This window comes from Roseivivax sp. GX 12232 (genome assembly GCF_021272185.1).
In the GTDB taxonomy this organism is placed as follows: Bacteria; Pseudomonadota; Alphaproteobacteria; order Rhodobacterales; family Rhodobacteraceae; genus Roseivivax.
Window position 1 is genome coordinate 224,270 of sequence record NZ_JAJSEC010000003.1, and the last position, 109,793, is coordinate 334,062.

The 109,793-nt window shown below is 69.5% G+C and carries 104 protein-coding genes and 2 tRNA genes (2 of these 106 running past the window's edge); 50 read left to right on the forward strand and 56 right to left on the reverse strand.

What is annotated here, in order from left to right; genetic code table 11:
* Positions 1-943, forward strand: the 3' portion of a protein-coding gene (locus tag LR948_RS07505) for a M20 aminoacylase family protein (RefSeq protein WP_232753376.1). It extends 221 nt beyond the left edge of the window; the window shows 943 of its 1,164 coding nt (coding positions 222-1,164); its start codon lies beyond the left edge, outside the window; it ends in the stop codon at positions 941-943.
* A gap of 114 nt (positions 944-1,057) precedes the next feature.
* Here the strand turns inward: LR948_RS07505 and LR948_RS07510 are convergent, their stop codons facing one another.
* The 4 genes from LR948_RS07510 to LR948_RS07525 all read right to left on the reverse strand — a co-directional run bounded on the left by LR948_RS07510 (position 1,058) and on the right by LR948_RS07525 (position 9,276).
* Positions 1,058-2,326, reverse strand: a complete 1,269-nt coding sequence (locus tag LR948_RS07510; RefSeq protein ID WP_232753377.1) for a DEAD/DEAH box helicase — start codon at positions 2,324-2,326, stop codon at positions 1,058-1,060.
* Positions 2,327-2,682: 356 nt separating this feature from the next.
* Positions 2,683-4,377, reverse strand: a complete 1,695-nt coding sequence (gene ade / locus LR948_RS07515; RefSeq protein WP_232753378.1) for an adenine deaminase — start codon at positions 4,375-4,377, stop codon at positions 2,683-2,685.
* Positions 4,378-5,315: 938 nt separating this feature from the next.
* A complete protein-coding gene (locus LR948_RS07520; RefSeq protein WP_232753379.1) occupies positions 5,316-8,138 on the reverse strand; it encodes a [protein-PII] uridylyltransferase in 2,823 nt (940 codons plus the stop codon).
* Complete coding sequence (locus LR948_RS07525; protein WP_232753380.1) at positions 8,098-9,276, reverse strand: penicillin-binding protein activator; 1,179 nt, start codon at positions 9,274-9,276, stop codon at positions 8,098-8,100. Before LR948_RS07525 ends, LR948_RS07520 begins: the two co-directional genes overlap by 41 nt.
* A 113-nt stretch (positions 9,277-9,389) precedes the next feature.
* On the opposite strand from LR948_RS07525, the gene rsmI reads away from it, so the two are divergent.
* From rsmI to LR948_RS07545, 4 genes are all read left to right on the forward strand, one after another.
* Entirely contained in the window at positions 9,390-10,256 is an 867-nt protein-coding gene (gene rsmI, locus LR948_RS07530; protein ID WP_232753381.1) for a 16S rRNA (cytidine(1402)-2'-O)-methyltransferase, read from the forward strand.
* Between the two features lie 152 nt (positions 10,257-10,408).
* Positions 10,409-10,750 (forward strand): YraN family protein, encoded by a 342-nt coding sequence (locus LR948_RS07535; RefSeq protein ID WP_370634908.1) that lies wholly within the window; start codon positions 10,409-10,411, stop codon positions 10,748-10,750.
* 90 nt (positions 10,751-10,840) lie between these two features.
* On the forward strand, positions 10,841-11,776 hold the full coding sequence (gene gshB / locus LR948_RS07540) for a glutathione synthase (RefSeq protein ID WP_232753383.1): 936 nt from the start codon (positions 10,841-10,843) through the stop codon (positions 11,774-11,776).
* Complete coding sequence (locus LR948_RS07545) at positions 11,773-12,669, forward strand: alpha/beta hydrolase fold domain-containing protein (RefSeq protein ID WP_232753384.1); 897 nt, start codon at positions 11,773-11,775, stop codon at positions 12,667-12,669. The genes gshB and LR948_RS07545 overlap by 4 nt, the downstream gene beginning before the upstream one ends.
* A 224-nt stretch (positions 12,670-12,893) precedes the next feature.
* Here LR948_RS07545 and LR948_RS07550 read toward each other — a convergent pair whose 3' ends face one another.
* Positions 12,894-14,408 carry a YifB family Mg chelatase-like AAA ATPase gene (locus LR948_RS07550; protein WP_232753385.1) on the reverse strand — a complete coding sequence of 505 codons (1,515 nt, stop codon included), beginning with the start codon at positions 14,406-14,408 and terminating at the stop codon, positions 12,894-12,896.
* 269 nt (positions 14,409-14,677) lie between these two features.
* On the opposite strand from LR948_RS07550, the gene LR948_RS07555 reads away from it, so the two are divergent.
* From LR948_RS07555 to LR948_RS07580, 6 genes are all read left to right on the forward strand, one after another.
* The gene (locus LR948_RS07555) at positions 14,678-15,556 is read left to right on the forward strand and encodes an RNA polymerase factor sigma-32 (RefSeq protein ID WP_232753386.1); all 879 of its coding nucleotides are present in this window, start codon (positions 14,678-14,680) and stop codon (positions 15,554-15,556) included.
* 26 nt (positions 15,557-15,582) lie between these two features.
* Positions 15,583-16,338, forward strand: a complete 756-nt coding sequence (locus LR948_RS07560; protein ID WP_370634921.1) for a ChaN family lipoprotein — start codon at positions 15,583-15,585, stop codon at positions 16,336-16,338.
* A 63-nt stretch (positions 16,339-16,401) separates the two neighbouring features.
* Positions 16,402-17,760, forward strand: a complete 1,359-nt coding sequence (gene coaBC / locus LR948_RS07565) for a bifunctional phosphopantothenoylcysteine decarboxylase/phosphopantothenate--cysteine ligase CoaBC (RefSeq protein ID WP_232753387.1) — start codon at positions 16,402-16,404, stop codon at positions 17,758-17,760.
* Entirely contained in the window at positions 17,757-18,218 is a 462-nt protein-coding gene (gene dut / locus LR948_RS07570) for a dUTP diphosphatase (protein ID WP_232753388.1), read from the forward strand. The genes coaBC and dut overlap by 4 nt, the downstream gene beginning before the upstream one ends.
* Positions 18,218-19,261: a HesA/MoeB/ThiF family protein gene (locus LR948_RS07575; protein ID WP_232753389.1), complete on the forward strand. Its 1,044-nt coding sequence runs from the start codon at positions 18,218-18,220 to the stop codon at positions 19,259-19,261. Before dut ends, LR948_RS07575 begins: the two co-directional genes overlap by 1 nt.
* 314 nt (positions 19,262-19,575) lie before the next feature.
* A complete protein-coding gene (locus LR948_RS07580; RefSeq protein ID WP_232753390.1) occupies positions 19,576-21,597 on the forward strand; it encodes a M3 family metallopeptidase in 2,022 nt (673 codons plus the stop codon).
* Positions 21,598-21,627: 30 nt separating this feature from the next.
* Here LR948_RS07580 and LR948_RS07585 read toward each other — a convergent pair whose 3' ends face one another.
* On the reverse strand, positions 21,628-22,623 hold the full coding sequence (locus tag LR948_RS07585; protein ID WP_232753391.1) for a TraB/GumN family protein: 996 nt from the start codon (positions 22,621-22,623) through the stop codon (positions 21,628-21,630).
* Between the two features lie 80 nt (positions 22,624-22,703).
* Here LR948_RS07585 and LR948_RS07590 point away from each other — a divergent pair, with 80 nt between their 5' ends.
* The 7 genes from LR948_RS07590 to LR948_RS07620 all read left to right on the forward strand — a co-directional run bounded on the left by LR948_RS07590 (position 22,704) and on the right by LR948_RS07620 (position 29,610).
* Positions 22,704-23,381 (forward strand): DUF2161 domain-containing phosphodiesterase, encoded by a 678-nt coding sequence (locus LR948_RS07590; protein WP_232753392.1) that lies wholly within the window; start codon positions 22,704-22,706, stop codon positions 23,379-23,381.
* A gap of 808 nt (positions 23,382-24,189) precedes the next feature.
* Positions 24,190-24,501, forward strand: a complete 312-nt coding sequence (gene groES / locus LR948_RS07595; protein ID WP_232753393.1) for a co-chaperone GroES — start codon at positions 24,190-24,192, stop codon at positions 24,499-24,501.
* A gap of 55 nt (positions 24,502-24,556) precedes the next feature.
* The gene (groL, locus tag LR948_RS07600) at positions 24,557-26,206 is read left to right on the forward strand and encodes a chaperonin GroEL (protein ID WP_232753394.1); all 1,650 of its coding nucleotides are present in this window, start codon (positions 24,557-24,559) and stop codon (positions 26,204-26,206) included.
* A gap of 169 nt (positions 26,207-26,375) precedes the next feature.
* Positions 26,376-26,852, forward strand: a complete 477-nt coding sequence (locus tag LR948_RS07605; protein ID WP_232753395.1) for a GNAT family N-acetyltransferase — start codon at positions 26,376-26,378, stop codon at positions 26,850-26,852.
* A gap of 3 nt (positions 26,853-26,855) precedes the next feature.
* The gene (locus LR948_RS07610) at positions 26,856-27,713 is read left to right on the forward strand and encodes a DMT family transporter (RefSeq protein WP_232753396.1); all 858 of its coding nucleotides are present in this window, start codon (positions 26,856-26,858) and stop codon (positions 27,711-27,713) included.
* 5 nt (positions 27,714-27,718) lie between these two features.
* Positions 27,719-28,471, forward strand: a complete 753-nt coding sequence (locus LR948_RS07615) for an alpha/beta fold hydrolase (RefSeq protein WP_232753397.1) — start codon at positions 27,719-27,721, stop codon at positions 28,469-28,471.
* Complete coding sequence (locus LR948_RS07620; protein WP_232753398.1) at positions 28,468-29,610, forward strand: alpha-D-ribose 1-methylphosphonate 5-triphosphate diphosphatase; 1,143 nt, start codon at positions 28,468-28,470, stop codon at positions 29,608-29,610. Before LR948_RS07615 ends, LR948_RS07620 begins: the two co-directional genes overlap by 4 nt.
* Here LR948_RS07620 and LR948_RS07625 read toward each other — a convergent pair.
* The 3 genes from LR948_RS07625 to LR948_RS07635 form a co-directional block, all read right to left on the reverse strand.
* On the reverse strand, positions 29,600-30,673 hold the full coding sequence (locus LR948_RS07625; protein WP_232753399.1) for a 5-(carboxyamino)imidazole ribonucleotide synthase: 1,074 nt from the start codon (positions 30,671-30,673) through the stop codon (positions 29,600-29,602). The two genes, LR948_RS07620 and LR948_RS07625, sit on opposite strands and share 11 nt — an antisense overlap.
* A gap of 37 nt (positions 30,674-30,710) precedes the next feature.
* On the reverse strand, positions 30,711-31,205 hold the full coding sequence (gene purE / locus LR948_RS07630) for a 5-(carboxyamino)imidazole ribonucleotide mutase (RefSeq protein WP_232753400.1): 495 nt from the start codon (positions 31,203-31,205) through the stop codon (positions 30,711-30,713).
* Between the two features lie 67 nt (positions 31,206-31,272).
* Positions 31,273-31,497, reverse strand: coding sequence for a YdcH family protein (locus tag LR948_RS07635; protein WP_232753568.1), 225 nt, complete (start codon positions 31,495-31,497; stop codon positions 31,273-31,275).
* Positions 31,498-31,671: 174 nt separating this feature from the next.
* On the opposite strand from LR948_RS07635, the gene LR948_RS07640 reads away from it, so the two are divergent.
* Complete coding sequence (locus LR948_RS07640) at positions 31,672-32,082, forward strand: Hsp20 family protein (protein ID WP_232753401.1); 411 nt, start codon at positions 31,672-31,674, stop codon at positions 32,080-32,082.
* A 4-nt stretch (positions 32,083-32,086) separates the two neighbouring features.
* A complete protein-coding gene (locus tag LR948_RS07645) occupies positions 32,087-32,314 on the forward strand; it encodes a DUF1150 family protein (RefSeq protein ID WP_232753402.1) in 228 nt (75 codons plus the stop codon).
* 182 nt (positions 32,315-32,496) lie between these two features.
* Here the strand turns inward: LR948_RS07645 and LR948_RS07650 are convergent, their stop codons facing one another.
* The 4 genes from LR948_RS07650 to trxB all read right to left on the reverse strand — a co-directional run bounded on the left by LR948_RS07650 (position 32,497) and on the right by trxB (position 36,816).
* Complete coding sequence (locus tag LR948_RS07650; RefSeq protein WP_232753403.1) at positions 32,497-32,787, reverse strand: helix-turn-helix transcriptional regulator; 291 nt, start codon at positions 32,785-32,787, stop codon at positions 32,497-32,499.
* Complete coding sequence (locus LR948_RS07655) at positions 32,784-33,134, reverse strand: type II toxin-antitoxin system RelE/ParE family toxin (protein WP_232753404.1); 351 nt, start codon at positions 33,132-33,134, stop codon at positions 32,784-32,786. The genes LR948_RS07650 and LR948_RS07655 overlap by 4 nt, the downstream gene beginning before the upstream one ends.
* A gap of 238 nt (positions 33,135-33,372) precedes the next feature.
* Complete coding sequence (locus LR948_RS07660; RefSeq protein ID WP_232753405.1) at positions 33,373-35,091, reverse strand: bifunctional sulfate adenylyltransferase/adenylylsulfate kinase; 1,719 nt, start codon at positions 35,089-35,091, stop codon at positions 33,373-33,375.
* A gap of 717 nt (positions 35,092-35,808) precedes the next feature.
* Complete coding sequence (gene trxB / locus LR948_RS07665; protein ID WP_232753406.1) at positions 35,809-36,816, reverse strand: thioredoxin-disulfide reductase; 1,008 nt, start codon at positions 36,814-36,816, stop codon at positions 35,809-35,811.
* Between the two features lie 991 nt (positions 36,817-37,807).
* On the opposite strand from trxB, the gene LR948_RS07670 reads away from it, so the two are divergent.
* Complete coding sequence (locus LR948_RS07670) at positions 37,808-38,308, forward strand: Lrp/AsnC family transcriptional regulator (protein WP_232753407.1); 501 nt, start codon at positions 37,808-37,810, stop codon at positions 38,306-38,308.
* 97 nt (positions 38,309-38,405) lie between these two features.
* Here the strand turns inward: LR948_RS07670 and LR948_RS07675 are convergent, their stop codons facing one another.
* The 5 genes from LR948_RS07675 to lgt form a co-directional block, all read right to left on the reverse strand.
* On the reverse strand, positions 38,406-39,083 hold the full coding sequence (locus LR948_RS07675; protein ID WP_232753408.1) for a Hint domain-containing protein: 678 nt from the start codon (positions 39,081-39,083) through the stop codon (positions 38,406-38,408).
* A gap of 336 nt (positions 39,084-39,419) precedes the next feature.
* Positions 39,420-39,575 (reverse strand): hypothetical protein, encoded by a 156-nt coding sequence (locus LR948_RS07680; RefSeq protein ID WP_232753409.1) that lies wholly within the window; start codon positions 39,573-39,575, stop codon positions 39,420-39,422.
* A 261-nt stretch (positions 39,576-39,836) separates the two neighbouring features.
* Positions 39,837-40,595, reverse strand: coding sequence for a peptidoglycan editing factor PgeF (pgeF, locus tag LR948_RS07685; protein ID WP_232753410.1), 759 nt, complete (start codon positions 40,593-40,595; stop codon positions 39,837-39,839).
* Positions 40,592-41,656 (reverse strand): class I SAM-dependent methyltransferase, encoded by a 1,065-nt coding sequence (locus tag LR948_RS07690; RefSeq protein ID WP_232753411.1) that lies wholly within the window; start codon positions 41,654-41,656, stop codon positions 40,592-40,594. The genes pgeF and LR948_RS07690 overlap by 4 nt, the downstream gene beginning before the upstream one ends.
* Complete coding sequence (gene lgt, locus LR948_RS07695) at positions 41,653-42,537, reverse strand: prolipoprotein diacylglyceryl transferase (protein ID WP_232753412.1); 885 nt, start codon at positions 42,535-42,537, stop codon at positions 41,653-41,655. Before lgt ends, LR948_RS07690 begins: the two co-directional genes overlap by 4 nt.
* A gap of 91 nt (positions 42,538-42,628) precedes the next feature.
* Here lgt and LR948_RS07700 point away from each other — a divergent pair, with 91 nt between their 5' ends.
* A complete protein-coding gene (locus LR948_RS07700) occupies positions 42,629-42,868 on the forward strand; it encodes an accessory factor UbiK family protein (RefSeq protein ID WP_232753413.1) in 240 nt (79 codons plus the stop codon).
* 86 nt (positions 42,869-42,954) lie between these two features.
* Here LR948_RS07700 and LR948_RS07705 read toward each other — a convergent pair whose 3' ends face one another.
* The 4 genes from LR948_RS07705 to LR948_RS07720 all read right to left on the reverse strand — a co-directional run bounded on the left by LR948_RS07705 (position 42,955) and on the right by LR948_RS07720 (position 48,398).
* Positions 42,955-43,935 carry an oligopeptide/dipeptide ABC transporter ATP-binding protein gene (locus LR948_RS07705; RefSeq protein WP_232753414.1) on the reverse strand — a complete coding sequence of 327 codons (981 nt, stop codon included), beginning with the start codon at positions 43,933-43,935 and terminating at the stop codon, positions 42,955-42,957.
* Positions 43,932-45,818, reverse strand: coding sequence for a dipeptide/oligopeptide/nickel ABC transporter permease/ATP-binding protein (locus LR948_RS07710; protein WP_232753415.1), 1,887 nt, complete (start codon positions 45,816-45,818; stop codon positions 43,932-43,934). The genes LR948_RS07705 and LR948_RS07710 overlap by 4 nt, the downstream gene beginning before the upstream one ends.
* Positions 45,815-46,762, reverse strand: a complete 948-nt coding sequence (locus LR948_RS07715) for an ABC transporter permease (RefSeq protein WP_232753416.1) — start codon at positions 46,760-46,762, stop codon at positions 45,815-45,817. The genes LR948_RS07710 and LR948_RS07715 overlap by 4 nt, the downstream gene beginning before the upstream one ends.
* A 64-nt stretch (positions 46,763-46,826) precedes the next feature.
* Complete coding sequence (locus LR948_RS07720) at positions 46,827-48,398, reverse strand: ABC transporter substrate-binding protein (RefSeq protein WP_232753417.1); 1,572 nt, start codon at positions 48,396-48,398, stop codon at positions 46,827-46,829.
* 101 nt (positions 48,399-48,499) lie between these two features.
* On the opposite strand from LR948_RS07720, the gene LR948_RS07725 reads away from it, so the two are divergent.
* Positions 48,500-49,189, forward strand: coding sequence for a DUF1028 domain-containing protein (locus tag LR948_RS07725; protein ID WP_232753418.1), 690 nt, complete (start codon positions 48,500-48,502; stop codon positions 49,187-49,189).
* Here LR948_RS07725 and LR948_RS07730 read toward each other — a convergent pair whose 3' ends face one another.
* Positions 49,190-49,957: a FadR/GntR family transcriptional regulator gene (locus tag LR948_RS07730; protein WP_232753419.1), complete on the reverse strand. Its 768-nt coding sequence runs from the start codon at positions 49,955-49,957 to the stop codon at positions 49,190-49,192.
* Between the two features lie 68 nt (positions 49,958-50,025).
* On the opposite strand from LR948_RS07730, the gene LR948_RS07735 reads away from it, so the two are divergent.
* Positions 50,026-51,249 carry a M20 family metallo-hydrolase gene (locus tag LR948_RS07735; RefSeq protein ID WP_232753420.1) on the forward strand — a complete coding sequence of 408 codons (1,224 nt, stop codon included), beginning with the start codon at positions 50,026-50,028 and terminating at the stop codon, positions 51,247-51,249.
* A 973-nt stretch (positions 51,250-52,222) separates the two neighbouring features.
* Here the strand turns inward: LR948_RS07735 and LR948_RS07740 are convergent.
* Positions 52,223-52,298: transfer RNA gene (locus LR948_RS07740), tRNA-Lys, on the reverse strand.
* Positions 52,299-52,414: 116 nt separating this feature from the next.
* Between LR948_RS07740 and dapF the strand changes: the two genes are divergently transcribed.
* From dapF to LR948_RS07755, 3 genes are all read left to right on the forward strand, one after another.
* Positions 52,415-53,251 (forward strand): diaminopimelate epimerase, encoded by an 837-nt coding sequence (gene dapF, locus LR948_RS07745; RefSeq protein WP_232753421.1) that lies wholly within the window; start codon positions 52,415-52,417, stop codon positions 53,249-53,251.
* Positions 53,248-54,504 (forward strand): tRNA (N(6)-L-threonylcarbamoyladenosine(37)-C(2))-methylthiotransferase MtaB, encoded by a 1,257-nt coding sequence (gene mtaB, locus LR948_RS07750; RefSeq protein ID WP_232753422.1) that lies wholly within the window; start codon positions 53,248-53,250, stop codon positions 54,502-54,504. Before dapF ends, mtaB begins: the two co-directional genes overlap by 4 nt.
* Positions 54,505-54,574: 70 nt before the next feature.
* Positions 54,575-55,270 carry a phosphatidylcholine/phosphatidylserine synthase gene (locus LR948_RS07755; RefSeq protein ID WP_232753423.1) on the forward strand — a complete coding sequence of 232 codons (696 nt, stop codon included), beginning with the start codon at positions 54,575-54,577 and terminating at the stop codon, positions 55,268-55,270.
* 154 nt (positions 55,271-55,424) lie between these two features.
* On the opposite strand, the gene LR948_RS07760 is transcribed toward LR948_RS07755, so the two are convergent.
* The gene (locus LR948_RS07760) at positions 55,425-56,123 is read right to left on the reverse strand and encodes an SDR family NAD(P)-dependent oxidoreductase (RefSeq protein WP_232753424.1); all 699 of its coding nucleotides are present in this window, start codon (positions 56,121-56,123) and stop codon (positions 55,425-55,427) included.
* A 10-nt stretch (positions 56,124-56,133) separates the two neighbouring features.
* The gene (locus LR948_RS07765; RefSeq protein WP_232753425.1) at positions 56,134-56,943 is read right to left on the reverse strand and encodes an ABC transporter permease; all 810 of its coding nucleotides are present in this window, start codon (positions 56,941-56,943) and stop codon (positions 56,134-56,136) included.
* A 111-nt stretch (positions 56,944-57,054) separates the two neighbouring features.
* Between LR948_RS07765 and LR948_RS07770 the strand changes: the two genes are divergently transcribed.
* The 3 genes from LR948_RS07770 to LR948_RS07780 all read left to right on the forward strand — a co-directional run bounded on the left by LR948_RS07770 (position 57,055) and on the right by LR948_RS07780 (position 59,901).
* Complete coding sequence (locus LR948_RS07770; protein ID WP_232753426.1) at positions 57,055-57,636, forward strand: GcrA family cell cycle regulator; 582 nt, start codon at positions 57,055-57,057, stop codon at positions 57,634-57,636.
* A 323-nt stretch (positions 57,637-57,959) separates the two neighbouring features.
* The gene (gene rimO, locus LR948_RS07775) at positions 57,960-59,318 is read left to right on the forward strand and encodes a 30S ribosomal protein S12 methylthiotransferase RimO (protein WP_232753427.1); all 1,359 of its coding nucleotides are present in this window, start codon (positions 57,960-57,962) and stop codon (positions 59,316-59,318) included.
* Between the two features lie 4 nt (positions 59,319-59,322).
* On the forward strand, positions 59,323-59,901 hold the full coding sequence (locus tag LR948_RS07780) for a thymidine kinase (RefSeq protein WP_232753428.1): 579 nt from the start codon (positions 59,323-59,325) through the stop codon (positions 59,899-59,901).
* A 253-nt stretch (positions 59,902-60,154) separates the two neighbouring features.
* Here LR948_RS07780 and LR948_RS07785 read toward each other — a convergent pair whose 3' ends face one another.
* The 4 genes from LR948_RS07785 to LR948_RS07800 form a co-directional block, all read right to left on the reverse strand.
* Positions 60,155-61,273: a beta-ketoacyl-ACP synthase III gene (locus LR948_RS07785; protein ID WP_232753429.1), complete on the reverse strand. Its 1,119-nt coding sequence runs from the start codon at positions 61,271-61,273 to the stop codon at positions 60,155-60,157.
* A gap of 66 nt (positions 61,274-61,339) precedes the next feature.
* Entirely contained in the window at positions 61,340-61,681 is a 342-nt protein-coding gene (locus LR948_RS07790; RefSeq protein ID WP_232753430.1) for a tRNA-binding protein, read from the reverse strand.
* Positions 61,678-62,490, reverse strand: a complete 813-nt coding sequence (proC, locus tag LR948_RS07795) for a pyrroline-5-carboxylate reductase (protein WP_232753431.1) — start codon at positions 62,488-62,490, stop codon at positions 61,678-61,680. The genes LR948_RS07790 and proC overlap by 4 nt, the downstream gene beginning before the upstream one ends.
* Before the next feature lie 389 nt (positions 62,491-62,879).
* Positions 62,880-63,380 carry a YbjN domain-containing protein gene (locus LR948_RS07800; RefSeq protein WP_232753432.1) on the reverse strand — a complete coding sequence of 167 codons (501 nt, stop codon included), beginning with the start codon at positions 63,378-63,380 and terminating at the stop codon, positions 62,880-62,882.
* 1,213 nt (positions 63,381-64,593) lie between these two features.
* On the opposite strand from LR948_RS07800, the gene ribB reads away from it, so the two are divergent.
* From ribB to nusB, 3 genes are read left to right on the forward strand one after another with little or no spacing between them, the layout of a single operon-like run.
* Positions 64,594-65,721 carry a 3,4-dihydroxy-2-butanone-4-phosphate synthase gene (gene ribB, locus LR948_RS07805; protein WP_232753433.1) on the forward strand — a complete coding sequence of 376 codons (1,128 nt, stop codon included), beginning with the start codon at positions 64,594-64,596 and terminating at the stop codon, positions 65,719-65,721.
* Positions 65,721-66,266 carry a 6,7-dimethyl-8-ribityllumazine synthase gene (locus LR948_RS07810; RefSeq protein ID WP_232753434.1) on the forward strand — a complete coding sequence of 182 codons (546 nt, stop codon included), beginning with the start codon at positions 65,721-65,723 and terminating at the stop codon, positions 66,264-66,266. The genes ribB and LR948_RS07810 overlap by 1 nt, the downstream gene beginning before the upstream one ends.
* A gap of 1 nt (position 66,267) precedes the next feature.
* Positions 66,268-66,762, forward strand: coding sequence for a transcription antitermination factor NusB (nusB, locus tag LR948_RS07815; RefSeq protein ID WP_232753435.1), 495 nt, complete (start codon positions 66,268-66,270; stop codon positions 66,760-66,762).
* Between the two features lie 550 nt (positions 66,763-67,312).
* Here nusB and LR948_RS07820 read toward each other — a convergent pair.
* Together LR948_RS07820 and LR948_RS07825 are read right to left on the reverse strand one after the other, a co-directional pair.
* Positions 67,313-68,056: a hypothetical protein gene (locus LR948_RS07820; protein ID WP_232753436.1), complete on the reverse strand. Its 744-nt coding sequence runs from the start codon at positions 68,054-68,056 to the stop codon at positions 67,313-67,315.
* Positions 68,056-69,525 carry a hypothetical protein gene (locus LR948_RS07825; RefSeq protein WP_232753437.1) on the reverse strand — a complete coding sequence of 490 codons (1,470 nt, stop codon included), beginning with the start codon at positions 69,523-69,525 and terminating at the stop codon, positions 68,056-68,058. Before LR948_RS07825 ends, LR948_RS07820 begins: the two co-directional genes overlap by 1 nt.
* A 113-nt stretch (positions 69,526-69,638) precedes the next feature.
* On the opposite strand from LR948_RS07825, the gene LR948_RS07830 reads away from it, so the two are divergent.
* Positions 69,639-70,100 carry an MmcB family DNA repair protein gene (locus LR948_RS07830; protein WP_232753438.1) on the forward strand — a complete coding sequence of 154 codons (462 nt, stop codon included), beginning with the start codon at positions 69,639-69,641 and terminating at the stop codon, positions 70,098-70,100.
* A 234-nt stretch (positions 70,101-70,334) separates the two neighbouring features.
* Here LR948_RS07830 and LR948_RS07835 read toward each other — a convergent pair whose 3' ends face one another.
* Positions 70,335-70,529: a DUF6324 family protein gene (locus tag LR948_RS07835; protein WP_232753439.1), complete on the reverse strand. Its 195-nt coding sequence runs from the start codon at positions 70,527-70,529 to the stop codon at positions 70,335-70,337.
* Positions 70,530-70,644: 115 nt separating this feature from the next.
* Here LR948_RS07835 and LR948_RS19000 point away from each other — a divergent pair, with 115 nt between their 5' ends.
* From LR948_RS19000 to LR948_RS07850, 3 genes are all read left to right on the forward strand, one after another.
* Positions 70,645-71,349 (forward strand): GNAT family N-acetyltransferase, encoded by a 705-nt coding sequence (locus LR948_RS19000; RefSeq protein ID WP_370634910.1) that lies wholly within the window; start codon positions 70,645-70,647, stop codon positions 71,347-71,349.
* A gap of 53 nt (positions 71,350-71,402) precedes the next feature.
* Positions 71,403-71,479: transfer RNA gene (locus LR948_RS07845), tRNA-His, on the forward strand.
* A gap of 259 nt (positions 71,480-71,738) precedes the next feature.
* The gene (locus LR948_RS07850) at positions 71,739-72,578 is read left to right on the forward strand and encodes a fumarylacetoacetate hydrolase family protein (protein WP_232753440.1); all 840 of its coding nucleotides are present in this window, start codon (positions 71,739-71,741) and stop codon (positions 72,576-72,578) included.
* Positions 72,579-72,767: 189 nt separating this feature from the next.
* On the opposite strand, the gene LR948_RS07855 is transcribed toward LR948_RS07850, so the two are convergent.
* Positions 72,768-73,085: a DUF6476 family protein gene (locus tag LR948_RS07855; RefSeq protein ID WP_232753441.1), complete on the reverse strand. Its 318-nt coding sequence runs from the start codon at positions 73,083-73,085 to the stop codon at positions 72,768-72,770.
* Between LR948_RS07855 and LR948_RS07860 the strand changes: the two genes are divergently transcribed.
* Positions 73,084-74,118 (forward strand): RluA family pseudouridine synthase, encoded by a 1,035-nt coding sequence (locus LR948_RS07860; protein WP_232753442.1) that lies wholly within the window; start codon positions 73,084-73,086, stop codon positions 74,116-74,118. The two genes, LR948_RS07855 and LR948_RS07860, sit on opposite strands and share 2 nt — an antisense overlap.
* A 248-nt stretch (positions 74,119-74,366) precedes the next feature.
* Positions 74,367-75,263 carry an RNA polymerase sigma factor RpoH gene (rpoH, locus tag LR948_RS07865; protein ID WP_232753443.1) on the forward strand — a complete coding sequence of 299 codons (897 nt, stop codon included), beginning with the start codon at positions 74,367-74,369 and terminating at the stop codon, positions 75,261-75,263.
* Positions 75,264-75,384: 121 nt separating this feature from the next.
* Here rpoH and LR948_RS07870 read toward each other — a convergent pair whose 3' ends face one another.
* Together LR948_RS07870 and phhA are read right to left on the reverse strand one after the other, a co-directional pair.
* Positions 75,385-75,720: a 4a-hydroxytetrahydrobiopterin dehydratase gene (locus tag LR948_RS07870; RefSeq protein ID WP_232753444.1), complete on the reverse strand. Its 336-nt coding sequence runs from the start codon at positions 75,718-75,720 to the stop codon at positions 75,385-75,387.
* 1 nt (position 75,721) lies between these two features.
* Positions 75,722-76,510 carry a phenylalanine 4-monooxygenase gene (phhA, locus tag LR948_RS07875; RefSeq protein ID WP_232753445.1) on the reverse strand — a complete coding sequence of 263 codons (789 nt, stop codon included), beginning with the start codon at positions 76,508-76,510 and terminating at the stop codon, positions 75,722-75,724.
* A 126-nt stretch (positions 76,511-76,636) separates the two neighbouring features.
* On the opposite strand from phhA, the gene LR948_RS07880 reads away from it, so the two are divergent.
* Together LR948_RS07880 and LR948_RS07885 are read left to right on the forward strand one after the other, a co-directional pair.
* Positions 76,637-77,107, forward strand: a complete 471-nt coding sequence (locus tag LR948_RS07880; protein WP_232753446.1) for an Lrp/AsnC family transcriptional regulator — start codon at positions 76,637-76,639, stop codon at positions 77,105-77,107.
* 56 nt (positions 77,108-77,163) lie between these two features.
* Positions 77,164-78,132, forward strand: a complete 969-nt coding sequence (locus LR948_RS07885) for a Gfo/Idh/MocA family protein (protein WP_232753447.1) — start codon at positions 77,164-77,166, stop codon at positions 78,130-78,132.
* Positions 78,133-78,348: 216 nt separating this feature from the next.
* Here the strand turns inward: LR948_RS07885 and phaZ are convergent, their stop codons facing one another.
* Positions 78,349-79,659: a polyhydroxyalkanoate depolymerase gene (phaZ, locus tag LR948_RS07890; RefSeq protein ID WP_232753448.1), complete on the reverse strand. Its 1,311-nt coding sequence runs from the start codon at positions 79,657-79,659 to the stop codon at positions 78,349-78,351.
* A gap of 98 nt (positions 79,660-79,757) precedes the next feature.
* Between phaZ and LR948_RS07895 the strand changes: the two genes are divergently transcribed.
* From LR948_RS07895 to phaR, 3 genes are all read left to right on the forward strand, one after another.
* A complete protein-coding gene (locus tag LR948_RS07895) occupies positions 79,758-81,563 on the forward strand; it encodes an alpha/beta hydrolase (protein ID WP_232753449.1) in 1,806 nt (601 codons plus the stop codon).
* Positions 81,564-81,722: 159 nt separating this feature from the next.
* Positions 81,723-82,184 carry a phasin family protein gene (locus LR948_RS07900; RefSeq protein WP_232753450.1) on the forward strand — a complete coding sequence of 154 codons (462 nt, stop codon included), beginning with the start codon at positions 81,723-81,725 and terminating at the stop codon, positions 82,182-82,184.
* A gap of 169 nt (positions 82,185-82,353) precedes the next feature.
* Positions 82,354-82,974 carry a polyhydroxyalkanoate synthesis repressor PhaR gene (gene phaR, locus LR948_RS07905; protein WP_232753451.1) on the forward strand — a complete coding sequence of 207 codons (621 nt, stop codon included), beginning with the start codon at positions 82,354-82,356 and terminating at the stop codon, positions 82,972-82,974.
* A 10-nt stretch (positions 82,975-82,984) separates the two neighbouring features.
* Here phaR and LR948_RS07910 read toward each other — a convergent pair whose 3' ends face one another.
* The 13 genes from LR948_RS07910 to cutA all read right to left on the reverse strand — a co-directional run bounded on the left by LR948_RS07910 (position 82,985) and on the right by cutA (position 95,832).
* Entirely contained in the window at positions 82,985-84,175 is a 1,191-nt protein-coding gene (locus tag LR948_RS07910) for a DegT/DnrJ/EryC1/StrS aminotransferase family protein (protein ID WP_232753452.1), read from the reverse strand.
* A gap of 98 nt (positions 84,176-84,273) precedes the next feature.
* Positions 84,274-85,578 carry an FAD-binding oxidoreductase gene (locus tag LR948_RS07915; RefSeq protein ID WP_232753453.1) on the reverse strand — a complete coding sequence of 435 codons (1,305 nt, stop codon included), beginning with the start codon at positions 85,576-85,578 and terminating at the stop codon, positions 84,274-84,276.
* A gap of 96 nt (positions 85,579-85,674) precedes the next feature.
* Positions 85,675-87,036 (reverse strand): glutamine synthetase family protein, encoded by a 1,362-nt coding sequence (locus LR948_RS07920; protein WP_232753454.1) that lies wholly within the window; start codon positions 87,034-87,036, stop codon positions 85,675-85,677.
* Positions 87,033-87,719: a type 1 glutamine amidotransferase gene (locus tag LR948_RS07925; RefSeq protein WP_232753455.1), complete on the reverse strand. Its 687-nt coding sequence runs from the start codon at positions 87,717-87,719 to the stop codon at positions 87,033-87,035. The genes LR948_RS07920 and LR948_RS07925 overlap by 4 nt, the downstream gene beginning before the upstream one ends.
* Before the next feature lie 60 nt (positions 87,720-87,779).
* Entirely contained in the window at positions 87,780-89,114 is a 1,335-nt protein-coding gene (locus tag LR948_RS07930) for a glutamine synthetase family protein (RefSeq protein WP_232753569.1), read from the reverse strand.
* Positions 89,115-89,808: 694 nt separating this feature from the next.
* On the reverse strand, positions 89,809-90,615 hold the full coding sequence (locus LR948_RS07935) for an ABC transporter permease (RefSeq protein WP_232753456.1): 807 nt from the start codon (positions 90,613-90,615) through the stop codon (positions 89,809-89,811).
* A gap of 184 nt (positions 90,616-90,799) precedes the next feature.
* Positions 90,800-91,681 carry an ABC transporter permease gene (locus LR948_RS07940; protein WP_232753457.1) on the reverse strand — a complete coding sequence of 294 codons (882 nt, stop codon included), beginning with the start codon at positions 91,679-91,681 and terminating at the stop codon, positions 90,800-90,802.
* Between the two features lie 92 nt (positions 91,682-91,773).
* Positions 91,774-92,502 carry a transporter substrate-binding domain-containing protein gene (locus LR948_RS07945; RefSeq protein WP_232753458.1) on the reverse strand — a complete coding sequence of 243 codons (729 nt, stop codon included), beginning with the start codon at positions 92,500-92,502 and terminating at the stop codon, positions 91,774-91,776.
* Between the two features lie 30 nt (positions 92,503-92,532).
* Positions 92,533-93,309, reverse strand: coding sequence for an ATP-binding cassette domain-containing protein (locus tag LR948_RS07950; protein ID WP_232753459.1), 777 nt, complete (start codon positions 93,307-93,309; stop codon positions 92,533-92,535).
* Positions 93,310-93,444: 135 nt separating this feature from the next.
* Positions 93,445-93,891: a TerB family tellurite resistance protein gene (locus tag LR948_RS07955; protein WP_232753460.1), complete on the reverse strand. Its 447-nt coding sequence runs from the start codon at positions 93,889-93,891 to the stop codon at positions 93,445-93,447.
* 60 nt (positions 93,892-93,951) lie between these two features.
* On the reverse strand, positions 93,952-94,359 hold the full coding sequence (locus LR948_RS07960) for a hypothetical protein (protein WP_232753461.1): 408 nt from the start codon (positions 94,357-94,359) through the stop codon (positions 93,952-93,954).
* Between the two features lie 346 nt (positions 94,360-94,705).
* The gene (gene rlmJ, locus LR948_RS07965; RefSeq protein WP_232753462.1) at positions 94,706-95,476 is read right to left on the reverse strand and encodes a 23S rRNA (adenine(2030)-N(6))-methyltransferase RlmJ; all 771 of its coding nucleotides are present in this window, start codon (positions 95,474-95,476) and stop codon (positions 94,706-94,708) included.
* 44 nt (positions 95,477-95,520) lie between these two features.
* On the reverse strand, positions 95,521-95,832 hold the full coding sequence (cutA, locus tag LR948_RS07970) for a divalent-cation tolerance protein CutA (protein ID WP_232753463.1): 312 nt from the start codon (positions 95,830-95,832) through the stop codon (positions 95,521-95,523).
* Between the two features lie 405 nt (positions 95,833-96,237).
* On the opposite strand from cutA, the gene LR948_RS07975 reads away from it, so the two are divergent.
* Complete coding sequence (locus LR948_RS07975; RefSeq protein ID WP_232753464.1) at positions 96,238-97,281, forward strand: type I restriction endonuclease; 1,044 nt, start codon at positions 96,238-96,240, stop codon at positions 97,279-97,281.
* A gap of 6 nt (positions 97,282-97,287) precedes the next feature.
* Here LR948_RS07975 and LR948_RS07980 read toward each other — a convergent pair whose 3' ends face one another.
* The 3 genes from LR948_RS07980 to LR948_RS07990 all read right to left on the reverse strand — a co-directional run bounded on the left by LR948_RS07980 (position 97,288) and on the right by LR948_RS07990 (position 99,818).
* The gene (locus LR948_RS07980; protein ID WP_232753465.1) at positions 97,288-98,931 is read right to left on the reverse strand and encodes a CTP synthase; all 1,644 of its coding nucleotides are present in this window, start codon (positions 98,929-98,931) and stop codon (positions 97,288-97,290) included.
* 193 nt (positions 98,932-99,124) lie between these two features.
* Positions 99,125-99,514 carry a preprotein translocase subunit SecG gene (gene secG, locus LR948_RS07985; protein WP_232753466.1) on the reverse strand — a complete coding sequence of 130 codons (390 nt, stop codon included), beginning with the start codon at positions 99,512-99,514 and terminating at the stop codon, positions 99,125-99,127.
* 49 nt (positions 99,515-99,563) lie between these two features.
* On the reverse strand, positions 99,564-99,818 hold the full coding sequence (locus LR948_RS07990) for a DUF2061 domain-containing protein (protein WP_232753467.1): 255 nt from the start codon (positions 99,816-99,818) through the stop codon (positions 99,564-99,566).
* Positions 99,819-99,934: 116 nt separating this feature from the next.
* Here LR948_RS07990 and LR948_RS07995 point away from each other — a divergent pair, with 116 nt between their 5' ends.
* From LR948_RS07995 to LR948_RS08005, 3 genes are all read left to right on the forward strand, one after another.
* Complete coding sequence (locus LR948_RS07995) at positions 99,935-100,801, forward strand: helix-turn-helix domain-containing protein (RefSeq protein ID WP_232753468.1); 867 nt, start codon at positions 99,935-99,937, stop codon at positions 100,799-100,801.
* A gap of 249 nt (positions 100,802-101,050) precedes the next feature.
* Positions 101,051-102,346 carry an adenylosuccinate synthase gene (locus tag LR948_RS08000; RefSeq protein WP_232753469.1) on the forward strand — a complete coding sequence of 432 codons (1,296 nt, stop codon included), beginning with the start codon at positions 101,051-101,053 and terminating at the stop codon, positions 102,344-102,346.
* A 14-nt stretch (positions 102,347-102,360) separates the two neighbouring features.
* The gene (locus LR948_RS08005; protein ID WP_232753470.1) at positions 102,361-102,591 is read left to right on the forward strand and encodes a DUF2842 domain-containing protein; all 231 of its coding nucleotides are present in this window, start codon (positions 102,361-102,363) and stop codon (positions 102,589-102,591) included.
* A gap of 248 nt (positions 102,592-102,839) precedes the next feature.
* Here LR948_RS08005 and LR948_RS08010 read toward each other — a convergent pair whose 3' ends face one another.
* Entirely contained in the window at positions 102,840-105,038 is a 2,199-nt protein-coding gene (locus LR948_RS08010) for a primosomal protein N' (protein WP_232753471.1), read from the reverse strand.
* 77 nt (positions 105,039-105,115) lie between these two features.
* Here LR948_RS08010 and fsa point away from each other — a divergent pair, with 77 nt between their 5' ends.
* Complete coding sequence (gene fsa, locus LR948_RS08015; RefSeq protein WP_232753472.1) at positions 105,116-105,769, forward strand: fructose-6-phosphate aldolase; 654 nt, start codon at positions 105,116-105,118, stop codon at positions 105,767-105,769.
* Between the two features lie 295 nt (positions 105,770-106,064).
* Here fsa and LR948_RS08020 read toward each other — a convergent pair whose 3' ends face one another.
* Positions 106,065-108,647, reverse strand: a complete 2,583-nt coding sequence (locus LR948_RS08020) for a hypothetical protein (protein WP_232753473.1) — start codon at positions 108,645-108,647, stop codon at positions 106,065-106,067.
* Positions 108,648-108,784: 137 nt separating this feature from the next.
* On the opposite strand from LR948_RS08020, the gene LR948_RS08025 reads away from it, so the two are divergent.
* Entirely contained in the window at positions 108,785-109,462 is a 678-nt protein-coding gene (locus LR948_RS08025; RefSeq protein WP_232753474.1) for a thiamine diphosphokinase, read from the forward strand.
* Here LR948_RS08025 and LR948_RS08030 read toward each other — a convergent pair.
* Positions 109,434-109,793: the 3' end of a DMT family transporter gene (locus LR948_RS08030; protein ID WP_232753475.1), read on the reverse strand. 546 nt of this gene lie beyond the right edge of the window; only the last 360 of its 906 coding nucleotides appear in the window; the start codon falls outside the window, past its right edge; it ends in the stop codon at positions 109,434-109,436. The genes LR948_RS08025 and LR948_RS08030 overlap by 29 nt on opposite strands.

Below are 109,793 nucleotides of genomic sequence, written 5' to 3' on the forward strand. Positions count from 1 at the left end.
CGGGCTGCGCGCCGACATGGACGCCCTGCCGATCCAGGAGGCGACCGGGCTCGACTATGCCTCCAAGACCGAGGGCGCCATGCATGCCTGCGGCCACGACGGCCATACCGCCATGCTGCTGGGCGCGGCCAAGTATCTCTGCGAGACCCGCAACTTCGACGGCACCTGCGTGGTGATCTTCCAGCCCGCCGAAGAGGGCGGAGGCGGCGGTCGCGAGATGTGCGACGACGGGCTGATGGAGCGCTGGGCCATCGAAGAGGTCTACGGCATGCACAACTGGCCCGGCGTGCCGGTCGGCGCCTTCCAGATCCGCCCCGGGCCGTTCTTCGCCGCGACCGATGTCTTCGACATCGTGATCGAAGGGCGGGGCGGCCATGCCGCGAAGCCGCACGAGACCGTGGACCCCACGGTGACCGCCGCCCAGGTGGTGACCGCGCTCCAGTCGATCGCCGCGCGCAACGCCGATCCGACCGGGCAGATCGTGGTCTCGGTGACCTCTTTCCAGACCTCCTCGACGGCCTTCAACGTGATCCCGCAGCGGGTCACCCTGCGCGGCACGGTGCGCACGCTCGCGCCCGAGATGCGCGATCTTGCCGAGACCCGGCTGACCGAGATCGCCACCCATACCGCCCGCGCCTTCGGGGCCGAGGCCCGGGTCGACTACCAGCGCAACTACCCGGTCATGGTCAACGCCGAGACCGAGACCGACCACGCCGCCGCTGCCGGGCGCGCCGTGGCGGGCGACTGCGCCGAGGCGCCGCTGATCATGGGCGGCGAGGATTTCGCCTTCATGCTCGAAGAGCGCCCGGGGGCCTATATCCTCGTCGGCAACGGCGAGACCGCGGCGGTGCATCACCCCGAGTATGACTTCAACGACGCGGCGATCCCGGCGGGCTGTTCCTTCTGGGCCGAGATCGTGGAGCAGCGCCTGCCCGCGGGCTGAACCCGGGGCCATCCGCGCACGAAAAAGCCGCGCCGGGGGCGACCCGGCGCGGCTTTTTTTCCGTCTCGCTGTCAGGGCGGCGCCGTCGCGCGGCGCGCCCTGCTGCGCCTCTCCTCAGGCCGCGCGGCGGCGGCGCGAGCGGCGGGGCCGCGTCTTCCCGGCGGGGGAGGCCCCCTGCGGCTTGCCGCGTCCGCGGCCGCCTCCGCCACCACCGCCGCGACGGCGGCCGCCCGGGGCCGGACCGTTGCCGCCGGCGGGGCGTTCGCCGCTCGCCACCGGCACCGAGACCTTCATGGTCTTCTCGATCGCCGAGAGCAGATCGACCTCCTCGGGCGTGCAGAAGGCGATGGCGGTGCCGTCCCGGCCCGCGCGCGCCGTCCGGCCGATCCGGTGCACGTAGTTCTCGGGCACGTTCGGCAGGTCGTAGTTCACCACGTAAGCCACGCCCGGGATGTCGATGCCGCGGGCGGCCACATCGGTGGCCACCAGCACGGTGATCTCACCCTTGCGGAAGGCGGCGATGGCGCGGTCGCGCTGCCCCTGGCTCTTGTTGCCATGCACCGAGGCGGCCTCGATCCCATGCGCCACGAGCCCTTTCTTGAGCTTCTCCGCGCCGTGCTTGGTGCGGGCGAAGACCAGCGTCAGGGCGCCCTGGTCCTCGGTCAGGATCTCGCGCAGGCGGGCGGGCTTGTCGCCCTTTTCGAGGAAATGCACCTTCTGGTCGACCTTGTCGGCGGCCTTGCCCGGAGGCGCGACCTCGACCCGGCGCGGGTTGTGCAGATAGGCGCGCGACAGCTCCTCCATCTGCTTCGGCATGGTGGCCGAGAACAGCATGGTCTGGCGCGGCGTGCCGAGATGCGGCGCGATCTGGCGCAGGGCATGGATGAAGCCCATGTCGAGCATCTGGTCGGCCTCGTCGAGGACCAGGTGATGCACCTGGCCGAGGTCCACCGCGCCGCGCTCCATCAGGTCGATGAGCCGGCCCGGGGTGGCGACCAGGATGTCGGTCCCGCGCGAGAGCGCCTTGATCTGGCGGCCGATCGACTGGCCGCCGACCACGGTGACGACCCGCAGGCGGGTCTCGGAGGTCAGCTTGCCGAGGCCGTCGGCGATCTGGTTCACCAGCTCGCGGGTGGGCGCCAGGATCAGCGCCTTGGCGGTCTTCGGCGCGGGCTTGCCCGGCGCGGCGAGCAGATGCTCCACGAGCGGCAGGCCGAAGGCGAGCGTCTTGCCGGTGCCGGTCTGGGCGAGGCCCAGGACGTCATGGCCCTCGAGCGCCAGCGGGATGGCCTTGTTCTGGATCGGGGTGGGTTGGGTGAGCCCGGCACGGGCCAGGGCGTCGTTGAGGATCGGCGAGAGGCCGAGCATGTCGAAATCGTACAATATCTGTCCTTCAGGGGCGCCGGCCCTCTGGCCGCGCCCGGATCTGGGCCGCGTCAGGCGGCCGCGCTGCGGGTCCGCGAGACCTATGCGCGCGGGATGTCCCGCGCTCTCCGGCGTCGCGTCAGGAACCCTGCGTGATGGGGAACTGAATGGCGGTGCACTGGGGCCAGAAGGGCCACGGCAAGCTCACGCGGCTGCGCAGTGCTTTGGGGCAGATGCGCCTTTTTGCCTGCCGCGTCAAGGGGCGGCAGGTGAGAGGCCGGGTTGGGCGTGGCGCATGGCGGGTGGTTTGGGGCGGTTTAGGGCCGGGTGCGAGGGCCACGCGAGAGGGGCGAAGACCCCGCCCCTCGCCCCCGTCAGACCATCAACTCGAACCGGTCCACGTCGACCATCCCGCGATCGGTGATCTTCAAGGACGGGATCACCGGCAGGGCGAGGAAGGCCAACTGCAGGAAGGGCTCGCCCAGCGTCACGCCGAGGCCCTTGGCGGCGGCGCGCAGCTCCTCGAGCCGGGCGCGCACTTCCTCGAAGGGCTCGAGCGACATGAGCCCCGCCACGGGCAGGGCGAGCTCGGCCAGGATCTCGCCGTCGCGGGCGACCGCGAAGCCGCCCTCGATCTCGGAGAGCCGCGCGGCGGCCAGCGCCATGTCGGCGTACTCCACCCCGACGCAGGCGATGTTGTGGTGGTCGTGGCAGACGGTCGAGGCGATGGCCCCGGCCTTGAGCCCGAAGCCGCGCGTGAAGCCGGTGGCGATATTGCCGTTCCGCCCGTGCCGCTCGACGACCGCGATGCGGGCGAGGTCACGCTCCGGGTCGGGGCGCTTGTCGCCGTCCTCGGGGGTGATCTCCTCGGTCAGGTGGTCGGTCAGGATCTGGCCCTCGCGGATACCGATCACCGGGGTCTCGGCGCGGTTGCCGGGGGCGCGGAAGGAGGCGGCGCTCAAAGCCGGCGCCTTGACCGAGCCGCGGCCCACCGGCGCGATCTCGCCCCGCGCGGCAAAGGCGGCCTCGGTCACCCGCCGGCCCCCGGCGAAGACCATCCGCGCGCGGCAGTCGGCCAGGTCGGGCAGCGCCACGATGTCGGCGCGGTAGCCCGGCGCGATGAGGCCGCGGTCCTTCAGCCCGAAGGCCTCGGCGGCCGAGAGCGAGGCCGCGCGATAGGCCGCGAGCACCGGCGTGCCGAGCGCGATCAGCCGCCGGATCATGTGGTCGAGGTGCCCCTCCTCGCCGATGTCGAGCGGGTTCCGGTCGTCGGTGCAGAGGCACATGTAGGGCGCCGTCCGCTCGGTCAGGAGCGGCTGCAGCGCCTCGAGATCCTTGGAGACCGAGCCTTCGCGGATCAGGACGCGCATGCCCTTTTGCAGTTTCTCGCGCGCCTCGCCGGCACTGGTGGCCTCGTGTTCGGTGCGGATGCCGGCGGTGACATAGGCGTTGAGGTCGCGCTCGGAGAGCAGCGGGCAGTGGCCGTCCATGTGGCCGCCCTCGAAGAGCGCGAGCTTCTCCATCATGCCCGGGTCGCGGTGGATCACCCCGGGGTAGTTCATCACCTCGGCGAGCCCGATGCCCGAGGCATGGCCACGCAGCGGCGCGAGGTCTGCGGCGGAGAGCTCCGCCCCGGCGGTCTCCATATGGGTCGAGGGCACGCAGGACGACAGCTGCACCCGCAGGTCCATGAGCAGATGCTCCGAGGCGGCCTGGAAGTAGCGGATGCCCTGGGCGCCGATGACATTGGCGATCTCATGCGGGTCGCAGATCGCGGTGGTGACGCCCAAGGGCGTGACGCAGCGGTCGAATTCGAAAGGCGTGACCAGCGAGGATTCGACGTGCAGGTGGGTGTCGATGAAGCCCGGCACGAGCGTGAGGCCCGAGACGTCGATGACCTCGCGGCCCTCGTAGGCGGCGCAGGTGCCGACGATGCGGTCGCCCTGGATGGCGACATCGCCTTCGAGCAGCTCTCCGGTGACCAGGTCGAGGACCCGCCCGCCGCGCAGGACGAGGTCGGCGGGGGTCTCCCCGCGGGCGGCGGCGATCCGGTCGGAGAGGTCGGGCATGGGCGGGGTCCTTCGGGCTTGTGCTTGGGGCGGGCGGTTGGTGCCCGGAGTGTGCCGGGAAACGCGGGCGGGCGCGAGGGGGGAGGTTTGGGGTGGTGAGGGTCGGGGTGGTTTGGTTGATGTGTCGGCGTTGTGGTGTCGGTGTCGGTGTCGGTATTGCTGTCGCTGTCGCTGTCGCTGTCGCTGTTGGTGTTGGTGTTGGTGTTGGTGTTGGTGTTGGTGCTGGTGCTGGTGTCGGTCGTGGTGTCGTGGTGCGCTCCCCGACAACTCATTTGCCATGCCACTGTTGGCCTCCCGCACCCCCTTGCGCCCGAATAGCATCGAAGATGCCGGGCGCGCGCCGGACCGGCCCCTTGGGCCGGCGCTCCTTGGAGTGGCGTGCTCAGCTCGCCGTTAGTCCTGACCTTGTTGCCATAAAGTGCCTCGCTCAGAGGGCAGCAGCGCCGGCCCCCGGTCCGGCGCGCGCCCTCTGTTGTGCGGGGTGAGGGGGGGCGCGGATTGGAGACGTCAGACAATCGGGGGGCGATGTGGCACAGGCGGCAACGGGATGTGCGGAGCAAGCGGGCCCTGGCCACAGTCTGTAGCCGCGAGAGGGTGTATTGGGACAGTGGCCTTGGCTTCGGTCACAGACGCAAGGGGCTGCCCTGGCACGGCAAGCCCCGAAAGCAGCCGACAGCCTGCACGGATTGCCCCAAGTTGGCGGAGGCCGGGATTGGCCCGAGTCGGATAGGGACGCTCTTTGGCAGTAGCCCGCCGTTTCAGCACATGGCCTGCCACAGCGCTGCGGGTGCCCCGGAAAACCCTCAGGCACCAGCCCCTATACCTCCCAGAACTTCAATTCCGCGCTTGGCCGCTTCCTCAATCCCGCGCGCCCTTGGACCCGTCCTCAATCGCGCGCGCTTGGCCCCTTCTTCACTCCCGCGCCCTTGGCCCCGTCCTCAATCCCGCGCGCGCTTCGCCCCTTCCTCGATCGCCGCGCGCAGGCGGCGCTCGATCACCCGCTGCTTCGAGGGCGTGTAGAACTTCAGCCCGAACATGTCCTTCACGTAGAAGCTGTCGACCACCTGCTCGCCGTAGGTCGCGATCACCGCGCTGGCGATGTAGATGTTGGCCTCGGCCAGCGTCCGGGCGAGATCATAAAGAAGCCCCGGACGGTCCCGCGTGTCGACCTCGATGATCGTGTAGATCTCCGAGCCGTCGTTGTCGAAGGCCACCGAGGTCGGCACCCGGAAGGCGCGCTCGCGCTTCTTGATCTTGTCGCGGGTCTTGATCGCCTCGCGGGCCACCACCTCGCCTTTCAGCGTCTTGTCGATCATCGCGCGCAGGCGGGGCAGACGGCTGGCCTCGTAGGGATGGCCCTCGGCGTCCTGCACCCAGAAGACCGCCGTGGCGAAACCGTCCTTCGAGGTATAGGTCCGCGCGTCCACCACATTGGCGCCGACCAGCGCCAGCGCGCCCGCGAGCCTCGCGAAGATGCCGGGGTGGTCGACCAGCGCGAAGCAGACGCGGGTCGCGTCGCGGTCCTCGTCGGGATGGATGTTGATGCGGATCTCGTCGGTGCCGATGCCGCGCAGGAGCTCGGCGAAGATCACATGGGCAGTGACATGCAGACCCTGCCAATAAGGCTCGTAATGCCGGGCGGTCTCGGTGCGCAGGTCCTTCTTGTCCCAGTCCGAGAGCTTCTTGCGCAGGAGCTTCTTGGCCTCGGCGCCGCGGTTCTCGCGGGTGATGGCCTCCATGCCGTCCTCGAGCACCCGGCGGGTCTGGCGGTAGAGCGCGCGCAGAAGAGCGGCCTTCCAGTTGTTCCAGGTGTTCGGCCCGACGCCGCGGATGTCGCAGACGGTCAGCACGCAGAGGAGGTCGAGCCGCTCCTTGGTCTTCACCGCCTTGGCGAAGTCGCGCACCGTGCGCGGGTCGGCGATGTCGCGCTTCTGGGCCATGTCGGACATCAGGAGGTGATGGCGCACCAGCCATTCCACCGTGGCGCATTCGGACTTGTTGAGCCCGAGCCGCGGCGCCACCACCCGGGCGATCTTGGCGCCGAGGACCGAATGGTCCTCGTCCCGGCCCTTGCCGATGTCGTGCAGAAGCAGCGCCACGTAGAGCACCCGGCGGTTCACCCCGTCCTTGAGGATGGTCGAGGCCACCGGCAGCTCCTCGACCAGCTTGCCCTCCTCGATCTCGGAGAGGTGCCAGATGCACTGGATGGTGTGCTCGTCCACCGTGTAGCTGTGATACATGTTGAACTGCATCATCGCCACGATGGGCTCGAACTCGGGGATGAAGGCCGAGAGCACGCCGAGCTCGTTCATCCGCCGGAGCGCCCGGTCGGGGTTGCCGTGCTTCAGCATCAGGTCGAGGAAGATGCCCTGCGCCTCGCGGGCGTTGCGCATCTCGTCGTCGATCAGATGCAGGTTGGCCTGGATCAGCCGCATCGCGTCGGGGTGGATCAGCAGCCCCGTCCGCAGCGCCTCGGAATAGAGCCGGAGGATGTTCATCTTGTCCGAGAGGAAGGCATCCTCGTCGGCGATGGCGAGCCGGCCGTTGGTGACCTCGTAGCCGCTGCGCACCTTCGGCGGGCGGTTGAAGATCCGCGCCAGGAGCGGCGCCTCCTTCTTCTGGTCGGCCTCGAGCGAGGTCAGCACGATGCGGGTCATGTCGCCCACCGCCACGGCGTGGCGGAAATAGGTCTGCATGAAGATCTCGACCCCGCGGCGCCCGCCGCGGTCGGTGAAGCCCAGGCGCTCGGCGACCTCGACCTGCATGTCGAAGGTGAGCTGCTCCATGGCCCGGCCCGCGACCAGGTGCAGGTGGCAGCGCACCGCCCAGAGGAAGGCCTCGGCCTCGACGAAGGTGCGGTATTCCTCGGGGCGGAAGACCCCCTGGTTCAGCAGTGCCGCCGCATCCTCGGTGTGATGCACGTATTTCAGGATCCAGTAGAGCGACTGCAGGTCGCGCAGCCCGCCCTTGCCCTCTTTCACGTTGGGCTCGACCACGTAGCGCTGGCCGCCCTGCTTCATGTGGCGCGCGTCGCGCTCCTCGAGCTTGGCGGCGACGAACTCGCTTTCGGTGCCGAGGAAGAGGTCCGCCCGCAGCCGCGTCTCCAGCTCTTCCGACAGCGCCGCATGGCCGGTCAGATGCCGCGATTCGAGCATCGCGGTGCGGATGGTGAAATCCTCCGACCCCAGCCGCAGGCAGTCCTTCACCGTGCGCGAGGCATGGCCGACCTTCAGCTTCAGGTCCCAGAGGATGTAGAGCATCGATTCGATGACGCTCTCGGCCCAGGCGGTGATCTTGTAGGGCGTCAGGAACAGCAGGTCGACGTCCGAAAAGGGCGCCATCTCGCCGCGCCCGTAGCCGCCGACGCCCAGGACCGCGATGCGCTGGGCCTCGGTCGGATTGGGCATGACATGCAGCACCTCGGTGGCCACTTCGAAGGCCAGGGCGACGATGCAATCGGTGACATGGGTATAGGCGCGGGTGGTCTCGCGGGCGCGGAAGGGCGCCTCACCGAAGGCCTCCGCGATGCGGGCCCGGCCGCGGCTCTGGGCCGCGGCGAGGCGTTTCACGGTGATCTCGCGCACGGCGCGCTCGCCCTCGGCGGCGGCACCGGCTTCGGAGAGCGCCGCCCGAAGCGCGGCGCGCTCGGCCTCGAGATCGAGGATCTCGGCGACCGGCGCGATCAGCTCGGGCGGCTCCGGGGGCTGGGTCGGGGGCTCCTCAGAAGCCTGCGCCACCGAAGGCGCGCGGGGCGGGGTCAATGATGCTCACCTGCTGGTTCTCGATGGTCGCCACGGCCAGGCCGCGTTGATTGGTGCCGTCGTTCAGCAGCCGGAATACACCGGTCGCCCCCTGGAAGCCAGCGCCCTGGGTCAGCCCGGCGCGGTCGACCGAGGCGCCCTGGCGGACCAGCGCGCCGATGGCGGCCACCCCGTCGAAGGCGAGCGGGGCCAGCGGATGCGGGCTGGCGCCATAGGCCTCGGTGTAGCGGGCCTCGAACTGGGCCATGGCGTTGCGGTCGGGCAGGGTGAACCAGGCGCCCTCGACGCCGGGCAGGCGGAAGCCGTCGGGACGCGAATCCCAGCGGGTCATGCCCATGTATTGCACCGCGGTCGGGTCGATGCCCTGTTCCGGCGCGAGCTGCAGCACCACCGAGAGGCCGCCTTCCCAGCTGTCGGTCAGGAAAAGCGCATCCGCCGTGCCGGCATCGACCAGCGGTTGCACGCGGCCGATGGCCGAGGTCAGGCTTTCGGTGTTGAGCGCATAGGCCTCGCTGCCGACCACCCGGGCGCCATGGGTCGCGGCGGCGGATTGCACCGCGGTGCGGCCGATCTGGCCCGCGACATTGTCCTGGTAGAGCACCGCGATGTCGTCGCGCCCGCGGCTCGCGCCGTAGCCGACCAGCCGGTCGGCGGCGTTCTCGAAGGTCTGGCCGAGCACGAAGAGGTTGCCGCCGGCGATGGTGGGGTTGTTGGAGAAGCTCAAGACGTTGACCCCGTCGTCGGCCACCGCGATGGCCGCGGCATTGGCCGCCTCGCCGTAGAGCGGGCCGAGGATCACCACCGCGCCCTCGTCGACCGCCTGCTGGGCGACCGCCGAGGCGGTGGCTGGCTGGCCGGCGGTGTCATAGACCCGCAGGTCGACGCTGACCCCGCCGAGGTTCTGGCTCGCCAGGCGCGCGGCATTCTCGAGATCGCGCGGGATGGTCCCGGCGTTGGCGTCCGAGCGCGGCACCAGGAGCGCCACCGGCACCGGCTGGCTGGCGTCGAGCCGCGCGCCCCCGCCGCCCGAGGGCAGCGCCCCGAAGTTGGTGGCTTCGCAGGCGGTCAGCGCGGCGAGGCCCAGGAGCCCCGCGGGTAAGCGGAGCGCCTTGCGGGCGGCATGAAACAGAGCAAACATTGTGATCGGGCTCCCTCGGTCCGTGTATTGCCGCGGTCGGGCGTGTTAGGGGGCCCGCGCGGAGGTCTGTCGGCTTCCGGGCAGAATAGTGTAGCGGGAATACAGGTCCAACCATGAAACCGGACAAAGGCGGGCTTTCGCCCGGGTTGACGCTGGTCGCCACGCCGATCGGGAACGCGCGCGACATCACGCTGCGCGCGCTCGACGTGCTGGCGGAGGCCGATGTGCTGGCGGCCGAGGACACCCGCGCGCTGCGGCGGTTGCTCGAGATCCACGGCGTGGCGCTGAACGGCCGGCCGGTCCTGGCCTATCACGAGCACAACGGCGCGAAGATGCGGCCGCGGCTCCTGGCGGAACTGGCGGCGGGCAAGAGCCTGGCCTATGCCTCCGAGGCCGGCACGCCGATGATCTCGGACCCCGGGTTCGACCTGGCCCGCGCGGTGCAGGAGGCGGGTTATCCGGTGACCTCGGCGCCCGGCGCCTCGGCGGTGGTGACCGCGCTGACGCTGGCGGGGTTGCCGACCGACCGGTTCTTCTTCGCGGGCTTTCTGCCCAACCAGGCGGCGCAGCGGCGCCGGGCGCTGGGCGAGCTCGCCGATGTGCCGGGCACGCTGGTTTTCTACGAATCGCCCCGGCGGGTGGCGGCCATGCTGGCGGATGCCGCCGAGGTCCTGGGCGGCACGCGGCCCGCGGCGGTGGCGCGGGAACTGACCAAACGCTTCGAGGAGCTGCGCCGCGCGCCCCTGGCCGAGCTGGCCGAAAGCTACGCCGAAAGCCCGCCCAAGGGCGAGGTGGTGGTCCTGGTGGACCGCGGGCGTTCGGAGAAAATTAGTGAAATGGATGTAACCAGAAGCCTGGAGACGGCGCTGGAGACGATGTCGGTGCGGGACGCGGCGGATTACGTCGCGGCGATGTATGGCATCCGCAAGCGCCCGGTCTATCAGGAGGCGATGAAGATGCAGAAGGATCGGGACGGGTGACGGGCGCCGCGGGGCAGATGCCGCTTTGGGCGCAAAGCGGCTGCCGGGTCTGGCCGAAGGGGCGGGACGGGGCTGCTGTTGTGTCTTCGGATGTGTCGGTGGCTGGGGATGGCGGGGCGCGCGGGCGTGTCGCCCGGGCCCAGGCGGGGGCCGTGGCCTATCACGCGGGGCTGGCCGCCGAGGCGGCGGTGGCCGCGGATTATCACCGCCGGGGGTATGCGCTGGCCGCGACCCGCTGGCGCGGGCGCGGCGGCGAATTGGACCTGGTGCTGCGCGACGGCGACGGGGTGATCTTCGTCGAGGTCAAGAAAAGCCGCAGCTTCGACCGGGCGGCGGAATCCCTGACCCCGCGCCAGGCCGCGCGCATCATGCGCACCGCCGAGGAATTCCTGGGCGGGGAGCCGCGCGGCTCGCTGACCGAGGCGCGGGTGGATGTGGCGCTGGTCAATGCGCGTGGCGAGATGCGGGTGATCGAGAACGCGCTGATGGGCTGAGGCGGGTCGGGGCGGCGCGGCATTGCCCCCGGCCGCGCTTTGGCGCATCTCTTGGCCAAGACACAATCCGAGCGCCAAGGGGGCCCCCGCATGAAAGTCGCCATCCAGATGGACCCGATCGAGGCCGTCGACATCAACGCCGACAGCACCTTCCGCATCGCGGAGGAGGCCCAGGCGCGGGGGCATGAGCTCTTCTACTACCGGCCCGACGCGCTGGCCTACCAGGAGGGCGCGGTGACCGCCCGGGGCCAGTCCATGACCCTGCGCCGCAAGGAGGGCGACCATGTCACCCTGGGCGCCCTGGAAGAGCGCGACCTGACGGAGTTCGACGTGGTCTGGCTGCGCCAGGACCCGCCCTTCGACATGCATTACATCACCACCACCCACCTCTTGCAGCGGCTCTCGGAGAAGGTGCTGGTGGTCAACGACCCCTTCTGGGTGCGCAATTTCCCCGAAAAGCTCCTGGTCCTCGACTTCCCCGAGCTGACCCCGCCGACCGCCATCGCGCGCGACCTCGCCACGCTCAAGGCCTTCCGCGCCAAGCATGGCGACGTCATCCTCAAGCCGCTCTACGGCAACGGCGGGGCGGGGATCTTCAAGCTCTCGGTCGAGGACGGCAACCTGTCCTCGCTGCACGAGATGTTCACCGGCTTCTCGCGCGAGCCCCTGATCGTGCAGAAATACCTGCCCGCGGTCTCCAGGGGCGACAAGCGCATCATCCTGGTCGACGGCGAACCGGTTGGCGCGATCAACCGGGTGCCCGCCAAGGGCGAGGTGCGCTCCAACATGCATGTCGGCGGCCGCCCCGAGAAGGTCGCCCTGACCGACCGCGACCGCGAGATCTGCGCCGCCATCGGCCCGCATCTGCGCGAGCACGGCCAGATCTTCGTCGGCATCGACGTGATCGGCGACTATCTCACCGAGATCAACGTGACCTCGCCCACCGGCCTCCAGGAGCTCGAGCGGTTCGACGGCGTCAATGTCACCGCCCGCATCTGGGAGGCGATCGAAGCGCGCCGCGGATGAGCTGGCAGGCCCGGCTTTTCGACAAGCCCCTGCGCTACGTCGTGAAGCCGCTCCTGGCGCGGCTGATCGACCCCGCGCGGGCGGGCCGGGTCGACCTCTTCCGCCGGCTGTTGCGGCGCCCGCCCTACCTGCGCCACTTGGTCCGGCCGGGCGGGCTGCACTGGATCAGCACCGGGCCCTGCCGGGGCGGGGCGGTGATCCTCTATTTCCACGGCGGCGGTTATGTGGCGGGCAGCCCCGAGGGCTACCTCGGGCCGCTCGGACTGCTCTCGGGGCTGGCGGGCATCGAGGTCTGCGCCCCGCGCTACCGCCGCGCGCCCCGGCATGTCTTTCCCGCCGCCTTCGAGGACGCCCGCGCCGCCTGGGACCGGCTGATCGCCCAGGGCTATGCGCCGGGGCAGATCGTCCTGGGCGGCGATTCGGCGGGCGGTGGGCTGGCGCTGGCGCTGCTCGGCGCGCTCTGCCGTGCGGGCACGCCGCCGCGCGGGGCCTTCGCCTTCTCGCCCTGGACGGACCTGGCGCTGACCGGCGAGAGCCTGCATCTCAACGCCGAGGCCGACCCGGTCCTGCCCGCGGGCCGGCTGGGCGAGGTGGCGGGGCTCTACCTCGGCGGCGCGGATCCGCGCGACCCGCGGGCCTCGGCGCTTTACGGGGACTTCCCGGGCTGCCCGCCGGTCTTCCTGCAATACGGCGCGGGCGAGATCCTGCGCGATGACAGCACCCGCATGGCCGCCCGGCTGCGCGACTTCGAGGCCGAGGTCAGCGAGGAGGCGCGGCCGGATCTGCCGCATGTCTGGCAGCTCTTCGACGGGTATCTTCCCGAGGCGCGGGAGAGCCTGGAGGTGACGGCGGCCTGGCTGCGGGAGGTCTACGACGCGGCGGGTGAGGAGTAGGGGCGCGGCGCGGAAGGCTTATGGTGCCGCCCGGCAGGAGTTGGGCGCCGTGAAGGACAAGGCGGAGCGCGGAGCGCGAGAAAGTGGGCGTGGTTCGAATGGGGCAGGGCGCAAAGAGCGTGGATATCCTGTGGGCCGAGCCTCGGGGCGCGTCTATCGAAGACACTGCCCGAACGGGCCCACTCCCTCTTCATCCCCCGCTCCCCTCAATTCCACATCCCCCCTCAATCCTCCCGCGCCCCGATCAGCCGATACGACAGCGCCTCAGCCAGATGCGGGCGGCGGATCGCGGCGCTGCCGTCGAGGTCGGCGATGGTCCGCGCCACCCGCAGCACCCTGTGGTAGCCGCGCGCCGAGAGTCCGAAGCGCCGCGCTGCCGCGCTGACCAGTGTGCGGCCTTCGGCGTCGAGCGGCGCCACCGCCTCGAGCTGAGCGCCGCTGGCGTCGGCATTGGTGCGCACCTGCGCCGCGTCCGCGTAGCGCGCGGCCTGGACCGCCCGCGCCTCGGCGACCCGTGCGGCGACCTCGGCGCTGCCCTCGCCCGCGGGCGGCGCGTCGAGATCCTCGATCGCGACCGGCGGCACCTCGATGCGCAGGTCGAAGCGGTCCATCAGCGGCCCCGAGATCCGGCCCAGGTAGTCCTCGCCGCAGGCCGGGGCGCGGGTGCAGGCGCGGGCGGCGTCCGAGAGATAGCCGCAGCGGCAGGGGTTGGCGGCGGCGACCAGCAGGAAGCGGCAGGGATAGGTCACATGCGCCCGGGCGCGGGCGACCATGACCTCGCCGGTCTCGATCGGCTGGCGCAGGGTCTCGAGCACGCTGCGCGAGAACTCCGGCAGCTCGTCGAGAAACAGCACCCCGTTGTGCGCGAGGCTGACCTCGCCGGGCAGCGCCTGCCGCCCGCCGCCGACGATCGCCGCCATGGAGGCGGTGTGATGCGGTGCCCGGAAAGGGCGCTGGCGCGAGATCCCGCCCTCGTCGATCTCGCCGGCGCGCGAGCGGACCATCGAGGTCTCCAGCGCCTCCGTCGGCGAGAGCGGCGGCAGGAGCCCCGGCAGGCGCGCCGCCAGCATCGACTTGCCCGAACCCGGCGTGCCGAGCAGCATCAGGTGGTGCCGCCCTGCCGCCGCAATCTCGAGCGCGCGCTTGCCGCGCTCCTGGCCCTTCACGTCGCGCAGATCCTGCGGCGCGGGGCCGTCCTGCACCTCGCCGGCCTCGGCCGGGGCGAGCGGCGCCTGGCCGGTCACATGCTGGACCACTTCCAGAAGCGAGGCCGCGCCGATCACCTGGCAGGCGGCGACCCAGGCGGCCTCGGCGCCCGAGCCGCGCGGGCAGATCAGCCCGCGCCCCTCCTCGGCGGCGGTCAGCGCCGCGGGCAGGGCGCCGGCCACCGGCACCAGCGCCCCGTCGAGCGACAGCTCGCCCAGCGCCAGCGACCCGGCCACCGCGTCGCGCGGCAAGACCTCGATCGCGGCGAGGAGGCTGAGCGCGATGGCCAGGTCGAAATGCGCGCCCTCCTTCGGCAGGGCGGCGGGCGAGAGGTTCACCGTGATCCGCCGCGAGGGCAGCGAGATCGACAGCGCTGAGAGCGCCGAGCGCACCCGGTCGCGCGCCTCGGAGACCGCCTTGTCGGGCAGGCCCACCACCGAGAAGGCCGGCATGCCCGGGGTCAGCGCGCATTGCACCTCCACGGTGCGGGCCGAAAGGCCGTCGAAGGCGACCGTATAGGCGGCGGCTTGCATGCTCCGGAGGCCCCAACTGGCGAATGCGCGCGCATAGCCTCGGAAAAAAGGGTTACCGCACCCTTAACGTGCGCCAGCGCACAGTGGCGGTAAGTGACGGTGCGCAAGGCGGAATCCACGCGCGCTGTCATCTGCCCTTAGCATTTCTTGCGCAATTTCCACCCCCACGGGAAATTTTTTGGAAACTGATTTCGATCCACCCGCGTTTCCACCCCGTAGATCATAACGTGGGTGCACAAGGACACCTTCGATCATAGCGGGGAGCAACAATGGCTTTAGACGCATTCAACGATCAGACCTTGTCGCGGCGGGCCATGAAGGCCGAACTCCTGGATGCGGAGACCGAGCTAAAACTGGCCTATGCCTGGCGCGATGAGCGCGACGAGGCGGCGCTGCATCGGCTGATCACGGCCTACATGCGTCTGGCGATCTCCATGGCGGCGAAGTTCAAGCGCTACGGCGCGCCGATGAACGACCTGATCCAGGAGGCGGGCCTGGGCCTGATGAAGGCCGCCGACAAGTTCGACCCCGATCGCGGCGTGCGTTTCTCGACCTATGCGGTTTGGTGGATCAAGGCCTCGATCCAGGACTACGTGATGCGCAACTGGTCGATGGTGCGCACCGGCTCGACCTCGAGCCAGAAGTCGCTGTTCTTCAACATGCGCCGGGTGCAGGCCCGGATCGAGCGCGAGGCGGCGGCCAACGGTGAATCCCTCGACCGGCACCAGCTGCGGCAGATGATCTCGACCGAGATCGGCGTGCCGCTGCACGACGTCGAAATGATGGAGGGCCGGCTCTCGGGCTCGGACTACTCGCTGAACGCCACCCAGTCGGTCGACGAGGAGGGCCGCGAGTGGATCGACGCCCTCGAGGACGAAAGTGCCCAGGCCTCTGAGCTGGTCGAGAACACCCATGACACCGACCAGCTGCGCGAATGGCTGGTGGTTGCCATGCAGCAGCTCAACGACCGCGAGCGCTTCATCGTCCGCGAGCGCAAGCTGAAGGAAGAGACCCGCACCCTCGAAAGCCTCGGCAACGAGCTGGGCCTGTCGAAGGAGCGCGTCCGCCAGCTCGAGGCGGCGGCCTTCCAGAAGATGCGCAAGACGCTGGAAAGCCAGTCCCGCGAGGTGCGTGCATTCCTCGTCTGACGCTCTGGGCCCTTGCCCCGGTTCTGATCGCCGCCACCGCCCATGCGGATGGCGGCGTTCTTGCCTCGGGCGAGGTGATCTTCCTGGGCGAGCAGCACGACAACCCCGCCCACCATACGCGCCAGGCCGAGATCGTGGGTGCACTGGCGCCCCGGGCGCTGGTCTTCGAGATGCTGACGCCGGAACAGGCGGGGCGGATCACGCCCGGGTTGATCGCCGAGGAGGATGCGCTCGAGGCGGCGCTCGGCTGGAACGCCAGCGGCTGGCCGGATTTCTCCATGTATTACCCGATCTTCGCCGCCGCCCCCGAGGCGACCTACTTCGGCGCGGCGGTCCCGCGCGAGGCGGCCCGCGCCGCCATGGAGGCCGGGCCGGTCGCGAGCTTCGGCCCGGAGGCCGCGCGCTACGGGCTCGACCGCGCCCTGCCGCCCGAGGAGCAATCCGCCCGCGAGGCGCTCCAGGCCGAGGCCCATTGCGACGCGCTGCCCGAGGAGATGCTGCCCGTCATGGTCGAGATCCAGCGCCTGCGTGACGCGCGGCTGGCCGAGGCGGCGCTGATGGCGCTTCAGGCCGCGGGCCCGCCCGTCGCGGTGATCACCGGCAACGGTCACGCCCGGCCCGACTGGGGCGCCCCGGCGCTTCTGGCCCGCGCGGCCCCCGGCACCCGGATCGCCACGTTCGGCCAGAGCGAGACCGGCGGGCCGCCCTTGCCCCCCGGCTTCGACCGCGTCGAAGAGGCCCCGCCTGTCGACCGGGGCGATCCCTGCGCGGCCTTCCGATGAGCACCGCTTGTGCCCGGAAGCCCGCCTCTTTAGACCAGACAGAGATGTCGTGAGAGGCGGGCCATGCTGCAGGGAAAACGCATCCTTCTGGTGATCGGCGGCGGGATCGCCGCCTACAAGAGCCTCGATCTAATCCGCAGGCTGCGCGAGCGCGGCGCTTCGGTGACCCCGGTCCTGACCCGGGCGGGGGCGGAGTTCGTCACCCCGCTGTCGGTCTCGGCCTTGGCTGGTGCCGAGGTGCACCAGGAGCTTTTCGATCTGACCCAGGAGGCCCAGATGGGCCATATCCAGCTGAGCCGGGTGGCCGACCTCGTGGTCGTGGCGCCGGCGACGGCGGATCTGATGGCGAAGATGGCGCAGGGCCGCGCCGAGGACCTGGCGACCACGCTGCTGCTGGCGACCGACACGCCGGTGCTGATCGCGCCCGCGATGAACGTGCGGATGTGGGAGCATCCCGCGACCCAGCGCAACATCGCGACGCTCGCGGGCGACGGGGTCGCGATGGTTGGCCCGAATTCCGGCGATATGGCCTGCGGCGAACACGGGCCCGGGCGGATGTCCGAGCCGCTCGAGATCGTCGCCGCCATCGAGGCGCGGCTTGCCGCCGGGCCGCTCCGGGGGCGCCGGGTGGTGGTGACCTCGGGGCCCACGCATGAGCCGATCGACCCGGTGCGCTACATCGCCAACCGTTCCTCGGGCGCGCAGGGAACGGCCATCGCCCGGGCGCTGGCGGCCGCCGGGGCCGAGGTGATCTTCGTCACCGGCCCCGCCGATGTGCCGCCGCCCGAGGGCGTCACTTTGCGGCGCGTCGAGACCGCCCGCGAGATGCACGAGGCGGTGATGCAGGCGCTGCCCGCGGATGTCTTCATCGGCGCGGCGGCGGTGGCCGACTGGCGCGTGACCTCGGAGAGCCGGGGCAAGATCAAGAAGCAGAAGGGCCAGCTGCCGGTCCTGTCCTTCACCGAGAACCCCGACATCCTGGCCGAGGTCTCGGGTCGGGGTGCCGATCGGCCCGGCCTCGTGGTGGGCTTCGCCGCCGAGACCGACGACGTGCAAGCCCATGCCGAGGCCAAGCGCGCGCGCAAGGGCTGCGACTGGATCCTCGCCAACGACGTCTCGCCCGCGACCGGCATCATGGGCGGCAAGGAGAACGCGGTGGTGCTGATCGGCGCCGAGGGGGCCGAGAGCTGGCCGCGCATGTCCAAGGACGAGGTCGCGCGGAAGCTCGTCGCCCGCATCGCGGAGCATCTGGGTGCGGGCGCGGAAGGGCGCGAGGCGGGAACCGTCGAGACGCCGGGGCCCGCCCCGAACGGCGGCGGCGCAGGGCATGCGGCCCCGTCGAACCAAGGCGACACCACCCGCCGCACCGGGCAGACCGGCGGCATGCCCCCGGGCCGCGACGCCCCCGAGGACGAGGCATGAACCGCCCCCGCGTCGAGATCACCTGGGAGCCCGAGGCCGACCGCGACCTCGGCCTGCCGGCCTATGCCACCGAGGGCGCCGCCGGGGCCGACCTGCGCGCCAACCTGCCCGACCGGGGCACGGTGACGCTGGCCCCCGGTGCGCGCGCGCTGATCCCCACCGGCCTGCGCCTCGCGCTGCCCGAGGGCTACGAGGCGCAGATCCGCCCGCGCTCGGGCCTCGCGCTGAAACACGGGCTGACCTTGCCCAACGCCCCGGGCACCATCGACGCCGATTACCGCGGGCCGCTCGGCGTCATCGTGATGAACGCCGGCAGCGAGACGGTGCGCCTCTCCCACGGCGACCGCGTGGCCCAGATGGTCATCGCCCCGGTCGTGCAGGCGCATTTCGCCGAGGTCGCGGCGCTTGATGCGACCCCGCGTGGCTCGGGCGGCTTCGGCAGCACGGGGCGGCGCTGATGGCGCTGATCCTGGCCCTCGCCGCCGCGCTCTGGGGCATCGGCCACCTCATGGGCGCCCCGGTCCGGGCTCGGATGGCCATGCTGGGCTTTCTCTACGTGGCGGTCCTCGGGCTGCACCTCCTCCTGCCCGCGGGCCACGCGCTGCGCGCCGCCACCGGCGGGACCGCCGCGCCCTGGCTGATCCTCGGCGGCGTCGTGGCGCTGGTCTGGGCCTACCGCCGCGGGCTCGCCGCGCTGCGCGCCCGGGCCGAGGAGAAGGAGGCCGAGGCCGCCCCCGAACCCGCCCGCGGCAGCTTCAGCGGCACCGAGCTCGAACGCTACGCCCGCCACATCGTCCTGCGCGAGCTGGGCGGGCCGGGCCAGAAGGCCCTGAAGGAGGCCCGGGTCCTGGTCATCGGTGCCGGCGGGCTCGGCGCGCCCGCGCTGCAATACCTCGCCGCCGCGGGCGTCGGCACGATCGGGGTGATCGACGACGACCGGGTCGAGAACGCCAACCTGCAGCGCCAGGTGATCCACCGCGACGCCGACATCGGCCTGCCCAAGGTCTTCTCCGCCGAGGCCGCCATGCGCGCCCAGAACCCCGCCGTCGAGGTGCGGCCCTACCACCGCCGGCTGACCGAGGAGATCGCCGCGGATCTCTTTGCCGACTACGACCTGGTGCTCGACGGCAGCGACAATTCCGAGACCCGCTACCTGGTCAACCGCGCTGCCCTGGGCGCGGGCCTGCCGCTTGTCTCGGGCGCGCTCAGCCAGTGGGAAGGGCAGCTCTCGGTCTTCGATCCGGCACGCGGCGGGCCCTGCTACCGCTGCCTTTTCCCCGAACCCGCGGCCCCGGGCCTCGCCCCCTCCTGCGCCGAGGCGGGCGTACTCGGGCCCTTGCCGGGCGTGGTGGGCTCGATGATGGCGGTGGAGACGGTGAAGCTCATCGCCGGGGCGGGCGCGGTTCTGCGCGGCGAGATGCTGATCTACGACGCGCTCTGGGGCGAGACCCGGAAGATCGCGGTCGCGCGGCGGGCGGATTGCCCGGACTGCGGGGGCTGAGCGGGGTTTTCCTCGAGTTCATGTTTGGTGGGGTCCGGGCCGCCTTTGGCGTCCCGGACCCGGGCAGGGGGCTCTGCCCCCTCTGCGGGCGTGCCGCCCGCATTCACCCCCGAGGTATTTGGACAAGCTGAAGCTGGTGGGGTGGCTTGGGCTGCGAGGTGGGGGCCTCGGGTGCGGGTGACGGGCGTGGTGTGGGCGCGGGATTTTTTGGGGGGTGTTGCGCTGCGTGTCGGGCCGGGCGTGGAGGGGGGCTGTGCGGATCGCGTTGCCGGAGGGGGGCGGGCGGCATAGGTAGGCCCCAAAGGAGAGCTTACATGACCAACCCGCTTCTCGAGGACTGGGACACGCCCTTCGGCCTGCCGCCCTTTTCCGCGATTTCCGACAGTGACTTCGGCCCGGCGCTGGAGGTGGCGCTGATCGAACACGAGGCCGAGATCGCGGCCATCGCCGAGAACCCGGCGGTCCCGAGTTTCGAGAACACGCTGGTGGCGCTCGAGGGCGCGGGCGCGGCGCTCGACAAGGTGCTCTCGGCCTTCTTCGCGCTGGCGGGCGCCGACAGCACCCCGGCGCGCCAGGCGCTGCAGCGGGATTTCGCGCCGAAGCTCTCGGCGCATTTCTCGGCGATCCATGCCAATGAGCACCTCTTCCGCCGGATCGAGGCGCTTTGGGAGGTCCGCGAGGAGCTGGACCTCGCCCCCGAGGAGGCGCGGCTTCTGATGCTGACGCGGCGCGGCTTCCTGCGCGCGGGCGCGGCGCTGCGCGGCGAGGAGGCGGCGCGCATGGCCGAGATCAAGTCGCGGCTCTCGGTGCTGGGCACGCGCTTCACCCAGAACGTGCTCTCGGACGAGGCGGGCTGGCGGCTGGAGCTCTCCGAGGCGGACCTCGAGGGGCTGCCCGAGTTCCTGCGCGCAGGCCTGCGCGCGGCGGGCGCCGAGGCCGGCGCCAAGGGCCCGGTCCTGACGCTGTCGCGCGCGCTGGTGGTGCCCTTCCTGCAGTTCTCGCCGCGCGCCGATCTGCGCGAGACGGCCTGGCGGGCCTGGACCGGGCGCGGCGCATCCGGCGGGGAGAGCGACAACCGCGAGATCGCCGCCGAGGTGCTGGCGCTCCGGCAGGAACGCGCGGCGCTTCTGGGCTACGAGAGCTTTGCGGCCTGGAAGCTCGAAACCGAGATGGCGGGCCGCCCCTCGGAGGTGCGCGCGCTCCTGGAGGCGGTCTGGACCCCGGCGCGGGCGCGGGCCGAGGAAGACGCCGCGATCCTGGCCGAGATGAAGCAGGCCGAGGGCCAGAACGGCGCGCTCCAGCCCTGGGACTGGCGTTACTACGCCGAGCGGCGGCGCCGGGCCGAGCATGATTTGGATGAAAGCGCGCTGAAGCCCTACCTGCAGCTCGAGCGGATGATCGAGGCGGCCTTCGACTGCGCGCATCGGCTTTTCGGGCTGGAGTTCGCGCCGGTCGCGGCGGATCTCTACCACCCCGACTGCCGCGCCTGGGAGGTGACCCGCAACGGGCGGCACCTCGCGGTCTTCGTCGGCGATTACTTCGCGCGGGCCTCCAAGCGCTCGGGCGCCTGGTGTTCGGCCATGCGCATGCAGGCCCGCCGGCCCGAGGTGAAGACGCCGGTGGTGGTCAATGTCTGCAACTTCTCCAAGCCCGCGGCGGGGGAGGCGGCGCTGCTGTCCTATGACGAGGCGCGCACGCTGTTTCACGAGTTCGGCCATGCGCTGCACCAGATCCTGTCGGATGTGACCTTCGGCTCCATGGCGGGCACCTCGGTGGCGCGGGACTTCGTGGAACTGCCGAGCCAGCTCTTCGAGCATTGGCTCGAGGTGCCCGAGGTGCTGCAGCGCTTCGCCACCCATGTCGAGACCGGCGCGCCCATGCCCGAGGCCATGCTTGAGCGGGTCCTGGCGGCGGCGAATTTCGACCAGGGCTTCCAGACGGTGGAATATGTCGCCTCGGCGCGGGTGGACCTGGAGTTCCACGACGGCCCGGCGCCCGCCGATCCGATGGCGCGGCAGGCCGAGATCCTGGCTGAGATGGGCATGCCCGAGGCCATCGCCATGCGCCATGCGACGCCGCATTTCGCCCATGTCTTCGCCGGTGACGGCTATTCCTCGGGGTATTACAGCTACATGTGGTCCGAGGTCATGGACGCCGATGCCTTCGCCGCCTTCGAGGAGGCGGGCGGGGCCTTCGACACCGCCATGGCCAAGAAGCTCGAGCGGTTCATCCTGTCGAAGGGCGGATCCGCCGAAGCCGAGGACCTCTATGTCAGCTTCCGGGGCAAGATGCCCGGGGTCGCGGCGCTTCTGAAGGGGCGCGGGCTGGCGGCCTGAGGGGGTCTTCCGGCGTGCTTCGGGCGCCGCTCAGAAGGGGCGGCGTTCGAGCGTGAAGCCCTCGGCGGCGAGCAGGGCGAGGAGGCCGTCGGGACCGGGCAGATGTGCGGCACCGGCGGCGACCACCAGCGTCTCGCCCGGGCGGGTTTCGGCGAGGATGCGCGGCAGCCAGGCGCGGTTGCGGTCGCCGAGCAGCGCTTGTGTCGTCTCGGCCAGGGCGGCTTCGGCAGCCTCGGCCCCGCCGGGCAACGCCCCGGCGCCCTCGGAGGAGAGAAGCCCCGAGAGCACCCAGCTTTCGCCCGGCCGTTCGTCGAAATACGCCGCGCGCAGGGTGGCGAAGATGTCCTCGGCGCGCTCGGGCGGCAGGAGGGCGGCGGCCATCATCTGCGCCTGCTGGTCCTCGGGCGTCGTCTCCAGCGCCGCGAAGACCTGCATCGGGTCTTCCAGCGCCCGGGTTGGCGTGCCGGTCGTCTGGGCGAGCTCCTGAAGCCGCGCGTCGAGCCCGGTGGCGAGCCCCAGGTCCGTCGCCATGCAGGGCGGCAGGGCCAGGATCATCGAGACGTACCAGGGCTTGAAGCGCGCCGCCATGAATGGCTGCATGCCGCGGGCGCGCAGCGCCTCGGAGAGCCGCGCCCAGTCCGTCGCGGGCAGCATCTCGGGCAGGGTGGTGCCCTCGAGCAGCAGGATCGAGGGATCGCGCGAGAGCCGCTCGGTCAGCGCCGCCTCCTCGGTCTCGGTCATCTCCAGGAATATCAACCGGGCCTCGGCGATCAGCGGGGTCAGCCGCGCGGTGACGCCGTCGAAGCGCGGATCGTCCGCGTGCAGCGTGCCGATGAGGTGGATCACCGCCCCGCCGCGGCTGGCGCGCCAGTGGTTGCCCTCGGCATAGGGCAGGTCTGCCAGCCGCTCGGCCAGGGTGGCGCGCATCTCGGGGGCGAGCGCGGGACGCAGGTCGGTGCCCGCGCAAGCGGCCTGCAGGCTCAGGGTCGAGAGCAGCCAGAAGGCCAGGGCGAGGGCGGCGCGCATGTGGGTCTCCGGGGATTTTTGCCGAGCCAGCTTACCCGGGGGCTTGCGCGCGGCAAGCCCGCGGGAAACTCTGGCGCGCGATGACACGGGAAAGCGATCTCTACGGGCCGGTGAAGGCCTATCTCGAGGCTCAAGGCTACGCGGTGAAGGGCGAGGTCGGCGCCGCCGACGTGGTGGCGCTTCGAGGCGAGGAGCCGCCGGTGGTGGTGGAGCTGAAGCGCTCGGTCACGCTGGGGCTGATCCACCAGGCCGTGGCGCGGCTGGCGCTGACCGAGCGGGTTTATATCGCCGTTGCCCGGCCCGAGGGCGCGCGCGCCCGGCGCGGGATCAAGGACAACCGCGCGCTTTGCCGGCGGCTGGGGCTCGGCTTCCTGACGGTGCGGGCGCGGGACGGCAAGGTCGAGGTCCTGTGCGATCCCGGGCCTTTCCGGCCGCGGGGGTCGAAGGTCGGCCGCGAGAAGCTCCTGCGCGCCTTCGAGCGGCTCCGGGGCGATCCCAACGAGGGCGGCGCGACCCGGCACGGGCTGGTGACCGGCTACCGGCAGGATGCGCTTGCCTGCGCGGCCTATCTCGCCGAGGCCGGGGCCGAGAAGGGCGCCTTGGTGGCGCGGGCGACCGGCGTGCCCGGGGCGACGCGGATCATGCGGGACAATCACTACGGATGGTTCGAGCGGGTCGAGACAGGGGTCTATGCGCTGACCGAGGCGGGCCGCGCGGGGCTGGTGCATTGGGCCGGGAGCTGGGAGGCGGGGGAGTGATTGGGGGGATTGGGGGCGCGGGACGGATGTTCGGACCTGCCGTTGCCGTTGCGGTTGGCGCTACGCTTCCTGTTGGCGCCACGCTTCTCGCTGGCGCCACGCTTGCAGTAGGCACCCGGCTTCCCGCTCGCCCCTCTTGCGCCCGAACAGCACCGAAGGTGCCGGGCGCGCGCCGGACCGGCCCCTTGGGCCGGCGCTCCTTGGGGCGGCGCGCATAGCTCGCCTCTAGCCCTGACCTTGCGTGGATAAAGCGTCTCGCTCGGCAGTCGGCAGCGCCGGCCCCCGGTCCGGCGCGCGCCCTCTGGTGCAAGAGGTGTCGACCTTGGAGGGGCGAAGTCTGGTAGGCAGGCACGTCGGTCCAAAGGAGCGTTGCCTTCTCAGGTATCGCGGCACTTGGAGGCTTTCGCCGCTTCCGCTGTATGCCTCGCCAATCGCTTCCCGCTCGCCCTTCCTTGCGCCCGAACAGCACCGTAGGTGCCAGGCGCGCGCCGGACCGGCCCGATGGGCCGGCGCTCCTTCGGATGGCGCGCATAGCTCGCCTCTCGTCCTGACCTTGCTGGGATAAAGCGCAAAGCCCAGAGGTCAGCAGCGCCGGCCCCCGGTCCGGCGCGCGCCCTTCCCAGGCGCCCAACCGCCGCCACCCAGCCCAACCCGTAAAATCCGCCGCAAATCTCCGGGCCGCTTGCTTGACAGAATCCCGCCCGCTGCCTATCTCAGCTTCGTTAGCACTCGACGATCGTGAGTGCTAACGTGTCTGCCTTAGGGGGGACACCAACAGGAACAACCTTTGAGCCAAGGAGACTCGAAGATGGCATTCAAACCGCTCCATGACCGTGTTCTGGTGCGTCGCGTCGAGAGCGACGAGAAGACCAAGGGCGGCCTCATCATCCCCGAAACCGCCAAGGAAAAGCCCTCCGAAGGCGTTGTCGTGGCATGTGGCGAAGGCGCCCGCAAGGACAACGGCGAGCTGATCGCGATGGCCGTGAAAGAAGGCGACAAGGTGCTTTTCGGCAAGTGGTCCGGCACCGAAGTGACCCTCGACGGCGAAGAGCTGCTGATCATGAAGGAAAGCGACATCCTCGGCATCATCGCCGATGCGAAGGAAGCGAAGGCGGCCTGATCGGCCCCGCGCATCCCGGCTTTTCCATCAGACTCAAATCAAGGAGTGAAGTGACATGTCTGCCAAGGACGTGAAGTTCGAAACCGACGCCCGCAACCGTATGCTGAAAGGTGTCAACATCCTCGCCGACGCGGTGAAGGTGACCCTCGGCCCCAAGGGCCGCAACGTGGTGCTGGACAAGTCGTTCGGCGCGCCGCGCATCACCAAGGACGGCGTCTCCGTCGCCAAGGAAATCGAGCTTGAGGACAAGTTCGAGAACATGGGTGCGCAGATGGTCAAGGAAGTGGCCAGCCGCACCAACGACGAGGCCGGCGACGGCACCACGACCGCGACCGTTCTGGCGCAGTCGATCGTCAAGGAAGGTGTGAAGGCCGTCTCCGCGGGCATGAACCCGATGGACCTCAAGCGCGGCATCGACCTCGCCACCTCCAAGGTCGTCGAGCACATCAAGAACGCCGCGCGCAAGGTCGAGAACTCCGACGAGGTCGCGCAGGTCGGTACCATCTCCGCCAACGGCGAAGAGTCGATCGGCAAGATGATCGCGGACGCGATGCAGAAGGTCGGCAACGAGGGTGTGATCACCGTCGAAGAGAACAAGGGCATGGAAACCGACGTGGAAGTCGTCGAAGGCATGCAGTTCGACCGCGGCTACCTCTCGCCCTACTTCGTGACCAACTCCGAGAAGATGGTCGCCGAGCTTGAAGACTGCATGATCCTGCTGCACGAGAAGAAGCTCTCCTCGCTGCAGCCGCTGGTGCCGCTCCTCGAGCAGGTCATCCAGAGCCAGAAGCCGCTCCTCATCATCGCCGAGGACGTCGAAGGCGAAGCGCTGGCGACCCTCGTGGTCAACAAGCTGCGCGGCGGCCTCAAGATCGCAGCCGTGAAGGCACCGGGCTTCGGCGACCGCCGCAAGGCCATGCTGCAGGACATCGCGATCCTGACCGGCGGCCAGGTGATCTCGGAAGACCTCGGCATGAAGCTCGAGAACGTCACCATGGACATGCTCGGCCAGGCCAAGAAGGTCGACATCACCAAGGACGAGACCACCATCGTCGACGGTGCAGGCGACAAGGCCGAGATCGAGGCCCGCGTCGGCCAGATCCGCACCCAGATCGAGGAAACCACCTCGGACTACGACCGCGAGAAGCTCCAGGAGCGTGTCGCGAAGCTCGCAGGCGGTGTGGCCGTGATCCGCGTCGGCGGCATGACCGAAGTGGAAGTCAAAGAGCGCAAGGACCGTGTCGATGACGCGCTGAACGCGACCCGCGCGGCCGTTCAGGAAGGCATCGTGGTCGGCGGCGGCGTGAGCCTCGTCCAGGGCGCCAAGGCGCTGGACGGCGTGACCGGCGCCAACAGCGACCAGAACGCCGGCGTCGCCATCGTGCGCCGCGCGCTCGAGGCACCGCTGCGCCAGATCGCCGAGAACGCAGGCGTCGACGGCTCCGTCGTCGCAGGCAAGATCCGCGAATCGGACGACCTGAAGTTCGGCTACAACGCCCAGACCGACGAATATGGCGACATGTTCAAGTTCGGCGTGATCGACCCCGCGAAGGTCGTGCGCACCGCGCTCGAGGATGCGGCATCGGTTGCAGGCCTCCTGGTCACCACCGAGGCCATGGTCGCCGACAAGCCGCAGAAGGAAGGCGCCGGTGGCGGCGCTGGCGGCGGCATGCCCGACATGGGCGGCATGGGCGGCATGATGTAATCTGCCGGCTGACGCCGATTGATCAGGGAAGGGCCCGCCTTGCGCGGGCCCTTTTCTTTGTGGGGGGCCATCTTTTGGACGGGCGGCCCGCGCCCCGAAGGCCCCGCCGTGGCGCGGGCCGCGCCCGCGTGTTAGGCGGGGCGGGCGACAAGAGCGGGAGGCTGCGAGGATGATCGGGCGGGACTTCATGCAGGAGATGCGCGCGGGCGAGGAAAAGGCCGTGGAGGCCCTGCTCAACGCGGCCTTCCCCGGGCCGGACGAGGCGCGGATCGTGCGCGCGTTGCGCAAATCCGGCGAGATCGCGGGCGAACAGGTGGTCCGCGAGGAGGGCCAGATCGTCGGCTACCTCGCGCTCTCGCGCTTCCGCGCCCCCGAAGGCTGGCTCTGCCTCGCGCCGATCGCGGTGGCGCCGGACCGGCAGGGGCAGGGCATCGGGCGGCGCATGTGCCGGATGCTCGTCGGCTGGGCCGAGGCCGCGGGCCAGACCATCGTCGTCCTGGGCGAGCCCGAGTTCTACAGCCGCGCCGGCTTCCGCATGGCCGAGGGGCTGGCCTCGCCCTTCCCGATCGACCACACGCTCGTCGCCGGGCCCGCGCGGGCGCCCCAGGGCAGCCGGCTGCGCTACCCCCGCGCCTTCGGGACCTGAACCATGCGGCTGTTCCTGCTGAGCGCGCTGACCATGGCGGCCTTCGCGGCCAACTCGGTGCTGAACCGCATGGCGCTGGTGGATGGCGGCATGGATGCGGCGCTTTTCGGCACGCTGAGGCTCTGGGCCGGGGCGCTGACGCTCCTGGCGCTCTGCCTGGTGACGCGCGGAGGGCTGCGGCTCGGCGGGCGGGGCCGGGCGCTCGGGGTGGCCTCGCTTCTGGTCTATATCTACGGCTTCTCGGCGGCCTATCTGGCGCTCGACGCGGGGCTCGGCGCGCTGATCCTCTTCGGCTGCGTGCAGGTCACCATGTTCGGCGGCGCGCTGCTGGGCGGCGAGCGCCCGGGCGGGCGCCGCTGGGCGGGCGCGGGGCTGGCCTTCGCGGGGCTCGCCTGGCTGCTCTGGCCGGGCTCGGGCGCGCCGGTCAGCCCGCTGCACGGCCTGCTCATGGCGGCGGCGGGCGTCGGCTGGGGGCTCTATTCGCTGGCCGGACGGGGCGCGCAGGATGCGCTCATGGGCACGGCGGCGAACTTCGCGCTGGCGGCACCCCTGGGCCTGGCCTTGAGCCTCGCGCTTGGCGCGGGCGCGGGCACCGACGCCGCCGGCATCGCGCTGGCGGTGCTCTCCGGCGCGGTGACCTCGGGCCTGGGCTACGCGCTCTGGTACGCGGTGCTGCCCAGGCTCGAGGCCAGCGCCGCGGCGGTGGCGCAGCTCACCGTGCCGATCCTGGCCTTGGGCGGCGGGATGGTCTTCCTCGGCGAGAGCCTGACCTGGCAGTTCGCGCTGGCGAGCCTCCTGGTGCTGGGCGGCGTGGGCCTGTCGGTTTTGCCGTTTCGCAGGCGCCGCCGAGCGCCTATGTGAGGGCCATGATCCGCCGTCTTGCCCTGGCCTGCCTGTTCGCCGCCGCCGCGCTGCCCGCGCGGGCGGATTGCGTGGTGCTGCTGCACGGGCTGGCGCGCAGCGAGGTCTCCTTCCTGCCCATGGCCGAGATGCTGGAGCTCGAGGGCTACCGCACCGTGGTCCCGGGCTATCCCTCGACCGAGAAGCCGATCGAGACGCTGGTCGACGAGGTGCTGCCCCAGGCGGTGCGCGACTGCGGCGCCGAGACGGTGCATATCGTGACCCATTCCATGGGCGGCATCCTGGCGCGCGTCTGGCTGTCGGAGACCCGGCCCGAGCGGCTCGGCCGGGTGGTCATGCTGGCGCCGCCGAACCAGGGCAGCGAGCTGGTCGATGCCCTGGGCGGGCTCGAGCTCTTCCAATGGCTGAACGGCCCGGCGGGGGGCGAGCTGGGCACCGGCCCCGAGGACGTGCCCGCGCAGCTGCCGCCGGTGGATTTCGAGCTGGGCGTGATCGCGGGCTCGCGCTCGTTGAACCCGGCCTATTCGACGCTGATCCCGGGCACCGATGACGGCAAGGTCTCGGTGGCCTCGACCCGGGTCGAGGGCATGGCCGACCACCTGGTCCTGCCGGTGACCCATACCTTCATCATGCAAAGCCCCGAGGTCATGGCCCAGGTCATCCTGTTCCTGCGCGCGGGCCGCTTCGGCCCGGTCGGCGACTGGGGCGAGGTGCTGCCGCTCGAGGACCTGCCCTGCCTGGTAGCCGACTGCCCATGAGGCCGCTGCGCTTCCGCAACGCCCGGGTGCTGGGCCCCGAGGGCTGGCACGGCGCGGATCTCGAGATTGCCGCGGGCCGCTTCGCCGCGCCCGAGGCCGACCGGGTGGTCGATGCCGCGGGCTACCGGCTCCTGCCGGGGATCGTGGACCTGCACGGCGACGGCTTCGAGCGCCACGTCGCCCCGCGCCGTGGCGCGCTGCACGACACCGAGGGCGGGCTCTTCGCCACCGCCGCCGAGCTGGCCGCCAATGGCATCACCACCGCTTACCTCGCGCAGTTCTGGTCCTGGGAGGGCGGCTTGCGCGGCCCCGATTTCGCCGAGGAGGTCTTTGCCGCCTGGGCCGCCATGCGTGACCGGGTCGAGATCGACCTGCGCATGCAGCTCCGCCTCGAGACGCATATGATCGACGATTTCGCCCGCGCCGAGGCGACGGTCGCGGCGCATGGCATCGACTACCTGGTCTTCAACGACCACCTTCAGCACAAGCGGTTGGCCGAGGAGCGGCGGCCGAAGCAGATGACCGGCCAGGCCCTGAAGAGCGGCCGCAGCCCCGAGGCGCATTTCGCCTATATGCTGGAACTGCACCGCAACGGGCCCAAGGTCGGACCGGCGCTGGATGCGCTGGCGGCGCGGCTCAAGGCTGCGGGCGTGCGGCTCGGCTCGCATGACGACGCCTCCGCCGAGACCCGGCAGGGCTGGCGCGCGCGCGGCGTCGCCATCGCCGAGTTCCCCGAGACCCGCGCCGCCGCCGAGGCCGCCCGCGCCGCCGGCGAGGCGGTGATCATGGGCGCGCCTAACGTCGTGCGCGGCTCGTCCCACAAGCGCAATGTCGCGGCCGCCGAGCTGATCGCCGAGGGGCTCTGCGACGCGCTGGCCTCGGATTACCATTACCCCGCGCCGCTTTCGGCGGTGCGGCGGCTGGTCGCTACGGGGGTCTGCGACTGGGAGACCGCCTGGTCCCTTGTCTCGGAGGGGCCCGCGCGGGTGCTGGGCCTCAGCGACCGGGGGCGCATCGCGCCCGGTTGCCGCGCCGACCTGGTGGTGCTGGACGCCGAGGACCGCGTCGCGGCCACCTTCGCGGGCGGACAGGTGGCCTATATGACCGGCGAATTCGCCGCGCGGATGCTCAGCTCCTGACGATCCGGTTGATATGGCCCATCTTGCGGCCCGGCTTGGCCTCGGCCTTGCCGTAGAGATGGATCGCCACGTCGCGCTCGCGCGACAGCGCGGGCACCCGGTCGAGATCGGCGCCGATCAGGTTCTCCATGACCACGTCGGAATGCCGCCGCCCGTCGCCCAGGGGCCAGCCCGCGACCGCGCGGATGTGCTGTTCGAACTGGTCGACCGCGCAGCCGTTCTGCGTCCAATGCCCGGAGTTGTGCACCCGGGGCGCGATCTCGTTCACCACGAGCCCGCGCGGCGTCACGAAAAGCTCGACCCCGAGGACGCCGACGTAATCGAGCGCGTTCAGGATGCGCCCGGCCAGCAGCACCGCGTCCTGCATCTGCGCGGGCGAAAGCGCGGCGGGCACCGTGGTGGTGCGCAGGATGCCGCCTTCGTGCAGGTTCTCGCCGGGATCGAAACAGGCGACCTCGCCGTCGATCCCGCGCGCGGCGATGACCGAGACCTCGCGGGAGAACTCGACGAAACCCTCGAGGATCGCGGGCGCGCCGTTCAGCTCGGCCAGCGCCGCCTCGGCCTCCTCGGGGGCGGAGATCCGCGCCTGGCCCTTGCCGTCGTAGCCGAAGCGCCGGGTCTTGAGGATGCCGGGCGTGCCGGCGGCCTGAAGCGCGCCGGGCAGATCGTCGGGCCCCGCCACATCGGCAAAGGGTGCAACAGCCAGCCCGAGATCGGCCAGGAATTGCTTTTCAACGAGCCGGTCCTGGCTCACCCGAAGGGCCTCGCGGCCCGGGCGGATCGGCTTCAGCGCGCCCAGACGGTCGAGCGCCTCGGTCGGCACGTTCTCGAACTCGTAGGTGATGACGTCGACGCTTTCTGCAAAGGCGGTCAGCGCGGCGGCGTCCTCGTAGGGGGCGGTGGTCAGCCGGAGGGCGACATGGGCCGCGGGCGGCTCGGCGCCGGGCTCGTAGACATGGGTCTTCAGCCCCAGCCGCGCCGCCGCGACCGAGAGCATCCGGCCCAGCTGGCCGCCGCCGAGAATGCCGATGGTCGCGCCTTGGGGCAGGGGGGTGTCGCTCATGTCGCTGGGGTCTTTCTCTTGAAGGTGGGGCCCGGGGTCAGTCGCGCTCGGGCGTCTCGGGGATCGAGGCTGAAAGCGCCGCGCGCCAGGCGTCGAGCCGCTCGGCAAGCTCCGGGTCCTCGTTGGCCAGGATCGCCGCCGCCATGAGCCCGGCATTGGCCGCGCCGGCGGCCCCGATGGCCATGGTCGCGACCGGGAAGCCGCGCGGCATCTGCACGATGGAATACAGGCTGTCGACGCCCGACAGCGCCCGGGTCTGCACCGGCACGCCGATCACCGGCACGCGGGTCTTGGAGGCCATCATGCCCGGCAGATGCGCGGCCCCGCCGGCGCCTGCGATGATCGCCTTCAGCCCGCGTCCCGCCGCCTCGCGGCCGTAGCTCCAAAGCCTGTCGGGGGTGCGATGCGCCGAGACGATGCGGACCTCGTGGGCCACGCCCAGGGTTTCGAGGATCTCGGCGGCCTCCTTCATCGTCGGCCAGTCGGACTGGCTGCCCATGATGATCCCGACCTTGACCGCGCTCTCGCCCATCGCCTCGCCCCTCGTCGCTCTGCGTCTTGGGGCCGGTAGCTACCGCCCCGGGCGCGGCTACGCAATGCTACGCAATGATGTCGGGGAAGATGCGGTCCTCGATATAGGCGATCATGTCCTTGAGCTGCAGCTTGCGCTTCTTCAGCCGCTGAATCGTCAGCGCGTCCGAGGTGCCGCGCTCCTGCAGGGCGCGGATGGCGTCGTCGAGGTCGCGGTGTTCGCGTTTCAGCACCCGCAACTCGACCTTCAGCACCTCGTCGGACTTCATGGAAATGTCGGTCAGCGCGTTCATATTGGCCTTGTCCATGCCGGGCTCGGGGCCCTCAAAATACCGCGTTTCCGCCCTCTCCGAAAGAGGCTTGCGCGGGTCGCGAACCTTGCAGGGGCCCGCGCCCCGCCCCATATTTGTTCCGAAGGCCGCCGCAACGGGGCCTCTCAGACGATCGCTTGCCAAAAGGATGCGTCGATGACGAAAATGACCTTGGGGTCGCACCCCCAGCTTCTGGGCTTCGAACAGCTCGAGCGCCTGCTTGAGCGGACTGCGAAATCGGCCGAGGGCTATCCGCCCTACAACATCGAACGAACCGCCGAGGATGCCTATCGCATCACCCTGGCGGTGGCCGGGTTCTCCGAAGCCGACCTTTCCATCACGGTTGAAGACCGCCAGCTGGTGATCCGCGGACGCCAGTCCGCCGAGGCCGAGGGCCGGGTCTACCTGCACCGCGGCATCGCCGCGCGGCAGTTCCAGCGCAGCTTCGTGCTGGCCGACGGCGTCGAGGTGGGCGAGGCGCTCATGGAGAACGGGCTTCTGCACGTCGACCTGACCGTAGCCCGTCCCGAGAGCGTGGTTCAGAACATTCAGATCAAGCGGGGGTAAGGCCATGAACACCGCATATGACTTCACCAAGCTCGACGAGGGCCGCACGGTCTACGTCCGCCCGGTCGAGATCTCCGACCTGCCTGAGGACCTGCAAGAGCAGATGACCGGCAGCGGCACCGTCTACGCCGTCCACCGCGCCGACGGCGAACGCCTGGCTCTGGTGAAGGACCGCCAGATGGCCTTCATCCTGGCCCGCCAGAACGATTTTGCACCGGTGACGGTGCACTGACACGCTAGGGGTGCTCCTGAGGGGGCGCTTTGGTGGCGGGATAGAGGGGCCGTGCCGCGGGGCGCGGCCCTTTTTTGTGAGGGCGATCTGGCAGCGGGCCGTTGGTCTTCAGTTGCTCTGGAGGAAGGAACGGCGGAGGCCGTCAAAGCACCCCGCACCCCATGCCGCCGTAAGACGACGTCTCAGACCAGCTCGATCCGCAGCTCCTTGCCGAGGATCCGCGCCGCGCGTTGCAGGGTGGTCAGCGTCACGCTGTCGTTCTCGGGGTCGAGCAGCCGCTGGATCTGTGCCCGGCTCGTCTGCATCTCCCGCGCCATGCTGCTGCGGTTGAGGCCGCGCTTCTGCATCTCGGCCTCGAGCATCGCCGCCAGGAGCTTCTTGGTCGCGATGCCCCGGACCTCATGCGCGATGCCCTCTTCCTCCAGGAAGTCCTGGAAGGTGGATCCGATCCCCGATCTGTCCTGCGTGGTCATGCCAGTGTCCTCTGCCGCGTCCGGGCCAAGGCGATATCGCGCCGGGGCGTCTTTTGGCTCTTCTTCACGAAGCCATGCAAAAGCACCATCCGGCCGCCTGCCAGCGTGAAGATCACCCGCCCTATACGTCCGTCCGAGAGGGCCGCGCGGACCTCCCAGAGCCCGGCATGACCGCTGAGCGGGCGACAGGTCGGCAGACCGATCGGCCAGCCGTATTCTGCCGCCATGATCGCGCCGCCCATCTGCTTGTGGTCCTCCACCGGGAGCGATTTGAGCCAGTCCCGAACCGGCTCCCCGCCGCGCTCGGTGCGGAAGAACGCCGCGACCAGCCGTTTGCCGTCCTGCATGATATGTATCTTTTTTGGTCCACTTGGTCAAGGGCCGGTGGCGCATGGCGCGAGCCGCCGCCGGGCCGACAGGCTCCGAGAGAGTGGTTAACCAAGTGTAAATGGCTGCGGGAGCAGGTGCGGGCGGCGGCCATGGAGCCGCGCTGGCACAGGCCCGTCAGAGGGGCAGCCGCCCAAGACAAAAGGCCCCGCGGTTTCCCGCGGGGCCTTTGGCGTGCCGTAGCCTTGCCTCGCCGGATCAGCCGGCGATCAGGCCCATGCTTTCGAGCTTCAGGATCACCTGGTGGGCGCAGTTGTCCACGTCGGTGCCCTCGGTCTCGACGCGCAGCTCGGGGTTCTGCGGCTCGTCGTAGGGGTCGGAGATGCCGGTGAACTCCTTGATCTTGCCTTCCCGCGCGAGCTTGTAGAGGCCCTTGCGGTCGCGGCGCTCGCATTCCTCGAGCGAGGTCGCCACGTGGATCTCGAGGAAGGCGCCGTATTGCTCGATCTCCTCGCGGACCGCCCGGCGGGTGGCCGCATAGGGGGCGATCGGCGCGCAGATGGCGATGCCGCCGTTCTTGGTGATCTCCGAGGCCACATAGCCGATGCGGCGGATGTTGAGGTCGCGGTGCTCCTTCGAGAAGCCCAGCTCGGAGGAGAGGTTCTTCCGCACGATGTCACCATCGAGCAGCGTCACCGGGCGGCCGCCCATCTCCATCAGCTTGACCATGAGCGCGTTGGCGATGGTCGATTTGCCCGAGCCCGAGAAGCCGGTGAAGAACACCGTGAAGCCCTGCTGGCTGCGCGGCGGACGGGTGCGGCGCAGCTCGGAGACCACCTCGGGGAAGGAGAACCAGTCCGGCACCTCGAGACCTTCCTGCAGGCGGCGCCGCAGCTCGGTGCCCGAGATGTTGAGGATGGTCACCTGGTCCTTGTCCTCGATCTCGTCGATCGCCTCGTATTGGGCGCGCTCCTGCACGTAGACCATGTGTTTGAAATCGACCATCTCGATGCCGATTTCCTCCTGGTGCGCGCGGAACAGCTCCTGGGCGTCATAGGGGCCGTAGAAATCCTCGCCGGCGGAGTTCTTGCCGGGGCCGGCATGGTCGCGGCCGACGATGAAGTGCGTGCAGCCGTGGTTGCGGCGGATTAGACCGTGCCAGACCGCCTCGCGGGGGCCGGCCATGCGCATCGCCAGGTTCAGGAGCGACATGGTGGTGGTCGCGCCGGGGTATTTGTCGAGCACCGCCTCGTAGCAGCGCACCCGGGTGAAATGGTCCACGTCGCCGGGCTTGGTCATGCCGACGACCGGGTGGATCAGGAGGTTGGCCTGGCTCTCGCGCGCGGCGCGGAAGGTCAGCTCCTGGTGGGCGCGGTGCAGCGGGTTGCGGGTCTGGAAGGCCACGACCTTGCGCCAGCCGAGCTTGCGGAAGCGCGCGCGCAGCTCGTTCGGCGTGTCGCGCGAGGCGCGGAAGTCGTAATGCGTGGGCTGCTGGATGCCGGTCACCGGCCCGCCGAGATAGACCTTGCCGGCGGTGTTGTGCAGGTAGTTGACCGCCGGATGCGCGGTGTCGTCGGCGCCGAAGACCTTCTCGGCCTCGCGCGCCTTGTTGGGCACCCATTTGTCGGTGACGGTCATGGTGGCGAGGATGACACCCTCCTGGTCGCGGAGCGCGATGTCCTGGCCTTCCTCGATGCCCTCGGCGAAAGCCTCGGAGACGTCGAGCGTGATCGGCATCGGCCAGAGCGACCCGTCGGCCAGGCGCATGTTCTCGACCACGCTGTCGTAGTCCTTCTCGCCCAGGAAGCCCTTGAGCGGGGAGAAGCCGCCGTTCATGAGGAGCTCGAGGTCGCAGATCTGGCGCGGGGTCAGATCGTGGCTGGTCAGGTCACCGGCCTCGACCTTCAGTTTCTGGGCGCTCTCGTAGGAGACATACAGCTCGGGCAGCGGGGCGAGGTTCGGTAATTCGATGCTCATCGCGGTCTCGTCATCTCAAATGTTACGTCACGGGCGGAGCGGAGGCCGGAGCCGGCGCATGTCGGGCGCCATAGACCCATGGACGTAAGCTGGCAAGGCCGCTGCGGAAGCGGGCGGCAGGATGCTGCGGAATAGCCGCGTTGCGCGGGGCGCAAGGGGGCTTGGAGTGACTGGTGGGAGTTGTGAGGCTTTGGCGATCGTCCGAGTTCTGAACCGTCGGTGCCTGTTGAGAGGTGCCCCTCTTGCGCCCGAATAGCATCGAAGATGCCGGGCGCGCGCCGGACCGGCCCGATGGGCCGGCGCTCCTTGGGGTGGTGTGCATAGCTTTGAGTGCGCAATGACCTTGCCGGGATAAAGCGCTTAGCTTGTAGGTCGGCAGCGCCGGCCCCCGGTCCGGCGCGCTCCCTCTGTTGGTGAGTGTGGGGAGGTGGAGCGGGCGGGAAGGCGAGTATGGTGGCTGGGGTTCGATGGGCTATCCGGGGCGTTGCCGCCTTGGCGCGGGAAAGTCCTTCGGGCGTCCGGGGCCGCGCGTTTTTGGAGTGTCGCCTGTTGGTGGTGTGCATCTATGGCAGGGATTGGTGGGGCAACGCGTAAGCGGAGCTGCAGCTGGCCCAACCCCCAATCCCAAACCAAAAGGGGCCGCCCCCAACGGACGGCCCTTCCAATCTCTGCCGAGAGCACACAGCCCCCCGGAATCACCTCACACCCGCAAAAGCCTCACTCGGCCGCCGAATCCACCGGGGCGCCGTAGCCGAGCGGCAGGGTCTCGTCCTTGCCCTCGTCGACGCCCTGTTCGGCGAGCCAACGCTCGGCCTCGAGCGCGGCCATGCAGCCCATGCCGGCCGAGGTCACCGCCTGGCGATACTTGTGGTCCGTCAGGTCGCCCGCGGCGAAGATCCCGGGCACCGAGGTCTCGGTCGAATCGGGCTTGGTCACCACGTAGCCGCCCATGTGGGTCTCGAGCACGTCCTTCACCAGCTCGTTCGAGGGCGCATGGCCGATGGCGATGAAGACCCCCTTGGCGGCGATCTCGCTGATCTCGCCCGAGCGCACGTCGCGGACCTTCACGCCCTCGACCCCGAGCGGGCTCTCGGTGCCGGTGACCTCGGCCAGCTCGTGGTGCCAGAGCGGCTCGATCTTGGGGTTCTTGAAGAGCCGGTCCTGCAGGATCTTCTCGGCGCGCAGCTCGTCGCGGCGGTGCACCAGCGTCACCTTGGAGGCGAAATTGGTCAGGAACAGCGCCTCTTCCACGGCGGTGTTGCCGCCGCCGACCACGACGATCTCCTGGCCGCGGTAGAAGAAACCGTCGCAGGTCGCGCAGGCGGAGACGCCGAAGCCCTTGAACTTCTCCTCGGAGGGCAGGCCCAGCCATTTCGCCCGGGCGCCGGTGGCGAGGATGATCGCATCGGCCACATAGGTCGTGCCGCTGTCCGAGGAGGCCACGAAGGGGCGCTGGTCGAAGTCGATCTTGGTGATGATGTCGCCGATGATCTCGGTGCCCATGGCCTTGGCATGGGCCTCCATGCGCACCATGAGATCGGGGCCCTGGACCTCGGTGTCGCCGGGCCAGTTCTCGACCTCGGTGGTGGTGGTCAGCTGGCCGCCCGGCTCGATCCCCTGCACCAGGATCGGGTCGAGCATGGCCCGGCTGGCATAGACGGCCGCGGTATAGCCCGCCGGGCCGGAGCCGATGATCAGAACCTTGGTGCGCTTGGTCTCGGACATGAAGAGCCCTCCGGCTTTGGGTGTCGCCTCGTGGTGTCGGGGGGATATACGCATCCCCGCCCGGGCGCGCAAACCCTGCATGGCGGGAATGTCGGGGGAGAGGGGGGCTCGGCGCCGGTCTGCAACAGGTCGGCGTGTGCCGGCGGGTGTCGGGACTGCCTTCACCGCCCGATCCGCTAGATCACCCACCAAGCCGACTCCTCCTTGCGCCCGAACAGCACCGAAGGTGCCGGGCGCGCGCCGGACCGGCCCCTTGGGCCGGCGCTCTTGTGGGTGGCGTGCCTAGTTCACAGTGAGCAATGACCTTGCCTGGATAAAGCGCGCAGCTTGGAGGGCAGCAGCGCCGGCCCCCGGTCCGCCGCGCGCCCTCTGGAGGTGCCTGTTGAGAGGGCAGCGAACCCCGGCCCCTATCGGACGGCCCTCGGACCAACTTACGTTTTGTAAGCGCCAGCCTCGGGCAGCGCCTCTTGCGCCCGAACAGCATCGAAGATGCCGGGCGCGCGCCGGACCGGCCCCTTGGGCCGGCGCTCCTTGGAGTGGCCTGCCTAGCTCACAGCTTTTCCTGACCTTGCTGGGATAAAGCGCATAGCCCGGATGTCCGCAGCGCCGACCCCCGGTCCGGTGCGCGCCCTCTGTTGTGCTGGTGGAGAGGGTGGTCTGGGGGCGGGAGGAGACGTTAAGCGCGGTGTCGGCTCGTGCCGAACGAGTTGAGCCGGGCCGGTCCCGAGCGCGCCCTCCATTGAGGCGGTCGAAAAGGTGGCCTAGGTGCGGGTAGAGGCGTCATGCGTAGCCTCGGCTCGTGCCGAACGGCTCAAGCCGGGCCAAACGACGGGCATCCCGCCCCGAACGGCCTCCGCCACCCCCAATCCCCCCCTCCAACCCCCGCCTCCCACCGGAAATAAAATTGCGGCGAGGCGACATAATATTGCGCATTCCCCGGCGTCTGCTATATGATCGCGAAATCGCTGACCCCACGTCCATGGAGTTCCTCATGCCCGCGCACCGGCTCGATCCGATCGACAGAAAAATCCTGTCCGAGCTGCAGGCCGACGGGCGGATGACCAACGTGGAGCTCGCCAAACGGGTCGGCATCTCCGCGCCGCCCTGCCTGCGCCGGGTTCGCGCGCTCGAGGAACAGGGCTTCATCAAGGGCTATCACGCCGATGTCGACCCGCGCAGCCTCGGCTTCGAGGTGCAGGTCTTCGCCATGGTCGGGCTGCAAAGCCAGGCCGAGGCGGACCTCTCGGCCTTCGAGGCGCGCTGCCGCGACTGGCCGCTCGTGCGCGAGTGCCACATGCTGAACGGCGAGGTCGACTTCATCCTGAAATGCGTGGCGCCGGACCTCTCGACCTTTCAGAGCTTCCTGACCGGAGACCTGCTGACCGCGCCGAACGTCGGCAGCGTGAAGACCTCGCTGGTGATCCGGGGCGCCAAGGATGACCCCGGCGTGCCTTTCGAGGTGCTGGAAGAACGGCTCTCGCGCACCGCCTGACGGCGCGGGCGGGCGCTCAAACCGCGCCGCCCTCAGCGACCCAAAGCTCCGAAAAACAACCGCCTCGGCGACCCGAAGGGCCGCCAGGCCACCCGCCTCAGCCGCCCAGCCGCAGCACCGCCTCGCGCGAGGTGCGGGGGCGGGAGAGCTCGCCGAAATCCTCGAGCCCGCGACAGCCGGGGAAAAGCGACAGGAAGGTCTCGAGATAGCCCGGGCCCAGCTCGCGGCGCAGGCCGGGGCCGGGATGGTAGCTCTCGATCTCGAGGTTGCCGACCTTCAGCGCCTTATGCTCGGCCAGCGCCACGTGGTAGATCTGCACCGAGCCGCCGGGCTGCACCGGGATCACCCGCTCGCCGTCGGCGTAATCGGCCAGGGGCACGAAGACGCTGTCATGCCCGATGGTCTCGCGGAAGCGGTCGCGGCGCACCAGGAAGCGGGCCGCGGGCCCGAAGACCATGTCGGTGCCCGGCATCTCGGGCCCGAAGGCCCCGCCGGTGACGCGGTAAAGCGTGGTCAGGATGCTGTCGCTGTCCTCGACCCGGGGCACATAGCTGGTCGAGCCGATCCAGATCACGGGCTCGGCGCCGTCCGAGGTCTCGACGTAATCGCCGGGCACCAGGTCCTCGACCGCGACCGGTCCCGAAGGGGTCTGCAACAGCGTGCCGCGCGCGAAGCCGCCGGCGGTCTCTTCGAAGACCGGATGGGCGGGCGCCGTGCGCGAGAGATATTCGACGGTAAGATCCGGGAGAAGGGCGGCGGCCTCGTATCTGCGCATGAGAGAAAGGGCACGACGAGGCCGCCCGACCGGACGAGCAAACGACTCTTGCGAGACGCGGTGTGAGCGCGGTGCATGGGCGTTGAGAAGGGGCGCCTGAAGACTGTTCATGTGATCACCCTATAAATAGGCTGTCACATCCGTGCTGGCCCCCACCAACAACGACGAACGGACGTTGCGACTGCGTTCATCATCAATAGGCCGGATCCGCGGCATTCTGTCAAAAAAAGAAACGGATTGGCGGCGGCGGGCCGGCCAATCCGAGTCACGAGGGAAGATTGTTCTCGGGGCGCGGGCCAGTCCCGCCACAATTGGCGGGCGGGCCAGCGAATCACTTCAGGCGCTCTTGCGGTCCCGGGGCGCGGGCGCGGCGGCAAGCTTGCGGCGCGCGATGGCCGCGTTGCGCGGGGCGCCGCGCTGGAAGGGCAGGGCGGTGTCGAACTCTTCGGCGCTTTTCAGGATCGAGGCGATGAAGCGGCGCTTGGGGGTCATGGCGGCGGTGTCCTTTGGCTCTTGTCTCTGCTCGGGCGGGGTCTCTCTGCCCCTGGCCTCGGGCTCAGGATGTCGCCGGTTTGGGGCGCGTCTTTGACGGGTTCGAGACAATTTTCCGAAAACCGCCACATTGTTCGAAAAACCGCCGATACGGCCGATTGATCAGAAATCATGGCCAATCAGGCCGTCAGCGTCGGGATTGTTGCGTATATTGCGGCAAAACCAGGGCGCGGGGGGCGCACACAGGCCCACGGCGCCCGCTCAGAGCCGGATCGTCGAGATCAGCCGCCCGTAGTCGGCCTCCTGCGCATGGGTGGCGCGGCGGAAGGAATAGAAGCGGTGCGCGTCGGAATAGGTGCAATGCCGGGTCCATTCGGCGCGCACGCCCGCCTCGCGCAGGAGGTGCAGTCCGAAGCCCGGCAGGTCGAAGAGCATCCGGTCGCCGTTACCTTGCGCGAAGAACCGCAGGTAGGCGCGGTTCTCGGCCTCGAAGGTGTCGAAGAACTCGGGGCCGACCTCATAAGCGCGCTGGCTGATGGTCGGGCCGATGCTGGCGCGAATGCGGTCGCGCTGGGCGCCGAGCCGCTCCATGGCCGTCACCGTCGCCTCCAAGACGCCCGCGAGCGCCCCGCGCCAGCCCGCGTGCGCCGCGCCGATCACCCCGGCCTCGGCATCGGCGAAAAGCACCGGCTGGCAGTCGGCGGTCAGCACGCCGAGCGCGATGCCCGGGCGGTTGGTGACCATGGCGTCGGCGCGCGGGCGCGGCTGGCCGAGGTCGGGATCGGTCACGGTGACCACCTCGGCGGAATGGATCTGGTGCACCGTCACCAGCGCGCTGCGGGCGACCTGCATGGCCTCGGCCACGCGGGCGCGGTTGATCTCGACCATCTCGGATTGATCCGAGGAGCCGGTGCCGCAGTTCAGCCCGTGGAACACGCCCGAGGAGGCGCCGCCGCGGCGGGTGAAGAAGCCGTGCCTCAGGGGCGCCAGCGCCGGAGAGGTGATGATCTCCAGCGTCACGGCGCCAACCCCGGCGGCACGCCCGCGTCCTTTGGCACGATACCCATTACCTTGAAGAGAGAGCCCATTTCCTCGGGGTGGGTCAACCGGCGATGCGCGGCGACATGGGCTTCGAGCGCGGGGCCGGAGAGCCGGGCGGCCAGCGCCTCGGCGCGGGGCGTGATGCCGAGCCGTTCGAGGAAGACGCCCTGGGTGACCACCGGCGTTGCCGTTGCGGGGGCGGCGGCGCGGGCCAGCGCGCCGAAGTCCACATGGGCGGTCAGATCGGCCTCGCCCGGGGTCTCGAGCACCGGCACCTTGCGGTGCGCCTTCAGCGCCTGGAAGCTGTCGCCGAGGCTGGTTTCGGCACCGTAGTCGATCACCAGCGCCAGCCCGCCGGCCTGCGCGATGCGCTCGCCGATGAGCGTGGCGACACCCTCGGCCGCCTGGCTGACCTCGACGAGGTCACCGTCGCGGGTGTCCGCCAGCCGGTGGGCCAGGTCGGGGCGGTCCGTCGCCTCGCCGAGGCCGAAGGTCAAGCGCTCGCCCTCGAGCCCAATCACCCGCTCGCGCCAGCCCGGTCCGTCGCGCAGGAATTGCCGCACCGGCAGGGCGTCGAAGAACTCGTTGGCCAGAAGGAAAAGCGGCGCGTCCTGCGGCAGGGCCTCGGCGCTGTCGACCCAGGCCACCTCGTGGCCGTCCAGCGTCTCGCGCTGGCGCGCGCGCAGGGCAGGCGAGGCCTCGACCAGGGTGACGCGGGCGGCGGCGTGGAAGCCCGGCACTCGCGCCGTGGCGCGCAGCACGTCGGCCATGAGCGTGCCGCGCCCGGGGCCCAGCTCGGCCAGGGTGAAGGGCGCGGGCGCCCCCTGGTCGAGCCAGCTTTGCGCCAGGCACAACCCGACCAGCTCGCCGAACATCTGGCTGATCTCGGGGGCGGTGATGAAATCGCCTGCGCGGCCCAGCGGGTCGCGGGTCGCGTAGTAGCCGTGGCGCGGGTGGAAGAGGCAGAGGCTCATGTATTCCGCCACCGACATCGGCCCCTCGCCCGCGATCCGGGACGTGAGAAGCGCCGACAGCGTCATGTCCGCCGCGCCCGCATCACCAGGTAGAGCCCCAGCGCGATCATCGGCAGCGACAGGATCTGTCCCATGGTCAGCCCATAGCCGCCGATGTGCCAGGCCAGGCCCAGCGGGTTCTCGGGGGTGACGAACTGCGAGTCGGGCTGGCGCAGGAACTCCACCGTGAAGCGCGCGAGCCCGTAGCCCGCCGCGAAGATCCCCGTGGCCAGCCCCGGGTGGCGCAGGAGGCCGCGCCGGAAGGCGAGATAGAGCAGCAAGGCGCCGAGGATCAGCCCTTCCAGCGCCGCCTCGTAGAGTTGCGAGGGATGGCGCGCGCAAAGCTCGCCGATCGGCTGGCCGCAGGACTGCGCAAGCTCGCCGGGGAAGATCACCCCCCAGGGCAGATCGGTTGGGCGGCCCCAGAGCTCGGCGTTGATGAAATTCGCGATCCGCCCCAGCAGGAGCCCCGGCGGCGCGGCCAGCGCCAGCATGTCGGCGGTGCTCAAGAGCGGCGCGCCCTGCCGCCGGGCGTAGAGCGTCGCGGCCAGAACCACGCCCAGGAGCCCGCCGTGGAAGGCCATGCCGCCCTGCCAGACCGCGAAGACCTGCATAGGATGGGCAAGGTAATAGCCCGGCTGGTAGAACAGCACGAAGCCCAGCCGCCCGCCGAGGATCACCCCGAAGATGATCCAGGTCAGCAGCTCCTCGACCTGTTCGGGGCGCATCGGCGGGGTCTCGCGCGGCCAGAGCGCCGGACGGCGAACCGCCGCCACCGCCAGCCGCCAGCCGATCAGCAGGCCCGCGATATAGGCCAGCGCGTACCAGCGCAGGGCGAACTCGGTCCCGAAGAGCGAGATCGAGACGAGGTTGGGCGAGATCTGCGGGAAGTCGAGCGCGGCGATCATGGCGCTGAGAGGCCATGCCGGGGCGGGAGAGTCAACCTTGAGACGAGGCCCCGCAAGGGCCATATAGCGGGCAAGCGATCAGGAGAGAGACATGCAGACGCGCAACAAGGTATTCGACGATCTGAGCCAGCTGATGACCAACGCCATGGGCGTGGCGCAGGGGGCCAAGACCGAGGCCGAGACGGCGATGAAATCCATGCTCGACCGCTGGCTGGCCGACCGCGACTTCGTGACCCGCGAGGAATTCGACGCCGTGCGCGCCATGGCGCAGAAGGCCCGCGAGGAGAACGAGGCGCTGAAGGCGCGGCTCGAGGCGCTCGAGAAGGGCTGAGGCGGCTGAGGCGCGGCGCCCGGCTGGGGGCCGCGCATAAGTCATTTGAACGGGGCGCGCGCGGTGGCTGACCGGCGCGCCCCGTTTCAGTTGTCCTCTGCCGCGTCATCCGCGCCGAGCGGGTGGTAGCAGGCCACAGCCCCGCCCCCGGGCGCTGCCTCGAGCGGCGGCGGTGCTTCGCTGCAGCGCGCGCTCGCCCGCGGGCAGCGGGCCGCGAAGGCGCAGCCCTCGGGCGGGTTCAGCGGATCCGGCAGCTCGCTGCCGCGCGCCTCGGGCGCGGTCAGCGCCCGGCCCACGACTGGCGCGCTTTCGGCCAGAAGCCGCGTGTAGGGATGGCGCGGCGCGCGGAAGATGCGCTCGGCCGGGCCGATCTCCACCAGCGATCCGAAATAAAGAACCGCCACCCGGTCCGAGACGGCCTCGACCACGGCGAGGTCGTGGCTGATGAAGAGGTAGGTCAGCTCCAGCCGTTTGCGCAGATCGGCCAGGAGGTTCAGCACCTGCGCCTGCACGCTCACGTCCAGCGCCGAAACCGGCTCGTCGAGGATCAGGATGCGCGCCTCGGCGGCCAAGGCCCGCGCGATACCGATGCGCTGGGCCTGGCCGCCCGAGAACTCGTGCGGGTAGCGGTCGAGGAACTCGGGCCGCAGGTTCACCGCCTCGAAGATCTCGGCGATCCGCGCCGCGCGGGCGGCTTTGTCCATGCGGTGCAGCTTCTTCAGCGGCAGTTCGAGAATCTGCCGGATCGTCTTGCGCGGATTGAGCGAGGAGATCGGGTCCTGGAAGACATACTGGATGCGCTTGCCGAACTCGGCCGGGTCGGCGGTGTCGAGCGCGGTGCCCTCGATCTCGATGCTGCCGGTGCTGGGCGAGACGAGGCCCACCAGCATCCGCGCCAGGGTAGTCTTGCCGCAGCCCGATTCGCCGACGATGCCCAGGGTCTCGCCCCGGCTCACATCGAGAGAGACGGGCTGCACCGCCCGGACGCCGCCCTTCGGGCCGCCGAAGAGCCCGCCGCGCAGGGGAAAGGTCTTGGACAGGTTGTCCAGTCGCAGGGCCTTGGTCATTCGGCGACCTCCCGGGCGGCTTGGGTCTCGGGGTAGAGGCAGCGCACCGCGCGGGCGCCCTCTTGCGTGAGCGGAATCGGGCCCGCGCGGCAGCTCTCGCGGGTCTTGGTGCAGCGGTCGGCGAAGGCGCAGCCCTCGGGCAGGCGGTCGACCGCGGGCGGCAGGCCGGGGATCGCCTCGAGCCGCCGGCGCCCGCCGCCCAGCTCGGGCACGCAGGCGATGAGCCGCGCGGTATAGGGATGGCGCGGCGCGGCCAGCACCGCGTCGGTCGGGCCTTCCTCGACCACCTTGCCGGCATACATGACCGCCACCCGGTCGCAGAGCTGGGCGACCACGCCGAAGTCATGGGTGATGAAGACAATCGCCAGGTCGCGCGAACGGCGCAGGTCGTCGAGCAGCGACAGGATCTGCGCCTGCACCGTGACATCGAGCGCGGTGGTCGGCTCGTCGGCGATGATCACCTCGGGGTCGTTGGCCAGCGCCATGGCGATGCCGACGCGCTGGCGCATGCCGCCCGACATCTCGTGCGGGTAGTTGGCGATGCGGCTCTCGGGGTTGGGGATGCGCACGTCGCGCAGAAGCGCCACGGCCCGGGCGCGGGCGGTCTTGGCGTCGACCTTCTGATGCGCCTGGATCGCCTCGATGAGCTGGTCGCCGACCCGGTAGAGCGGGTGCAGCGTCGCCAGCGGGTCCTGGAAGATATAGGCGATCTCGCGGCCCCGGACGGCGCGCAGCCGGGAATAGGGCGCGCCGATCAGGTCCTCGCCCTGGTAGCGCACGGCCCCGCCGGTGATCACGCCCGGCGGCGAGGCAACGAGCCCGGTGACCGACAGCGCCGTCACCGATTTGCCCGAGCCGCTTTCGCCGATGATGCCCAGGCATTCGCCCGGCTTCACCGCCAGGTCGACCCCGCCCACCGCGCGCAGCCGGCGCTGGCCGACGTGGAACTCGGTCTCGAGCCCCTCGATGGCGAGGACCCCGGGCAGCTTCTGTTCGGGCGGTGTGCTGCTGCGCGCAAGCCGGGTCGCCGCCATGGGCCGCGAGAGCGCGCCGGACTTCAGCCGCGGGTCGAGCGCGTCGCGGATGCCGTCGCCCAGGAGGTTGATCGACATGACGATCACCAGGATCATCACGCCCGGCACCACCGAGGTATGCGGATGGCTGATCAGCGCCGCCCGCGCCTCGCCCAGCATCGAGCCGAGGTCGGCCTGCGGCGGCTGGCTGCCGAGCCCCAGGAAGGACAGGCCCGCGGTCTCGAGGATCATCCAGCCGATGGTGGTCGACATGGCGATGACGATCACCGGCAGCACGTTGGGCAGGATCTCGGTCAGGATGATCTGCGGCCGCGACAGCCCCGCGAGCCGGGCGGCATCGACGAACTCCTTGTGCGCGAGGCCCACAGTGATGCCGCGGATGTTGCGCGCGAAGAAGGGCACGTTCACGGCGGCCACGGCGATCAGCGCGTTCAGAAGGCCCGGCCCCAGCGCCGCGACGATGGCCAGCGCCAGGAGGATGTAGGGAAAGGCCATGAGCATGTCGACGCCGCGCATGATGACATTGTCGAGCCGCCCGCCGTAGAAGCCCGCGATCACCCCGATTGCCGCGCCGATGCCGGCCGCGATCACTGCGGCGGCGAAGCCCACCGCCAGCGAGAGCCGCGTGCCCCAGAGGAGCCGCGACAAGAGGTCCCGGCCGAGGTGGTCGGTGCCGAGCAGCGCGCCCTCGGAGAAGGGCGGCAGGAAGCGCTGGGAGGTGTTGGTGACATCCGGGTCTGCCAGCGGCAGGAGCGGCGCGGAGAGCGCCAGCAGCACCACCAGGGTCAGGAGGATGCCGCCCGCCAGCGCCAGGCGGTTGCGGGCGAAAAGCGAGAAGGCGCCGGTCATGTGCGGATCCTCGGGTCGAGCAGGCTTTGCGCCACGTCCACGGCGATGTTGAAGAGCACGTAGCAGGCGGCGACCACGATCACCCCGCCCTGCACCAGGAGGATGTCGCGACGCAGGATCGCGTCGACCAGCATCCGCCCGATGCCGGGCCACTGGAAGACGATCTCGATATAGACCGCGCCCGAGAGCACGAAGCCCGCCTGGATACCCAGCACCGGCAGGATCGAGACCATGGCCGCGCGCAGCGCGTGGCGCCAGATCACCGAGCGTTCGTGCACGCCCTTGGCGCGGGCGGTGCGGATGAAGTCTTGCCGCAGCACCTCCAGGAGCGCCGAACGCGAGAGCCGGGCGATGACGCCGGTCGCCACCACGGCGAGCGCCAGCGCCGGCATGGCCAGATGCGAGGCCAGCGCCGCGGCGTCGCGGGCGCCGTAGATCGGCCACATGCCCGAGACCGGGAACCAGCGCAGCTGCACCGCGAAGAGCAGGATCATCATCATGCCCAGGAAGAACGAGGGGATGGAGATCCCCAGGAGCACCGTGAAGGTGATCGCCTTGTCGGCCCAGCCGTATTGATTGGCCGCCGAGATGGTGCCCGCGATCACGCCCAGCACCGAGCACAGCACGAAGGAAGTGCCGGCGAGGATCAGCGTCGCGCCGAAGCGCTCCATCACCTCGTCGAGGACCGGGCGGTTCAGCGCGAAGCTCTGCCCAAAGTCGCCCTGCAGGAGGTTGCCGAGCCAGATCACGTATTGCCGCCAGAGCGGTTCGTCGAGGCCGAGCTCGCGGTTGATCCGGGCGACATTCTCGGGCGTGGCGTAGCTGCCGAGGATCGCCGTCGCCGGGTCGCCGGGGATCAGCGCCATGATCAGAAAGACGATGACCGTGATGCCCAGCAGCACCGGCACCGCCGAGACCAGGCGTCTGAGGATATATCCGCCCATAGGCTCTGCCTCCCTTGCGGGCCGGGGTGGTCGGGCAGGGGCCCCGCAGGGCCCCCGCGCGGGATCAGTTCTTGGTGACCTCGTCGAGGAGCAGGAAGAACGAGGGCTGCAGGGTGAAGTCCTCCACCCGGTCGTTGGTCACCGCGTTCTGCTTCCAGTTGGCGACGAAGACCCAGGGCGCATCCTCGTGCACGATGGCCTGCATCTCCTTGTAGAGCCGCGCGCGCTCGTCCTGGTCGGTGGCCCGGCGGGCCTCCTCGAGCAGGCTGTCGACCTCGGGGTTGGCGTAATAGCCCGAGTTGAAGCCGCCCTGGTCGGGCCAGGCCTCGCTGCGCAGCGCCAGGAAGGGGAGGGTGTCGGGGTCGTTGGTCATCCAGGCCATCTCGGCCATGTCGGCCTTGCCCTCGAGCCCGGGGTTCACCTCGCCGAGGAAGGTGTTCCACTCGTAGGTCTCGATGGTGACGTCGAAGCCCACGGCCTCGAGGTCGGCCTGGATCGCGGTGCCCATGGCCACCGGGTCAAGCATGCCCGAGCCGCCTTCGGTGACGTAGAAGGTCAGCTCCGCGCCCTCGGCCCCGGCCTCGGCCAGCAGCGCGCGGGCCTTCTCGGGGTCGTAGGGATAGGGCGAAAGCTCCTCGTTGTAGGCCCAGGCAAAGGCCGGTGGCGTGGGCCCGGCGGCGACCTCGGCGGTGCCTTCCAGCACCTCGTTCACGATCGCCTCCTTGTTGACCGCGTAGTTGGCGGCCTGGCGCACCAACTTGTCGGCGAAGGGGCCTTCCTTGGCGTTGAGGATCAGGAACCACAGGTGCGGGCCGGCCTGTTCGTGCAGCGCGTAGCTGTCGCCCTCGAACTGCGAGAGCGCCACCGGCGGCACCTCGACCATGAGGTCGATCCCGCCCGCGAGCATCTCGGCGGTGCGGGTGCTGGCGTCGGTGATCGGCCGGAAGACCACGGCCTCCAGCGCAGGCGCGCCGTCCCAGTGGTCGGGGTTGGCCTCGACCACTACCGCCTCGTTGGGGCGCCATTCGGCGAAGCGGAAGGCGCCGGTGCCCGAGGGGTTGCGCCCGAAGTCGCTGCCGTGCTCCTCGACCGCGGCGGGCGAGACGATCAGCCCGGTCGGATAGGCGAGGTTCGACAGGAAGGGCGCGTAAGGCTCGTTCAGGGTGAATTTCACCGTGGTCTCGTCCAGCGCCTCGACCGTCTCGATGGCCGAGAAGAAGAAGGACAGCGGGAAGGGCCCGGTGTCGTAATAGGGGTGCTCCTCGTCGAGCATCCGGTCGAAGTTGAACTTCACCGCCTCGGCGTTGAAGGCGCTGCCGTCGTGGAAGGTGACGCCCTCGCGCAGGGAGAAGGTGTATTCGGTGCCGTCCTCGGAGATCTCCCAGTCCGTGGCCAGCGCCGGTTCCACCTCGAGCGTGCCGTCGCGGTAGCGCACCAGCCCGTCGTAGACGTTCATCAGGATGCGGAAGTCGTTCACCGCCGTCACCGCGGCGGGGTCGAGCGCCTTGGGCTCGGCGATCTGGCCGACGACAAGCACGCCGGGCGGGGTTTGGGCCTGCACGGGCGCGCTCAGCGCCAGGGTCAGGGCGGTGCCGGCGGCCAGGAGGCCTCGGCGGGTCAGATGTCCTATCGGCATGGGGGTCCTCTCCTGTTTCGGGCGATGTTATTTTTCATGATAAATTGCATCAGGCCAAATTTTCATTATAAATTCAAGCGCGCTGATACGGAGACAAGGCGATGACGATTTCGATCCTCGCATATGACGCGGAAACAGGCGCTTATGGCGGCGCGGCGACCACCGGCAGCCTTTGCGTCGGGGGCTGGGTCCTGCGCGGGGACGCCGAATCGGGGCTCTCGGCGGCGCAGGGCTCCTTGCCGAGCACGCTTTGGGGCACCGGGGTTCTGGCGCGGATGCGCGGAGGCCAGGGGGCCGAGGCGGCCGTGGCCGAGACCGTCGGCGGGGACGCCGGCCGCGCCCATCGCCAGCTCGCGGCGCTCGATCTTGGCGGCGGGACCGGGCATTTCACCGGCGCCGACAGCATCCCCGCCGCGGGCGCGCGGGGCGCACCGGGGGTCATCGTGACCGGCAACCTCCTGTCGGGCAGCGGGGTGCTGGACGCCTGCCTGAAAGGGTATCTCGACAGCCGCGGCAGCCTGGCCGAGCGGCTGCTCGCCGCGCTCGAGGCGGCGCGGGCCTCGGGCGGCGACAGCCGGGGGCTCCTGTCAGCGGCGCTCCTGGTGGTGGCGCGGGATGCCGCGCCGCTCAGCCTCAGAGTCGATTATTCCGAGACGCCGCTCTCCGATCTGGCCCGGCTGCACGCAAGGGCGACCAGCGGCGATTACGCCGAATGGGCGCGCCTGGTGCCGACGCTCGAGGCGCCCGAACGGGCCGAGCCCTACAGCGCGCCGATCCGGCCCGCGGGGTGATCAATGGGTCATGAAGCGCTTCATGACGACGGCCTGCTGGTCCTCCATCATCTCCCAGGCCATCTCCATGTGCGAGCGCATGATCGCGCGGGCGGCCTCGGCGTCGCCGGCCTCGATCGCGGCCAGAAGGTCCAGCTGGTGCCGCCGCCCGGTGCGCCAGAGCGCCTCGTTGGGCGCGGCGTAGAGCTGCTTGTAGACCGTCAGATCGGTGAGGATCTGCGACATGAAGCCGATCATGAAGGCCAGGAGCGCGTTGTCGGCGAAGCTCGCCAGCCGGGCGTGGAAGCGCAGCGAGGCGACATGCTGGCGGCGCTCCTCCTCGGGGCCGGCGGCGGGTGCGGCATAGCCCTCGACGATGGCGCGCAGCTCGGCGAGCCGCTCGGGCGAGAGCCTGCCGGCGAGGCTCGCCGCCACCTCGGGTTCGAGGGCCACGCGGAGCTGGTAGATGTCGGCGATCGAGATGTCGCGGAAGTAGAAGTAATTCGCCAGGAGCGCATGGGCCCGTTCGGTCGAGACCTCGCCGACGAAGCTGCCGCCGCCGGGGCCGGTCTTGGTCTCGACGAGCCCCTGCGCCTGCAGGAGGCGCATGGCCTCGCGGATGGTGCCCTTGGACATGCCGAAGCGGGCGATCAGCTCGGTCTCGCCGGGCAGCCGGTCGCCGGGCTGCAGCCCCTGTTCGACCACCCAGTCCTTGATCGCCTCGGCCACGCGGATCGGGCGCGAGCGCTTGCGGCCCTTGCCTGTCTCGGGGGCGCCGGTGTCGACCATCACATGCCTCGTGTCACTTCCGAAGGTATCCATAGAGCCTATTCATCATGATAAATACAAGGGATTGCATGTCTGACGGAGTGGATGCCGCCGCCTGGCTGGAGAAGATCGCGGGCTGTTCGGAGCCCGGCCCGGGTGTCACCCGGTTGCCCTGGACCGAGCCCCATGCCGCCGCCCTGCGGCAGATCGCGGGCTGGATGCAAGCGGCGGGGCTCGAGGTTTCGCGCGATGCCGCGGGCACTCTGATCGGGCGGACGCCGGGGCGGGCCGAGGCGCCGGCCCTGCTTTTGGGCTCGCACCAGGACAGCGTGCGCGAAGGCGGGCGTTTCGACGGCATCATGGGCGTGGCGCTGGCCTGCCTAGCGGTGCGGCGGCTGCACGATGAGGGCGTGGCGCTACCCTTCGCGCTCGAGGTGCTGGCCTTCGCCGACGAGGAGGGCGTGCGCTTTCCGACCGCGCTCATCGGCCCGCGCGCTCTGGCCGGGCGGTTCGACCCGGAGGTGCTGGAGATGCGCGACACCGACGGTGTCTCCATGGCCGAGGCGATGCGCGCCTTCGGGGCCGTGCCCGAGGAGATCGCGGGGCTGGCCCGCGACCCCGCGCAGGTCGTCGGCTACCTCGAGGCGCATATCGAGCAGGGGCCTGTGCTGGAGAGCGCCGATGCGCCGGTCGGCGTGGTCACCGCGATCTGCGGTATCGCGCGCTACGGCCTGCGGTTTTCGGGCGAGACCGGCCACGCGGGCACCGTGCCCATGGGCGAGCGCCGCGACGCGCTGGTCGCCGCCGGGCGCTTTGTCGCGGATGTCTCCGAGGCGGCGGAGGGTTTCGCCGAGAGCCGCGCCACGGTGGGCCAGCTGTCGGTCGCGCCCGGCGTGGTCAATGCGATTCCCTCCGAGGTGACGCTGACGCTGGAGCTGCGCGCGCCCGAGGACGCCACGCGGGACGCCCTGGAGGCGCGCGCGCGAGCGCTGGCCGAGGCGGCGGCTGCGGCTTGCGGGGTCACGGTCGAGATGACGCGGACCTACGACCAGCCCGCCGTGGCCTGCGACCCGGGCCTGCGTGCGGCGCTGGGCGACGGCATGGCCGCGGCGGGGCTGGGCGCGCTGGAGCTGCCCTCGGGCGCCACGCATGACGCCTCGGCCATGGCGGACCTCTGCCCGGTGGGCATGCTGTTCCTGCGCTGTGCGGGCGGGGTGAGCCACCGGCCGGACGAATTTGCGGCGCCCGAGGACATGGCGCAGGCGGTGGCGGTGCTGGCCGAGGCGGTGAAGGCGGTGGCCGCGCGGGGGTAGGCGGGCTGTGTGAGGGGAGGTTTGGTGTGGCGCGGGTATCCGAAGTTGAGGAGGCTTCCGGCAAAGCTCACACATTGGGCACCAACGTTTCACATTGGGCACCAACGCGATGGGATGCGCTAACCCCATCCCGGCCAAACCAACAGACCATCAGCGCGCTTTTTCTCAACCCTGCGCCTCTTGCGCCCGAATAGCACCGAAGGTGCCGGGCGCGCGCCGGACCGGCCCCTTGGGCCGGCGCTCCTTGGGATGGTGCGCTAAGCTATCCCCTAGTCCTGACCTTGCAGCTATAAAGCGCTTCGCTCAGCGGTCAGCAGCGCCGGCCCCCGGTCCGGCGCGCGCCCTCTGGTGGGCGTGTGGCACGCGCACCGGTCTGGGCTTCGAAGTGAGCGCAACTGCACCGACGTCTGCACGCAAGCCCCCCGGTGCAGCCAGCGCTTTTTGCGCCCGAATAGCACCGAAGGTGCCGGGCGCGCGCCGGACCGGCCCGATGGGCCGGCGCTCCTTGGGGTGGTGTGCTTAGCTATCCCCTAGTCCTGACCTTGCAGCCATAAAGCGCTTCAATCAGAGGTCAGCAGCGCCGGCCCCCCGGTCCGGCGCGCGCCCTCTGTTCGGGAGGGGTGTCGGCGGGGCAGGGCGCTTTGACGGGAGGTTGGGGCGAATCCTCGGAGGTGTTCTGGTTTGAGAGGTGGCGGGCGGAGAAGGGAGCGCCGGGGGCCGTCTCATCTTGGAGGAGGGACAGCCTGGGCCCCCAAGCTCCAGAGCATCCCGCAGACACCTAGCTTCAGGAAGCCCCCAACCCGAGCACCTGGCGCCAGACCCAAACGCCAAGCCCTCAGCCCGAGCGCCAATTGCCAGACCGCCTCGCAGCCCAACGCCAAGACACCCCACCGAGCGCCCATCAAGCCACCCCGGCAACAGCCCGCCCAAAAGGCGCCAACCGCCCCGACGATCACCCAATTTTCCGGATCAGTGGTGAGCCGTGCAGGATTCGAACCTGCGACCCACTGATTAAAAGTCAGTTGCTCTACCAACTGAGCTAACGGCCCACTGGGCGGGCTTCTAGAAATACCGCCGGATAGGGTCAACCCAAAAATTCGGAAAAAAGAACCGACCCCGGGGCACCCTCTGGAAAGGGCCCCTCGGGGGGCGTATATGCGCGCCCATGGCACAGGCGCAGGACGCGATCAGTTTCATCAAGATGCACGGGCTCGGCAATGATTTTGTCGTGCTCGACGGACGCCGTGGCGCGCCCGAGGTCACGCCAGGCCTCGCGCGGGCGCTGGGCGACCGGCACCGGGGCGTGGGATTCGACCAGCTCGCGGTGATCGAGGCCCGAGGGCCGGGCGACGCGCATCTGACCTTCTACAACGCCGACGGCTCGACCTCGGCGGCCTGCGGGAATGCCACCCGCTGCATTGCCGATATGCTCCTGCGCGAAACCGGGGCCGAGGCGCTGGTCCTGACCACCGACCGCGGGTCGCTGCCGGTGGTCCGGGCCGAAGGCGGCATGGTCTCGGTCAACATGGGCCCGCCGCAGACGGACTGGGACGCGGTGCCGCTTTCCGAGCCGCTCGACACGCTGGAGCTGCCGATCGAGGGCGGCCCGGTGGCGACCGGCATGGGCAATCCGCATTGCACCTTCTTCGTGCCCGACGCCGAGGCGGTGGCGCTCGAGGCCTTCGGGCCGCGCTACGAACACCACGCGCTTTTCCCCGAGCGCACCAACGTCCAGGTGGCGAGCCTCACCGGCCCCGACCGACTGCGCATGCGCGTCTGGGAGCGCGGCGTCGGCGTGACGCTCGCCTCGGGCTCGTCCTCCTGCGCGACGGCGGTCGCGGCGGCCCGGCGCGGGCTGACGGGACGCCGGGTCACGGTGGACCTCGACGGCGGCACGCTCGAGATCGACTGGCGCGAGGACGGCGTCTGGATGACCGGCCCGACGGCGCGGGTCTTCGACGGCACGCTTTCCGCCGACTGGCTGGCAGAGGTCACCCCATGAGCACCCCGCCCAAGTTCACCACCATGGGCTGCCGCCTCAACGCCTATGAGACCGAGGCGATGAAGCGCATGGCCGCCGAGGCCGGGCTCGAGGGCGCGGTGGTGGTCAACACCTGCGCGGTGACCTCCGAGGCGGTGCGCAAGGCCCGCCAGGAGATTCGCCGCCTGCGCCGCGACAACCCCGGCGCGCGGGTCATCGTCACCGGCTGCGCCGCCCAGACCGAACCCCAGACCTTCGCCGCCATGGAGGAGGTCGACCAGGTCATCGGCAATTCCGAGAAGATGACCCCCGAGGTCTGGCGCGACATGGCCGCCGATTTCATCGGCGAGACCGAGCGCGTGCGGGTCAACGACATCATGTCGGTGACCGAGACCGCCGAACATCTGATCGACGGCTTCGGCACCCGCTCGCGCGCCTATGTCCAGGTGCAAAACGGCTGCGACCACCGCTGCACCTTCTGCATCATCCCCTACGGCCGGGGCAATTCGCGCTCGGTGCCGGCGGGCGTGGTGGTCGACCAGATCAAGCGGCTGGTGCAGGAAGGCTTCAACGAGGTCGTGCTGACCGGCGTCGACCTGACCTCCTGGGGCGCGGATCTGCCCGCGACGCCGAAGCTCGGCGACCTGGTGATGCGCATCCTGAAGCTGGTGCCGGACCTGCCGCGGCTGCGGATCTCTTCGATCGATTCGATCGAGGTGGACGAGAACCTCATGCAGGCCATCGCCACCGAGCCCCGGCTGATGCCGCATCTGCACCTCTCGCTGCAGCACGGCGACGACCTGATCCTGAAGCGCATGAAGCGCCGCCACCTGCGCGACGACGCCATCCGCTTCGCCGAGGAGGCCCGCAGCCTGCGCCCCGAGATGACCTTCGGCGCCGACATCATCGCGGGCTTCCCGACCGAGACCGAGGCGCAGTTCGAGAACTCGCTGAAGCTGGTCGAGGACTGCGCGCTGACCTGGCTGCATGTCTTCCCCTACAGCCCCCGGCCCGGCACGCCCGCCGCGCGCATGCCGCAGGTCGAGGGCACGGCGATCAAGGACCGCGCCAAGCGGCTGCGCGCCGCCGGCACCGAGGCCGTGGCGCGCCACCTCGAGGGCTCGGCGGGACGGGCGCATCAGATCCTGATGGAGGCCCCCGACATGGGCCGCACCGAGCAGTTCGCCGAGGTGCGATTCTCCACCCCGCAGACCGAGGGCGCGCTCGTCACCGCGACGCCCGCGCGCCACGACGGGCGGGTGCTCTACGCCTGAGGCGCGGCGCCGCGCCCCAGGGCGGCACGCTGCGCTTGCGAGAGGCGGCACCTTCCGGCATCACACGGGGATGGATATTCGACGCCAGGCGCTTCTCGTCCACCTTCTGACCGCAACGGGCTCCGTCTTCGCCATGCTGGCGCTGCTCGCCGCCGCCACAGAGGACTGGGCGGTGATGTATCTCTGGCTGGTGCTGGCCTTCGCCGTCGACGGGATCGACGGCCCGCTGGCGCGGCGCTACCAAGTGCGTGTGAACGCGGCGCGTTTCGACGGGGTGCTGCTCGACCTGATCATCGACTACCTGACCTATGTCTTCATCCCGGCCTTCGCGCTCTTCCAGTCGGGGCTCCTGCCGGGCTGGACGGGGTGGTTCTCGATTTTCGTGATCACCTATGCCTCGGCGATGTATTTCGCCGACACTAGGATGAAGACCGACGATTATTCCTTCGAGGGCTTCCCGGGCTGCTTCAACATGCTGGTCTTGGTGTTCTTCGCGGTGGAACCGGCGATCTGGGTCATGGTGGCGCTGATCGCGGCGCTGGCGGTGGCGATGTTCCTGCCGCTAAAGTTCGTGCACCCGGTGCGCACGGCGCGCTGGCGCTGGCTGACGCTGCCGGTGGCGCTGGTCTGGGTCCTGGCCGCGGCCTGGGCGGCCTGGGTCGAGTTCGACCCGGCGACCTGGGCGGTCTGGCTCCTGGTGCCGTCCTCGGTCTACCTCTTGGGCGTGGGGATCGTGCAGCAGGTCTTTCCGGCGCGGGCGGGCTGAGGCAGGGCGCCCTCGGGGGCGCGCCGCGTGGTTTGGTTTATGCTTGGGCGCTGAGGGGCTTGGAGGCTGAGCACCCTAGGCGCTGACAGCCCGAGGGCCTTAGGCACTTTGCGCCATCCCAACCCAAAGCCGTCAGACCCGGCGACGCACTCTCTTAAAAGCGCTCCACCCAGGGCCGCAGGGTCAGCTCGTGGCTCCAGGCCGAGCGGTGCTGGTCGATCAGCGCGGCATAGCTTTCCGCGATGGCCTCGGGGGCGAGCATCGAGTCGGGGTTCTCCGCCGCCTCGCTGCGCCCGGGATTGCGGATCGCCCCGTCGATGTTCACCCAGGCCACATGCACCCCCTGGGGATGCAGCTCGCGCGAGAGGCTCTCGGCCAGGCCGCGCTGGGCGAACTTGCCCATGGCGAAGACCGAGGAGCGCGGGAAGCCCTTCACCCCCGCCGAGGCGCCGGTGAAGAGGATCGTGCCGCGCACGCCCCTTGCGTCGGGTTCGGCCTCCAGCATCCGCCGCGCGGCGCCCTGGGCGGCGAGGAAGGCCCCGAAGGCGGTGACCTCGACCGCGTCGCGCACCGCCTCGGGGTCGAGCTCGGTGATGCCGCCCGCGACCCGGCGCGAGGGGTTGTAGATCACCACCCGCGGCGCCTGCGGGAGCTCATCGAACAACCCGGCCATGGCCTCGGTGTCGGTGGCGTCGAGCAGATGCGCCTCGGCGCCCAGCTCCTCGGCCAGGGGCAGCATCTTGCCCTCGCTGCGCGCGCCGAGATGCAGCGCGTAGTCGGGCGCGAGCCGCCGCGCCAGCGCGGCCGACAGCCCGTCGCCCACGCCCAGGATCACCGCGATGGGTTTGGTCATGGCGCCCTCCCTAGTCCTTCAGCCGGTAGCCGCGGCGGAACATCCGCCAGCCGACGAGATTGATCGCCAGGACCGCGGCCAGCGAGATCACGAAGCCCACGACCGGCGAGCTGTCCGAGACCCCGATCATGCCGTAGCGCGCCCCGTCGATCAGGTAGAAGATCGGGTTGATATGGGTCAGCTCGTACATGCCCGGGGGCAGGGCGCTGACCGAGTAGAAGGTGCCCGAGAGGAAGGCGAGCGGGGTCACGATGAAATTGGTGATCGCGGCCATCTGGTCGAACTTCTCGGCGAAAATCCCCGCCACGATCCCGAGCCCCGACAGGAAGGCCGCGCCGAGGAAGACGAAGACCAGCGTTACCAGCGGGTATTGCGGCCAGACGCCCAGCACCAGCCCCACGCCAAGCGCGATGACCACGGCCACCACCAGCCCCCGCGCGATGCCGCCTGCGAGGTAGCCCAGCACCATCTCGGCGCCCGAGAGCGGCGGCATCAGCGTGTCGACGATATTGCCCTGCACCTTGGCGATCACGATCGAGGAGGAGGTATTGGCGAAGGCGTTCTGGATCACCGTCATCATCAGGATGCCCGGCGCGATGAAGGTGGTGAAGGGCATGCCCATCACGTCGCCCCGGCGCGGCCCGATGGCGATGGAGAAGATCACCATGAACAGCCCGGCGGTGACCAGCGGCGCGAGAAGCGTCTGGGTCCAGACATTGACGAAGCGCATGACCTCGCGTTCGGCCAGCGTGTAGAGGCCCATCCAGTTGACGCGGCCGAAGCGCCGGTCGCCCTGGCGGTGGGGAAAGGTATCGGACATGAGGTCTCCGGGTTGTATCTCGCTATGGGCTACATAAAATAGAGACCGAAGACGAGATGTCAGGCGGCTCTCTTTTCCGGGGGCCGCTTTTTATTCATTGAGGTATAGCCGATGTCCTGGACAGACGAGCGGGTCGAACTTCTCAAGAAGATGTGGGGCGAGGGACAATCCGCGAGCCAGATCGCCAAGGAGCTGGGCGGCGTCACGCGCAACGCGGTGATCGGCAAGGTCCATCGCCTCGGGTTGTCGAACCGTTCGGGCAGCGAGGCCGCCGAGCCCGCGCCCAAGGCCGAACCGGCCGCCGAGCCGAAGGCCAAGACCGGGTCCAAGGCAAAGGCGAAGCCTGCCGAGCCGAAGGAAGACCCCGCGATGAGCGAGACCAAGAGCGCCGCGCCCGCACAGGCGCCGCAGCGCCCGAAGATCATCCCCGCCGGCCAGCCGCTGCCGCCGCAGCCCTCGGCCAACGAGATCAGCCCCGAGGCCCTGGCCAAGGTCAGCGCCGTGGAGAAGAAATCCAAGAAGCTGGGCCTGATGGAGCTGACCGAGCGGACCTGCAAATGGCCCGTGGGAGACCCCGCGACCGAGGACTTCTGGTTCTGCGGCCTGCCGGTGCAGCAGGGCAAACCCTATTGCGAGGCGCATGTGGGCGTGGCCTTCCAGCCGATGTCCTCGCGCCGCGACCGCCGGCGGTAAGCGCACCCGGCGCGCATTTGCGCGCACGGCCAGTATCCCCCGGCGCACAGTCGCGTCCGGCAAAGTGACATCACCCGCGCGGCGCCATCGGGCCCGCGCGGGTGTTTCTTTGCGGGTCGGGAGGCCGCGCCGAGGCCAGGCCCCACGGCCCCCGCCGAGGCGTCCCGGCGCCCCTCGACACCGCGCCGCAGCCTGACCGCTGGTGCTCCGCGCATCGCTGGGCCCGCCGCACCCCGCCCCCCGTGTCCTCCAGTCCACGCGGAGCGTCACGTCGCGCGCCCTGTGGACTTCCCCGGCAAGCGCGGCTCGGCTACACCCGCCCCATGTCGCAGAATCCCCCCGATCTTCGTCCCGATCTCGCCCGCGCCCAGGTCTCCGAGAGCGCGCGTCCCGGCCAGCCGACCATCGGCATGGTCTCGCTCGGCTGCCCCAAGGCGCTGGTCGACAGCGAGCGCATCCTGACCCGGCTCCGGGCCGAGGGCTACGGCATCTCGGGCGACTACCAGGGCGCCGACGCGGTGATCGTGAACACCTGCGGCTTCCTCGACAGCGCCAAGGCCGAGAGCTTAGAGGCCATCGGCGAGGCCCTGCGCGAGAACGGCCGGGTGATCGTCACCGGCTGCCTCGGGGCCGAGCCCGACTACATCACCGGCGCGCATCCCAAGGTCCTGGCCGTCACCGGCCCGCATCAATACGAACAGGTGCTCGACGCGGTGCATGGCGCGGTGCCGCCGGCGCCCGATCCCTTCGTCGACCTTCTGCCGGCCAGCGGCGTCAGCCTGACGCCCCGGCATTACAGCTACCTCAAGATCTCCGAGGGCTGTAACCACAAGTGCCGCTTCTGCATCATCCCCGACATGCGCGGACGGCTCGCCTCGCGCCCGCATCGCGCGGTCCTGCGCGAGGCCGAGAAACTGGTCGAGGCGGGCGTACGCGAGCTCCTGGTGATCAGCCAGGACACCTCGGCCTATGGCACCGACTGGAAGGACCGCGAGGCCAAGGCGCCGATCCTCGATCTGGCCCGCGACCTCGGCAGCCTCGGCGCCTGGGTGCGGATGCATTACGTCTATCCCTATCCGCATGTGCGCGAGCTGGTGCCGCTCATGGCCGAGGGCGGCGTGCTTCCCTACCTCGACATCCCCTTCCAGCACGCGCATCCCGATGTGCTGAAGCGCATGGCCCGGCCCGCCGCCTCGGCCCGCACGCTCGACGAGATCCAGGCCTGGCGCGCCGCCTGTCCCGAGATCACCCTGCGTTCGACCTTCATCGTCGGCTACCCCGGCGAGACCGAGGCCGAGTTCGACTACCTGCTCGACTGGCTCGAGGAGGCGCAGCTCGACCGGGTGGGCTGCTTCCAATACGAGAACGTCGCCGGGGCGCGGTCGAATGAGCTGCCCAACCATGTCGCGCCCGAGCTCAAGGAAGAGCGCTGGGCGCGCTTCATGGAGAAGGCCCAAGCGATCTCCGAGAAGAAGCTCGCCGCCAAGGTCGGCACCGAGGTCGAGGCCATCGTCGACCTGGTCGAGGAGGATGCCGCCACTTGCCGCACCAAGGCCGATGCGCCGGAGATCGACGGCAACCTCTTCGTCGACACCGGCCACGAGGGGCTGACGCCCGGCGAGATCATCCGCGTGCGGGTCGACGAGGCCAGCGAATACGACCTCTGGGGCGCGCGGGTCTGATCCCATGGCCAAGCTCTACTTCATGTATTCGACGATGAACGCGGGCAAGTCGACACTGCTGCTGCAGGCCGCGCACAACTACGAGGAACGCGGCATGGCGGTGCTGCTCCTGACCGCGGCCTTCGACGGGCGCGCGGGTGCGGGGCGGATCGGCAGCCGCATCGGGCTGGGCCGCGAGGCCGAGACCTTCGACAGCGAGAGCGATCTTTTCGCCCGGCTCGAGGTGCGCCAGCGCGAGGGCGGGGTGGCCTGCGTCTTCGTGGACGAGGCGCAGTTCCTGACCGAGGCGCAGGTCTGGCAACTCGCCCGCGCCGCCGACGACCTGGGCCTGCCGGTGATGTGCTACGGGCTCCGGGTGGATTTCCAGGGCAAGCTCTTTCCCGGCTCCGCGGTGCTGCTGGCGCTCGCCGACGACCTGCGCGAGGTGCGCACGATCTGCCACTGCGGGCGCAAGGCCACCATGGTGGTGCGCCAGGACGCCGAGGGCCGGGTGTTGACCGCGGGCGAGCAGGTGCAGATCGGTGGCAACGAGAGCTACGTGAGCCTTTGCCGGCGGCACTGGCGGGCGGCCATGGCGGACTAGCGGGGGAAAACGCCGCACGCGGCGGCGTTTTGGCCGGATCTTTGCGAAAGATCCGGGGCTCTGTGGCGAGGGGCGGAGAGAGCCCGTCAGGGGCGAAGATCCTGGGCTTTGTGGCGAAGGGCGAAGAGACCCCGTCAGGGGCAAAGATCCCGCGCCCCGTGGCAAGGCGCGCGCTTCGGCAAGGCCCAGCCCTCCAAGGAATGTGCGTCCACATTCCATGCGGAGCCCGCGTCGGGCTCCGCCCCGCAAAGTTCTACACGCGTTCGACCAGCACCGAGCCCACGGAATAGCCCGCCCCGAAGGAGCAGATCACGCCCTTCTCCCCGGGCCCCAGGTCCTCGGAGTTCTGCGCGAAGGCGATGATCGAGCCCGCCGAGGAGGTATTGGCGTAGTCCTGCAGGATGTTTGGCTGTTCGCCCGGCTCCGGCACCCGGCCCAGCACCTTCTTGCCGATGAAATCGTTCATTGCCTTGTTGGCCTGGTGCAGCCAGACCCGCTTGAGGTCCTCGGCGGCCCAGCCCTCCTCCGACATATGCGCGGCGATATGGCTCGAGACCAGCGGCAGCACCTCCTTGAAGACCTTCCGGCCGTTCTGCATGAACTGCATGTCGCGGCGGTCCTCCATGGCGTCGCGGGTGCGGCGCAGGAAGCCGTTGTTGTTGCGGATGTTGTTGGAGAACTGCGTGGCGCAGCGGGTGCTGTGCACCAGGAAATGCGCGCCCTGCGCGTCCTCGGCGCGCTCCAGCACCACCGCGGTGGCGACATCGCCGAAGATGAAATGGCAGTCGCGGTCGCGCCATTCCAGGTGGCCCGAGGTGATCTCGGGCGAGACCACCACCGCGCAGCGCACCGAGCCCGAGCGGATCATGTCGGCGGCGGCCTGGATGCCGAAGGTCGCCGAGGAACAGGCCACGTTCATGTCGAAGCCGAAGCCGCCCGCGCCGAGCTCCTTCTGGATCTCGATGGCGATGGCGGGATAGGCGCGCTCGTGGTTCGAGGCGGCGCAGATCACCAGGTCGACCTCATCGCCGCTGCGGCCCGCGGCGGTGAGCGCCTGGCGCGCGGCGTCGAGGCCGATCTCGGCCATGATCGAGACCTCCTCGTCGGCGCGTTCGGCCAGCCGGGGATACATCCGGTCGGGGTCGAGCACGCCGTCCTTCTCCATCACGTAGCGCCGTTCGATGCCCGAGGCCGAGAAGATGAACTCCGCCGAGGACTGCGGCTTGGCCGCGACCTCGCCCGCGGCGATCTTCTCGGCATGGGCGGCGTTGAAGCGCTCGGCATGGGCGTTGAAAGCCTCGACGAGCTCGTCGTTGGTGATGGTCTCTGCGGGGGTGAAGACCCCGGTTCCGGTGATCGCGGGCAAAAACATGTCAGGGCTCCTGGGATTGCCGGAGGCATAGTCACGCGACGGCGCGCGCGCAAGCCTCGCGGCAGGTCAGTGCATCCTGGCGCCGTTCGGCACCCCGTGGTCCGGCGAAAGCAGCGTGATCCGCCCCTCGGCATCGGCGCAGCCCAGGGTCAGCACCTCGGACATGAAAGGGCCGATCTGGCGGGCGGGGAAGTTCACCACCGCCATGACCTGGCGGCCGATCATCTCTTCGGGGGCGTAGAGCCCGGTGATCTGCGCCGAGGTCTTCTTCTCGCCGATCTCCGGGCCGAAATCGATCCAGAGCTTGATCGCGGGCTTGCGGGCCTCGGGGAAAGGCTCGGCCCGGGTCACCGTGCCGGCGCGGATGTCGACCTTGAGGAAATCGTCGAAGGCGATCTCCCCGCTCATTGGCCCAGCTCCCGCGAGCGCGCGGCGGCGGCCTTCACCGTGGCGCGCAGAAGCGGCGGCAGGCCCTTGTCGCTGTCCATCAACACCTCGAGCCCGGCCTGGGTGGTGCCATTGGGCGAGGTCACATTGGCGCGCAGCTCGGAGGGGTCGGTGCCGGTCTCCTGGGCCAGCGCGCCGGCACCGGCGACGGTGGCGCGGGCCAGCGTCAGGGCCAGTTCGGGGCGCAGCCCCTCGGCCTCGGCGGCGGCGGCGAGGCATTCGATCATGTGGAAGACGTAAGCCGGGCCGGAGCCCGAGACGCCGGTCACCGCGTCCATCTGCGCCTCCTCGTCGAGGGTGACCACCTCGCCCACCGCCTCGAGCAGAAGCCGGGCCTGTTCGAGATGGGTCTCGCTGGCGTGCCGGTTGCCGATGATGGCGGTCACGCCGCGGCCGATGGCGGCGGGGGTGTTGGGCATGGCGCGCACCACCGGGGTGCCCGCGCCGAGAAGCCCCTCGAGCCGCTCGGTGGTGACCCCTGCGGCGACCGAGACGAAAAGCGTGGAATTGCTGCCGTAGGGCTGCAGCGGCAGGAGCGCGTCGTTCATCATCTGCGGCTTGACCGCGAGCAGGATGATCGCCGGTTCCTCGGGCAGTTCGGCGTTGACGCGCACGCCGCTGGCCTTGACCTCCTCGGAGGCGCCGGGGTCGAGGACCGTCACGCTCTCGGCGGGCAGCCCTCGGTCGAGCCAGCCCTGCAGCATGGCAAAGCCCATCTTGCCGCAGCCCAGCAGCACAAGCCCGCGCCGGGCGATCTCGGTGTCGCGCATCCTGTCCCTCGTCGTCGCTGATCTCACGTCCCGAGCGTTACCGAGGCGGGGCAGGCCGCGCAACCTGAAGCGGCGCGGGAGGGGGGATGGTGGCGGGATGTGACGGGGGGTTTGCGGGCGGTGGCCGCTGAGAGGCGTGGGTGGCGGTTTGCCTGGAAGAGAGCTTGGCGCAGGTCGCTCAAGCTGAGGGACCGCACTGGATGATGCCGCAGTGGGTGCTTTGATGGCCCCGAGCGTCAGCCGAGGATGGTTGGCTCATCGGCCGAGTTGTCTCGCTGATTGCCCCCCACATCGCGCCGTTTCGCGTGGCTCTGCGCGTAAACACGCGGCCGCGAGGGAGGAGGCGCGGCCGCGTGCGGCGGTGAGACCGGGGAGGGAGAGGGCCCCGGTCAGGCAGTTCCGTAAGCTTCGGCGATGGCGATCTGCATCGCCTCCGCCGGCGTCTGATTGCCCCAGGCCATGAGCTGGAAGGCCGGGTAGAAGCGTTCGGCCGCCATCACCGCCGAGCCGATCATCGTATCGATCTGTTCCGGCATGGCGACCTGGCCGCCGGCCAGCACCAGGCCGTATTTGTAGACCATGAGCTTCTGTTCGTCCCAGAAGGAGAAGGCCCCGGCCCAGCAGAGGTCATTGGCGCGGTTCAGCCCTTCGTAGATCTTCGGCAGGGCCTCCTCGGGGGGCTCCATCTCGAAGGTGCAGATGATCCGCAGGGTCTCGTCGTAGGGCGACCAGGCCAGGGTGATCGAATAGGTGCGCCACTGGCCCTCGACCGCCATGGCGATCTGGTCCTCGCCGATGCGGTCGAAGTCCCAGTCGTGGTGCTCGGCGATATGCTCGACGATATCGATGGGATGTAGGTCTTCCGACAGGAACTCTTCGGATAGTGCCATGGGCCACCTCATTGCCTGTGTAGCGAAGGGGGCTGGCAGCGCCCCCTAGCGCTAGGTGCCTGCTCTAGGAAAGGAGCGGTTGCGACCTTGCCATACTAGATATGGTGCCTGCGGCGCGGCGGATCTGTAAAGCGATATTTTCGGGCGACATGCAATAAGTTGTGGATTGATCGGTGGGGGCGCCCAAAATGGTGTCGGTTTGGCGGGGTGGGGGAGGTGACGACTAGGGGGTGGCGGCAGACCGTGGGGGGTGGCCGGTCAGCGCCCAGTTCGGACTTTGGCGCGCTCCTCCAGGGCCCAGACCCCCTCTTGCGCCCGAATAGCATCGAAGATGCCGGGCGCGCGCCGGACCGGCCCGATGGGCCGGCGCTCCTTCGGGTGGCGCGCTTAGCGTTTCGCTAGCCCCGACCTTGCCGGGATAAAGCGCCACGCTCAGAGGTCAGCAGCGCCGACCCCCGGTCCGGCGCGCGCCCTCTGTCGAGAGCGGGTGGCGAGCGGAGAAAGGGCTGCTTGAAGAGATGGGGGGCTGCTCTCGGGGACCGCCTGTTTCTTCGTGGTCGCCCCTATCTTCCAAGCAAACCCCAACTCCGCCGTGTTTCTTCGCTGACCTTTGGCCGTGATCCCCCTCTTGCGCCCGAATAGCATCGAAGATGCCGGGCGCGCGCCGGACCGGCCCGATGGGCCGGCGCTCTTGTGGGTGGTGTGCGTAGCTCAGCTCTAGTCCTGACCTTGTTGGGATAAAGTGCTTAGCCCCGAGGTCGGCAGCGCCGGCCCCCGGTCCGGCGCGCGCCCTCTGTTGCGCGGGGTGGTGAGGGCGCTGGGGAGAGGGCAAGTCCTTGGTTTGGTGCCTTGGCTTGGGTTTGGTGGAGTGGCGCTTGCGCGGCGATCCGAACGGCGGCTCTTCAAGCCACCAGCCACCAGCCACCAGCCACCAGCCACCAGCCGCCGGGCAGTCATGGTAGGCAGAGACCCCCAGCACTTGCGGCGTGGGCTCCCACCACAACGACTCGCCAGACTGTCATGACCGACCGCGCACCCGAGACCACTACTGCGGCGCCCACCACTCCCTACCGCCACACACTCACCACCTACTCACCCCCCGCTCCCACCCCCCCGCAATCCCGCACAGCCCCAGCCGCATCCCGCCACGCTCTTTGCCTTTCCAAGCGGGGCCATCTGCATTATCTGCGCGGGCGTGACATGAGGAGCCGAGATGACCGATTACGAAAGCCCGGGCGACGTCGAGACGAACTGGAAGGACGCGATCTCGAGCGTCGAGGAAATCCTCGAGGACGCGCGCAACGGCAGGATGTTCATCCTGGTCGACCACGAGGACCGCGAGAACGAGGGGGACCTCGTGATCCCGGCGCAATGGGCGACGCCGGATGTGATCAACTTCATGGCCACCCACGGGCGCGGGCTGATCTGCCTGTCGATGACCACCGACCGGATCGACGAGCTGGGCCTCGAGCTCATGTCCTCGAACAATTCCTCGCGCCATGAGACCGCCTTCACGATCTCGATCGAGGCGCGCGAGGGCGTCACCACGGGCATCTCGGCGGCCGACCGGGCGCGCACCGTACAGGTCGCCATCGACGCCTCCAAGGGCGCCCAGGACATCGCCACCCCGGGCCATGTCTTCCCGCTGCGCGCCAAGACCGGCGGCGTTCTCGTCCGCGCCGGCCATACCGAGGCCGCGGTCGACATCTCGCGGCTCGCCGGGCTGAACCCCGCCGGGGTGATCTGCGAGATCATGAACGAGGACGGCAGCATGGCGCGGCTGCCGGAACTTGTGTCCTTCGCGCAGCGGCACGGGCTGAAGATCGGCACCATCTCGGACCTGATCTCCTACCGCCGGCGCAACGACAACCTGGTGCGGGTCGAGAAGGAAGAGACCATCGCCAGCGAGTTCGGCGGCGACTGGCAGATGCGGGTCTATGCCGACAGCACCCATGGCGACGAGCACATCGTGCTGATCAAGGGCGACATCACCACGCCCGAGCCGGTGCTGGTTCGGATGCATGCGCTCGACCCGATGCTCGACATCGTGGGCGCGGGCCCGGCGCGGCGCGCCGACGAGTTCCGCGACGCCATGCGCATCGTCTCCGAGGAGGGCCGCGGTGCGGTGGTCCTCCTGCGCGATACCTCGATGAAGATCGGCAATGTGCATGAGGCCAGCCCCTCGACGCTGCGGCAATACGGGCTCGGCGCGCAGATCCTGTCTTCGCTGGGACTGTCGAAGTTGACGCTCCTGACCAATTCGCCGACCCCCAAGGTCGTCGGGCTCGAGGCCTACGGGCTCGAGATCACCGGCACCCGCAAGATCTCGGAGCTGGGCTGATGGCATCGAACGAGACGCATCACACCCTGCCGCGTGGCCAGGTCGACAAGCCCACCAAGGTGCTGATCGTGGTCGCGCCCTATTACCGCGACGTCGCCGACGAGCTGATCGCCGGCGCCCGCGCCGAGATCGAGGCCTGGGGTGCGAGCCATGAGACCATCGAGGTCCCGGGCGCGCTCGAGGTGCCGAGCGCCATCGGCATGGCCGGGCGCATGGCCGATTATGACGCCTATGTCGCGCTCGGCTGCGTGATCCGCGGCGAGACCACCCATTACGAGACGGTCTGCAACGACAGCTCGCGGGCGCTGACGCTCCTGGGCCTGCAGGGGCTCTCGATCGGCAACGGCATCCTGACCGTCGAGACCAAGCCGCAGGCCGATGCACGGGCCGAGGCCAAGGGTCAGAACAAGGGCGGCGGCGCGGCCGCGGCGGCCTTGCATCTCCTGGCGCTCGCCCGTAAGTGGGGCGCTCCGCGCGGGGGCGTCGGCTTCGTGCCCGCGCGCGGCGAAGACCAGATCGCCGGCGACACCAAGGGCTTTTCCTGAGATGACCTCCTCCAGCTCCGAACAGAAACGCGCCGCGCGCGAAGAGAAGCGCCGGGCCAAGTCCGCCTCGCGGCTCTACGCGGTGCAGGCGCTGTTCCAGATGGAACATTCGGAGCTTTCCGCCGACCGGGTGCGCCAGGAGTTCCTGAACCACCGCTTCGGGCTCGAGCTCGAGGAAGGCATGGAGATGGTCGACGGCGACATCGACCTCTTCCGCGAGATCGTCGACGAGGCGGTGAACTGGCAGGCCAAGATCGACCAGATGACCGACCGGGCGCTGGTGGCGAAATGGCCCATCGCGCGGATCGACCCGACGCTGCGCGCGCTGTTCCGCGCGGCCGGGGCCGAGTTCCTCGCGACCGACGCGCCGCCCAAGGTGGTGATCGTGGAATACGTGGAGATCGCCAAGGCCTTCTACCCCGAGGGACGCGAGGCGAAATTCGTCAACGCGGTGCTCGATCACATGGCGCGGGAGGCCAAGCCGGAGGCCTTCTGAGGTGGGAGGTGTCTTGGGGGCCTTTTGCGGGGTTCTGCCAGGAGATTTGAGGGAAGCGTCGCCGGAGAGGGCGGCGCTTTTTTCTTTGGTCCGGGCCGCCTTTGGCGTCCCGGACCGGGGCAGGGGGCTCTGCCCCCTCTGCGGGCGTGCCGCCCGCATTCACCCCCGAGGTATTTGGGCAAGCTGAAGGGCGAAGGGGGTGCGCTTTTTGGTGGGTGGGGTGCGTCGGGCCGGAGGCGGGGCGTGCCTTGGCGCGGGGGATCGGGGCGGGCCTGTGAGGGGCGCGCGCCGTTTCATTTGGGGGAGAAGGCGGCGGGACCACCGCAACCGTGTGGTTATCTCATTCCCGAGGACCTGTATGTACAGGTGGGCGCCAGGTAATCAGACCAGGGCCTGAACAGAGCCAGCTCCCTCGAAAATGCTTAAGGCCACCGGAATGCAACCGTTCACGGGAAGGGCAGTGCCCGCCTGATCGCGAGTTAGGCGCGCGGGCGCGCCGAGGCAAGGGGGCGTTTGGGAAATATCGCCCTGGGCGGCCCGGCGGGGCGCGTCAGGGCGTCGCGGAGATGAAGCCGTAGTCCTGCAACTCCTCGGGCAGAAGCACGTAGATCTCGTCCGGCGGGGTCGCCAGCGCATGCGCCATAACCCGCGGGTCGACGCCCATCTCGACGAGGTAGGTCATGACCTCGGCCTGGCCGCGCTGGATGTCCTCGACCGCGACGAAGGCGGGCAGGATCGTCGAGCGGCCGAAGTAATGCTGGTGGACGCCGAGCGAGGCGCCCTCGGCGAGGCTGCGGAGCTCGCCCCCGGCGAAGAGGTAGGGGCAGGCGGAATAGCAGAAATCGCCGGTGCGCATCTCGGTGGCGATGCCGCGGGCGCGCAGGGCGCGGCCGAGCTCCAGCGCGTCCTGGACCGAGCCGCCGGGGGAGTTCAGCACCAGTTGCTCGGGCGCGGGCTGGACCTCGTCAAGCCGCGCGGTGATGCGCGGGGCGTCGCCCTCGGCGATGCTGCCTTCGAGCAGGTAGCGCGCGCCCTCGAGGCTCGTGAGGAGCAGGCGGTCGGGCAGGGGGCCTGAGTCTTGCTCCGGGGTGAGCTCCGAGGGCACGCGCGAGGGATCGAAGGTGCGGCGCTGGTCGCCGGGGCGCACCGGGTTGGTGAGTTCGGGCGCGCCCGGGCCGAGGCGCGGCAGGGTCAGGCCGCCGCCCGCGAGGTCGCCCAGGGCCAGGAAGGCGCCGATGCCGATCTGGAAGGCGAGGACCGCCTTGAGGACGCTGGGAACGCGGGCGCCGGGCATCAGCGGGAGCCTGGGCCTTGGGTGGGGCCGCCGTTGGGGCCGGTGGATGTGCCGGGCTCGGAGGTGGTTTGGGCGGGCGTGGTATTGGCGCCGGGCGCTGGGGCGTTGGTGGCGCTGGTGTCTGTGTCGGCAGCAGAGGCGTCTGCGGACGGCCTGTGCTGGGTGCCGTTCGAGGGGTCCGCACTTGCTGCCTGCGCCTCTCGCCCCGCAGGCTCGGCCCCCTCGCCACGCGCGCCTGCCAGCCCGGCGCTCTCGCCCTCGACGTCGCGGAAGGCGGTGATCGCGGCGCGCAGCTCGGCCAGGGTCATCGTATCGGCCAGGTCCGCACCCTCGCGGCCGTCGCGGATCGCCGCCTGGGTCACCGCCAGGATCAGCACCAGCACCGCGGGCAGAAGGTCGATGGCGATCGCCCCGGCCCAGGAGGGCACGAAGTTCCGCGCGTAGAGGATCACCGCGTCGGCCGCGGAGACCGGCGTGTAGGAGACCTCGGGCGCGGGCGTCAGTGTCATGACGTTCTGCGCGGCGCGCTCCAGCGTGGCGGCGCGCTGGCCCAGGACCTCGAGCACCGAGCTGATCGTGGCGGCCTGGCTGCCGCGGGTCTCCTCGGTGCTGCCGTCGAGCTCGGGCAGGACCACCGAGGCCGAGAGATCCTGCGCGGCGCGTTCGACCAGCGGCGCGACCGAGAGCTGGCGCAGCTGGGTGATGATGCCCTGCAGGTTCACCGCCGCCTCGGAGAACTCGACCGAACGCGCCTCGACCGGACCGGGCTCGACCGTCAGGGCGCGCATCCGGCTGAGGATGGCGTTGCCCTCGGTGAAGGCCTGTTCGACCAGCGGGGTCTGGGCGGCGATCTGGGATTCCAGCGCCGAAAGCTCGGCGGCCTTCTGGCGCAGCACCCGGAAGACCGCGCCGCGCCCGGCGAGCCCCGAGAGGCTGCCGGCCTCTTCCTGCTCCGAGAGATCCTCGAAGCTTTGCCGGACCCGCGCCACGTCGCGCTCGAGCCCCTGCGCCGAGAGCGTGATCTCATGCGCGCGCTCGAGGCTCGACTGGTAGTCCTGCACGGTCTCGGCGAGATGCTGTTCGACCGCCGCCGAGCCCGCCAGCGCCGCGGCGTTCAGCCAGGAGGACATGGCCACGATGGCCAGCGATCCGAGCCCCATGGCCGCGGTCAGCCCGATCCGCGCGCGGGCGCTGCGCACCGCCGGGAACAGCCGCATGAGGTAGGACCAGAAGACGAAGATGCCGACCGAGACCGCGGTGGAATAGGCGATGGCGGCGAAGGCCGACATGGCGCCGTCCTCGTCGAGCAGCGAGGAGACGCCAAGATAGGTGTAGATGCCCGAGGCCACGGCCAGGACGCCGAGGGCGGTGCCGGAGAAGGTCTCGAGCCAGGTGATATGACCTTCGAGTTCGCGGGCGTGGCGCAATCCGCGCGCCTCGGCGCGGCTGGGGGGCAGGCTGTCGGCCATCTGGCTCTCCGGTGTCGCGATGTGCTTGCAGATATGAGGTCCGGGGCGGCAGGCAAGGGGTCTGCCGCGAAGAGACCTTGGCATGTTCACGAATTGTTCGTAGGTTCGGTGCTATGAGTGATGCGCAGATCGAGATGATGCCCGGCCAGCTTCTGGCGCGCGGCGTGGCCCGCCACCTGGTGCACGGCCATGGCTTCGCCTGCGTCGAGGAGTTCGTGCCCGAGCGCGGACGCCGGGTCGACGTCATGGCATTGGGGCCCAAGGGCGAGATCTGGGTGGTGGAGTGCAAGTCCTCGCGCGCCGATTTCATGTCGGACGGCAAGTGGCAGGGCTATCTCGACTGGTGCGACCGCTACTTCTGGGCGGTGGACCAGGCTTTTCCGACCGATCTCCTGCCCGAGGAGACCGGGCTGATCATCGCCGACGGCTATGACGCGGAGATCCTGCGCATGGCCCCGGAACACAAGCTCGCGGGCGCGCGGCGCAACGTGCTGATCCGCAAGATCGCATTCCACGCGGCGCGGCGGCTGCAGGGGTTGCGTGATCCCGAGGGCGGGGCGGGGATGCTGGGCTGAGCGAGTGGCGCGGAGGTTGCGCGGTCGCGATGGCGGAGCTGGGGTTCTGGGCTGAACCACTGGCGCGGCGAATGTGCGGGTCTCTGGCGGCGGTTGGGCGCTTAGCGCCTTGGCTGCGCTATCGCTATGGCGGGGCTGAGCCATTGGCCCGGGGGCGGCGCGATCCCGGTCGCGCGGCTGCTGGACCGAACCGGTGGCGCGAGGCAGCGCGTCTTTCCGGGCGCGTTCGGCCGCTCAGCGGCGGGGCTTCACCTTGCCGGCGGTCGCGGCGGCGGCGCGGATTTCCTCGGCGATCTCCTCGGCCTCCTCGGGGGAGAAATCCATCGGGATCTCCAGCCGGTCTGCGGTGATGAAGAGCCGCACCATGCCGTGATCGGTGGGGCCGATCTGCAGGTTGGCCTCGATGTTGCTGTCGTCGTTGATGCCCATGGGACGGTCCTTTCAGGGGACATTCGGCCGCGCGTGCATCGGGGCCGCGCAAGATTGGCAGCGGGATAGGCAACCCGGTCTTGAAAAGCAAGCGCGGAGGGGGATGATCACCCCCATGCCCCCGGTGATCCGCCCCTATGTGCCGGACCGCGACGCGGACTGGCTGGCCGACCTGCACGCGCGCCTCTACGCCCGCGAGGCGGGCTTCGACGCGCGCTTCGGCAAGCTGGTGGAAGAGATCCTGGCGGAGTTCGCCGCGACGCATGACCCGCGCCGCGAGCGGGGGTTTGTGGCGGAGGAAGTGGCAGGCAGGTCTGGGGCGGTGCCGGGCGTGATTTCGAGCGAAGCGCAGCGCGGAATATCGGGCGCGGTTCCGGGTGAGGGCTTAGGAAAGGTTGCAGGCGAGGCGCGGGGTCAGATCCGAAACGCAGTTCCGAGTAAGGTCCCGGGCGAGGCGCGGGGCCAGATCCAAGGCGAGGTTCCGGGTGGGGCGCCCGGTGAAGCCCCCAGCGACGCCCCCGGCGCACCCCGGCGGCTGGGCTCGATCTTCTGCGTCGCAGAGGGGCACGAGGTGGCGCGGCTGCGGCTCTTTCTTCTGCACCCGGAGGCGCGGGGGCAGGGGCTCGGGCGGCGGCTGCTCGGGGTCTGCACCGAGTTCGCGCGCGCCGCGGGCTACAGGCGCATGGTGCTCTCGACCCATGAAAGCCACCGCGCGGCCTGCAGGCTCTACGCCGCCACCGGCTGGCGCTGCCTGAGCGCGCATCCGGTCACGCGCTTCGGCCAGGCGCTGGTCGAACAGCAGTGGGGCCGGGCGCTTTGAGCGGGAAATCGGGCTTGCAACGCTCTGGGCGGGGCGTTATCTCCCGCGCCAGTGCCGCCTTAGCTCAGTAGGTTAGAGCGCTTGATTGTGGATCAAGAGGTCCCCCGTTCGAGCCGGGGAGGCGGTACCATTTCTCCCAAGCTCCTGAGATTGCGCCGCTGCGGTCGGTGAGCCGTTTGCCTGCGGGTTTTGCCGTCGCTGGAATGAGCGTGGCGAATCAGCTTTTTGCTCGGGCCTGATCAGCTTTCGCAGTGCCGCGAGAGCAAGGCGGATTGTTCCTCGTAGGGCAAGCCGCCTTGGGTTTGCTGCCGAGCCTATCCCCCGCTCTGGCCATCGCCCCAGGCCCCGCGTAAGCCTGTGGCGCAACAGCCAGACAGGGGGACGAGACGATGAAATTCGCGCGACTGGGAGAGAAGGGGCAGGAGCGGCTCGCCGTCCTCGACAGGGAAGGCCACTACCGCGACGTCTCGGAGAGCTTCGGCGATCTGACCGCCGCGCGGCTCGCCGATGCGGCGGCACTGACCCGGATCGATCCCGGAGCCTTCCCGCGCGTCACCGGCCAGCCGCGTATCGGCGCCTGCATCCCCTCGGTCGGCAAGATGATCTGCATCGGGCTCAACTACTCCGACCACGCCGCCGAGGCCGGCATGGATGTGCCCGCCGAGCCGATCCTCTTCATGAAGGCAACCTCGGCGATCTGCGGGCCGAACGACGACCTGATCCTGCCGCGCGGCTCGGAAAAGACCGACTGGGAGGTCGAGCTGGGCGTGGTGATCGGCAAGCGCGCCCGCTACGTCGAGGAGGACCAGGCCATGGCGCATGTCGCGGGCTATTGCGCGGTCAACGACGTCTCCGAACGCGCCTTCCAGATCGAGCGCGGCGGCCAATGGGTCAAGGGCAAGAGCGCCGATACCTTCGGCCCCATCGGCCCCTGGTTCGTGACCGCCGACGAGGTCGCCGACCCGCAGGCGCTGGAGATGTGGCTCGAGGTCGACGGCACCCGGATGCAGGAGGGCTCGACCCGCACCATGGTCTTCCCGGTGGCGCATCTGGTGTCCTACGTCTCGCAGTTCATGACGCTGGAGCCGGGCGACATCATCTCGACCGGCACGCCGCCGGGCGTCGGAATGGGCAAGCGCCCGCAGGTCTTCCTCAAGCCCGGCCAGACCGTGCGGCTGGGGATCGAGGGCCTGGGCGAACAGGCGCAGAAGGTCGTGGCTTCGGACTGAGGCTCAGTGTGGCCGGAGGCTCGCTGGCCCTGAGGTTTAGCGGGCCGCGAGGTTCGGCGTGCTCCGAGGCTCAGCGGGTCCAGAGGCTCGATACGCCCAGAGGCTCGGCGCGCGCCTGCGGCTCGTCGCGTCTTGAGGCTCGCTGGGCCCTGAGGCTCGGGGCACCCCGAGGTTCAGCGCCCCCGCGGCTCAGCGCCCCGCTTCGGGCCCCTCGAGCGGGATCGTCTGCGACAGGCTGCCGTCCCGCGCGAAGACCAGGAGCCGGCCGTCTTCCGTCACCACCAGCACCCTCTCGCGGGAGGTGGTGACGGCCTCGGCCACCGCGCCCTCGGGCAGGGCGAGGTCCTCGGGCAGGGCCAGCGGCAGCGGTTCGCGCAAGCGGATGACAAGCAGCACGATGATGACTAGAACCCCCGCGATCATCGTCGCGGTCAGGACCGTGACCAGCCGCTTGATGAAGCGGATCTGAAGCAGGTCAGGTTCCGGGGTCTCGGAAGGGTCGTCCATGACACATACCACGCATCGGTTCACGATCGGGCCGAACCCGCCCGCCCGGCTTGATAAGGCCTTGGCGCGCGATGTGCCAGAGGCGCTGGCGCTCTCGCGGACGCGGCTGGCGCAGCTCCTGGGCGCGGGCGCGGTGCGCGTCGACGGGGCGCTGGCCCAGGACGCCAAGGCGCGCGTCGCCGAAGGCGCCGAGGTCGAGATCACCCTGGCCGAGGCCGCCGAGGTCGACACCCGGCCCGAGGCGATCCCGCTCGAGATCCTGCACGAGGACGCCGACCTCCTGGTGGTGATGAAACCCGCCGGCATGGTGGTGCATCCCGCGCCGGGCTCGCCCTCGGGCACGCTGGTCAACGCGCTCCTGCACCATTTCGGCGGCGACCTCTCGGGCATCGGCGGCGAGAAGCGGCCGGGTATCGTGCATCGGATCGACAAGGACACCTCTGGGCTTCTCGTGGTGGCGAAATCCGACCGGGCGCATCACGCGCTGTCCGAACAATTCGCCGCCCATAGCGTCGAGCGGCGCTACCTCGCGCTGGTCCACGGGGTGCCGCATACCGGCGATCCGCGGCTGAAAGGCGTGCGCGGCGTCTCTTTCGAGCCGGGCGCGGTGATGAAGATCACCACCGGGCTCGCGCGGCACCGCAGCGACCGGCAGAAACAGGCGGTCTATTTCGACGGGCAGGGACGGCACGCGGTGACCCGGGCGCGGATGCTGGAGAGCTTCGGCAACCCGGCGGCGCTGGCGCTGATGGAGTGCCGGCTCGAGACCGGGCGCACCCATCAGATCCGGGTGCATATGGCCCATGCGGGCTTCGGCCTCGTCGGAGATCCGGTCTACGGCGGGCGGCGCAGGCTCAGCCCCAAGGCGGTGACGCCCGAGGCGCTGGCCGCGATCGAGGGCTTCTCGCGCCAGGCGCTGCATGCGGCGAGCCTGGGCTTTGCCCATCCCGCCGACGGGGCCTGGATGAGCTTCGAGGCGCCGTTGCCCGAGGATATGGCCGCGCTGCTGGGCGTGCTCGGCGGGGGCCGCTGAGGCCCAGGCGCAGCCTCGAAAGCCCGCCTCGAGCCCCAGAAATTCCGCAGCGCAGAACGCTCTGGGCCTGAAACAACAGGAACCTGTGCGTGAACGCGCGGAAATCTGGGGATCATCGCGTCAAAAGATGCGTTACACCCATGCAAACTTAACGACGATGCGACACGCTTCGCCTTCTTGAAACCCCTTCGGCTGGCGCCCATATGGGATGTTAAGCTGATAAACATCAGGTCTGATGGAGGGATGGGATGAGCAATTACGCCAATCTCCCGGCCCCGTCCCCGGAAGCGGGACTGAGCCGTTACTTGCAGGAGATCCGGAAGTTTCCGCTTCTGGAGCCTGAAGAGGAATACATGCTGGCCAAGCGCTGGGTCGAGGATCAGGACGCCGAGTCCGCCCACCAGCTGGTGACCAGCCACCTGCGGCTCGCCGCCAAGATCGCCATGGGCTACCGCGGCTACGGTCTGCCGCAGGCCGAGGTGATCTCGGAGGCCAACGTCGGCCTGATGCAGGCGGTCAAGCGCTTCGACCCCGAGAAGGGCTTCCGCCTCGCGACCTATGCCATGTGGTGGATCCGCGCCGCGATCCAGGAATACATCCTGCGGTCCTGGAGCCTGGTGAAGCTGGGCACGACCTCGGCGCAGAAGAAGCTGTTCTTCAACCTGCGCAAGGCGAAAAGCCGGATCGGCGCGCTCGAGGACGGCGACCTGCGGCCCGAACACGTCCAGCGCATCGCCACCGACCTCGGCGTGACCGAGGACGAGGTGATCTCGATGAACCGGCGGATGTCGGGCGGGGATGCCTCGCTCAACGCCCAGGTCGGCCAGGAAGACGACAGCTCCATGCAGTGGCAGGACTGGCTCGAGGACGAGGACGCCAACCAGGCCGAGGATTACGAGGCCAAGGACGAGCTCGACGCCCGCCGCGCGATGCTGGCCGATGCCATGGACGTGCTGAACGACCGCGAGAAGGACATCCTGACCAAGCGGCGGCTGGCCGAGAACCCGATGACCCTCGAGGATCTCTCGGGCGAATACGACGTCAGCCGTGAGCGCATCCGCCAGATCGAGGTGCGCGCCTTCGAGAAGCTGCAGAAGCGCATGCGCGAGCTGGCGAAGGACCAGGGGATGATGGCGGCCAGCTGACCGCGGACCCTCGGGTCACCGACAAGAAAATACCGCGCGGGCCGGGACCGGTCCGCGCGGTTTTTCGTTGGGGGCCAAGGGCTTTGGGTGCGAAGCCGGGGCCCCGGGGGCGGGCTGTGCCTCAGCCCGCCAGAAGCGCGTCGAACTGCGCCGCGCAGGCGAAATCGGCCTCCGTCAGCCCGCCGGCCTCATGGCTGGTGTAGCTCAGGGTGAAATACCCCCAGCCCAGCGCCATGTCCGGGTGATGGCCCGCCGCATCGGCGAGCCAGATCGCCAGGTTGGCGAGATAGGTCGCCTTGGCGAAGCCCTTCACCGTGAGCCTGCGGGTGATCGTCTTGCCGTCCGCGCTGAGCTGCCACTCGGGCAGATCGGCCAGCCGGGCCTCGGCTTCTGGGCGCGCGAAGACAGGCGCGTTGGCGTCGCATTTCGGAATGTCGCCGATGTTGCAGGTGATCATCTCAGGCCGCCTTCGGTGGGAATTTCGGAGCGTGCAGCCCGGCCTCGCGGGCCGTGGCCACATCGGCCAGAAGGTCGCGCTCGGCCGCGGCAAAAAGCGCGTCGAGGTCGTCGAGCACGAAGTAGACCGGCTGCGGGATGTCGATCCGGTAGGGCGTGCGCAGGATGTCGATCACGTCAAAGGGGCGGTATTCGGGCTGCCCCGAGACGCTCCATTCCAGCTCTTCGGGCGAGGAGGCGAGGCCCGAGCCCAGGGCCTTCATCTGGTCGCCTTCGCGCATCAGGCCGAACTCGATGGTGAACCAGTAAAGCCGGATCAGCCAGGCGAAGTCGTCCTTGCCGGCCTGGGCGCCCGCCTTGCCGATGGCCTGGCTGAAGGCGGCGAAGCGCGGGTCGGTCAGAAGCGGCGTATGGCCGAACATCTCGTGGAAGATGTCGGGCTCTTCGATGTAGTCGAAATCCTCGCGGCTGCGGATGAAGCTGGCGGCCGGAAAGGTCGCCTCGGCCAGCATCGAGAAGAAACGCCCGAAAGGAATGAGCGCGGGCACCGGCTCGACCCGCCAGCCGGTCAGAGCGGTCAGCCGCTCGGAGACCTCAGGGCATTGCGGCACGCGGTCCGCGGGCAGCGCGATACGGTCGAAGCCGTCCAGATAGGGCCGCGCCATGAGCGCCTCGATCTGCGGCTTCTGCCGGGCGTAGAGATCCGCCCAGACGGCGTCCTCTTCGGGAGTATAGGCGATGAAGCCCCGGTCGTCGGGATGCTTGGCCTGGTATTTCGTCGATTTGGGCATGAAGTCCTCCTCACTCCTCCTTGAGGCCGAGGATGGCCCGCCAATCGGGAAAATTATTGCCTCATTTGCCGGGAAATGCGCTATTCTGGGGTGAGTTTGCCCCAAAAGGAATGTGGAAAGGCAAGAATGACCCCGGCGCTCGACTCGACCGATCGCAAGCTGCTGGCGCTGTTGCAGACCAACGGCAAGGCCAGCCTCCAGGAGCTGGCCGAGGCGGTGGGCCTGTCCTCCTCGCCCTGCTGGCGGCGGGTCAAACGGCTCGAGGAGGAGGGCGTCATCAAGGGCTATGTCGCCCGGCTCGATCCCAAGCGCATCGGGCTGGATGCCCTGGCCTATGTCTTCGTCTCGCTGATCGACCACGGTCAGGACACGATCACCCGCTTCGCCCGGCTGGTCTCGGCCGAGGACCGGATCGTCGAATGCGCCTCGGTCACCGGCGGCAGCGACTTCATTCTGAAGGTGGCGGCCAAGGACCCCGAGGACCTCGAGACCTTCCTGATGGGCGGCATCCTCGCCTCGGGGCTGGTCCGCGCGAGCCAGACGCATTTCGTCTTGCGCCGCACCAAGACCCGCAGCCCCTGGCCGCTGCTCGACTGACTTGCCGTCGCGCCGCACCCGGTTAGGGTGCGCGGGCAAGGCAAAGGAGGTCGGTCATGGCATATCTCAGATGGGGCATTCTCGGCGCCGCGCGCTTCGCGCGCGAGAAGATGGGCCCGGCGATCCACGCGGGCCGGGGTGGAGCGCTGACGGCGCTGGCCACCTCCTCGCCCGAGAAGGTCGCGCCCTTCGAGGCGCTCGCCCTGGGGTTGCGGGTGCATCACGACTACGAGGCGCTTCTGGCCGATCCCGAGATTGACGCGGTCTATATCCCGCTGCCGAACGCCATGCATGTGGAATGGACGCAGAAGGCGCTTGCCGCGGGCAAGCATGTGCTCTGCGAGAAGCCGCTGGCCATGGCCGCCGAGGAGATCGACGCGCTGATCGCGGCGCGGGATGCCTCGGGGCTCCTGGCCGCCGAAGCCTACATGATCGTGCACCACCCCCAGTGGCAGCGCGCCCGCGAGATCCTGCAGTCGGGCGAGATCGGCCCCCTGCGCGAGGTCGGCGCGCAGTTCTCCTTCTTCAACGACGACCTCGCCAACATCCGCAACAAGCCCGAGGAGGGCGGCGGCGCGCTGCCCGACATCGGCGTCTACATCTTCGGCGCGGCGCGTTTCGTCACCGGCGAGGAGCCCGAGGCCATCCTCTCGGCCGATCTCGACTGGCAGAACGGCGTCGACACCCGCGCGCATGTGACCGCGCGCTTCCCGTCGTTCCACTACCAGGGTTATGTCTCGACCCGCATGGCGCCCTTCCAGCGCATGACCTTCCACGGCGAGGCGGGCGTGATGACGCTGGAGGCGCCCTTCAACGCGCAGGCCTACGGCGAGGCGCGGATCACGCTGGAGCTGGGCCAGGGTATCCGCCGCGAGGAGCGCTTTCCGGCGGCGCAGCATTACACGCTGCAGGTTGAGGCCTTCAACGCGGCGGTGCTGGAAGGCAGGCCCTATCCCTGGACGCTGGAGGACGCCAAGGGCACGCAGCGGATGCTCGACATGACCTACGCGAAGGCGCGGGGCTAAGGCGCGCGGCGGGCTCGGACAGGCGCGACCTCGGACAGGCGCGACGGGGCAGAGCGCCGGGCTCGCCCGCGCCCGGCCGCGCACCCGCGCCCGGCCCGAGGCCGCAACACCGGGCCGAACCGCGCAGCGCGCGGCGGGCTCAGCTCACACTGTCAGGAAAAATGCCCAAAAACCGGGCAGGGCGGGGGCGGCGTCCAAGTGCCGCCCCCTCAGCCGTCAGGACAGGTTCACCACCTGCGCGCTTTTCTGCGTGCCGGACTTGGCCGCCTTGGCGCTGGTCTTGGCGGTGCGCGAGGCGTCGGAATTGGCGTCGATGAACTCCAGCACCAGGGGCCGGATGTTGTTGCGCCACTTGCCGCCCGCGAAGATACCGTAATGGCCCGCGCCGGGCTCGAGGTGGCTGGCCTTCATCTCGTCCGGCAGCCCGGTCAGAAGGTCCAGCGCGGCCACGCATTGGCCGGGGGCCGAGATGTCGTCATTCGCGCCCTCGACGGTCTTCACCGCGACATTGGTGATTTTGCCGATGTCCACGGGCTTGCCCTCGATGGTGAAGGCGTTCTTGGCGATCTCGCATTCCTTGAAGATGCGCTGCACGGTCGAGAGGTAGAACTCCGCCGGCATGTCCATCACCGCCAGGTATTCGTCGTAGAACTTGTTGTGGCGGTCATGCTCGGAGGCCTCGCCCCGCGCGGCGCGCAGGATCTGGTCCGAGAAGGCCTTGGCATGGGTGTCGGCGTTCATCGCCATGAAGGACGACAGCTGCAGCAGCCCCGGGTAGACCCGCCGGCCGACGCCCTTGTAGCGGAAGCCCACGCGCTGGCACATCGCCTCTTCGAGCTGGCCCATGGTGACCCGGGCGCCGAAGTCGGTCACCTCGGTCGGGGCCGCGTCGGGGTCGATCGGCCCGCCGATCAGCGTCAGCGTGCGGGGCTGCGCCTCGGGGTCTTCCTCGGCCAGATAGGCGGTCGCGGCCAGCGTCAGCGGCGCTGGCTGGCAGACCGCGATCACATGGGTGTCGGGGCCCAGCTCGCGCATGTAGTCGACCAGGTAGAGGGTGTAATCCTCCACGTCGAACTTGCCCGCGCTGACGGGAATGTCCCTCGCATTGTGCCAATCGGTCACGTAGACTTCGCAATTGGTGATCAGGCTTTTGACGGTAGAGCGGAGGAGCGTCGCGTAATGGCCCGACATGGGAGCCACCAGAAGGATCTTGCGGGGCTGTTCCTCGCGGCCGACCACGTTGAAGTGGATCAGGTCGCCGAAGGGCCGCTCCAGCACGGTCCGCACCTCGACCAGGTGGTCCTTGCCGTCGTCGCAGGAAATGCTGTCGATGCCCCAGTCGGGCTTTGCGATCATCCGCTCGAAGGTGCGTTCGGTGACCTCGCCCCAGGCTTCGACCCATCGAATCGCCGGGTTCGGGATCAGCGCCAGCCCGGGGAAGGACGCCATGGTGCGCGCGGTGGCACCGATCCACTGGTTGGTGTTTCGCACCGTCTCCATCATGTCGTAGAGAGCCATGTGACGCATAAGTCGTCTCCTATCGCCAATACCCGGCGAGCAAATGGCACGATCGCCGCCCGCAATGGTATTGCTGCACGGCAGAAAGCTAGGGGGTATCCCGTAGGATGACAACCGAGACGTTTGACCAGCCGCAGAATCTGGAAAAATTCAATCAGAACCTCGCCCGCGTGGAGGAACTGTCGCAACGGCTGATCGCCGCGATGACCAAGCGCAAGCCGCTGGACACCTCGCTGCAGGGCCCCGACCAGGAGCTCTATGCCAAGGCGATGACCGGCTATTGGCAGGCCTGGATGCAGAACCCTGCCAAGGTGATCGAACACCAGATCTCCTATTGGGGCGACACGGTGAAACATTTCGTCGAGGCGCAGCAGGCGCTGGCCTCGGGGCAGCTCAAGGCGCCCGAGGATCCCGGTCCCAAGGACAAGCGCTTCGCCAATCCGCTCTGGGACACGCATCCCTATTTCAACTTCATCAAGCAGCAATACCTGATCAATTCCAAGGCGCTCGAACAGGCGGTCGCCGACATCGACGACATGGACCCCAAGGAAAAGCGCCGGCTGAGCTATTTCGCGCGGCAGATCGTCGACATGATGGCGCCGACGAATTTCCTCTCGACCAACCCCGACGCGCTGGAAAAGGCCATCGAGACCGAGGGCGAAAGCCTGGTGAAGGGGCTCGAGAACCTGATTTCCGACCTCGAGGCCAACAACGGCGAGCTGGTGGTGAAACTGGCCGACGAAGAGGCCTTCAAGATCGGCGAGAACATCGCCACCGCCGAGGGCGAGGTGGTCTACCGCAACCGGATGATGGAGATCATCCAGTATGCGCCCACCACCGAGAAGGTGAAGGAAACGCCGATCGTGCTGTTTCCGCCCTGGATCAACAAGTTCTACATCCTCGACCTGCGCGAGCAGAACAGCTTCATCCGCTGGGTGGTCGACCAGGGCTACACGCTCTTCGTGGTGAGCTGGGTGAACCCCGACCACGACTACAGCGACGTGGGCCTCGACACCTACATCGAGGAGGGCTTCCTGACCGCGATCGAGGAAGTGAAGGCGATCACCAACCAGAAGCGGATCAACGCGATCGGCTACTGCATCGCGGGCACCACGCTGTCGCTGACCCTGTCGCTCCTGAAGCAGCGCAAGGACAACTCGATCAAATCGGCGACCTTCTTCACGACGCTGACCGATTTCTCCGACCAGGGGGAGTTCACGCCCTTCCTGCAGGACGATTTCGTCGACGGCATCGAGGACGAGGTGAAGCGCACGGGCGTGCTGCGCTCCTTCATCATGGCGCGCACCTTCTCCTTCCTGCGCTCGAACGACCTGGTCTACCGCCCGGCGATCCAGAGCTACATGATGGGCGAGACGCCGCCCGCCTTCGACCTGCTCTACTGGAACGGCGACGGCTCGAACCTGCCCGCGCGCATGGCGGTGCAATACCTGCGCGACCTCTGCCAGGCCAATACCTTCGCCGGGGGTGAGGGCATCGAGCTTCTGGGCGAGACGCTGAAGATCGAGGACGTGGACGTGCCGCTCATGTCCATTGCCTGCGAGACCGACCATATCGCCGCCTGGAAGGACTGCTTCCGGGGCGTGACGCTCATGGGCTCAAAGGATCGTAGCTTCGTCCTGGCGGAATCGGGCCATATCGCGGGCATCGTGAACCCGCCGGTGAAGAATAAATACGGCTACTACCTGAACGACGACTTCCGCGGCACGCCCGAGGAATGGCAGGCCGGGGCCGAGCATCACAAGGGCTCCTGGTGGCCGGTCTGGGAGGCCTGGATCGGAAAGCGCTCGGGCCGCTGGATCAACGCGCGCGCGCCCGGCGATTCGGAGCATCCCTCGCTCGGGAAGGCGCCCGGAACCTATGTCACCGCCAAGGCCCGCGAAATCGAACCCTGATTTCGCAGCACAGGCAGGGCCTTAGCATACAGTCGCCAGTTTTTTGCTGCACCGCGGCAAAAATCCTTGAAATGCTGCGGCGCAGCACGCATATTCCTGTGCAGATGCAGAAAACGCGGTGAGGTGGGCTCACCGGAAGATGCATGAAAGGATTTTGAGATGGCTACCAAGCAGCAGCAAGACTTCACTGCGATGATGAAAGACATGATGGGCGCGTTCCCGGTCGACACCAAGGCGATGGAAGACGCCTTCAAGACCCAGGCGACCCTGAACGAGAAGCTCTCGGGCGTGGCTCTGGAAGCTGCCGAGAAGTCGACCGAGCTCTCCGCCAAGTGGACCAAGGACACCCTGACCAAGATGGGCGACCTCTCCAAGGCGAAGGCCGAGCCGGCCGACTACGCCAAGGCGATGACCGACTTCGCATCGGCCCAGGCCGAAGTGACTGCCGAGCACATGGCCGCCTTCGCCGAGATCGCGAAGAAGGTCCAGATGGACACCGTCGAGCTGATGATGGCCGCCGGCAAGGACATCACCGAAGACGCATCGGCCGCCATGAAGAAGGCCACTTCGGACATGACCGCCAACGCCAAGAAGGCAACCACCGCCGCCGCCTCCAAGTAAGGCGTCAGCGACACAAGGATCGGCGCGCGGCACTCCTCCCTTCGTCGTGCGCACTTCCTGGGCGGGCCGATCGGCCCGCCCTTTTTCGTCTGCGGGGACCAGAGGACACTTGCCCATTTCCTAAGCAAGGTCTTAGGGTTTCTGCACCGCAGATATGGGGAGGCCCAGAGTGTCGAATTCGGAAAAGCCGCTGCTTATCAAGCGTTACGCCTCTCGGCGGCTCTACAACACCGAGACCAGCGACTATGTCACGCTCGAGGACATCGCCGGCTTCATCCGCGACGGACGCGAGGTTCAGATCGTCGATCTGAAATCCGGCGACGACCTGACGCGGCAGTATCTGCTGCAGATCATCGCCGAACACGAAAGCCGCGGTGAAAGCGTCCTGCCGATCAACGTGCTGAACGACCTGGTGCGCAGCTACACCACGCAGGCGACCTCGATGGTGCCGCAGTTCCTGGCCCAGAGCTTCGAGATGTTCCGCGACAGCCAGTCGAAATGGGTGGAGAACATGAACGCCATGAACCCCATGGCGAAGATGCCCGGCTTCGAGGCGATGCAGGCGCAGCAGGAGGCCTTCATGAAGGCCATGACCCAGGGCGGGCCCGGGGGCACCGGCCCGCGCGCGCCGGGCGCCGAAGAGGCCCCGGGGCAGGGCGGCGGCACCGCCAAGGCCAAGCCCGCGCCGCGGCGCGGCGCAGAGCCGCCCACCGAGTCCGCCGAGGACATCGAGGCGCTGAAGAAAGAGTTCGCCGAGCTTCAGGCCAAGCTCGCCAAGTTCGGCAAATAAGGCGCGGGGCTCAGGTCCCGTAGGCGCGGGCCGGGGCCATGGCGGCCTCTGCCGCGCCGATCAGCGCCTCGGCCACCGCCGTGCATTGATCGAGCGTCAGCCGCGCCGGCAGCCGCGTGTCGCAGGCCCGCATCAGCATGGCGCGGGTGCGCGGCAGCTCGGGCATCTCGGGCAGGAATTGCCAGTTCCAGAAGGCCCGCGCGTTGTCGGCGCTGCGCCCGAAGACCTGCACCTTGACCCCGGCCTCCGCCGCCGCGGCGGTGAAGGCGTCGACATCCGCGTCGCTCATGCCGACGAGGTTGAACTGCAGCGAATCCGGCGCGCGCATCTCGGGGGCCAGCTTGCGCGGCACCTCGAACCAGGGCGTCTCGGCAAGGCGCGCGGCGACATGGTCGTGGTTGCGCCGCCCGTCGGCGACCCGGCGCGGCAGCTCGGCCAGCTGCGGGCGGATCACCGCCGCGGAGAGGTTCGAGAGCCGCAGGTTGTAGAGCGGCAGCTTGTTCTGCCAGCGCGCGAAGGGCTCGGTCAGCAGCCCGTGTTTCTTCCAGTTGGTCTCATAGGCGCCCGACATGATCACCGCGCGGGCGATCAGCTCGGCGTCGTCGGTGACCAGAAGTCCGCCTTCGCCGGCGTTCAGGAGCTTGTAGCTCTGGAAGCTGAAGCAGCCGATGCGGCCGAGCGTGCCGATGTTGCGCCCCGCCCAGGTGGTGCCGAGGCTGTGCGCGGCATCCTCGACCACCGGCACGCCGTGGCGGTCGGCGATCGCGAGGATGGCGTCCATGTCCGAGGTATGGCCGCGCATGTGGCTGATTATCACCGCCGAGACGGTGGCGATCTTGGCCTCGAAATCGGCCAGGTCGACGCGGTAGTCGCTGCCGACCTCGCAGAGGACCGGCAGGCAGTCGGCGTGCAGCACCGCCGAAGGCACCGCGGCGAAGGTGAAGCCCGGGATCAGCACCCGCGCGTCGCGCGGCAGGCCCAGGGTCTTCAGGGAGAGGAACAGCGCGGCCGAGCAGCTCGAGACGGCCAGCGCGTAGCGGCAGCCGAGGGTCGCCGCGAACTCCTGCTCGAGCCGCGTCACCGGGCTGTCGGCGCTGCCGTGATACCGGAACAGGTCGCCGCTTGCGAAAAGCCGGTCGACCTCGGCGCGGGCCGCCTCGGGGATCGGCTCGGCGTCGTGCATTTCCGGAATGCCGCTCATTGAGGCCTCCTCCTGTCGCGCTCGGGCCAGTGTTACTTGCTGGGCTGCGGGTCGCCAAGCGCTAAGGTGCCGCGCCGCGCGGGCTGCGCACCTGTGCCTCAGAGCCCGAGGCGATCGCGCAACGCATACCAGCTCATGGCCAGCACCAGGAGCGGCGCGCGCAGGGCGCTGCCGCCCGGGAAACGCGGCGTTGGCAGGCGCGCCATGGTGTCGAAGCCCTCGGCCTCGCCGGCGATGGCGCGGGCCATGAGAAGCCCCGCATGGGTCGCCGTGCCGACCCCGTGGCCGGAATAGCCCGAGGCCGAGAGCACCCGCTTCCCGGGCCGCGCGAGATGCGGCAGCCGCTTCATGGTGATCGCCAGCGTGCCGCCCCAGGCATGGGTCAGCGGCACATCGGCGAGATGCGGGAAGATCTCGAGCATCGGCTTTGAGACCAGCGCGCGGATGTCGGCGGGGAAGCGGTAGCCGTAGCTTTCGCCGCCCCCGAAAAGCAGCCGCCCGTCGGAGCTGAGCCGGAAGTAGTTCACCACGAAACGATCGTCGGCCACCGCCACGTCGCGGGGCAGCACCTCGGCGGTGCGCGCGCCGAGCGGCTCGGTCGCGACGATGAAATTGTTGATCGGCATGACCCGCGCGGCGACCCGGGGCGCGAGCCCGCCGAGATAGCCGTTGGCCGCCAGCACGACGTGTTCGGCGGTGACCCTGCCGCCGCGGGTGCTGACCGTCGCGGGCGCGCCGTCGCTGACGCCGGTGACCTCGGTGCCCTCGTGCAGCCGCACCCCGGCCTTGAGGCAGGCCGCCCGCAGCCCCAGCGCGTATTTCAGCGGGTGCAGATGCGCGGCGTCGTGGTCGATCACCCCGCCGCGATAGGCCGGCGAGGCGCAGGCCGCGCGCCAACCGTCGCCCGCGAGCGGCTCCAGCGCGTCGTAGCCGTAGCGCGCCTGCATGTGCTCGGCGTGCGCGAAGGCCTCGCGCAGCCCGCGCGCGTCCGAGACCGCCTCGGCCACGCCGGGGCGCAGTTCGCAATCGATGCCGTGGCGCGCGATCAGATCCTTGACCAGCGCCTTGGCCTCCTGGCCGAGCTCCCAGTAGGCGCCGGCCTCGCCGGCGCCCAGCATCTTCTCGAGCGCCATCTGGTCGACCCGCTGGCCCGAGCCGAGCTGCCCGCCGTTCCGCCCCGAGGCGCCGAAGCCCGCCCGGTGCGCCTCGATGAGCACCACGTCGCGGCCCATCTCGGCCAGGTGCAGCGCCGCCGAAAGCCCGGTGTAGCCGGCGCCCACGACGCAGACATCAGCCTTGGTGTCGCCCTGAAGGGCCGGGGCAGGCTCGGGCAGGGGGGCGGTCTCGGCGTAGAAGCTGGCCGGGTAGCGGCCCTGGGTGTCGTTGGCGTAAAGCAGGTTCACGGGCGGCGATGCCTTCTCAGATGGTCGGGCCGAGGGGCGGGGCGGCGCCGGGCGCGCCGTGGCCCCGGCGCCGGGCGGCACACCGGCCCCCAAGCCTCAGACGTTCAACAGCAGGTGCTCGCGCTCCCAGGGGCTGATGACCTGCAGGAATTCCTCGTATTCGGCGCGTTTCACGATGGTATAGACCCGCGCGAACTCGGGCCCGAGCGCGGCATGCAGCGCCTCGGCCCCGTCGAAAAGCTCCAGCGCCTGGCCCAGCACGCGGGGGATGTCGCCTTCGCCTTCGTAAGCGTCCCCCTTGAACTGCTTCGAGGGCCAGGCCTCCTCGGTCAGGCCGAGGTAGCCGCAGGCCAGCGAGGCGGCGATGCCGAGGTAGGGGTTGCAGTCCATGCCCGCCAGGCGGTTCTCGATCCGCCGGCTCTCGGGGCCCGACAGCGGGATGCGGATGCCGGTGGTGCGGTTGTCGCGCCCCCATTCGAGGTTGATCGGCGCGGCATGGTCGCGGACGTAACGCCGGTAGGAGTTCACGTAAGGTGCCAGCACCGCGATGGCCGCGGGCAGATGGCGTTGCAGCCCGCCGATGAAGTTGAAGAAGGCGTCGGTCTCGCCGCCCTGCGGGCCCGAGAAGATCGACTTGCCGGTCTCGATGTCGTTCACCGAGTGGTGGATGTGCATGGCCGAGCCCGGCTCCACCGCGATCGGCTTGGCCATGAAGGTGGCGAAGCAGTTGTGGCGCAGCGCCGCCTCGCGGATCAGCCGCTTGAAGTAGAAGACCTCGTCGGCCAGCTTCACCGGGTCGCCGTGGCGCAGGTTGATCTCGAGTTGCCCGGCGCCGCCTTCCTGGGTGATGCCGTCGATCTCGAAGCCCTGGGCCTCGGCGAAGTCGTAGATGTCGTCGATCACCGGGCCGAACTCGTCCACGGCGGTCATCGAATAGGCCTGGCGCGCGGCGGCGGGGCGCCCGGTGCGGCCCATCATCGGCTCGATGTCCTTGGCCGGATCGGTGTTGCGGGCGACCAGGTAGAACTCCATCTCGGGGGCCACAACCGGCTGCCAGCCCTTCTTGTGGTAAAGGTCCACCACCCGGCGCAGCACGTTGCGCGGCGCGAAGGGGATCGGGCGGTCCTTGCGGTCGTAGGCGTCGTGGATCACCTGCAGCGTCCAGTCGCCGGTCCAGGGCGCCGCCGAGGCGGTCGACATGTCGGGCTTCAGGATCATGTCGCGCTCGATGAAGCCCTCTTCCTCGTCGGCGGCCTCGCCCCAGTCGCCGGTGATCGTCTGGTAGAAGATCGAGTCGGGCAGGTGGAAGGTCTTCTGCCGCGCGAATTTCGAGGCCGGCACCGCCTTGCCCCGGGCGATGCCGGGAATGTCGGAGATGATGCATTCCACCTCGTCGAGGCGGCGCCCCTCGAGGTAGTCGCGCGCCGCCTGCGGCAGGCCGTCGGTCCAGTCGCTCATGCCTCGACCCTCCCGCCGCGGAAGACCCGGTCGAACTGGTCGGCCAGCTCGGCGCTGTCGAGCCGCCCGCCGAGGCTGCCGCGCGCGGCCTCGAGCTGGTCGTCAGGCACCACGCCCGGCCCGCGGCTCTCGATCAGGCCCTGGATGAAGGCGTCGTCGAACTCGGGGTGCGGCTGCACGGTGTAGATGTGATCGCCATAGGCCAGCGCCGCATGGGCGCAGAAGTCGCTCTTGGCCAGGGTGCGGGCGCCCTCGGGCACCTCGACCACCTGGTCCTGGTGCCAGGCGTGGATGCGGCGCGTGCCCTCGGGGAAGCTGTAGTCCTGGGCGCCGACCGACCAGCCGCCGGCGAATTTCTCGACCCGGCCGCCCAGGGCCTGGGCGATGATCTGATGGCCGAAGCAGACACCCACGAGCGGCCGCCCGCTGTCGCGGATGGCGCGGATCAGCTCTTCCAGCGGCGGGATCCAGGGGTGATCCTCGTAGGCGCCGTGGCGCGAGCCGGTGATCAGCCAGCCCTTCGCGTCCTCGGGGCCTTGGGGGAAGTCGTTCTCGACGACGCTCCAGGTCTGGAAGCTGTGGCCCTTGGGGGCCAGGAGCGCCTCGAACATGTCCTTGTACTGGCCATGCTCCGGGGCCAGCTCGCTGGGGACGAGGCCGGTTTGCAGGATGCCGATCTTCATGGTTCACCGCGTTCAGGGAATGGGGCGGATGCTAGGTCGCAGCCGCGTCGGGGGCAAGCGTCAGACGGTGTCGAGATAGATCTCCACCTGTTCCTTGGGCGAGAGCTCGGCCATGTAGTGGCGCTCCTGCTTCTTGGTCAGCAGGTAGTTGCGGATCAGCTCGGCCGGGAAGATCCGCGGCATGATCTCGCTCTGCTCGAAGCGGGTGATCGCATCGGCCCAGTTGTCGGGCATGTGCTCGAGCTCCAGCGCATAGGCGTTGCCGGTGATCGGCTCGGGCGGGTCGATGGCGTCCTCGATGCCGTTGAAGGCCGCGCCGAGGATCGCCGCGAGCGAGAGATAGGGGTTCACGTCGCCGCCCGAGACGCGGTGCTCGATCCGCCGGGCCGCGGGCGCGCCCGAGGGCACCCGCAGCGCCGCGGTGCGGTTCTCATAGGCCCAGCAAAGCCCGGTCGGCGCATGGGCGCCCGGCACCAGCCGGTCGTAGGAGTTGAGATGCGGCGCGAAGATCAGCGCGCTGTCGGACATCGCCGCGAGACAGCCCTGGATCGCATGGCGCAGGGTCTCGGTGCCGCGCGGGCCGCCGTCGTCGAAGATGTTGCGCCCGGCGGCGTCGAGCACCGAGAAATGCGCGTGCATGCCCGAGCCCGAGTAGTCCTCGTAGGGTTTGGCCATGAAGGAGGCGGCAAAGCCGTGGCTGCGCGCCAGCCCCTTGACCAGCATCTTGAAGAACCAGGCGTCATCGGCGGCGCGCAAGGCGTCGTCGCCATGCATGAGGTTGATCTCGAACTGCCCGAGCCCGGCCTCGGAGATCGCCGTGTCGGCGGGAATGTCCATGGCCTCGCAGGCGTCGTAGAGATCGGTGAAGAAGCTGTCGAAGGCGTCGAGCGCGCGGATCGACATGGTCTCGGCGGCCTTGCGCCGTTTGCCCGAGCGCGGCGAGATCGGCACCTCGAGGGTGCGGCCGGAGTCGTCGATCAGGAAGAATTCGAGCTCCACCGCGACCACCGGGGTCAGCCCGCGCGCCTTGTAGCGGTCGAGCACCGCGCGCAGCGCGTGGCGCGGGTCGCCGTCATAGGGCCGGCCGTCCTCGCGGAACATCCAGATCGGCAGAAGCGCGGTCGGCGCCTCGAGCCAGGGCATGGGCAGGAAGCCGCGCTCGGTCGGGAAGAGGACGCCGTCGCGGTCGCCGCTCTCGAAGACCAGCGGGCTGTCGTCGATGTCCTCGCCCCAGATGTCGAGGTTGAGCACCGAGACCGGGAAGCGGGTGCCGTTCTCGACCACCTTATCGGCGAAGCGCGAGGGCACCCGCTTGCCGCGCGGCTGACCGTTGAGGTCGCAGGCGGCGACGCGGATGGTGCGGATCTGGGGGTGTTTCCGCAGGTAGTTCTTCATTTGCAGCGAGGACATTGGGGGACCGTGGATAATTTGATCAAAATCTTGCACGGCCCGTCGGGCGAGGCAAGGGGGCGTGTTTTTTGGGGTGTGGGGTGGAGGGCTGGCCCACGCCGGGCATAGATGTCTGTGCCTGCGATTGGACTGGGCGTCTATGCCTTGGGGATGGCTAATTGCCGGTGGCCTGCTGGAGGTAGGTTGGCCTTACCGCGCAGGAGGCTCGGTGATCCTGACCTTCGGACGGCAAGAAGGCCATACTGCGCGCAGTGCAACGTACCCCTGCCACCCAACAATCCCCCGCAACAGAGGGCGCGCGCCGGACCGGGGGCCGGCGCTACTGACCTTGGGGCTATGCGCTTTATTTCCGCAAGGTCAGGGCTGGCTGCGAGCTATACACGCCATCCCAAGGAGCGCCGGCCCAAGGGGCCGGTCCGGCGCGCGCCCGGCACCTTCGGTGCTATTCGGGCGCAAGGGGGCGCGCGGGGTGTGGGTGGGGGCGGCTGGCCGCAGGTTGGTGACAATGGGCGAGATTGGTTGAGCGGGGGGCGAGAGCGTCTATTGGGGGCTTGGGCACAAATTGGATGCTGGTGCTCGGAACCGTCGCGGCGCAATCCTCACCAGCTCACCAGCTCACCAGCTCACCAGCTGCACCACACCACACCTCCCTCAGCCCGCGCAGCCCAAGCCCCACACCTCACCGGATCAGGTTCATCCGCAGCTTCAGCCGGCTCCGCCGCCCGCTCGGCAGGTGGCGGTTCAGCCGCCGGTTCACGGCGCCGAAAAGCCCGATGATCACCAGGGTCAGCAGGATGAAATAGCCCGCCAGGATCGGGTAGGGCACGAAGGGGTTGAAGGTCTTGTCCGCGAAGTAATTCGCGTAATAGAGCGCGTCGCCCTTCTGCTGCCAGGCGGGAAAGCCCGAGAAGAAGACCAGCGTGGTCGCGTGGAACAGGAAGATCGCCTCGTTGGTATAGGCGGGCCAGGCCAGCCGCAGCATGGTCGGCCAGACGATCCGCCGGAAGCGCGGCGTGCCCGAGAGCCCGTAGGCATCGGCGGCCTCGAGGTCGCCCTTGGGTACCGACAGAAGCGCGCCGTAGAAGATCTCGCCGGAATAGGCGGCGGTGTTCAGGAACAGCACGATCGTCGCCCCGAGCCAGGCCGAGGAGAGCGGATCGAAGAAGGGCGCCACCGGTTTCAGCGCCAGGAAGCTGAAGTAGGCGAAGAAGAACTGGATGAAGAGCGGCGAGCCCCGGAAGACGAAGATGAACCACTCCGAGGGCTTGCGGATCAGCGGGTTGGGCGAGGCCTTGCCCACCGCCACGGCGGTGGCGAGGAAGAAGCCCAGGCTCAGCGCCACGATGCCGAAATAGACGTTCCAGATCAGCCCCGAGCCGATCAGCGTGAACTGCTGGCAGAGGGTGAAATCCGTGCGCGGCAGGAGCCGCTCGCCGATGCCGACCGACCGCAGCCCGTAGTCGAGGATGGTGTCGATGCAGCTCATGCCGAGGGGCCTTTCGCGGCGGTGCGGGGATGAAGGGTGAGTGCTTCAGAGAGGGCCGGAGCGGCGCGCAGCGCGGGCCCTTCGCCGGCGTGGGCCGCGGGGCGCGCCGCTCCGCAGCCAGCCCAAGCCGCCCGCACCTCAACCGGGCCCAGCCCCCGGACGCCGATACCAGTCACACCAACCCTCATGCGCCGGCCTTTCTCTGGGCCTCGCCCGCCAGCGTCGCCTGGCCGCGCGTCAGCCGCGCCATGATCCGGTCGAGCACCACTTCGGAGACCCGGGTGAAGGCCAGGTAGAAAACCAGGAGCGCCAGGAAATACCACATCCGCCAGTCGCCATGGGGATAGTCGGTGAAGCGCGGCGTCTTGGCCGCGCCCAGCTCGCGGGCCCAGTAGACGATGTCTTCGATGCCCAGGAGGAACAGCAAGGGCGTCGCCTTGATCAGCACCATCCAGAGGTTCGACAGCCCGGGCAGCGCATAGACCCACATCTGCGGCACCAGGATGCGCCAGAAGGTCTGCCGCGGCGAGAGCCCGTAAGCCTCGGCGGTCTCGATCTGGGCATGCGGCACCGCGCGCATCGCGCCGTACAGCACATTGGCCGCGAAGGCGCCGAAGACGATGGCGAAGGTCAGCACCGCGACGAAGAAGCCGTAGGTCTCATGCACCCATTGCGGCGAGGTCGAGAGCGGCAGCTTGGCCTCGGCGCAGACGATGAAATCCGAGCCCTGGCGGATCGGCTCGTCCCAGTCGGGGCATTTGACCTGGTGGCGCAGCCATTCGAAGGCCTGGTCGAGCGCGATCACGAAGAACAGGAAGAAGGCGATGTCCGGCACGCCGCGCACCACCGCGATATAGCCGCGCCCGAACCAGGACAGCGGCCAGATCCGCGAGCGCGCCGCCGTGGCCCCGCCGAAGCCGAACAGGAGCGCCGTCGGCGCGGTAATCGCCAGGAGCAGAAGCACCGTCCCGACCGAGATATACAGCGAGATGTGCTTGCCCGTGGTCAGGTAGCACATGAGCCAGCTGAGGCCCTCGAGCACGCTCGGATCGGCGCAGGTCGGCATGACGTCTTCGGCTCGCTTGCGGGGGGTGGAGAAAACGGATCCGGGCGGGGCGGCGCGCGGCCTCTCCCCGCCCGGAGGATGGTCTCAGCGGATCAGAACTTCGGGCTGTCCGCGCCGAGCCACTTCACGATCAGCTCGTTCAGCGTGCCGTCGTCCTTCATCGACTGGATCGCAGCGTCGAAGGTCTCGCGCATCTCGGGATCGCTCTCGCGGAAGGCCATGCCGATGCCGCCGCCGAGCGGGATGTCCTCGCCCACGAAGGTCATGTTGGCGTTTTCCTCGACCAGCGGGATCAGGAAGTCCTTGTCGGCCATGACCGCATCGGCCTCGCCCGACATGACCGCCGCGATGGTCTCGTCCGGGGAGGGGAACTCGAGCAGGGTCGCGCCCGATTCGGCGATATGCGCGGCCTGGATGGTGCCGGTCTGCGCTGCCACGACGCCGCCTTCGATGTCGGCATCCGCGGAAAGCGCGGCAAAGGCCGAGGGCGAGGGCGGGGTGTAGTTCTGGGTGAAGTCCACCACCTCGTCACGCTCGGGCGTGATCGACATGCCGGCGATGATCGCGTCGTAGTTGCCCGATACGAGGTTGGGGATGATCGAATCCCAGTCGTTGGTCACCCACTCGCAGGTCATCTCGGCGCGGGCGCAAAGCTCGTCGCCCAGCTCGCGCTCGAAGCCCGCGACCTCGCCGTTGTCGTCGAGGAAGTTGTACGGAGGGTAGGCGCCCTCGGTGCCGAGCCGCACGACCGAATGGCTGGCCGCAAAGGCCGTGGCGGCCGAAAGGGTAAGCACCGCGGTGCCCAGAAGAAGCGATTTCATTGCTGTATCTCCCTGATGTTCAGCGATGGGTCAGTCCTGCATGGTGGAGCTCAGAAAGCCCCGCAGCCTCTCGGATTTGGGCGCGCCGAAAAGCGCGTCCGGGGGGCCTTCTTCTTCGATGAGCCCCTGATGAAGGAACACGACGTGGTCGGACACGTCACGTGCCATTTTCATGTCATGCGTCACGATCAGCATGGTCCGCCCCTCGGCGGCCAGGTCGCGGATCACCCGCACCACCTCCTGTTCGAGCTCGGGATCGAGCGCCGATGTCGGCTCGTCGAACAGAAGCGCCTCGGGTTCCATGCAGAGCGCGCGCGCGATGGCCGCGCGCTGCTGCTGCCCGCCCGAGAGCTGGGCGGGGTAGGCCTCGGTCTTGTCGCCGATGCCGACCTTCTCGAGGTAGCCGCGGGCGGCGGCCTCGACCTCGGCGCGGGGGCGGCCGAGCACGGTCAGCGGCGCCTCCATGACGTTCTGCAGGATGGTCATATGGGACCAGAGATTGAACTGCTGGAAGACCATCGAAAGATTGGTGCGGATGCGCAGCACCTGGCGGTTGTCGGCGGGCCGGCGGTCGTGGCCGCCGCCGCGCCAGCGCACCGGCTCGTCCTTGAAGAGGATCTCGCCCTCCTGGCTGTCCTCGAGCAGGTTGGCGCAGCGCAAAAGCGTCGACTTGCCGGAGCCCGAGGAGCCGATCAGCGACACGACATCGCCGCGGCGCGCCTCGATGTCGACGCCCTTGAGCACTTCCAGCGCGCCATAGGCCTTGTGCAGGTTGCGGATCGCGATGACGGGCGGCTGTTCGGTCACGGGGCTCTACGGGTCCTCGGCTGCGTCGGGTTGGCGCCGAAGATGGCTGAAACTGCCAAGGCTTTGCAACGCGAAAGCCGCGCCCCGGGCACTCCGGGGTGCGGTTGACCCAAGGTCAGGCGGCTTTTGCGCCCTTCAGCCGGTGCGCGCGGCCTGGGCGCGCTGCCGGGCGCGGGCGCTGTCGGGGTCGCTGATGCCCAGGAGATTCGCGACCATCCGCAGGAGCGAATCCTCCTCGGCGTCGCGTTTGCCGTCGGCCAGCACCACCGACCAGAGCGCCTCGACGACCTGGATCCGGTGCTCGTAGGGCACCGCGTCCTTGATCGCGCGGGTGAAGCGCACGGTGTCCGGGGCCTCGGCCTCGAGCGCCTCGGCATCGGCGCGCAGCGCGCCCGCGGCCTCGGGGTCGAGCCCGTAGCGGGTGGCGAGGATGCGGTCGATCCGCTGCGCCTCGTCGGCGTCGAAATGGCCATCGGCGCGGGCGACGCGGACGAGCAGCGCCGTGAGCGCCAGCCGGGCGTCGCCGTCATCGAGCGGGGCAGGGTCGGGGCGGACCAGGCGGGAGAGGAAATCGCTGAACATGGGGCGAAGATAATCGCTTGGCGCGCGGATGCCAGCCCGGGGTCGCGGAGGCGCCCGCGATCAGAGGCTGTGGGTCGGCACCGCCTCGAGCCCGAAGCGGGCGCTGAGGGTGCGCAGGACCGCCGGCGAGCCCGCGGGATGGCGGCTCAGCTCCTCGGTCATGCAATCGGCCAGGAGCCGGCGCTCGCCCTCTGGCACATGGGCGACGATCAGCTGCGAGAGCCGCTCGCCCGAGGAGACCGCCGCGGCCACCGCCTCGCAGGCGGCGCGCATCTCCGAGGCCTCGCGGCGGGTCAGGTCGAAGCGGCGCGCGAAGATCGTGTCGAGCTCGGGCCCCTTCAGCATGTCGCGCGGCAGGCTCTTGCGCGCGGCATCCACCGCCAGCGCGCCCAGCGCAAGCGGGGTGTCGGCGGGGTCGAGCCACGCCGCATGAGGGGCATTCAGCCAGAGGACCAGGCGCTTCGACATCGGTTCTCCCGCAGGGCTGCGGTGGCGGTTGAGCAACATTGACCACGCGCCGCCTATGGGGCGGCACGTCACTCGGCACCCAATCGAGCGTGGCGAAGCGCAGGGCGCTTGTCTACGGGAAATGCGAATATGTTCGCCCGTGGAGCGGGTGCCCGCTGTGCTCGGGCAGGGCGGGGCGCTGCGGGGGGCTTGGGCGGGGGTGGCCGCGCCGGAGGGCGGGTGCCTTGCGGGCGCTGCGGGGGCATGTGCAGGGGGCTGCTGTCGCGGCAGGCGAGCCTCGCTGGGCGCTGCGGGAGGTCATATGCGGGAGGCTGCCGCCCCGGCGGGCCGGTGCCTCGCGCCCCCGTCAGCCCGCCTGCACCTCAATCAGCCCGGTGATCTCCGCCGCCGCCTCGGCCAGGCCGTAGGGCGGGTTCACCACGAACATCCCCGAGCCGACCATGGCATGCCCCGGCCGCGCCGGAGGAAAGCCCACCTCGGAGAGGAGCGCCTCGGGGAACGCGCGCCGCAGCGCCCCGGTCATCTCGACATGCCGGGCGTCGCGCAGGATCGGATACCAGAGCGCCAGGATGCCCACGTTCCAGGCCTTGGCGAGCCGGGTGAAATGGCGCGGGACGGCGGCGTAATCGGCCTTCACCTCGTAGGAGGGATCGCAGAGCAGGAGCCCCCGGCGCGGGGTCGGCGGGGTGAGGCTCTGGGCCAGTTCGAAGCCGTCCTGCCGGTAGACGCGCGCGCGCCGGACGGCCCGGGTCAGCGCCGCCTGTTCGCCGGGGTGCAGCTCGGCCAGGTGCAGGCTGTCGCCGGCGCGCAGGAGCTCCTCGGCGATCAAGGGCGAGCCCGGGTAGGCGCGGGCCCCGTGGCGGGCGCGCACGGCGGCGAGCGCCCGGGCCAGCGCATGGCCCTCGGGCAGCGCAAGCCGGTCGACGCCCGCGGCGGCCTCGCCGGTCTTCCGCGCCTCGGCGCTGTCGAGATCGTAGAGCCCGCGCCCGGCGTGGGTCTCGATGTAGCTCAGCGGTTTGTCCTTCCGCGTGAGGTAGTCGAGCATCGCGGCCAGAAGCCCGTGCTTGTGCAGATCGGCCAGGTTCCCGGCGTGATAGGCGTGTTGATACGACAGCATGGCCCGCGCCTTAGCGGCTTGTCGCAGGCTTGCCCAGAGCCATGTCAGCGCGTGCTCTCGGCGATCCAGTCGAGGAAGGCGGGCGCGCCCCGGCTGGCCTCGAAGGCCCAGAGCGCCGGCAGGTCGTAGGGATGCTCGTGCTCGATCAGCCGGGCGAGATCGTCATAGGCGGCCTCGGTGGTCTTGAAGAGCAGCCGCCACTCCGGGGCCTCCTCGACGCTGCCCTGCCAGAGGAAACAGGCGGAGATCTTCTCGAGGTGCACGCAGGCGGCCAGGCGCGCCTCGACGGCCTTGCGCGCGAGCGCCCGGGCGGCGGCCTCGTCGTCGAGCGTGGTGAGAACGGCAAGCGCGGTCATGGAGGGGCTCCTTCGCTGGGGGTGTTGCAGGGCGAAGGGTAGCGCGGGGTGGCGCGCGGGGACATGGGGCGTGGTCGAGAGGTCCGGGTGGCGGTTGGCCCGCGCAGGGCGTGGCGACTGGGCCGCTCCGTCCCGCACCCGAGACCGGCCGCCCCGTTCCCGCCCCGAGCGGGTGCCGGGCCTGCGCCGGACCGGGGGGCTGGCGCCGCGCGGCCGGGGCGGGGCGCTTTATGGTGCAAGGTCAGGACACCGCCTGAGCGCCGCGCTGTCCGTCCCAAAGCGCCAGACCGGCGGGACCGGTCCGGCGCAGGCCCGGCACCTGCGGTGCTATTCGGGCCTTTGATAGATTTCTATTGCCTCAAAATGCCGATTTGGCGACCATCACGCATTATTTGGGAGATTGCCGTGTCTTTAGATCAATTGCTTTCCTCTCTTTCAGAGAGAGTCCGCGAACATGCTTCCGCCATCGCCACGGAAGAAGCCGCCAAAACCTCCATCATTCTGCCGATGCTGCAAGGGCTGGGATATGACGTATTCAATCCCGCCGAGGTGGTTCCCGAGTTCACTGCCGACACTCCCGGCAAGAAAGGGGAAAAGGTCGATTACGCGGTGGTTCTGGATGGAGAGGTGCGCATTCTGATCGAGGCCAAGGGCCTTCAGACCAAGCTAGAGCAGAAACACCTCGGCCAGCTCTATCGCTATTTCTCGGTGACCAATACGCGGTTCGCCATTCTCACCAATGGTCAGGTCTACCAGTTCTTTTCCGATCTGGAAGAACCCAACAAACTGGACTCCCGGCCCTTCTTCACATTCGATCTTCTCGATTTCGGTCCCAACAAGATTGCGGAGCTTCGCAAGTTCGAGCGGTCCAACTTCGACGTGGACAAGATATTGGCCAATGCGGAGAAACTGAAATACGTCTCGGCGATTAAGGCTTTCCTCGCCGAGGAGCTGGACGATCCCAGCGAGGATTTCGTGAAGCTTGTCGCATCGAAGGTCTATGACGGACGCATTTCCGCAAGCGTTCGGGAAATGGTCGGCTCTGCCATCAGGGCGGCCTTCAACGATCTCGTCAGAGATGGGGTCCGCAATCGGCTCAGCACAGCCTTGAATGACGACACCACGGAAGAGGACCTGCCCGAGGTCGAACCGGGTTCGGACATCGTCACCACCCAGGAAGAGATCGAGGGGATGCTGACGATCCGTGCCATTGTCCGGGATGTGATCGACGCCGGGCGGGTCGATCTCAGAGACGCCAAGTCATACTGCGCGGTGTTGGTCGATGCGAACAACCGCAAGCCCCTTGCCCGGCTGCATCTCAACCGGAAGCAATGGTATGTCGGGCTGTTCGACACCGAGAAGGAAGAGCGCGTTCCAATCGAGTCGTTGAACGATCTCTTCGCGCACTCGGAACGGCTGCGGGCTACGGCGGCGCGTTACACCGCCTAGCACCACTCAAACCAACCGCGACACATCCTTCGCTGCCCGCACAAAGTCCTTGAACAGCGGATGCGGGTCAAAGGGTTTCGACTTCAGCTCGGGGTGGAACTGCACGCCGATGAACCACGGGTGGTCGGACCATTCGACGATCTCGGGCAGCTTGCCGTCGGGCGACATGCCCGAGAAGCAGAGGCCCGCCTTCTCCAGCGCCTCGCGGTACTGGATGTCGACCTCGTAGCGGTGGCGGTGGCGCTCGTCGATGGTGGAGGTGCCATAGACCTCGGCCACCCGGCTGCCCTCCTTCAGCACCGCGTCATAGGCGCCGAGGCGCATGGTGCCGCCCTTGTCGTCGTCGGGCCGGCGGTTGACCTTCTCGTTGCCCTGCACCCACTCCTTGAGGTGGTAGACCACCGGCTCGAAGCGCTTCTTGCCGGCCTCGTGGTCGAACTCCTCGGAGCCCGCGCGGCTGACGCCGGCGGCGTTGCGCGCCGCCTCGATCACCGCCATCTGCATGCCGAGGCAGATGCCGAGATAGGGCACCTTGTGCTCGCGCGCGAATTGCGCGGCCTTGATCTTGCCTTCCGTGCCGCGCTCGCCGAAGCCGCCGGGCACCAGGATCGCGTGGAAGCCCGAGAGATGCGGCGCGGGGTCCTCGCGCTCGAAGATCTCGGCGTCGACCCAGTCGACATTGACCTTCACGCGGTTCGAGAGCCCGCCGTGGGTCAGCGCCTCGGCGATGGACTTATAGGCGTCCTCGAGCTGGGTGTATTTGCCGACGATGGCGACATTCACCTCGCCCTCGGGATGGGCGATGCGGTCGGCCACATCCTCCCAGACGGTGAGGTTGGGCTTGGGCGCGGGCGTGATCTGGAAGGCGTCCAGCACCGCCTGGTCGAGCCCCTCGCGGTGATAGGCCAGCGGCGCCTGGTAGATCGACTTCAGGTCCTGCGCGGCGATCACGCTGTCGGGGCGCACGTTGCAGAAAAGCGCGAGCTTCTCGCGTTCCTTCTGCGGGATCGGCCCCTCGGAGCGGCAGACCAGGATGTCCGGCGCCAGCCCGATGGAGCGCAGCTCCTTCACCGAGTGCTGCGTGGGCTTGGTCTTCAGCTCGCCCGAGGCCTTGATCCAGGGCAGGAGCGTCAGATGCATGAAGATGCACTGGCCGCGCGGCTTCTCCTGGGCGAACTGGCGGATCGCCTCGAAGAAGGGCAGCCCTTCGATGTCGCCGACCGTGCCGCCGATCTCGCAGAGCATGAAGTCCACCTCGTCCTCGCCGATCGAGATGAAATCCTTGATCTCGTTGGTGACGTGGGGAATGACCTGGATGGTCTTGCCGAGGTAGTCGCCGCGGCGCTCCTTCTCCAGCACGTTGGTGTAGATCCGCCCCGAGGAGATCGAATCGGTCATCCGCGCCGGCACCCCGGTGAAGCGTTCGTAATGCCCGAGGTCGAGGTCGGTCTCGGCGCCGTCGTCGGTCACGAAGACCTCGCCGTGCTCGAAGGGCGACATCGTGCCCGGGTCGACGTTCAGGTAGGGATCGAGCTTCCTCAGCCGCACCGAATAGCCGCGCGCCTGCAGAAGCGCCCCGAGTGCCGCCGACGCCAGGCCCTTGCCCAGCGAGGAAACCACACCACCAGTGATGAAAATGAAGCGCGCCATATGCCGCTTACCCCCGCGATTTGCCCCAATTCTCGAGCGATGAGAGGCGCATTTTCGCCCCACCCGCGGCCCGCTCGGACCGCAGCATCACGGGATTTAGATGATATGAGATTCGCGCCCGTAACACAAGACGACCGCAAGATGCTGTTGCGGCCCGATGGGCGCCCTCAATGTTTGGTGCGGTGACCTCCGCTCATTCCGCCTGGGGAATGAGCGGTCCGTCGCCGGCCTCGCCGCCCGCGGAGGGCGGCGGCAGGAGCCCGTCGGTATCGAGCCCGGGCGCAGCACCGTCCTCGGTGCCGGCCTCGGAGGCCGGGGCGCCCGGCGTCAGCCGGTCGAGCACCGATCCCGTGGCGCTGTTGCGCGCGGCCAGGATCGTCAGCGTCAGCGATGTGGCGATGAAGGCCGCCGCCAGGACCCAAGTCAGCTTGCCGAGCGCCGTGCCGGCGGACCGCGCCGACATGGCGCCGCCGCCGCCGCCCGATCCCATGCCGAGACCGCCGCCCTCCGAGCGCTGCAGCAGCACGACGCCGATCAGCGCCAGCGCGAGAAGAAGGTGCACGATGAGGATGACGTTCTGCATGCCGGTTCCGCTTTCGCCTGAATGACGGGGCGGAGATAGGCCATTCCCGTCACGCCCGCAACCCGCGCTCTTCGGTTGTGGCCCCGCCCCGGTGCGAATGTGCCGGACGGCGCCCCCAGGAGATCCGTTCCCAGAGCCTTTCGTGCAGCACATAGGTGACCAGCGCCACCGCGCTCGAGGTCACCGCGATGGCGCCGCCCTGGCTCAGCGAGCCGGTGAAGAGGTAGCCAAGCCCGGTCATCGTGCAGATGCCAAGCGCCTGCCAGCAGATCGCCTTCGCGAGGGTGCGGATCGGGGTGTCCAAGGGGGCCTCCTGTTGTTGTCACTGTCTCTTGTGGCCACAGGGCTAGCCGAGGGGCGGGGCACCGACCATTCCGGCTCTTGTTGACGGAAGGCGTCATTTGGTAACTATTCTGGACAATGAGTGACAAGATCGACAAACGCGCCCGGGCCGAGCTCTTCCGCCAGCGCCTGCGCGAGGCCATGCGGGTCAAGGGCAGCAACCTCTCGGCGCTCGCGCGCGAGACCGGGGTGACCCGCTCCACCGTCTCCCAGCTTCTGGGCGAGGGCGCGGCCCGGCTGCCCAACGCCCAGCTCGCCGCCGAGGCCGCCCGGGCGCTCGGCGTCTCGACCGACTGGCTTTTGGGGCTGACCGACCGGCCCGAGCGCCCCGGCGACGTGGTGGCCGCCGCGATGCAGATGACCGAGGCCGCGCGCAGCCCCTCGGACGACCAGCTCATCGGCTGGGCGCGCGAGGCGGCGGGCTACAAGATCCGCCATGTGCCGGCTATGCTGCCCGATCTTCTGAAGACCGAGGCGGTGATGCGCTGGGAATACGGCGCCTTCCTGGGCAAGACCCCCGACCAGGCGATCAGCGCCATGCGCGACCGGATGCGTCTTCTGCGCGACGGCGGCTCGGACTACGAAATCGCCGTGCCGATCTACGAGCTCGAGAGCATGGCCGCGGGCGAGGGCTATTACCGCAGCCTCTCTCGCGCCGACCGGGCCGAGCAGATCGCCCAGATCGCCGAGACCTGCGAGGAGCTCTACCCGCGGCTGCGGCTGTTCCTTTTCGACGCCGCCCGGGTCTTCAGCGCGCCGATCACCGTCTTCGGTCCGCTGGTCGGGGTGATCTACGTCGGGCGGGTCTATATCGCCTTCCGCGAATCCCGGCGGATCACCTCGCTGATCGACCATTTCGACTGGCTGGTGCGCGAGGCCGAGGTCGATGCCCGCGAGGCGCCGGACTACATCCGCGGGCTGACGCGGTTCCTCGACCGGGGCTGAGGGGCAGGGGGCTTCTGTCCTGAGAGGCCGCGCGTGGCGCCGCCTCCCGCCACCCCAGAAGCCCGCACCCGGCGCAGCCTCGCGCCGCCCCGGCGCCCGCACCCGGCGCAGCCCCGCACTACCCGGTGCACCCGCGCGCCGAACGGCCTCGCCGCACATCCAAAGCGCCGCCGCGCATTTCCCGGTTTCACCGCCGCGCGGCTCTCGTTAAGAGAGGCGCGGTCAAAACTGACTGGACAAGGGGTCGATATGGCAAACGTGGTGGTCGTGGGCGCCCAGTGGGGCGACGAAGGCAAAGGCAAGATCGTCGATTGGCTGAGCGAGCGCGCCGATGTGATCGCGCGCTTCCAGGGCGGGCACAACGCCGGCCATACGCTGGTCATCGGCTCCGAGGTCTACAAGCTGCACGCGCTGCCCTCGGGCGTCGTGCGCGGCGGCAAGCTCTCGGTGATCGGCAACGGCGTGGTCCTCGACCCCTGGCACCTGATCAAGGAGATCGAGACGATCCGCGCCCAGGGGGTCGAGATCACCCCCGAGACGCTGATGGTCGCCGAGAACACGCCGCTGATCCTGCCGCTGCACGGCGAGCTCGACCGCGCCCGCGAGGAGGCGGCGAACCCCGGCGCCAAGATCGGCACCACCGGCCGCGGCATCGGCCCGGCCTATGAGGACAAGGTCGGCCGCCGCTCGGTGCGGGTCGCCGACCTGGGCGACCGGGCCACGCTCGAGGCCCGCGTCGACCGCGCGCTGACCCACCACAACGCGCTGCGCCGCGGGCTCGGCATCGCGCCGATCGACCGCGACCGGCTGGTCGCCGAGCTCGAGGAGATTGCGCCGCAGATCCTGCCCTTCGCGGCCCCGGTCTGGAAGGTGCTGAACGAGAAGCGCAAGGCGGGCCGCCGGATCCTCTTCGAGGGTGCCCAGGGCGCGCTTCTCGACATCGACTTCGGCACCTATCCCTTCGTCACCTCCTCCAACGTGATCGCGGGCCAGGCGGCGACCGGCGTGGGCCTCGGCCCCTCGGCCATCGACTACACGCTGGGCATCGTGAAGGCCTATACCACCCGCGTCGGCGAAGGGCCCTTCCCGACCGAGCTGCAGGACACCGACGGCCAGCGGCTGGGCGAGCGCGGCCACGAGTTCGGCACCACCACCGGGCGGCAGCGCCGCTGCGGCTGGTTCGACGCCTGCCTGGTCAAGCAGACCTGCGCCACATCGGGGGTGAACGGCATCGCGCTGACCAAGCTCGACGTGCTCGACGGCTTCGAGACGCTGAAGATCTGCACCGGCTACGAGCTTGACGGCACCCGGCTCGACTACCTGCCGACCGCCGCCGACCAGCAGGCGCGCTGCACCCCGATCTACGAGGAGCTGCCCGGCTGGTCGCAATCGACCGAGGGCGCGCGGAGCTGGGCCGACCTGCCTGCCGAGGCGATCAAATACGTCCGCCGGGTCGAGGAATTGATCGAATGCCCGGTGGCGCTACTTTCCACCTCGCCCGAGCGTGACGACACGATCCTCGTCACCGATCCTTTCGCGGACTGAGAACTGGACAGCCGATGCCGAGCCACAAGACCAAGAAGCGCCTTGCGATCCTGATCCTCGTGGTCGGCCTGCCGGTCTACGCGGTGGTGGCCTCCTCGGTGATGACCTGGCTCGACCGTCCGCCGATCCTGCTCGAGCTCCTGATCTACGCCGCCCTGGGCGTGATCTGGGCGCTGCCTTTCCGCTGGGTGTTCCTCGGCGTCGGCCAGCCCGACCCCGAGGCCCCGCGCGAGGACCAGGGCTAGGCAACCGGGCCGAGCGCCCGGCACTAATCACCACGGACACACCCGCGCCGCCCCCTCGGGACGGCGCGCCTCTCCACAGCTTCACCTTGGCCAACCCTCAGGACGGCGCGCCGCCCCCCAGCGTCACCGTGGCCAACCCTCGGGACAGCGCGCCGCCCCCATGGCTTCAGCTTGGCCAAAATACCTCGGGAGCGCGAGGGCAGCGCCCTCGCATAAATCTCACCCGACCGCCAAGCCGCCCAACCGCTTCAGAAAAAGCTCTGCGGGTCGATGTCCACCGCCAGCCGCAGATCGCCCTTCAGCCGGAACTGCCCGACCCAGTCGGCGACCGCCGCCTGCAGCGCGCTGCCCTTGGGCGCCTTGACCAGGAGCCGCACCCGGTGGCGCCCGCGCACCCGGGCGATGGGGGCGGGGGCCGGCCCGAAGACCTCGGCGCCGATGCGGCGCAGGGCGCCGGCGTTGCGGGCCAGCGCATTGCCGAGGTCGAAGACCTTCTGCACGTCCTCGGAGGACAGGATGATCCCCGCCATGCGGCCATAGGGCGGCACGCCCGCGGCCTCGCGCTCGCGGGCCTCGGCGCGCCAGAAGCCCTCTTCGTCGCCCGAGAGGATCGCCCGGATCACCGGGTGTTCGGGCTGGTAGGTCTGCAGCACCGCGACGCCCGGCTTCTCGGCCCGGCCCGCCCGGCCGGCGACCTGGCGCATGAGCTGGAAGGTGCGCTCGGCGGCGCGCAGGTCCGAGCCCTGCAGCCCGAGGTCGGCGTCGATCACACCCACCAGCGTCAGGAGCGGGAAGTTGTGGCCCTTGGCGACAAGCTGGGTGCCGACGATGATGTCGGCGCCGCCCTCGGCGATGCCCGCGATCTCGACCTTGAGCGCCCTTGCGGTGGTGAACATGTCCGACGACAGCACCGCCACCCGCGCCTCGGGAAAACGCGCGCGGGCCTCTTCGGCCAGCCGTTCGACCCCGGGGCCCACGGCGGCGAGCTTGCCCTCGACCTCGCAGGAGGGGCAGACCTCGGGGCGGGGCTCGGTCTCGCCGCATTGGTGGCAGACCAGGCGCTTGAGGAAGCGATGCTCCACCATGCGCGCGTCGCAGTGCTTGCAGCCGATCATATGCCCGCAGGCGCGGCAGATGGTGACCGGCGCGTAGCCGCGGCGGTTGAGGAAGAGAAGCGCCTGTTCGCCTGCCGTAATGCGCCGTTCCACGCCGCGCGCCAGGGGCTCCGAGATCCAGCGGTCGGCGGGCAGGTCCTCGCCGCGCATGTCGAGGCTCTTCATCTCGGGCAGGGCGGCGGTGCCGAAGCGCGAGGTCAGCGTCAGCCGCTCGTATTTCCCCGCCTCCGCATTGGCCCAGCTTTCGAGCGAGGGCGTCGCCGAGGCCAGCACCACCCGCGCCTCGGCCAGGGAGGCGCGCAGCACCGCCATGTCGCGGGCGTTGTAGAGCGCGCCTTCCTCCTGCTTGTAGGAGGTGTCGTGTTCCTCGTCGACGACGACCAGCCCGAGGTCGCGGAACGGCAGGAAAAGCGCCGAGCGCGCGCCGACCACGAGCTGCGCGCCATTCTCGGCGACCATGTGCCAGACCCGCCGCCGCTCGGTCGCGGTCACGCCCGAGTGCCATTCCGCCGGGCGCGCGCCGAAGCGGGCCTCGACGCGGGTCAGGAACTCCGCCGAAAGCGCGATCTCGGGCAGGAGCACCAGCGCCTGGCGGCCCTGGCGCAGGCATTCGGCGACGGCCTCGAGGTAGACCTCGGTCTTGCCCGAGCCGGTCACGCCCTTGAGGAGCGTCGTGCCATAGGCGCGTTGCTCCAGCCCTCGGGCGAGGTGGCGCGCGGCCTCGGCCTGATCCTCGGCCAGGGGTTTGCCGGGCAGTTCGGGGTCGAGCCGGGGGAAAGGCGTGTCGCGGGGGCTTTCCTCCTCGAGAACGGCGCCCTGTTTGACCAGCCCCTTGACCACCGAGCTGGTGACGCCCGCGGTGGCGCTCAGCTCCGAGAGCGTCAGCGCCAGGCCGCCCATCTCCTCGAGCGCGGCCAGCACCCGGGTGCGCGCCTCGGTCATGCGGTCGGGTTGGCCGGTGCCCCGGCGGTAGACCTTGCGCTTGCCGGGCGGCTGGCCGAGCCCCGGCGCGCGGGTCGCGAGCCGCAGCATGACCGGCATGGGCGTCAGGGTGTAAGCCCCTGCCTTCTCGAGGAAACTCTGCATCTCGGCGCGCATGTCCGGCACGTCGAGCGGCGGGCCCGCGGGGCGCAGCCGGGCGCGGTCGATCGCGCCTTCGCCGGGGCCCCAGACCACCCCCATGACCCGGCGCGGGCCGAGCGGCACCTCGATGAAGGCGCCGAGGCGCACCCCGCCCGCGGGCGCGAGATAGTCCAGCGCGCCGCCCAGGGGCTGGGTGGTCAGCACCGCGATGCGGGCGCCTTCGGGGAAGAATGAGGGGTGGTCGGCCATAATTTCAGGTTTTGCCTTTGCCGGGCCTGAGGTAAAGGCTCGGGCAGAGAAGGCCAAGCATCCCGAGGAGCGCGCCCATGAAATTCTTTGTCGACACCGCCGATATCGACGCCATCCGTGAATTGAACGACCTGGGGATGGTCGACGGGGTGACCACCAACCCCTCGCTGATCCTGAAGTCGGGCCGGGACATCTTCGAGGTCACCAAGGAAATCTGCGACCTGGTGCCCGGGCCGGTCTCGGCCGAGGTCATCGCGCTCGAGGCCGACGAGATGATCGCCGAGGGCCGCAAGCTCGCCGGCATCGCCGAGAACATCGCCGTGAAGGTGCCGCTGACCTGGGACGGTCTGAAGGCCTGCAAGGTGCTCTCCGACGAGGGCCGCATGGTCAACGTGACGCTGTGTTTCTCGGCCAACCAGGCGCTGCTGGCGGCCAAGGCCGGCGCGACCTTCATCTCGCCCTTCGTGGGCCGGCTCGACGACATCAACCTCGACGGGCTCGAGCTGATCTCGGACATCCGCGAGATCTACGACAACTACGGCTACGAGACGCAGATCCTGGCGGCCTCGATCCGCTCGGCGAACCACATCTCCGAATGCGCCAAGATCGGCGCCGACGTGGTGACCGCGCCGCCGGCGGTGATCTCGGCCATGGCCAAGCACGTGCTGACCGACAAGGGGCTCGATGCCTTCGTGGCCGACGCCAAGAAGGCGGGAATCAAGATCGTGTAAGAGGGTTTGCCCGGGGGTGCCCACCGCCCCTGGGGAAAGGCGCCGGTCCTTCGGGGCCGGGGCCCGGGTGCCGCCCTGCGCGCCGCGCGCCATCCGCCGGGCGGGGCTGCATCCGACGACAAAGGCCCGGGGCCGTTATGGCGCCCGGGCCTTTTGCTGTTTTGAGGGGTGTTTTGGGGCTTGGGGCGTTGTGTCGGGTGGCCGTTTCACCAGTCATCAGTCGCGCCTGCCGCCCGTGACTGATCGCCTCCGACTCAAGCTCGGGGTTCGTGACCTCTAAATCGCAGCCGCAGCCTCAGCCCGCCGCGCGCTTCGAGGGTTTGAAGCCGATGCCCTGGGTCGCGGTGAAGCGCCCGCCTTCGAGCCGTTCGATCTTGCCCTCGCGCAGGAGTACGCCGAAGCTGCGCAGCCGGTCCTCGCGCGAGCTTTCGGTTGCCTCGACCTCGCGCACCTTGCCCATGAGCTGCGGGCGCGAGAAGGCGGGGCGTTCCTCGACGAAGGCCATGTAGGCGGCGGCGGCTTCGAGCAGTTCCGACAGTTCCGTCGCGCCGACCTGCCGGGCGTAATCGCCGAAGCTCATGTCGGCTGCTGCGGCGGGGGCGGCGACCTCCTCGCGGGCGACCCGACGGGGCCGGATGGCGCGGGGGCGGGCGGTCGCCTCGTCGACGCGCTGCTCGGCCACCAGCTTCAGCGGCGCGGGACGGCCGGGCGTCGGGCGGGCCGGGGCCTCGGCGGCGGTGCGCTCGGCCACGGGGCGGCGCGGGCGCACGACGGATTTCAGGTCCTCGCGGTAGGGTTCGGTCTTCTCGGCCTCGTCGTCCTGGCGGCCGAGCAGCCGGTCGGCGCGAGTCGCGGCGACGGCGGCGCGCAGGTGCTGGATCGCCGAGCGGCGGTCGCGCGAGGCGGGTTCTTCCATCTCGCGGTCGGTCTCGTCCATCAGGCGGTCGACGCCCGAGCCCTGGTCGTCGAGCCGGCCCTCGTTGAACATCGCGCGCGCCGGGGAGGCGAGTTTCACCGCGCGGCGCACCTCCTGTTCGCCACCCTGGGCGGCGTCGTCGTCACCGTCGAGCGCGGGCTGCGGCGCGGAGGTCATCTCCTGGCGCTCGCTGGCGGGGGATTCGGCCTCGTCCTCGCCGAAGGCGGCGTCGAGCTCGCGGGCGAAATCCTCGTCGTCCTCGAGGTCCTCGGCGGCGTGATCGGCGGTCAGGCGGAAGGGATCTGCGGGCTTGGTCTCGGCGGTGTCGTCTTCGTCCGCGTCGTCGGCGTCCTGCGGGAGGCTGCCGAGGCCCAGTTCCTCGGCCTCGAAGGCGGCCAACTCGCGGGCGAGATCGGCCTCGTCCTCGGCCGAGAGCGTGCTTTCCGAGGCATAGGGCGCGACGGAGCTGGTGGCGCCGGGGGCGTCTTCCTCGACCTCCTCGAAGTCGCCCGAGGCGAGCGCCCGGTCGAAATCGGCGCGCTTCATCTTCATGATGCGCAGGCCCGAGCGCTGCGGGGCGGGGGTGTCGGCGTCGTCTGCGGCGTCAGCGGTGTCGATCCCGACCTCGACGGCCTCGTCCTTAGCGGCCTGCTCGTCGTCAGCCTCTGTGGCGTCGGTCTCTTCGTTGGCAGCCTCGGCATCGGCCATCTCGGCCTCATCCGCAGCTTCAGCCGAGTCGGCCTCATCCAATTCCGCCGCGAACTCCGCCGCGTCCTCGGCGGTCTCGTCCAGCTCGGCCACGCCTTCCGCGTCGCCGTCCTCGGCGGGATAGCCCTCGGCGGTCTCTACCTCGGCGGCGCTGCCCATGCTGCCCGCGACGAGGCCCGCGATGGTGTCCTCGAGCGCGTCCTCCTCGGACGCCTCGGGCGTCTCGTCAATCCGGCGGCTGCTGGCGGCCACCTCGGCTTCGGCGCGGTCGGCGGCTTCGGCGGCGGCGAGACGGGCGGCCATGCGGGCATTGCCATAGGCGGTCTCGTCGGCGTCCTCGGGGTCGATCTCGCCGGTCTCGGGCGCGGGGGCGGCGGGCACGGCGGGCATCGCGGGTTGCGGCGCCTCGGCGTCGTCTTCTTCCTCGGTTTCGAGGAAGGGCACGCCGCTGCCCATCATCTCTTCGGAATGGGCGTCCTCGATCAGATCCTCGGTCAGCGCGGGGCTGTCCTCGGCGGGCGCCTTGGAGGTCACCACGGCGCGGATGCGCGCGAGCTTGGCCGCGACGCTGGCCTCGGGGGCGACGGTGAAGGGCGCGGGCGCGCGGTCGGTGGCGAGGTCTTCGGCCAGATCCTCGGCGGCGGCTTCCGCGGCCTCCTCGGGGGTGTTGGTCTTGGGTTCTTCGGCAGCTGCTTCGGCAGGCGCGGTCTCGGTAGCCGGAGCCACAGCGGCAGGCGCCGGGCTCTCTTCAGCAGGTGCCGGGGCCTCTGCCGCAGCGGCGGCTTCGGCGCGGGCGGCGGCCTCGGCGGCGCGGGCCTCGGCTTCGAGCCGGGCTTCCACGGCGGCGGCCAGAGCGTCTTCCTCAGGGGCGCGGGTCGTGTCGTCGGGCTGGGCCTCGGAGGCCGCCTCAGGCGCCTTTGCGGGTGCCTCGGGCTGCGCTTCGGTTTGCGCCTCGCCTTCGCCCTGCGCCGCGGCTGCCGCCGCGCCGGGCTGCGCCAGGCTCGGACGCAGCACCACGCCGCCATCCTGTTCGAACCGCGCCTCGACCCGGCGGGCGATCTCGCGCTCGGCGATCCGGGCCAGCATCTCGGCGTCGGGGGTCGGCGGCTCGGCGCCGAAGTAGCGGTCGTCCTGGGCCAGGTCGCGGAAATACTCCGCGATTGCCTTCATCGTGTCGAAGGAATCGTCGAAGCCCTCGAGCGTGCAGGAAAAGGTCCCGTACGACACCGTGAGGATTTTGCTCGAACTCACCATGGCTACTCACTTTCAGTCTGTCCGCAACAAACTGTTTAGCACGCGGACCGGGACCAAAGCTGACCGAATCTGCGTCCACCAACGTATCATTTCGTGTCTGGATTGTGATCTATTCCCTAAAATGAGATGAATTCGCCATGATTGACGCGATTGTTCACAGCGCATCCCCCGTGCTGCTGGTCGGGGGCGGGGAGCTGGACAAAGACGCGCTCCGGGCGGAATTGTCCCGCTTTGACAAGGTGGTGGCCGCTGATGGCGGGGCCGACGCGGTGCTGGCGGCAGGCGGCAGGCCCGATGCGCTGATCGGCGATCTGGATTCCGTCTCCGAGGCCGCCCGGGCGGCGCTGCCCGCCGAAGCCGTGCACGAGATCGCCGAACAGGACAGCACCGATTTCGACAAATGCCTGCGCAACATCGCGGCGCCGCTGGTCGTCGCCATGGGGTTCCTGGGCGCGCGGGTCGACCACCAGCTTGCGGCCTTCACGGTGCTCGCGCAGCGGGCCGAGCGGCCCTGCCTGCTGATCGGCGCGCATGACGCAGTGGCGCTTTGCCCGCCCGAGCTGAAGATTGGCCTGCCGCGCGACACGCGGGTTTCGCTCTGGCCCCTGGCCGAGGTGACGGGCCGATCGGACGGGCTGCACTGGCCGATCGCGGGGATGCGTTTCGCGCCGCATGCCACCATCGGCACCTCGAACCGCGCCGAGGGGCCGATCCGGCTGCGCATGGACGCGCCGGGGATGCTGATCCTTCTGCCCGCGCGCTTTGCCGGGGCGCTGGCCCAGGCGCTTATGGCGGCGCCGCGCTGGGGGTCGTGAGCCGGCGGGCCACCTGCCGCTCGCGCCAGATCACGTAGAGCCCCGCGACGCAGATCAGCCCGATCCCGAGGCTCGCCTGCGGGCCGGGAAGGTCGCCGAAGATCACCAGCCCGAAGAAGGTCGCCACCGGGATCTCGATGTATTGCATCGGCGCCAGCGTCGCGGCGGGGGCGAAGCGCAGCGACCAGGTCATCAGCAGATGCGCCAGCGTGCCCAGCACCCCCATGGCCGCCAGAAGCATGAGCGTGCCGCCCTCGGGCGCGGGCCAGTCGGTGCCGAAGGCCAGGAGCGGCAGCAGGAGCGCCAGCGCCATCCAGCCGTTCATCGCCTG

What these genes read in the sequence shown, in the direction of transcription:
- LR948_RS07590 (WP_232753392.1), top strand. Translation starts at nt 22,704, where the DNA reads ATGACACGGGAAAGCGATCTCTACGGGCCGGTGAAGGCCTATCTCGAG.
- LR948_RS07885 (WP_232753447.1), top strand. Translation starts at nt 77,164, where the DNA reads ATGGCATATCTCAGATGGGGCATTCTCGGCGCCGCGCGCTTCGCGCGC.
- LR948_RS07800 (WP_232753432.1), bottom strand. Translation starts at nt 63,380, where the DNA reads ATGGCACTATCCGAAGAGTTCCTGTCGGAAGACCTACATCCCATCGAT.
- LR948_RS07730 (WP_232753419.1), bottom strand. Translation starts at nt 49,957, where the DNA reads ATGGTCGACACCGGCGCCCCCGAGACAGGCAAGGGCCGCAAGCGCTCG.
- groL (WP_232753394.1), top strand. Translation starts at nt 24,557, where the DNA reads ATGTCTGCCAAGGACGTGAAGTTCGAAACCGACGCCCGCAACCGTATG.
- LR948_RS07755 (WP_232753423.1), top strand. Translation starts at nt 54,575, where the DNA reads ATGGATATTCGACGCCAGGCGCTTCTCGTCCACCTTCTGACCGCAACG.
- LR948_RS07690 (WP_232753411.1), bottom strand. Translation starts at nt 41,656, where the DNA reads ATGACGCTGTCGGCGCTTCTCACGTCCCGGATCGCGGGCGAGGGGCCG.
- LR948_RS07645 (WP_232753402.1), top strand. Translation starts at nt 32,087, where the DNA reads ATGAACACCGCATATGACTTCACCAAGCTCGACGAGGGCCGCACGGTC.
- trxB (WP_232753406.1), bottom strand. Translation starts at nt 36,816, where the DNA reads ATGTCCGAGACCAAGCGCACCAAGGTTCTGATCATCGGCTCCGGCCCG.
- LR948_RS07635 (WP_232753568.1), bottom strand. Translation starts at nt 31,497, where the DNA reads ATGAACGCGCTGACCGACATTTCCATGAAGTCCGACGAGGTGCTGAAG.
- rsmI (WP_232753381.1), top strand. Translation starts at nt 9,390, where the DNA reads ATGAAACCGGACAAAGGCGGGCTTTCGCCCGGGTTGACGCTGGTCGCC.
- phhA (WP_232753445.1), bottom strand. Translation starts at nt 76,510, where the DNA reads ATGCCCAAATCGACGAAATACCAGGCCAAGCATCCCGACGACCGGGGC.
- LR948_RS07995 (WP_232753468.1), top strand. Translation starts at nt 99,935, where the DNA reads ATGAGTGACAAGATCGACAAACGCGCCCGGGCCGAGCTCTTCCGCCAG.
- LR948_RS07850 (WP_232753440.1), top strand. Translation starts at nt 71,739, where the DNA reads ATGAAATTCGCGCGACTGGGAGAGAAGGGGCAGGAGCGGCTCGCCGTC.
- ade (WP_232753378.1), bottom strand. Translation starts at nt 4,377, where the DNA reads ATGCCCGACCTCTCCGACCGGATCGCCGCCGCCCGCGGGGAGACCCCC.
- lgt (WP_232753412.1), bottom strand. Translation starts at nt 42,537, where the DNA reads ATGATCGCCGCGCTCGACTTCCCGCAGATCTCGCCCAACCTCGTCTCG.
- LR948_RS07715 (WP_232753416.1), bottom strand. Translation starts at nt 46,762, where the DNA reads ATGGGCGGATATATCCTCAGACGCCTGGTCTCGGCGGTGCCGGTGCTG.
- LR948_RS07575 (WP_232753389.1), top strand. Translation starts at nt 18,218, where the DNA reads ATGGCGCTGATCCTGGCCCTCGCCGCCGCGCTCTGGGGCATCGGCCAC.
- LR948_RS07675 (WP_232753408.1), bottom strand. Translation starts at nt 39,083, where the DNA reads ATGCGCAGATACGAGGCCGCCGCCCTTCTCCCGGATCTTACCGTCGAA.
- dut (WP_232753388.1), top strand. Translation starts at nt 17,757, where the DNA reads ATGAACCGCCCCCGCGTCGAGATCACCTGGGAGCCCGAGGCCGACCGC.
- LR948_RS07760 (WP_232753424.1), bottom strand. Translation starts at nt 56,123, where the DNA reads ATGACCAAACCCATCGCGGTGATCCTGGGCGTGGGCGACGGGCTGTCG.
- LR948_RS07955 (WP_232753460.1), bottom strand. Translation starts at nt 93,891, where the DNA reads ATGTTCAGCGATTTCCTCTCCCGCCTGGTCCGCCCCGACCCTGCCCCG.
- LR948_RS07725 (WP_232753418.1), top strand. Translation starts at nt 48,500, where the DNA reads ATGACGATTTCGATCCTCGCATATGACGCGGAAACAGGCGCTTATGGC.
- LR948_RS07925 (WP_232753455.1), bottom strand. Translation starts at nt 87,719, where the DNA reads ATGAAGATCGGCATCCTGCAAACCGGCCTCGTCCCCAGCGAGCTGGCC.
- LR948_RS07830 (WP_232753438.1), top strand. Translation starts at nt 69,639, where the DNA reads ATGAGTGATGCGCAGATCGAGATGATGCCCGGCCAGCTTCTGGCGCGC.
- LR948_RS07870 (WP_232753444.1), bottom strand. Translation starts at nt 75,720, where the DNA reads ATGATCACCTGCAACATCGGCGACATTCCGAAATGCGACGCCAACGCG.
- LR948_RS07825 (WP_232753437.1), bottom strand. Translation starts at nt 69,525, where the DNA reads ATGGCCGACAGCCTGCCCCCCAGCCGCGCCGAGGCGCGCGGATTGCGC.
- LR948_RS07705 (WP_232753414.1), bottom strand. Translation starts at nt 43,935, where the DNA reads ATGACCAAGGCCCTGCGACTGGACAACCTGTCCAAGACCTTTCCCCTG.
- LR948_RS07895 (WP_232753449.1), top strand. Translation starts at nt 79,758, where the DNA reads ATGACAACCGAGACGTTTGACCAGCCGCAGAATCTGGAAAAATTCAAT.
- LR948_RS07860 (WP_232753442.1), top strand. Translation starts at nt 73,084, where the DNA reads ATGACACATACCACGCATCGGTTCACGATCGGGCCGAACCCGCCCGCC.
- LR948_RS07960 (WP_232753461.1), bottom strand. Translation starts at nt 94,359, where the DNA reads ATGTCGAAGCGCCTGGTCCTCTGGCTGAATGCCCCTCATGCGGCGTGG.
- cutA (WP_232753463.1), bottom strand. Translation starts at nt 95,832, where the DNA reads ATGACCGCGCTTGCCGTTCTCACCACGCTCGACGACGAGGCCGCCGCC.
- LR948_RS07605 (WP_232753395.1), top strand. Translation starts at nt 26,376, where the DNA reads ATGATCGGGCGGGACTTCATGCAGGAGATGCGCGCGGGCGAGGAAAAG.
- LR948_RS07880 (WP_232753446.1), top strand. Translation starts at nt 76,637, where the DNA reads ATGACCCCGGCGCTCGACTCGACCGATCGCAAGCTGCTGGCGCTGTTG.
- LR948_RS07770 (WP_232753426.1), top strand. Translation starts at nt 57,055, where the DNA reads ATGTCCTGGACAGACGAGCGGGTCGAACTTCTCAAGAAGATGTGGGGC.
- LR948_RS07790 (WP_232753430.1), bottom strand. Translation starts at nt 61,681, where the DNA reads ATGAGCGGGGAGATCGCCTTCGACGATTTCCTCAAGGTCGACATCCGC.
- proC (WP_232753431.1), bottom strand. Translation starts at nt 62,490, where the DNA reads ATGCGCGACACCGAGATCGCCCGGCGCGGGCTTGTGCTGCTGGGCTGC.
- LR948_RS07900 (WP_232753450.1), top strand. Translation starts at nt 81,723, where the DNA reads ATGGCTACCAAGCAGCAGCAAGACTTCACTGCGATGATGAAAGACATG.
- LR948_RS07625 (WP_232753399.1), bottom strand. Translation starts at nt 30,673, where the DNA reads ATGAGCGACACCCCCCTGCCCCAAGGCGCGACCATCGGCATTCTCGGC.
- LR948_RS07910 (WP_232753452.1), bottom strand. Translation starts at nt 84,175, where the DNA reads ATGAGCGGCATTCCGGAAATGCACGACGCCGAGCCGATCCCCGAGGCG.
- LR948_RS07920 (WP_232753454.1), bottom strand. Translation starts at nt 87,036, where the DNA reads ATGAGCGACTGGACCGACGGCCTGCCGCAGGCGGCGCGCGACTACCTC.
- LR948_RS07980 (WP_232753465.1), bottom strand. Translation starts at nt 98,931, where the DNA reads ATGGCGCGCTTCATTTTCATCACTGGTGGTGTGGTTTCCTCGCTGGGC.
- dapF (WP_232753421.1), top strand. Translation starts at nt 52,415, where the DNA reads ATGGCACAGGCGCAGGACGCGATCAGTTTCATCAAGATGCACGGGCTC.
- groES (WP_232753393.1), top strand. Translation starts at nt 24,190, where the DNA reads ATGGCATTCAAACCGCTCCATGACCGTGTTCTGGTGCGTCGCGTCGAG.
- LR948_RS07550 (WP_232753385.1), bottom strand. Translation starts at nt 14,408, where the DNA reads ATGCAAGCCGCCGCCTATACGGTCGCCTTCGACGGCCTTTCGGCCCGC.
- LR948_RS07610 (WP_232753396.1), top strand. Translation starts at nt 26,856, where the DNA reads ATGCGGCTGTTCCTGCTGAGCGCGCTGACCATGGCGGCCTTCGCGGCC.
- ribB (WP_232753433.1), top strand. Translation starts at nt 64,594, where the DNA reads ATGACCGATTACGAAAGCCCGGGCGACGTCGAGACGAACTGGAAGGAC.
- LR948_RS07580 (WP_232753390.1), top strand. Translation starts at nt 19,576, where the DNA reads ATGACCAACCCGCTTCTCGAGGACTGGGACACGCCCTTCGGCCTGCCG.
- fsa (WP_232753472.1), top strand. Translation starts at nt 105,116, where the DNA reads ATGAAATTCTTTGTCGACACCGCCGATATCGACGCCATCCGTGAATTG.
- LR948_RS08010 (WP_232753471.1), bottom strand. Translation starts at nt 105,038, where the DNA reads ATGGCCGACCACCCCTCATTCTTCCCCGAAGGCGCCCGCATCGCGGTG.
- LR948_RS07585 (WP_232753391.1), bottom strand. Translation starts at nt 22,623, where the DNA reads ATGCGCGCCGCCCTCGCCCTGGCCTTCTGGCTGCTCTCGACCCTGAGC.
- LR948_RS07710 (WP_232753415.1), bottom strand. Translation starts at nt 45,818, where the DNA reads ATGACCGGCGCCTTCTCGCTTTTCGCCCGCAACCGCCTGGCGCTGGCG.
- LR948_RS07930 (WP_232753569.1), bottom strand. Translation starts at nt 89,114, where the DNA reads ATGAAGAACTACCTGCGGAAACACCCCCAGATCCGCACCATCCGCGTC.
- LR948_RS07765 (WP_232753425.1), bottom strand. Translation starts at nt 56,943, where the DNA reads ATGTCCGATACCTTTCCCCACCGCCAGGGCGACCGGCGCTTCGGCCGC.
- LR948_RS07945 (WP_232753458.1), bottom strand. Translation starts at nt 92,502, where the DNA reads ATGAAATCGCTTCTTCTGGGCACCGCGGTGCTTACCCTTTCGGCCGCC.
- LR948_RS19000 (WP_370634910.1), top strand. Translation starts at nt 70,645, where the DNA reads ATGCCCCCGGTGATCCGCCCCTATGTGCCGGACCGCGACGCGGACTGG.
- nusB (WP_232753435.1), top strand. Translation starts at nt 66,268, where the DNA reads ATGACCTCCTCCAGCTCCGAACAGAAACGCGCCGCGCGCGAAGAGAAG.
- rimO (WP_232753427.1), top strand. Translation starts at nt 57,960, where the DNA reads ATGTCGCAGAATCCCCCCGATCTTCGTCCCGATCTCGCCCGCGCCCAG.
- LR948_RS07545 (WP_232753384.1), top strand. Translation starts at nt 11,773, where the DNA reads ATGAGCTGGCAGGCCCGGCTTTTCGACAAGCCCCTGCGCTACGTCGTG.
- LR948_RS07820 (WP_232753436.1), bottom strand. Translation starts at nt 68,056, where the DNA reads ATGCCCGGCGCCCGCGTTCCCAGCGTCCTCAAGGCGGTCCTCGCCTTC.
- mtaB (WP_232753422.1), top strand. Translation starts at nt 53,248, where the DNA reads ATGAGCACCCCGCCCAAGTTCACCACCATGGGCTGCCGCCTCAACGCC.
- LR948_RS07855 (WP_232753441.1), bottom strand. Translation starts at nt 73,085, where the DNA reads ATGGACGACCCTTCCGAGACCCCGGAACCTGACCTGCTTCAGATCCGC.
- LR948_RS07700 (WP_232753413.1), top strand. Translation starts at nt 42,629, where the DNA reads ATGCAGACGCGCAACAAGGTATTCGACGATCTGAGCCAGCTGATGACC.
- LR948_RS07940 (WP_232753457.1), bottom strand. Translation starts at nt 91,681, where the DNA reads ATGCCGACCTGCGCCGATCCGAGCGTGCTCGAGGGCCTCAGCTGGCTC.
- LR948_RS07680 (WP_232753409.1), bottom strand. Translation starts at nt 39,575, where the DNA reads ATGACCCCCAAGCGCCGCTTCATCGCCTCGATCCTGAAAAGCGCCGAA.
- rlmJ (WP_232753462.1), bottom strand. Translation starts at nt 95,476, where the DNA reads ATGCTGTCGTATCAACACGCCTATCACGCCGGGAACCTGGCCGATCTG.
- LR948_RS07655 (WP_232753404.1), bottom strand. Translation starts at nt 33,134, where the DNA reads ATGCAGGACGGCAAACGGCTGGTCGCGGCGTTCTTCCGCACCGAGCGC.
- purE (WP_232753400.1), bottom strand. Translation starts at nt 31,205, where the DNA reads ATGGGCGAGAGCGCGGTCAAGGTCGGGATCATCATGGGCAGCCAGTCC.
- LR948_RS07650 (WP_232753403.1), bottom strand. Translation starts at nt 32,787, where the DNA reads ATGACCACGCAGGACAGATCGGGGATCGGATCCACCTTCCAGGACTTC.
- LR948_RS07720 (WP_232753417.1), bottom strand. Translation starts at nt 48,398, where the DNA reads ATGCCGATAGGACATCTGACCCGCCGAGGCCTCCTGGCCGCCGGCACC.
- secG (WP_232753466.1), bottom strand. Translation starts at nt 99,514, where the DNA reads ATGCAGAACGTCATCCTCATCGTGCACCTTCTTCTCGCGCTGGCGCTG.
- LR948_RS07525 (WP_232753380.1), bottom strand. Translation starts at nt 9,276, where the DNA reads ATGTTTGCTCTGTTTCATGCCGCCCGCAAGGCGCTCCGCTTACCCGCG.
- LR948_RS07620 (WP_232753398.1), top strand. Translation starts at nt 28,468, where the DNA reads ATGAGGCCGCTGCGCTTCCGCAACGCCCGGGTGCTGGGCCCCGAGGGC.
- LR948_RS07935 (WP_232753456.1), bottom strand. Translation starts at nt 90,615, where the DNA reads ATGAGCTGCATCGACACCATCCTCGACTACGGGCTGCGGTCGGTCGGC.
- gshB (WP_232753383.1), top strand. Translation starts at nt 10,841, where the DNA reads ATGAAAGTCGCCATCCAGATGGACCCGATCGAGGCCGTCGACATCAAC.
- LR948_RS08000 (WP_232753469.1), top strand. Translation starts at nt 101,051, where the DNA reads ATGGCAAACGTGGTGGTCGTGGGCGCCCAGTGGGGCGACGAAGGCAAA.
- LR948_RS07780 (WP_232753428.1), top strand. Translation starts at nt 59,323, where the DNA reads ATGGCCAAGCTCTACTTCATGTATTCGACGATGAACGCGGGCAAGTCG.
- LR948_RS08005 (WP_232753470.1), top strand. Translation starts at nt 102,361, where the DNA reads ATGCCGAGCCACAAGACCAAGAAGCGCCTTGCGATCCTGATCCTCGTG.
- coaBC (WP_232753387.1), top strand. Translation starts at nt 16,402, where the DNA reads ATGCTGCAGGGAAAACGCATCCTTCTGGTGATCGGCGGCGGGATCGCC.
- LR948_RS07660 (WP_232753405.1), bottom strand. Translation starts at nt 35,091, where the DNA reads ATGAGCATCGAATTACCGAACCTCGCCCCGCTGCCCGAGCTGTATGTC.
- LR948_RS07785 (WP_232753429.1), bottom strand. Translation starts at nt 61,273, where the DNA reads ATGTTTTTGCCCGCGATCACCGGAACCGGGGTCTTCACCCCCGCAGAG.
- LR948_RS07810 (WP_232753434.1), top strand. Translation starts at nt 65,721, where the DNA reads ATGGCATCGAACGAGACGCATCACACCCTGCCGCGTGGCCAGGTCGAC.
- LR948_RS07555 (WP_232753386.1), top strand. Translation starts at nt 14,678, where the DNA reads ATGGCTTTAGACGCATTCAACGATCAGACCTTGTCGCGGCGGGCCATG.
- LR948_RS07735 (WP_232753420.1), top strand. Translation starts at nt 50,026, where the DNA reads ATGTCTGACGGAGTGGATGCCGCCGCCTGGCTGGAGAAGATCGCGGGC.
- LR948_RS07615 (WP_232753397.1), top strand. Translation starts at nt 27,719, where the DNA reads ATGATCCGCCGTCTTGCCCTGGCCTGCCTGTTCGCCGCCGCCGCGCTG.
- phaZ (WP_232753448.1), bottom strand. Translation starts at nt 79,659, where the DNA reads ATGCGTCACATGGCTCTCTACGACATGATGGAGACGGTGCGAAACACC.
- LR948_RS07670 (WP_232753407.1), top strand. Translation starts at nt 37,808, where the DNA reads ATGCCCGCGCACCGGCTCGATCCGATCGACAGAAAAATCCTGTCCGAG.
- LR948_RS07640 (WP_232753401.1), top strand. Translation starts at nt 31,672, where the DNA reads ATGACGAAAATGACCTTGGGGTCGCACCCCCAGCTTCTGGGCTTCGAA.
- LR948_RS08020 (WP_232753473.1), bottom strand. Translation starts at nt 108,647, where the DNA reads ATGGTGAGTTCGAGCAAAATCCTCACGGTGTCGTACGGGACCTTTTCC.
- rpoH (WP_232753443.1), top strand. Translation starts at nt 74,367, where the DNA reads ATGAGCAATTACGCCAATCTCCCGGCCCCGTCCCCGGAAGCGGGACTG.
- LR948_RS08025 (WP_232753474.1), top strand. Translation starts at nt 108,785, where the DNA reads ATGATTGACGCGATTGTTCACAGCGCATCCCCCGTGCTGCTGGTCGGG.
- LR948_RS07835 (WP_232753439.1), bottom strand. Translation starts at nt 70,529, where the DNA reads ATGGGCATCAACGACGACAGCAACATCGAGGCCAACCTGCAGATCGGC.